This window comes from Bifidobacterium aesculapii (assembly GCF_001417815.1).
In the GTDB taxonomy this organism is placed as follows: Bacteria; Actinomycetota; Actinomycetes; order Actinomycetales; family Bifidobacteriaceae; genus Bifidobacterium; species Bifidobacterium aesculapii.
In genome coordinates this window covers 1-95745 of sequence record NZ_BCFK01000054.1, presented here as the reverse complement: position 1 = coordinate 95745, position 95745 = coordinate 1, and the positions used below count along the sequence as shown (strand labels likewise).

General features: G+C 66.3%; 74 protein-coding genes and 1 pseudogene. 55 read left to right on the top strand and 20 right to left on the bottom strand.

Going from position 1 to position 95745, the window contains the following annotated elements; genetic code table 11:
• Positions 1-150: 150 nt before the first annotated feature.
• Complete coding sequence (locus tag BFAL_RS07745; RefSeq protein ID WP_055427829.1) at positions 151-873, bottom strand: alpha/beta hydrolase; 723 nt, start codon at positions 871-873, stop codon at positions 151-153.
• Positions 874-1156: 283 nt separating this feature from the next.
• Here BFAL_RS07745 and BFAL_RS11760 point away from each other — a divergent pair, with 283 nt between their 5' ends.
• Entirely contained in the window at positions 1157-1771 is a 615-nt protein-coding gene (locus tag BFAL_RS11760; RefSeq protein ID WP_055427828.1) for a sugar O-acetyltransferase, read from the top strand.
• Here BFAL_RS11760 and BFAL_RS07735 read toward each other — a convergent pair.
• Positions 1707-2486: a MurR/RpiR family transcriptional regulator gene (locus BFAL_RS07735; protein WP_082440464.1), complete on the bottom strand. Its 780-nt coding sequence runs from the start codon at positions 2484-2486 to the stop codon at positions 1707-1709. The two genes, BFAL_RS11760 and BFAL_RS07735, sit on opposite strands and share 65 nt — an antisense overlap.
• Before the next feature lie 217 nt (positions 2487-2703).
• Between BFAL_RS07735 and pyrB the strand changes: the two genes are divergently transcribed.
• The 7 genes from pyrB (at position 2704) to pyrE (ending at position 9239) form a co-directional block, all read left to right on the top strand.
• On the top strand, positions 2704-3666 hold the full coding sequence (gene pyrB, locus BFAL_RS07730) for an aspartate carbamoyltransferase (protein ID WP_055427826.1): 963 nt from the start codon (positions 2704-2706) through the stop codon (positions 3664-3666).
• On the top strand, positions 3666-4100 hold the full coding sequence (locus BFAL_RS07725) for an aspartate carbamoyltransferase regulatory subunit (RefSeq protein WP_055427825.1): 435 nt from the start codon (positions 3666-3668) through the stop codon (positions 4098-4100). The genes pyrB and BFAL_RS07725 overlap by 1 nt, the downstream gene beginning before the upstream one ends.
• Before the next feature lie 10 nt (positions 4101-4110).
• Complete coding sequence (locus tag BFAL_RS07720; RefSeq protein ID WP_055427824.1) at positions 4111-5559, top strand: dihydroorotase; 1449 nt, start codon at positions 4111-4113, stop codon at positions 5557-5559.
• A 95-nt stretch (positions 5560-5654) separates the two neighbouring features.
• Entirely contained in the window at positions 5655-6602 is a 948-nt protein-coding gene (gene pyrF, locus BFAL_RS07715; protein ID WP_055427823.1) for an orotidine-5'-phosphate decarboxylase, read from the top strand.
• A gap of 81 nt (positions 6603-6683) precedes the next feature.
• Positions 6684-7508, top strand: coding sequence for a dihydroorotate dehydrogenase electron transfer subunit (locus BFAL_RS07710; RefSeq protein WP_055427822.1), 825 nt, complete (start codon positions 6684-6686; stop codon positions 7506-7508).
• The gene (locus BFAL_RS07705; RefSeq protein ID WP_055427821.1) at positions 7496-8458 is read left to right on the top strand and encodes a dihydroorotate dehydrogenase; all 963 of its coding nucleotides are present in this window, start codon (positions 7496-7498) and stop codon (positions 8456-8458) included. Before BFAL_RS07710 ends, BFAL_RS07705 begins: the two co-directional genes overlap by 13 nt.
• A 79-nt stretch (positions 8459-8537) precedes the next feature.
• Positions 8538-9239, top strand: coding sequence for an orotate phosphoribosyltransferase (gene pyrE, locus BFAL_RS07700; RefSeq protein WP_055427820.1), 702 nt, complete (start codon positions 8538-8540; stop codon positions 9237-9239).
• Positions 9240-9380: 141 nt separating this feature from the next.
• Here the strand turns inward: pyrE and ybaK are convergent, their stop codons facing one another.
• The 3 genes from ybaK to BFAL_RS07685 form a co-directional block, all read right to left on the bottom strand.
• Positions 9381-9890 (bottom strand): Cys-tRNA(Pro) deacylase, encoded by a 510-nt coding sequence (gene ybaK / locus BFAL_RS07695; protein WP_055427819.1) that lies wholly within the window; start codon positions 9888-9890, stop codon positions 9381-9383.
• A 129-nt stretch (positions 9891-10019) separates the two neighbouring features.
• Positions 10020-11078 carry a type I glyceraldehyde-3-phosphate dehydrogenase gene (gap, locus tag BFAL_RS07690; protein ID WP_055427818.1) on the bottom strand — a complete coding sequence of 353 codons (1059 nt, stop codon included), beginning with the start codon at positions 11076-11078 and terminating at the stop codon, positions 10020-10022.
• A 209-nt stretch (positions 11079-11287) separates the two neighbouring features.
• Positions 11288-12058 (bottom strand): thiamine diphosphokinase, encoded by a 771-nt coding sequence (locus BFAL_RS07685; RefSeq protein ID WP_236691712.1) that lies wholly within the window; start codon positions 12056-12058, stop codon positions 11288-11290.
• Positions 12059-12097: 39 nt separating this feature from the next.
• Here BFAL_RS07685 and BFAL_RS07680 point away from each other — a divergent pair, with 39 nt between their 5' ends.
• From BFAL_RS07680 to BFAL_RS07620, 13 genes are all read left to right on the top strand, one after another.
• Positions 12098-13858, top strand: a complete 1761-nt coding sequence (locus BFAL_RS07680; protein WP_055427817.1) for a spermidine synthase — start codon at positions 12098-12100, stop codon at positions 13856-13858.
• 287 nt (positions 13859-14145) lie between these two features.
• The gene (gene infC, locus BFAL_RS07675; protein ID WP_082440463.1) at positions 14146-14865 is read left to right on the top strand and encodes a translation initiation factor IF-3; all 720 of its coding nucleotides are present in this window, start codon (positions 14146-14148) and stop codon (positions 14863-14865) included.
• Positions 14846-15043, top strand: coding sequence for a 50S ribosomal protein L35 (gene rpmI, locus BFAL_RS07670; protein ID WP_055427815.1), 198 nt, complete (start codon positions 14846-14848; stop codon positions 15041-15043). The genes infC and rpmI overlap by 20 nt, the downstream gene beginning before the upstream one ends.
• Before the next feature lie 47 nt (positions 15044-15090).
• Positions 15091-15474: a 50S ribosomal protein L20 gene (gene rplT, locus BFAL_RS07665; protein ID WP_055427814.1), complete on the top strand. Its 384-nt coding sequence runs from the start codon at positions 15091-15093 to the stop codon at positions 15472-15474.
• A gap of 270 nt (positions 15475-15744) precedes the next feature.
• The gene (gene xerD / locus BFAL_RS07660) at positions 15745-16677 is read left to right on the top strand and encodes a site-specific tyrosine recombinase XerD (protein ID WP_055427813.1); all 933 of its coding nucleotides are present in this window, start codon (positions 15745-15747) and stop codon (positions 16675-16677) included.
• A 96-nt stretch (positions 16678-16773) separates the two neighbouring features.
• On the top strand, positions 16774-17613 hold the full coding sequence (locus BFAL_RS07655) for a ParA family protein (protein ID WP_055427812.1): 840 nt from the start codon (positions 16774-16776) through the stop codon (positions 17611-17613).
• 54 nt (positions 17614-17667) lie between these two features.
• Positions 17668-18543 (top strand): segregation and condensation protein A, encoded by an 876-nt coding sequence (locus tag BFAL_RS07650; RefSeq protein ID WP_055427838.1) that lies wholly within the window; start codon positions 17668-17670, stop codon positions 18541-18543.
• Positions 18544-18563: 20 nt separating this feature from the next.
• A complete protein-coding gene (gene scpB / locus BFAL_RS07645; protein WP_055427811.1) occupies positions 18564-19136 on the top strand; it encodes an SMC-Scp complex subunit ScpB in 573 nt (190 codons plus the stop codon).
• Between the two features lie 69 nt (positions 19137-19205).
• On the top strand, positions 19206-20015 hold the full coding sequence (locus BFAL_RS07640) for an NUDIX hydrolase (protein ID WP_055427810.1): 810 nt from the start codon (positions 19206-19208) through the stop codon (positions 20013-20015).
• A 150-nt stretch (positions 20016-20165) separates the two neighbouring features.
• Entirely contained in the window at positions 20166-21443 is a 1278-nt protein-coding gene (gene nadA / locus BFAL_RS07635; RefSeq protein WP_055427809.1) for a quinolinate synthase NadA, read from the top strand.
• 60 nt (positions 21444-21503) lie between these two features.
• The gene (nadB, locus tag BFAL_RS07630) at positions 21504-23147 is read left to right on the top strand and encodes an L-aspartate oxidase (RefSeq protein WP_055427808.1); all 1644 of its coding nucleotides are present in this window, start codon (positions 21504-21506) and stop codon (positions 23145-23147) included.
• 16 nt (positions 23148-23163) lie between these two features.
• A complete protein-coding gene (gene nadC / locus BFAL_RS07625) occupies positions 23164-24075 on the top strand; it encodes a carboxylating nicotinate-nucleotide diphosphorylase (protein WP_055427807.1) in 912 nt (303 codons plus the stop codon).
• A complete protein-coding gene (locus BFAL_RS07620) occupies positions 24072-25328 on the top strand; it encodes a cysteine desulfurase family protein (RefSeq protein WP_055427806.1) in 1257 nt (418 codons plus the stop codon). Before nadC ends, BFAL_RS07620 begins: the two co-directional genes overlap by 4 nt.
• Before the next feature lie 304 nt (positions 25329-25632).
• Here BFAL_RS07620 and BFAL_RS07615 read toward each other — a convergent pair whose 3' ends face one another.
• Positions 25633-26466, bottom strand: coding sequence for a putative endonuclease domain-containing protein (locus BFAL_RS07615; RefSeq protein ID WP_152973588.1), 834 nt, complete (start codon positions 26464-26466; stop codon positions 25633-25635).
• A gap of 525 nt (positions 26467-26991) precedes the next feature.
• Here BFAL_RS07615 and BFAL_RS07610 point away from each other — a divergent pair.
• On the top strand, positions 26992-28173 hold the full coding sequence (locus BFAL_RS07610; protein ID WP_055427804.1) for a DUF2974 domain-containing protein: 1182 nt from the start codon (positions 26992-26994) through the stop codon (positions 28171-28173).
• Positions 28174-28222: 49 nt separating this feature from the next.
• On the opposite strand, the gene BFAL_RS07605 is transcribed toward BFAL_RS07610, so the two are convergent.
• Together BFAL_RS07605 and BFAL_RS07600 are read right to left on the bottom strand one after the other, a co-directional pair.
• Positions 28223-29146, bottom strand: coding sequence for a LysR family transcriptional regulator (locus BFAL_RS07605; RefSeq protein ID WP_055427803.1), 924 nt, complete (start codon positions 29144-29146; stop codon positions 28223-28225).
• Between the two features lie 85 nt (positions 29147-29231).
• Positions 29232-29861, bottom strand: a complete 630-nt coding sequence (locus tag BFAL_RS07600; RefSeq protein ID WP_055427802.1) for an HAD family hydrolase — start codon at positions 29859-29861, stop codon at positions 29232-29234.
• A gap of 536 nt (positions 29862-30397) precedes the next feature.
• Here BFAL_RS07600 and kdpA point away from each other — a divergent pair.
• The 5 genes from kdpA to BFAL_RS07575 all read left to right on the top strand — a co-directional run bounded on the left by kdpA (position 30398) and on the right by BFAL_RS07575 (position 38587).
• Complete coding sequence (gene kdpA, locus BFAL_RS07595) at positions 30398-32074, top strand: potassium-transporting ATPase subunit KdpA (protein ID WP_055427801.1); 1677 nt, start codon at positions 30398-30400, stop codon at positions 32072-32074.
• A gap of 1 nt (position 32075) precedes the next feature.
• Positions 32076-34250: a potassium-transporting ATPase subunit KdpB gene (gene kdpB / locus BFAL_RS07590; RefSeq protein WP_055427800.1), complete on the top strand. Its 2175-nt coding sequence runs from the start codon at positions 32076-32078 to the stop codon at positions 34248-34250.
• 40 nt (positions 34251-34290) lie between these two features.
• Complete coding sequence (gene kdpC / locus BFAL_RS07585; RefSeq protein WP_236691710.1) at positions 34291-34911, top strand: K(+)-transporting ATPase subunit C; 621 nt, start codon at positions 34291-34293, stop codon at positions 34909-34911.
• Positions 34912-35042: 131 nt separating this feature from the next.
• Positions 35043-37877 (top strand): ATP-binding protein, encoded by a 2835-nt coding sequence (locus BFAL_RS07580; protein ID WP_082440462.1) that lies wholly within the window; start codon positions 35043-35045, stop codon positions 37875-37877.
• Positions 37874-38587: a response regulator gene (locus tag BFAL_RS07575; protein ID WP_165784923.1), complete on the top strand. Its 714-nt coding sequence runs from the start codon at positions 37874-37876 to the stop codon at positions 38585-38587. Before BFAL_RS07580 ends, BFAL_RS07575 begins: the two co-directional genes overlap by 4 nt.
• A 68-nt stretch (positions 38588-38655) precedes the next feature.
• Here the strand turns inward: BFAL_RS07575 and BFAL_RS07570 are convergent, their stop codons facing one another.
• Positions 38656-40455: a bifunctional ADP-dependent NAD(P)H-hydrate dehydratase/NAD(P)H-hydrate epimerase gene (locus BFAL_RS07570; protein WP_055427798.1), complete on the bottom strand. Its 1800-nt coding sequence runs from the start codon at positions 40453-40455 to the stop codon at positions 38656-38658.
• Positions 40456-40714: 259 nt separating this feature from the next.
• On the opposite strand from BFAL_RS07570, the gene BFAL_RS07565 reads away from it, so the two are divergent.
• The 5 genes from BFAL_RS07565 to BFAL_RS07545 all read left to right on the top strand — a co-directional run bounded on the left by BFAL_RS07565 (position 40715) and on the right by BFAL_RS07545 (position 46336).
• Positions 40715-41473 (top strand): carboxymuconolactone decarboxylase family protein, encoded by a 759-nt coding sequence (locus BFAL_RS07565; RefSeq protein ID WP_055427797.1) that lies wholly within the window; start codon positions 40715-40717, stop codon positions 41471-41473.
• A gap of 147 nt (positions 41474-41620) precedes the next feature.
• A complete protein-coding gene (locus BFAL_RS07560; RefSeq protein ID WP_055427796.1) occupies positions 41621-43222 on the top strand; it encodes an ABC-F family ATP-binding cassette domain-containing protein in 1602 nt (533 codons plus the stop codon).
• Positions 43223-43414: 192 nt separating this feature from the next.
• Positions 43415-44032, top strand: coding sequence for an MptD family putative ECF transporter S component (locus BFAL_RS07555; protein WP_055427836.1), 618 nt, complete (start codon positions 43415-43417; stop codon positions 44030-44032).
• Positions 44032-44748, top strand: coding sequence for an energy-coupling factor transporter transmembrane component T (locus BFAL_RS07550; protein ID WP_055427795.1), 717 nt, complete (start codon positions 44032-44034; stop codon positions 44746-44748). Before BFAL_RS07555 ends, BFAL_RS07550 begins: the two co-directional genes overlap by 1 nt.
• A gap of 1 nt (position 44749) precedes the next feature.
• Positions 44750-46336, top strand: a complete 1587-nt coding sequence (locus tag BFAL_RS07545) for an ABC transporter ATP-binding protein (RefSeq protein WP_082440460.1) — start codon at positions 44750-44752, stop codon at positions 46334-46336.
• A 38-nt stretch (positions 46337-46374) separates the two neighbouring features.
• Here the strand turns inward: BFAL_RS07545 and BFAL_RS07540 are convergent, their stop codons facing one another.
• A complete protein-coding gene (locus tag BFAL_RS07540) occupies positions 46375-47406 on the bottom strand; it encodes a hypothetical protein (RefSeq protein WP_055427794.1) in 1032 nt (343 codons plus the stop codon).
• Between the two features lie 256 nt (positions 47407-47662).
• On the opposite strand from BFAL_RS07540, the gene BFAL_RS07535 reads away from it, so the two are divergent.
• The 16 genes from BFAL_RS07535 (at position 47663) to BFAL_RS07460 (ending at position 73235) form a co-directional block, all read left to right on the top strand.
• Entirely contained in the window at positions 47663-49213 is a 1551-nt protein-coding gene (locus BFAL_RS07535; RefSeq protein WP_055427793.1) for a DUF3375 family protein, read from the top strand.
• Positions 49214-49224: 11 nt separating this feature from the next.
• A complete protein-coding gene (locus BFAL_RS07530) occupies positions 49225-49863 on the top strand; it encodes a DUF4194 domain-containing protein (protein ID WP_236691708.1) in 639 nt (212 codons plus the stop codon).
• Positions 49860-53324 carry an ATP-binding protein gene (locus BFAL_RS07525; protein ID WP_055427791.1) on the top strand — a complete coding sequence of 1155 codons (3465 nt, stop codon included), beginning with the start codon at positions 49860-49862 and terminating at the stop codon, positions 53322-53324. The genes BFAL_RS07530 and BFAL_RS07525 overlap by 4 nt, the downstream gene beginning before the upstream one ends.
• Positions 53325-53526: 202 nt before the next feature.
• Positions 53527-56460, top strand: a complete 2934-nt coding sequence (gene uvrA, locus BFAL_RS07520) for an excinuclease ABC subunit UvrA (RefSeq protein WP_055427835.1) — start codon at positions 53527-53529, stop codon at positions 56458-56460.
• Positions 56457-58871: an excinuclease ABC subunit UvrC gene (uvrC, locus tag BFAL_RS07515; RefSeq protein ID WP_055427790.1), complete on the top strand. Its 2415-nt coding sequence runs from the start codon at positions 56457-56459 to the stop codon at positions 58869-58871. The genes uvrA and uvrC overlap by 4 nt, the downstream gene beginning before the upstream one ends.
• Before the next feature lie 52 nt (positions 58872-58923).
• Positions 58924-59895: a shikimate dehydrogenase family protein gene (locus BFAL_RS07510; protein ID WP_174514766.1), complete on the top strand. Its 972-nt coding sequence runs from the start codon at positions 58924-58926 to the stop codon at positions 59893-59895.
• A gap of 8 nt (positions 59896-59903) precedes the next feature.
• A complete protein-coding gene (gene rapZ / locus BFAL_RS07505) occupies positions 59904-60839 on the top strand; it encodes an RNase adapter RapZ (protein WP_055427834.1) in 936 nt (311 codons plus the stop codon).
• 185 nt (positions 60840-61024) lie between these two features.
• Complete coding sequence (gene whiA / locus BFAL_RS07500) at positions 61025-61972, top strand: DNA-binding protein WhiA (protein WP_055427788.1); 948 nt, start codon at positions 61025-61027, stop codon at positions 61970-61972.
• 136 nt (positions 61973-62108) lie between these two features.
• A complete protein-coding gene (locus tag BFAL_RS07495; protein WP_055427787.1) occupies positions 62109-63314 on the top strand; it encodes a phosphoglycerate kinase in 1206 nt (401 codons plus the stop codon).
• Between the two features lie 98 nt (positions 63315-63412).
• A complete protein-coding gene (tpiA, locus tag BFAL_RS07490; protein ID WP_055427786.1) occupies positions 63413-64207 on the top strand; it encodes a triose-phosphate isomerase in 795 nt (264 codons plus the stop codon).
• 73 nt (positions 64208-64280) lie between these two features.
• A complete protein-coding gene (gene secG, locus BFAL_RS07485) occupies positions 64281-64529 on the top strand; it encodes a preprotein translocase subunit SecG (RefSeq protein WP_055427785.1) in 249 nt (82 codons plus the stop codon).
• A gap of 121 nt (positions 64530-64650) precedes the next feature.
• Entirely contained in the window at positions 64651-65601 is a 951-nt protein-coding gene (locus tag BFAL_RS07480; RefSeq protein ID WP_055427784.1) for an L-lactate dehydrogenase, read from the top strand.
• A gap of 51 nt (positions 65602-65652) precedes the next feature.
• Entirely contained in the window at positions 65653-66495 is an 843-nt protein-coding gene (locus BFAL_RS07475) for an HAD family hydrolase (RefSeq protein WP_055427783.1), read from the top strand.
• A gap of 155 nt (positions 66496-66650) precedes the next feature.
• Positions 66651-68198, top strand: a complete 1548-nt coding sequence (locus tag BFAL_RS07470; protein ID WP_169787196.1) for an aminotransferase class I/II-fold pyridoxal phosphate-dependent enzyme — start codon at positions 66651-66653, stop codon at positions 68196-68198.
• 302 nt (positions 68199-68500) lie between these two features.
• Positions 68501-69961 (top strand): glycoside-pentoside-hexuronide (GPH):cation symporter, encoded by a 1461-nt coding sequence (locus BFAL_RS07465; protein ID WP_236691707.1) that lies wholly within the window; start codon positions 68501-68503, stop codon positions 69959-69961.
• 187 nt (positions 69962-70148) lie between these two features.
• Complete coding sequence (locus BFAL_RS07460) at positions 70149-73235, top strand: alpha-mannosidase (RefSeq protein ID WP_055427782.1); 3087 nt, start codon at positions 70149-70151, stop codon at positions 73233-73235.
• Between the two features lie 120 nt (positions 73236-73355).
• On the opposite strand, the gene BFAL_RS07455 is transcribed toward BFAL_RS07460, so the two are convergent.
• From BFAL_RS07455 to BFAL_RS07445, 3 genes are all read right to left on the bottom strand, one after another.
• On the bottom strand, positions 73356-74588 hold the full coding sequence (locus BFAL_RS07455) for an MFS transporter (RefSeq protein ID WP_055427781.1): 1233 nt from the start codon (positions 74586-74588) through the stop codon (positions 73356-73358).
• A gap of 172 nt (positions 74589-74760) precedes the next feature.
• Entirely contained in the window at positions 74761-75657 is an 897-nt protein-coding gene (locus BFAL_RS07450) for a carbohydrate kinase family protein (RefSeq protein ID WP_055427780.1), read from the bottom strand.
• A gap of 53 nt (positions 75658-75710) precedes the next feature.
• Positions 75711-76859: an ROK family transcriptional regulator gene (locus BFAL_RS07445; RefSeq protein WP_055427831.1), complete on the bottom strand. Its 1149-nt coding sequence runs from the start codon at positions 76857-76859 to the stop codon at positions 75711-75713.
• A 379-nt stretch (positions 76860-77238) separates the two neighbouring features.
• Between BFAL_RS07445 and BFAL_RS07440 the strand changes: the two genes are divergently transcribed.
• From BFAL_RS07440 to BFAL_RS07420, 5 genes are all read left to right on the top strand, one after another.
• Positions 77239-78552, top strand: coding sequence for an ABC transporter substrate-binding protein (locus BFAL_RS07440; protein ID WP_055427779.1), 1314 nt, complete (start codon positions 77239-77241; stop codon positions 78550-78552).
• A gap of 93 nt (positions 78553-78645) precedes the next feature.
• Complete coding sequence (locus BFAL_RS07435) at positions 78646-79611, top strand: carbohydrate ABC transporter permease (RefSeq protein ID WP_055427778.1); 966 nt, start codon at positions 78646-78648, stop codon at positions 79609-79611.
• Entirely contained in the window at positions 79608-80555 is a 948-nt protein-coding gene (locus BFAL_RS07430; protein ID WP_055427777.1) for a carbohydrate ABC transporter permease, read from the top strand. The genes BFAL_RS07435 and BFAL_RS07430 overlap by 4 nt, the downstream gene beginning before the upstream one ends.
• A 165-nt stretch (positions 80556-80720) precedes the next feature.
• Positions 80721-82970 (top strand): 1,3-beta-galactosyl-N-acetylhexosamine phosphorylase, encoded by a 2250-nt coding sequence (gene gnpA, locus BFAL_RS07425; RefSeq protein WP_055427776.1) that lies wholly within the window; start codon positions 80721-80723, stop codon positions 82968-82970.
• Positions 82971-83047: 77 nt separating this feature from the next.
• Positions 83048-84001, top strand: a complete 954-nt coding sequence (locus BFAL_RS07420) for an ROK family protein (RefSeq protein ID WP_055427775.1) — start codon at positions 83048-83050, stop codon at positions 83999-84001.
• Here BFAL_RS07420 and BFAL_RS07415 read toward each other — a convergent pair.
• From BFAL_RS07415 to tkt, 6 genes are all read right to left on the bottom strand, one after another.
• Positions 83983-85137 carry an ROK family protein gene (locus BFAL_RS07415; RefSeq protein WP_055427774.1) on the bottom strand — a complete coding sequence of 385 codons (1155 nt, stop codon included), beginning with the start codon at positions 85135-85137 and terminating at the stop codon, positions 83983-83985. The genes BFAL_RS07420 and BFAL_RS07415 overlap by 19 nt on opposite strands.
• A gap of 158 nt (positions 85138-85295) precedes the next feature.
• Positions 85296-85817, bottom strand: a complete 522-nt coding sequence (locus BFAL_RS07410; protein ID WP_055427773.1) for an NUDIX hydrolase — start codon at positions 85815-85817, stop codon at positions 85296-85298.
• Positions 85814-87412, bottom strand: coding sequence for an aminopeptidase P family protein (locus tag BFAL_RS07405; protein WP_055427772.1), 1599 nt, complete (start codon positions 87410-87412; stop codon positions 85814-85816). Before BFAL_RS07405 ends, BFAL_RS07410 begins: the two co-directional genes overlap by 4 nt.
• A gap of 124 nt (positions 87413-87536) precedes the next feature.
• A complete protein-coding gene (gene brnQ / locus BFAL_RS07400; RefSeq protein ID WP_055427771.1) occupies positions 87537-88880 on the bottom strand; it encodes a branched-chain amino acid transport system II carrier protein in 1344 nt (447 codons plus the stop codon).
• 223 nt (positions 88881-89103) lie between these two features.
• Positions 89104-90207 (bottom strand): transaldolase, encoded by a 1104-nt coding sequence (gene tal / locus BFAL_RS07395; protein ID WP_055427770.1) that lies wholly within the window; start codon positions 90205-90207, stop codon positions 89104-89106.
• A 117-nt stretch (positions 90208-90324) separates the two neighbouring features.
• Complete coding sequence (gene tkt / locus BFAL_RS07390; protein WP_055427769.1) at positions 90325-92433, bottom strand: transketolase; 2109 nt, start codon at positions 92431-92433, stop codon at positions 90325-90327.
• Between the two features lie 398 nt (positions 92434-92831).
• Here tkt and hrcA point away from each other — a divergent pair, with 398 nt between their 5' ends.
• Both hrcA and dnaJ read left to right on the top strand, forming a co-directional pair.
• Positions 92832-94049 (top strand): heat-inducible transcriptional repressor HrcA, encoded by a 1218-nt coding sequence (gene hrcA / locus BFAL_RS07385; RefSeq protein WP_082440459.1) that lies wholly within the window; start codon positions 92832-92834, stop codon positions 94047-94049.
• A 74-nt stretch (positions 94050-94123) separates the two neighbouring features.
• Positions 94124-95284, top strand: coding sequence for a molecular chaperone DnaJ (dnaJ, locus tag BFAL_RS07380; RefSeq protein ID WP_055427768.1), 1161 nt, complete (start codon positions 94124-94126; stop codon positions 95282-95284).
• Positions 95285-95372: 88 nt separating this feature from the next.
• Here the strand turns inward: dnaJ and BFAL_RS07375 are convergent.
• Positions 95373-95745 (bottom strand): annotated as a pseudogene (locus tag BFAL_RS07375) (hypothetical protein); the annotation flags it as partial.

Below are 95745 nucleotides of genomic sequence, written 5' to 3'. Positions count from 1 at the left end.
TAACACGAAGCCCGGAGAGCACACCGCCCCCGGGCTTCACCCATATGTATGCAGGCTACGACCGCTAAGACACGTGGATTGCATCGCAATCAATCAGCAAGGTACAGCGGTGGTGCGTCGTGAGTCTGCACGATGCACCACCGCACGGATTCACAGTCCCAGGAACATGCGGATATCCTTGATCTCCTCGTGATTAATCGAGTGCCCCATACCTGGGTATTCCCGATATTCCAGTTTCCCTGTAGTATCCAGCACACGACGAGCGGTGCGCTGATCCTTCTGCGGAATCGTGTGATCGTCGGCACCGTACAACAGCAGGAAACGCGTAGACGAATCGAAGCCGGTGAGATCGGTAGTTTCCTCCCCTTGGAACGACGGGCTCATCAATACCGCTGCGTCGAATACATCAGGGTGTTCACGCACGATACGGTACGACATGTAGCCGCCCTGCGAGAATCCGACGAGGATCTTCTTGCGGCTGGCGAACAAAGGCGAGTCGAGCAGCTCCACGACGGCATCACCCACACGCGAACATTCGCGTCGGCGCTCCTCGACCCCGCACCCGTCCGGATACCAGTACGCGCCGCCCATATATGGCCGGTCGTAGGTGGCTCGAAAGGAGAGATAGCTTGGTGCTGCGGTGAGTGGATGCGGATCGGCGTTGCCGGTGGAGCCATGGGAATCGGATGGTTGATGGGCATCGGGCGCCTGGCCTTCGTCGTGCGGGCCAGTGGCATACACCGCCTCGATGACGCGTACCATCTCATGCTCGTCGTTGCCGTACCCGTGGAACATGACGAACAGTCGGTCGTCGTGCTTTCCCGCCGTATCCGGGGGAATCGTATCGATTCGCTGCAATGCGCTGAGCCGCATGATTGCTCCAATCCCTTGTCCTACGGGCGTTCGCCCTTGCCTCCAGTGTACGAGGAGGACGTACGAGGCGACATCGTGGATGCAGTCGGTCGACGATTGCCTTCGCGCCAGTATGCTTCGAATGAGTGTTCCGGATTCGGAACGGAATGTGCCGCATCGGACCTGCTGACATCCGTCACGATGGCATCGCTACCATAGGAGATGCATTCTGAAGAGGACGGGAAACGGGAATGTGACGTGCAGGAGCGTGGCGATGACACTAGATGCATGCGAAACGAGTGATATGGACAATGCGGCGCGCCGGGATGCGGGATTGCCGTACCACTATGACGATCCGGCGATCATGGACGGGCAGCTCGCTTGGCAGGACAAACTGTGGGAATACAACCAGACCAGACCCACCGAACAGGAGCGTCGCGCCGAACTGCTCAAGGACATGTGCGCCGAAGTCGGCGAAGGCGCGCACGTCGAAACGCCGTTGCACGCGAACAACGGATGCCGCCGCGTGCACCTTGGCAAGGGCATCTACATCAACGCGTTCATGAGCATGGTCGATGATGCGGGGATTTGGATCGGCGACTATGCGATGTTCGGACCATCCGTCACCATCGCCACAGCCGGCCACCCCATTCTGCCCATCCTGCGCGAGCATCATTACACGTACGCGCTGCCCGTGCATATCGGGCGCAACGTGTGGGTCGGCTCCAACGTGAGCATTCTGCCGGGCGTGACCATTGGCGACAACAGTGTGATCGGCGCCGGTTCCGTCGTCACGCGCGACATTCCCGCGAACGTCGTCGCCGTCGGCAACCCGTGCCGCGTGCTGCGCGCGATCAACGATACCGACAATCCCGTTGACGATAATTCGCCTCGTTCGGATTCCCGTCCCGCAGCCTGACGAGACGTCGAGCCAACGATTCGATGACGAACACGGCGGGCAGCTGGCTGGTCGCGTTATAGCCGCCATTGACGCGTTCCGACGACAAGCCGGCGGCGAACGACCAATCGCACAGTCCTGCAAGCGTGCTGCCGGGCGTGTTCGTCAGCGCGAGCAACGTCGCACCGCGCGCCGCGAACCCCTCCATCAGTTCCAGCAGTTTCGGTGTCTCGCCGCTCTCCGACACGGCGACGACCGCCATGGTTTCCTTCGCGAAGGTGGAGACCGGATAGAACGCGTCCGTCAGCCCGATGGCGAACATGCCCATATTGGCGAACAGTCGTGCGCCGTAATCGGCGATGGTGCCGGACGAGCCCTCGCCGACGAACACAATCGGATCGGCATCCGCCAACAGCGCCGTCGCCTCGCCGAGCAATGACTCGAACGCAGGGGAGTCGGTGCGGGAGAAGAACAGCGACAGTTTGCCCAGATCGGCCTGCGGGGCAGGCGACGTACCCTGACCGGCCGCGGCTTCACGCGCCGCCTCCCTGAACGCGTCGAAACCATCGAAGCTCATCCGCGCGCACCAGCGCATCACCGTGGACGGCGACACGTACGTGGCCGCGGCGAGCTCGCGCACCGACATGTACGCCGCCGATTCCAGATGCGTGGAAACGAACCGGCATATCGTGAGCTCCATCCGGTTGCAACGCGCAAGCTGCTCAAAGGTGAACATGGCCCTTACTGTAATACGGTGGAATCCGTCGTCATCACGGACGTCACCGGTATATACCTGTGCAAGGTGAACGGAAGGTGACGCGCGGGGGACGGGCGGTGCGGCATGCGTCCCGAAAATGGTCTATAGTCGGATAGGTCACGTTAGTGGCCACCTTATCCGCTTCACGCACGAAAGGTGAGCCGTGTCAACTGAACAGGAACCGGCGGAGACGCCGATGCTCGGCAAAAGCGTCATCTCGCTCGACGATCTTTCCCTTCCCCAAATCACCGATTTGCTGCACAAGGCGCAGTACATCGATACGCATCGCAAGGAAGTGGCGCATACCTGCGACGGCAGGGTGCTCGCCACCCTGTTCTATGAGCCGTCCACTCGCACGCGCCTGAGTTTCGAGACCGCGATGCTGCGTCTCGGAGGCAAGGTCATCGGCTTCGCCGGCGCGCAGCTCGCCTCCGTCACCAAGGGCGAATCCATCGCCGACACGTTGAAGACCGTGTCCAACTACGTCGACGTGGTCGCGATCCGCCACCCGAAGGAGGGCGCCGCGCTCGTCGCCTCCCGAGCCGCCTCCGTGCCCGTCATCAACGCCGGCGACGGCGGCCACATGCACCCCACGCAGACGCTCGCCGACCTCGCCACCCTGCAGTCGCGCTTCGGACGCGTCACCGACCTGACCGTCGGCCTGTGCGGCGACCTCATGTTCGGCCGCACCGTGCACTCGCTCATCGAGACGCTGTGCCGTTTCGGCAACGTGCGTTTCGTGCTCATCAGCCCCGACGAGCTCAAGACCCCGCAGTACGTGCTCGACCGCATCGACGCCACGGAATCCTGCTCCTACGTGGAGGTCAAGGATCTGGCCTCCGTGATCGGCGACCTCGACGTGCTGTACATGACCCGCGTGCAGAAGGAACGTTTCTTCAACGAGGACGACTACCTGCGGCTGCGCGACACCTACATCCTCGACGAGGACAAGCTCTCCCTCGCCAAACCGGACATGGCTGTGCTCCACCCGCTGCCGCGCGTCAACGAGATCGCGGTCGAAGTGGATGACGACCCGCGCGCCGCCTACTTCGAACAGGTGAAGAACGGCATGCTCATGCGCATGGCGCTCGAAAGCACCGTGGTGGGCGACGAACTGCCCGGTTACGAACCGTTCGAAAACAAGGAGGTCCAGGCCTGATGGAGGTCACCAGCGTCCAGAACGGCATCATCATCGACCATGTGCCGGCCGGCACCGCGCTGAAGGTGCTCGAATACCTGAAGATCGATCCCGCGAAGACCAAGCTCGCGCTGATCATGAACACCGACAGCCACCTGTACGGCACGAAGGACATCATCAAGATCGAGGAGGGCGACGGCGAAAGCGACCCGCGCATCGACCTCGACGTGCTCGGCCTCGTCGCACGCACCGCGACGGTCGGCATCGTGCGTGGCGGCACCATCGTCGAGAAGAAGACGCCCACGCTGCCCGAGCATGTGGTGAACATCCTCACCTGCCGCAACCCCAGGTGCGTGACCACCACCGAACGCGGCATCGACCAGATGTTCCATCTGACGCATTCCGAGCGTCAGGAATACCGCTGCGACTACTGCGACGAGGAAGCCAAACTGTAAGGAGCCCGCAATGCCGATGCTGCGCAACATCAAGGTCTGGAACACCGACGAGATCATCGACGTGAAGGTGCCGCTCGCCGCCGACGCACTCGTGGAGGGCGTGCGGAGCGGCACGGACGGGTTCGACGACGTCGAGATCGACGCCACAGGGCTCACGCTCGCCCCCGGGTTCGCCGATCCGCACGTGCACTTCCGCGACCCCGGCCAGACCTACAAGGAGTCCATGGTCTCCGGTTGCGCCGCATCGGCCTCCGGCGGCTATACCGACGTGCTCATCATGCCGAACACCGTGCCCGCGATGGATGGCGAGCCCGTCACCGATCCGGAAGCTCCCGGTGCGAGGGAGGTGCTCGGGGTGGGGCGTACGGACGTCATCGACTTCCTCCAGCACTACGCCACAGACCACGACGTGACCCTGCCCGTGCGCTACGACCTGTGCGTGTGCGCGTCCAAGGGGCGCGCGGGGCGTGAGGCGACCGAACTGGAACGGTGGCGCCGCCACATGCCCGGCGTGGACGACCAGGCCAAGGACGCCGACCAGCTCGCGCACCCGGTGACCGCGATCAGCGACGACGGGTCCGCGGTCACCCCCGAAACCATCGACGACGTGTTCGCGCTCGCCAAGGCATCCGGACTGACGCTCATCGAGCATTGCGAGCATCACGACACGGGCGCGGTGAACGACGGTCCCGTCTCGCGCGCACTCGGCGTGCCCGGCATCCCCGAGGACACCGAGCTGAAGATCGTCGAACGCGACATCGCCAAGGCCCGCGAGACCGGCGTGCACGTGCACTTCCAGCACGTGAGCACCGCCATCAGCTTCGACGCGATCCGCGCCGCCAAGGCCGAAGGTCTGCCCATCACCTGCGAGACCGCGCCGCACTATCTTTCGCTGAGCGACGAGGCGCTGCTCAAGTACGGCACCCTCGCCAAGATGAACCCGCCGCTGCGTTCGGAAGCGGACCGCAAGGCGACCTGCGAGGCCGTGGCCGACGGCACCGTCGACCTGCTCGCCACCGATCATGCGCCGCACACCATGGCGGAGAAGGAGCTCGGATTCCTCGACGCTCCCAACGGCATCATCGGTCTCGAATGCGCGTACGGCGTATGCCACGCCACGCTCGTGGACGGCGGCTACATCTCCGACGAGCGTCTCATCGAGCTTATGAGCGTCGCCCCGATGCGGCTCATGGGGCATGAGGCCACCGACGTGACCGCCCTGCTCGACCGCGAGACCGACGCCTCGCGCGAGCCGGACGCCAAGCGCGTGCTCGACCTGGGGGCGGTGAAGGACACGGACGGCATCGGTCTCGTCGTGCTCGATACGGCCGCCGCATGGACCGTGGACCCGGAGGCCTTCCATTCGAAGGCTCGCAACACCCCGTTCGGCGGCTGGGACGTCACCGGGCGCCCGCTCGCCACCATCATCGGCGGCGCCATGGTCTTCAGCCGTCTGTGAGGTCTGTGACATAACGACATCAGTGACGTCCGTGACCGCATGATTCCAGCGGCGACGTCGCCGGGACAGAGAGCAACCACAAGGAAAGGAAACGTATGGACCGCCTGATCGACGCCATCGAAGCGACGCAGAATCCGAGCGTCGTCGGAATCGACCCCACTGAGGCGCTCGTGCCGCCGCAGGTGGTCGCGAGCTTCGCCGATGAGGTGCGCGACTCGGTCGAGACGCCGGAGGAGCTGCCCGCCGCGCAGCTCGCCGTCGCCTTCTACGAGTTCAACCGCACCATCATCGACGCGGTGGCTGGCATCGTGCCCGCCGTCAAACCCCAGATCGCCATGTACGAGGCGCTCGGCCCCGCCGGCATCGACGTGTACACGATGACCTGCGACTATGCCGCCAGCCGCGGCCTGTACGTGCTCGCCGACGTCAAACGTGGAGACATCGGCTCCACCGCCGCCGCATACGCGCATATGCTCACCGGCGTGGACGGGTTCGACCCGTGGAAGGTGGACGCCGTTACCGTCAACCCGTATCTCGGCACCGACGGCATCACGCCGTTCGTCGACGCCGCCAAGGAAAGCGACAAGGACCTGTTCGTGCTCGTGCGCACGTCCAACCCCTCATCCAGCGAGCTGCAGATGCTCGACCTCGCCGACGGCTCGAAGGTGTACGAGCATGTCGCCGACCTCGTCGAAGGCTGGGGCGCCGATTCGATCGGTGCGCACTGCTACTCGCGCGTCGGCGCGGTCGTCGGCGCCACCCACCCCGAAGAGGGCAAGGCGTTGCGCGCGCGCATGCCGCACACCTTCTTCCTCGTGCCCGGCTACGGCGCACAGGGCGGCACCGCCGCCGACGTGCGCGGCATGTTCGACGCGGACGGCTCCGGCGCCATCGTCAACTCCTCCCGCGGCATCATCGGCGCATGGAGGAAGGACGGACGCTACAACCCGTCCATGTCCGCCGACGACGCGCTGGCGCTCGTCGACGAGACGGCGCGCGACGCCGCCATCCGCATGCGCGACGATCTGCGCGCCGTGCTGTGACGTCCCGCGCCGTTCCCATGCGACGGCGCCATCCAGACAGTTTCCCGATCATCCCGATAGTCCATCCGATAAGGAGCAACATTGACCGCCTTCACCCCGACCTATGACGTGGTGGACGAGGCCGTCGCGGCCGGATACTTCCCGCCGCGCCACCCCGTCGAGATCACCGACGCCGTCGAGCTCACGCCCGGCGTGGTGCGTCTGACGTTCAGGGACCCGTACATCGCGAAGCATGCGCGCCCCGCGCAGTTCGTGAACCTGTTCACCTACGATCCGCTCATGCCGATGCCGCGTCCGTTCGGCGTCAGCGAGACCGACGGCGACTTGGTAAGCGTCATCTTCGCCGTCGTCGGCAAAGGCACCGAAGAGTTCGCCGGACTCGATGCCGGAGACAGCATTCAGGTGTTGGGGCCGCTGGGCAGGCCGTTCGACACGAAGCAGGCCGCGCACTACGTGCTTGTCGCCGGCGGACTCGGCGTGCCGCCGCTCATCTACACGGCACAGCGTCTCGCCGCCGACCCGGCAGCGCGCACCACCGCCGTGTTCGGCTACCGCAACGAGCATTTCGCCGACCGCTTCATCGAACCGTATGCGGACGCTACGGTGAGCATCGACGAATCGGAGGGCAACGTCATCACCCTGCTCGACCGTCTCGAGGCCGATGGCGGTCTGACCGTCGACGGCCTCGACACGGTGATCCTCTCCTGCGGCCCGCTGCCGATGATGAAGGCCGTCGCCGCATGGGCCGCGAAACGCGATCTGGCTTGCCAGCTGAGCATGGAGCAGCGCATGGGCTGCGGCTACGGCACATGCGTGCTGTGCACCGTCGACACCGTCGACGGACGACTGAAGGTGTGCGCCGACGGACCGGTGTTCACCCGCGAACGGCTCGGATGGGGGGAGTGACGATGACCGACGGCAAGCACATCAATCTGTACGAGGAGCACGAGTGGAAGCACCCCACGCAGGTCGCGGGAGTCACCTGGAAGAACCCGGTCGCCACCGCTTCCGGAACCTTCCAGTACGCGGCCGTGCGCTGGTTCTATGATGTGAGCCAGCTCGGCGCCGTCTCCACCAAGGGCTGCTCGCCCGTGCCGTGGGAAGGCAATCCGTCGCCGCGCACCGCGGAGGGACCCGCGTCCAACATCAACGCCGTCGGGTTGCAGAACCCGGGCGTCGACCACTATCTCATCGACGACTTGCCGAAACTCAAGCAGGCGGGCGCCACGGTCGTGGCGAACGTGGCCGGCCACAGCGATGACGACTATGCGGCCGTCGTCGCCAAACTCGCCGACTCCGACGCGGACATGCTGGAGATCAACGTGAGCTGCCCGAACGTCACGCACGGCGGCATGAGCGTCGGCACCGACCCGGTCGCCCTCGCCAAGCTCATGGACCGTCTGCGCCCGATGACCGACAAGCCGATCATCGTCAAGCTGACGCCGAACGTCACCGACATCACCGTGCCGGCACGCGCCGCAGTCGAACATGGCGCGGACGCGCTGAGCATGATCAACACGCTGCTCGGCATGCGCATCAACATCCGCACCGGCGAGCCGATCATCGCGAACACCACCGGTGGCGTGTCCGGTCCGGCCGTGCTGCCCATCGGACTGGTCGCCGTGTACCGTACGCGCACCGTGCTGCCGGAGATCCCGATCATCGGCATCGGCGGCGTCGATTCCGGCGAGAAGGCCCTCGAATACCTGTACGCCGGCGCGAACGCCGTCGAGGTGGGGGCGGCGGCCCTGTTCGATCCGGTCGCCCCGTTGCGTGTGGCCCGTGAACTCGATGACCTGCTCGATGACCGCCCAGAACTCGCCGCGAAGCTCGCGGCCGGCGGGACCTGGCGCTGACCGGGCGCAGACGACGGACACAGACGGACGCCAACGAACGAATCGCTGGCGAAGGACAACTCGCAAGAAGGAGACCACCATGACCGACAATGCATCGCTCGACATCCGATTCACCCGGTTCCTGCTCGAATCCAAGGCGTTGAAATTCGGCGACTTCACATTGAAATCCGGGCGCAAGTCCCCGTACTTCATCAACGCGGGCGCATTCGACGACGGACGCAAGATCGCCACGCTCGGCGCGTTCTACGCCGAGAAGATTGACTCCGAAATCGAAGCGGGCAACCTGCCGAAGGACATCGACACCGTGTTCGGGCCCGCATACAAGGGCATCCCGCTGGGCGTGTCCACGGCGATTGCGCTCACGTCCGTGCATGGCATGGAGGTCGGATACACGTTCGACCGCAAGGAGAAGAAGGACCACGGCGACGGCGGCATGATGGTCGGCACGCAGCTCAAGGACGGCATGAAGGTGCTGCTCGTCGACGACGTGATGACCGCCGGCACCGCCGTGCGCGAGGTCATCCCGAAGCTCAAGGCCGAGGCTGACGTCGAGGTCGTGGGGCTCGTGCTGTCCGTCGACCGCATGGAGAAGACTAAGGATTCCGACACGTCCGCCGTGAAGGCGGTCGAAGCCGAATTCGGTTTCCCGGTGTTCGCCATCGCGAACGTGCGTGAGATCTTCGAAGCGGGGCGTGCGATCCGCACCGCCGACGGCGAACCGTATGTGACCGATGCCATCAAGGCCGCTGCGGACGCGTATCTCGCGAAGTACGGCGCGTGACGGTCGTATGGTTCCCGTGCCTGCGCAATGCGGACGGTGCGGGAACCATACCGGGCAATGAAGTGGCCTCTCGTATGGCATGTCATATTGCTCATGCCACGCGAGAGGCCACTTGCGCATGCTGCCGGTATGGTGCCTCGGTCACCACGTGCCGATGGGCGCGGCGACGGCATCGAGGACCGTGAGCAGATCCTGGGGGGCGATGCCGACCGAGAAGCCGCGTTTGCCGCCGGAGACGAGGATCGTGTCGAACCGCAGGGCGCTTTCGTCCAATACCGTCTTGTGATGCGTCTTCTGCCCGAGCGGGGAGATGCCGCCGACCACGTAGCCGGATTCGCGCATGGCTACCTTCGGATCGGCCATGGCCGCCTTCTTCGCGCCGACTGCCGCGGCCAACGCCTTGAGATCCATATGCCCGCTGACCGGCACCACTCCGACCACGCGTTCGGAGCCGGTATCCGCCATGAGGGTTTTGAAGACCTGATGCTCGTCGAAGCCGAGTTTCTTCGCCGCCTCGACGCCGTAGCCGTCGTCCATGTGGTCGCTGGAGTGCTCGTATTCGTATGGGGTGAACGTGATGCCCGCCTGCTCCAGTTGTACGGTCGCCGGCGTGGAGCCAGCGCCTTTCTCGTGTTTCTTTTTCTTCGCCATATCCGACTGTTCTACCCGCGTGGGGTGACGAGGGAACGGAGCCTGAAATACAGTAGGCCCCGCTCGAGGGGAGCGGGGCCTACCATGCCTAAAGCCTTATGAGGCGATCACGGACGAATCCGCGTTGGCTCACTCGGAGATCTCGGCGAAGTACAGCAGGGTACGGATCATGTTGGAGGTGAAGCCGTACTCGTTGTCGTAGAAGGAGACCGTGCGGGCCAGAGTCAGGCCGTCGATGGTGTTGACATCGGTCTGGGTCGGGTCGAAGACGCCACCGTGGGTGTCACCGAGGATGTCGGAGGAGACGATGCCCTCATCGTTGTAGCCGTAGTAGTCCGTGTCGGAGAAGGCGGCCTTGAAGGCGTCGTTGATCTCGTCGACGGTGGCGGCCTTCTCGAGGACAGTGGTCAGCTCGGTGACGGAGCCGTCCGGAACCTGCACGCGCTGGGCGTGGCCCTGCAGCTTGCCGTTGACGGACGGAACGACCTTGCCGATGGCCTTGGCGGCACCGGTGGAGTGGGCGATCGTGTTGATGCCCGCGGCGCGCAGGTTGCGGCCGGACTTGGTGCCACGCGGGCCGTCCAGCAGCATCTGGGTGCCGGTGTAGGCGTGGATGGTGGTCATGAAGCCGGCCTTGATGCCGAACTTCTCGTCCAGCAGCTTGACCATGGCGGCCATGGAGTTGGTGGTGCAGGAACCGGCGGAGACGATGTTGTCGGAGGCCTTGAGGATGTCGTGGTTCACGCCGAACACGACGGTCGGGGTGACGTCGTCCTTGGCCGGGGCGGAGATCAGGACCTTCTTGGCACCGGCGTTGAGGTGGGCCTGGGACTTCTCGGCGGAGGTGTAGAAGCCGGTGCACTCGAGGACGAACTCGACACCGTCGTTCTTGACCCACGGAATGTTGTTGGCGTCCTTCTCGGCGTAGACCTTGTATTCCTTGCCGTCGACGACGATGGAGTCCTCGGTGGACTTCACGTCGACCGGCGTGCCGTCGTCGTGACGGAAGGTGCCGTGGGTGGAATCGTACTTCAGCAGGTAGGCCAGCGTGGCCGGAGTGGTCAGATCGTTGATGGCGGCAACTTCGATGTCGCCGGCCTGGCCGCCACGAGCCTGCAGCTCGAAGATGCGGCGGAAGGCGAGACGACCGATGCGACCGAAGCCGTTGATACCAATCTTAACTGTCATGTAATTCTCCCTTGTAGGGTAACGCCGGCGCGCTGGACACACCGGAGCCATTGTTTACCAACATGGCCTACTGTAGTGCGTCGCCTGTACGAAACGCAACGTCTTCCACCGTGTTTCAGCGGAAAATCCGCAAAAATTCCGTGAGCGTTCACATGGCGTGGGCGCCATGACGTCGCATGGCGCCCACGCGCGGCGCACGTGCCTGCGGCTCATTGCGCCAGCAGCGCGGAGACGTGCGTGTCCAACGCGCCCAGGTCGCCGCCGGGCGTCCGCGTCCGCGTCACCCGCGGCATGGGCGCCTCCGCCGGGAACGTGACCACCAGCGTCCCGTCGCGCACCTCGACCGCCCCGGGCATGCCCGGGCGGAACTCGTTGCTCACCCCCAGCACCGAATCATCGGCCAGGTCACCGTCCATCAGCTCGTACTTCAATCCGGGCTCGCTCACGCCCCGGGCCGTGCCGGAATGCGAGAACACGGACACCATGCGCCCGGGCGTGGCGTCGTGCGCCGCGAAGTCGAGACGGGCGTCGCAGATGGCCGTCACGATAGTGCCGTCGCCGTGCAGGAACCCGATGCCGCCGTGACGCGCGACGCGCGCCATCAGCCGGATCGCGGAAAGCGTATGGTCGATGCGGCCGCCCAACGCGCCGTACACGTGGAACGTGCGGCAGCCGTGGGCCCACGCCACCTTCAGCGCGCTCAGCAGATCCGGGTCGTCCTTCATGGGGGGCAGCGCGATCGTGCGCGTTCCCGCGGCGGGGGGCGCGCCGGCGAGAGAATCGAAATCGCCCACCACCACGTCGGGCGCGACGCCGGCCTCGCGCGCATGGTCGAGCCCGCCGTCCGCCGCGACGACGAACGCGCCCTCCGAGACCGCTATCGGGCGGTAGTCGGGGGAACGGTAGTATTCGCCCGCGGCGAAGACCACGCATACATCGCCGCCGTCGCGTGCGTCGGCCGCATCCATATCCTCGTCCATAACCGCCCAGTGTACGCGAGATGTAATAGTCTTCGTCCCATGGCAGTGAAAACAGCGGCGAGCGACAGGCCCATCCTCAAGTCCAAGACGTTCCTCTATGTCACCGAGTTCTTTTCCGGCATGGCCGTGATGGCCGCCGAACTCGGGGCCTCGCGCCTGCTGGCACCGTACTTCTCCAGCTCGCAGATCGTATGGACCATCATCATCGGGACCATCATGATCGCCCTCGCGCTCGGCGCGGTGTTCGGCGGCCGATGGGCGGACCGCGACCCGAACCCCGACAAGCTCTACCTGCGCATCATGGCCGCCGCCGTATGGATCTCGCTCATACCGCTCGTCGGCAAATACGTCGTCCTGCTCGTCTCCGGGCTGCTCATCGTCACCGTGTCCACGAACTTCCTCGTCATCGCGGCCTTCGTCAGCTGCATGATCGTCTTCGTGCCGCCGCTGTTCCTGCTCGGCACCGTCACCGCCGGACTCAACAAATTCGCCACCGACTCGCTCGACGACAACGCCTCCGTCGTCGGCAGGCTGTCCGCATGCAACACCATCGGCTCCATCCTCGGCACGTTCCTGCCCACGTTCGTCACCATCCCCGCGGTCGGCACGTTCGTGACGTTCCTCGTCTTCTCCGGCATGCTGCTCGCCATCCCCATCGTCTACTTCCTGTCGATGAAGGCCAGGCGCGTTCTGTGCGCCGCCTCCGCAGCCGTCTTCGTGGTCACGTCATGCCTGTCGCCGATGAGCGGGTTCGCGTTCTGGGAGAACTCGGCCACCCTCGCCTACGAGGGCGAATCCATCTACAACTACCTGCAGGTGAAGAACCTGTCCGACCGCACCATCCTGTCCACGAACGTGCTCTTCGGCGTGCAGTCCGTCACGATGAAGGGCCAGGGACTCACCGGCATGTACTACGACACGGCGCTCGCCGCGCCCGCGCTCGCCGACCATGCGCGTTCCGCCCTGATTCTCGGCATGGGCACCGGCACCTACGCCCGCCAGCTGAAACGCTACTATCCGCGGATGAGCGTGCGGGGCGTGGAGATCGACGGCAAGATCACGCGTCTCGCCGGCGAATACTTCGACGCGCCGGCCGACGTGCCCGTGGACACCTACGACGGGCGCGCATGGCTCGCCGCCAGCCGCGACAAGTACGACGTGATCATGGTCGACGCCTACCAGGACATCACCATCCCGTTCCAGATGAGCTCCGACGAGTTCTTCTCCATGGTGCGTGAGCACCTCAACCCCGGTGGCGTGATGGTCGTCAACATGAACATGGTCTCCGACGGCGAAGGCTCGATCAACGAGGCGCTGCAGACCACCATCGCCGCCGTGTTCGACGGCTCGTGCCGCATCGGCACGACGTACACGGCGGACGTCCCCGGCACGACGAACCGCGAGCTGTTCGCCAAGGCGCCCACCGCCGGCGAGCTCGAACGCTACGACGGGTGCAGCGACTCGTGGCGACGCACAGGTGCCGTCGGCACCGTCTCCGAGCCGTTCACCTCGACGATGAAGGACGACGCGACGGCCGCGGCGCTGCGCGCGCAGACCTGGGAACGTACCGGGGACGGCGCGCTCGCAGCGTACATGAGCGAGGTGGGCGGCAGGATGAAGCCCGTAGGCGATCCTTCACCGGACGGCGCCGACGACACGCTCATCCTCACCGACGACCACGCGCCGGTCGAACTGCTCGGCATGAACGCCATCGACGGGATCATCGCCGAGGAGGCCGGCCCGTACCGTGAGATCCTGCGCAAGGAGGGCATCGGCGGGCTGCTGCGCGAAGTGGGGTGATGGTCCGGACGGCCGGCAGGCGACACGCGGATTGGATTCGTCCTGGCCTGTGGTAGACTAACCGCTTAGCTTGAGAAATCAAGAAAGCGGGGCAACCCCACCTGGAAGCCTTTCACGGCCTCGGGTCCACGGCATACAGCCAGTCGTCTTCTGTGGTTTTCGCAGGGATGAGAGCTGCGCGCACGGCGCGATACAGCGAATGAGGCGATACACGCCATAGTATACGGCATGCCATGGAATCGGGACGGATTTGAGGTTGACGGTGGCTCCGCTACGGAAAACAGAGGATTGGAGTCATCATCAGCGACGAACCACGCATTAACGACGAGATTCGCGTCTCGCAGGTGCGCCTGATCGGCCCGAACGGCGAACAGGTGGGAGTCATCGCGACCTCGGTCGCCCTCAACCTGGCGAAGGAAGCGAACCTCGATCTCGTCGAGGTGGCGCCCAACGCGAAGCCTCCGGTCGCCAAGCTCATCGATTACGGCAAGTTCAAGTACAACGAGAAGATCAAGGCTCGTGAGGCTCGCCGCAACCAGAACACGGCCGAGATCAAGGAGATCCGCTTCCGCCTCAAGATCGACGACCACGACTTCGACGTGAAGAAGGGCCACGTGGTCCGATTCCTCAACGGCGGAGACAAGGTCAAGGTCACCATCATGCTGCGTGGCCGCGAGCAGTCCCGCCCGATCGGGGGCGTGGAGCTGCTGCAGCGTCTCGCCGCCGAGGTGGAGGAGTACGGCACCATCGAGTCCCGCCCCAAGCAGGAGGGCCGCAACATCATCATGACGCTTGCGCCCAAGGGCAAGAAGGTGCACACCCAGTCCGAGCAGCGCCGGCGCGGCGCCGAATCCCGCGCCGAACGCCAGGCCCGCCAGGCCGCGCGCCTCGCCGCCAAGCAGGAGGCGCAGGCCCAGGCCGCAGCCGAAGCGAAGGCCTCGGTCTCCGCCGCGACTTCCATCAACAACACCAACAAGGAGGGCAGCAATGCCGAAGATGAAAACTAATTCCGCCGCTTCCAAGCGTGTCCGTCGTACCGGCACCGGCAAGCTGATGGCGGTCGGCAGCGCCATGCGCCACAACCTTGAGCACAAGTCCGCCCGCCAGCGCCGCGCGCTGAAGGCCGACGAGGTCCTCGCCGGTCCGCAGGCCAAGAAGCTCAACCGCCTGCTGGGCGCCCGCTGAGCCAGTTCGAGAAGTAGAGACATCTTAGAAAGCTGAGGAAATAGAATATGGCACGTGTCAAGCGCGCAGTGAACGCCCACAAGAAGCGTCGCGTCGTTCTCGAAAGGGCCTCCGGCTACCGCGGCCAGCGCTCCCGCCTGTACCGCAAGGCCAAGGAGCAGCTGCTCCACTCCTTCAACTACAACTTCCGCGACCGCAAGGCCCGCAAGGGTGATTTCCGCAAGCTGTGGATCCAGCGCATCAACGCCGCGGTCCGCGCCGAGGGCATCACCTACAACCGCTTCATCCAGGGTCTGAAGCTGGCCGGCATCGAGCTGGATCGCCGCGCCCTCGCCGAGATCGCCGTCTCCGACGCGGACACTTTCAAGGCCATCGTTGAGGCCGCCAAGGCCGCCCTGCCCGAGGACGTGAACGCCCCGAAGGCCGCCTGATTCGAACGTCATCGTTCGCGATGACTCATGCGAGGCTCCCTCACCGCCGGTGACGGGAGCCTCGTGTCGTGTGTAGGAGGCATGCAAGGCACCGCAAGATGCCGCCCGCACATGTCCGTGCCCATCCACGGACCCATGGTGCGGTAACACAATTTCTCCATAACCCCGGTAATCAGCGGTTTTCGCACACCGCACCATGGCACGTTCACCGCACCATGGGAGAAGACGTGCCGGGCGGAACGTGCCGGGCGGAACGTAGACTGGGCATCCATGATGCAAGAGGATGACGGATTCGACCGGCTGCTGGCGCAGTTCATCACGCATATCGACGTGGAACGCGGTCTGGCGAGGGCGACGGTCGCGGCATACCGTTCCGACCTCGAACGGTACGTGTCCTTCCTGAAGTCAAGAGGCGTCGCAAGTCCCGACGCCATTGCGAAACAGGATGTGGAGGACTACGTCGCCGCATTGGACGCCGCCGGCGAAAGCGCGCGCTCGAAGGCCCGAAGGCTCGCGGCCGTTCATGAGCTCCACCGTTTCGCCCTCGGCCGAAACACGGTCGCTGCCGACGTCTCCGCCGGGGTGAAGGCCCCCAAGGGCGCGGTCACGCTGCCCGACGTGCTGACGGTCGACGAGGTCGCGCGGCTGCTCGACGCGGTGCCCGTGGAGGGCGACGACCCGGTCATGCTGCGCGACAAGGCGCTGCTCGAATTCATGTACGCGACCGGGTGCCGCGTCTCCGAGGCGGTGGGGGCCGATCTCGACGACATCGATCTGGACGTCAGGGCCGCCCGGCTCATGGGCAAGGGATCGAAGCAGCGGCTCGTGCCGGTCGGCGGCTGCGCATGCACGGCGATGCGCCGGTATTTGGAACTGTCACGGCCCGTGCTGGAGGCGAAGGACCGTTCCGGGAGACCGGAACGGCGCGCGGTGTTCCTCAACAAGCGCGGGCGGCGGATGTCGCGCCAATCCGTGTGGGAGGTTGTGAAGGCGGCGGGGGAGCGCGCCCGCATCGGCAAGCCGCTCCATCCGCATACGCTGCGCCACTCGTTCGCCACGCATCTCATCCAGGGGGGCGCCGATGTGCGCACCGTGCAGGAGCTGCTCGGCCATGCGTCGGTCACCACCACGCAGATCTACACGCATGTCAGCCCCGAGAATCTCATCGAGATGTACCTGACGTCGCATCCGCGCGCCAGATGAACGACGGACGCGCGGATGCCGGCACCCGGCGCATGACGGCACCTCCGGCGGCGTCGCTGACGACAATCCGAAGCGGAGGATGATAAGGTGAAGCATATGCCTACCGATATGCTTGGACGCGAGTATGAGACCTTCCCCGCCCCCGGACCGTTGCGGCAGCACGGCCCGGCGAGGGTCATCGCCATGTGCAACCAGAAGGGCGGCGTAGGCAAGACCACGAGCTCCATCTCCATCGCGGGCGCGTTGAGCCAGTACGGCCGCCGCTGCCTGATCGTCGATTTCGACCCGCAGGGCGCCGCCACCGTGGGGCTCGGCATCAACGCGAACACCGTGGAGAAGACCATCTACAACGCGCTGTTCGACTTCCGCATGGACGTACACGAGGTGGTGCGCCACACCGCCTTCGAGAACCTCGACATCATCCCCGCGAACATCGACCTGTCCGCCGCCGAGGTGCAGCTTGTCACGGAGGTGGGGCGCGAGCAGATCCTCGCGCAGGTGCTCAAGCCGTTGCGCGATGAATACGATGTCATCATCATCGACTGCCAGCCGTCGCTCGGTCTGCTCACCGTCAACGCCCTGACGGCGGCGGACGGCGTCATCATCCCCGTGGCCGCGGAGTTCTTCGCGCTGCGCGGCGTCGCCCTGCTCATGCAGTCCATCGAGAAGGTGCAGAGCCGCATCAACCCGTCGTTGAAGGTGTATGGCGTGCTCGTCACGATGTTCACGCGCACGCTGCACTGCGAGGAGGTCATGCAGCGCATCTACGAGGCGTTCCAGGACAAGGTGTTCCACACCGTCATCTCGCGCTCCATCAAACTGCCCGATTCGACCGTGGCCGCCGCGCCGATCACCATCTTCGCACCGCAGCACAAGACCAGCAAGGAGTATCGCGAAGTGGCGCGCGAGCTCGTGGCCAACGGGGTCATCGCCTGAATGAGCATCGAACAGGATTCCTCCGCCGTGGTGTCCGCGGTGGACGGCACGGCCATGCCCTCCGCCGCGGATACCGGTGATGCGCCCTCCGGCGGATTCACCGTGGACCTCGACGTGTATTCCGGTCCGTTCGACGTGCTGCTCGGCATGGTCGCGAACCGCAGGCTCGAACTGACCGAGGTGTCGCTGTCGGCCATCACCGAGGAGTTCCTCGACTACGCCCGTGGTCTCGACTTCGCCGCGGACATGGACGAGGCCAGCTCCTTCCTCGACATCGCCGCGATTCTCGTCGAGGCGAAAAGCGCGGCGCTGCTGCCCGCCGATTCGTCCGGGGAGTACGACGCGCAGAGCATGGAGGCGTTGCGCGAGCGCGACCTGTTGTTCTCCCGGCTGCTGCAGTACCGTGCGTTCAAACGGGCGGCGGCGGAGTTCCGCGTGCGCATCGCCGCGAACGCCGGAAGATTCGCGCACCCGGGACGGACGGACGGTACGGCGGCGGCGGCGTTGCTGCCCGAACTGGTATGGACGCTCGGTGCGGATGAGTTCGCGGGTCTCGCCGCACGCGTGCTCGCCTCCTCGCCCGTCGCCGAGGTGAGCACACACCAGCTGCACGTCCCGTTGGTCGATCTGGAGGAGCAGGCACGCCTGGTCCGGGCCCGTCTCGACGCGCTCGGGGAGGGAGGCTCCCTCACGTTCGCGCAGTTGGCGGACGACGCGCGCGGCCGCGCGGAGGTCGTCGCGCGGTTCCTTGCCGTGCTCGCGCTCTTCAAACAGGGATTGGTGCAGTTCAGGCAGAACGGTCCGTATGAGACGCTTCATCTGCGCTGGATGCCCCGTGCGAAGGATTCCGCCGATGCGTCCGCGACGCGGGATGATGACGGACAGGATGAAGGCGTGAGCGAGGACGGTCGCGACGGCGGCAGGGCATAGACGAAGGAAAGGAATCACGGATGAACGTGGAGGATTACCCCGGCGGGCTCAAGGCATGTCTGGAGGCGATGCTCATGGTCGCGGACGAGCCGATCGTCCCCGCGGATGCGGCCCGTGTGCTCGGTCTTGACGAGGCGGTGGTGACCGAGGCGCTGGAGCGTCTGCAGGACGCCTATGAGGTTTCGAAGCGCGGGTTCGAGTTGCGCAGGACGGCACGAGGATGGTCGTTCGCGAGCCGCGCGGTCTACGAGCCGGTCGTCGCCGCGTTCGTCACCGACGGGCAGACGGCCCGTCTGGGGCAGGCGGCGCTCGAGGCGCTGGCCGTGGTCGCCTACCGCCAGCCGGTGACGCGCGCGCAGGTGTCCGCGATTCGTGGCGTCAATTCGGACGGCGTAGTCCGTTCGCTCATCGTCAGGGGATTGGTGCGGACCGCCGGCGTCGACGCCGAGTCACGCGCCACCCTGCTCGTCACCACCGGGTTGTTCCTGGAGAAACTGGGCCTCGACTCGTTGGACGACCTGCCCAAGCTGGCGCCGTTCCTGCCTGATTCGATAGGCGAAGTGGCCGCTGATGCCAGCGGCATCAACTTATAGTCAATTTGACTATAAGTGGTGCTAGGCTGATGCACCGTCAAGGAAACCACGGATGAACGGAAGTGGACGATGGGCATCGGCAACGTCTCGGAACGGCGTCTCGCGCCACCTGAGGTCGGCGTATCCGTCGTGGTGCTCGCATTGGGGCCGGACGCGACCTCATCGCGAAGCCGCCTGTGGATGCCGCTCGTCAGGCGCGTGCGCCAGCCGTTCCTCGGGCGATGGGCGCTTCCGGGCGGCGGCCTGAACGCGGGACGATCGCTGGAGCAGTCCGCATACGGCGCACTCGAATCGACCACATCACTGCATCCGCGCTATCTGGAGCAGCTCTACACCTTCGGCGATCCGGACCGCTCATGCGGTGGACTGCCGATGGTGTCCATCGTCTACTGGGCGCTGGTCGGCAACGCGGAGGCACGCGACTTCCGCGAAGGCGACAACGTCAAATGGTTCCCCGAAGACGAACTGCCCGAACTCGCATTCGACCACCGCGCGATCATCGATTACGCGCTGTGGCGTCTGCGCACCAAAATCGCCTACCCCGATCTGGCCGCGAAACTCGTCGGCGAGACCTTCACCCTGAGCCAGCTGCACGACGTGGTCGAAGCCGTCACCGGCGAACAGGTGGACCTCGCCAACTTCCGCCGGCGTATCCTCGCCTCCGGCGAGCTCGAGGACACCGGTGCCAAGGAGCGCGTCGGCCATCACAGACCCGCGACCGTATACCGGTACATCTCGCGCGCGGCGCCCGGACCATGGAACCCGTACGACTGGACCGGTTCGGCTCCCGACACGCCGCGTGACGCACGCAGTCCCGACGGCGACGGGCGTCCTGCCGACGACGACCCGCTGTCCGCACTCATGCCGACGAGCCGATAGCCGGCCATTCCCGATAGCCCCGAACGCCTCACGCTTGCCATACCGAACCCACGGCGGCGTGAGGCGGGGCGAAGCACACCCGAAACCAGCCGATATGCATCCGGACACCCAACCGGCATCGGCACCATCAACCGTGACGAAAGGAACATCATGACCGCCACATTCACCGCGCCATCCGTCGACGAGATCATCGCCCGCCTCGGCGCCCAAAGCACCTGCGACGCGGGGCTCACCCTCGACCCGTGGCATTTCGACACCACCAAACCCAGCTACGGCCCCGGCGCCTCCATGCTCGACCGCCTGCCGGGCAACGCGCCCCGCCAGCAGGTGCTGCCCGACGAATACCGCAACGCCTCCGACGACGAACTCCAGCAGCGCATCGCCGACGCCAAGCGACGTCTCGGCTCCAAACTGCTCATCCTCGGCCACTTCTACCAGCGCGACGAGATCATCCGCCACGCCGACTTCGTCGGCGACTCGTTCCAACTCGCCAAGAACGCCACCGAACGCCCCGACGCCGACCACATCGTGTTCTGCGGCGTGCATTTCATGGCCGAAACCGCCGACATCCTCTCCACACCACGCCAGACCGTCACGTTGCCGAACCTGTCCGCCGGCTGCTCGATGGCCGACATGGCCGACATCGACCAAGTCGAGGAGGCATGGGACCAGCTCGGCGAGATCTGCGGCCGGAGCAAGGACGTTGACGGTCTGCAGCCGATCATCCCCGTCACCTACATGAACTCCTCCGCCGCGCTGAAGGCGTTCTGCGGCCGCAACGGCGGCATCGTATGCACGTCCTCGAACGCGCACGCCGTGCTTGAATGGGCGTTCGCGCGAGGCAGGCGCGTCCTGTTCTTCCCCGACCAGCATCTCGGACGCAACACCGCACGCGCCATGGGCGTGCCGCTGAACGAAATGCCCCTGTGGGATCCGTTCAAAGCCATGGGCGGCGCCGCCGACCCGTCCGCCTACGCGGCCGCGAAAATGATCCTGTGGAAGGGCTTCTGCTCCGTGCACCAGCGCTTCACCGTCGAACAGATCGAACGCGCGCGCGGGGCGTACCCGGGCGTCAAGGTCATCGTCCACCCCGAATGCTCGATGCAGGTCGTCGACGCGGCCGACGGCACCGGTTCCACCGCGTACATCGTCAAGGAGATCGAGAACGCGCCCGCCGGCTCCGCCATCGCCGTCGGCACCGAAATCAACCTCGTCAACCGCCTCGCCGCCCAACACCCCGACAAGACCGTGTTCTGCCTCGACCCGGTCGTCTGCCCCTGCTCGACCATGTACCGCATCCACCCCGCCTACCTCGCATGGGCGCTGGAGAACCTCGAGCAAGGCAACGTCGTCAACCGCATCACCGTCGACGAAGACACCGCCCGCGAAGCCAAGATCGCGCTCGAACGCATGCTGCGCGTGCACTGAAAGCTGACCTGCGGCGAACCGGAACGCAATCCGATCGAAAAGAAGGAAGAGAAGCAGATCATGAGCGGGGAGAACCGCATCATCGTCATCGGAGCCGGCGCCGCCGGACTGTCCGCGGCGCTCGCCGTGGCCGGCGAAGGCCGCGACGTGACGCTCGTCACCAAAACCGACCTCGTCGAATCGAACACCTACCACGCGCAGGGCGGCATCGCCGCGGCCATCTTCGCCGACGACGATCCGAAACTGCACGCCGCCGACACCATCGCCGCCGGTCACGGACTGTGCGACCCGAAGGCCGTCGACATCCTCACGCGCGAAGGCGCCGACCGCGTGCGCGAATTCGCCGCAGCCGGCGTGCGTTTCGACCGCGACGCGCAGGGCCGCATGCTGCGCGGGCTCGAGGCAGCGCACTCGCGCGCCCGCGTCGTCCACGCCGGAGGAGACGCCACCGGCAAAGTGCTTGAACTCGATGTGTCCGCCATGGTGCGCGCGAACCCGCGCATCCACATCGTCGAACACATGTTCCTCAGGGACCTCATCGTGCGCGACGGGCGTGTGGCCGGAGTCGCGCTGATCGACGGTTCCGACCCGCAGACGCCGCGGAACACGACGTTCGACGCCGACCGCGTCATCCTCGCCACCGGCGGTGCGGGACGCATGTACCCGTACACCACGAACCCGGCCGTCGCCACCGCCGACGGACTCGCCGCCGCATGGCGCGCCGGAGCGCAGGTCGCCGACCTCGAGTTCTACCAGTTCCACCCCACCGCGATGGCCGTCGGCGAACACTTCCTCGTCTCCGAAGCCGTGCGCGGCGAGGGCGCGGTCCTGCTCGACGAGCACGGACGCCGCTTCATGACCGACGTGGACCCGCGGGCCGAACTCGCGCCGCGCGACGTCGTAGCCCGCGAGAACTTCCGCGTCATGCAACGCCAGAACGGCCGCCCGGTCATGCTCGACACATCCCCGATGCGGCGCGAGCACGCCGATCTGGCCGGGTTCCTCGCGCACCGCTTCCCGACCATCGACGCCTACGTGCGTTCCCTCGGCTACGACTGGAGTCGCGAGCCGATCCCCGTCGCGCCAGCCGCCCACTACTACATGGGTGGCATCCGCACCGACCTCGACGGCCGCGCCTCCATCCCCGGACTGTACGCGGCCGGCGAATGCGCGCGCACCGGCGTCATGGGATCGAACCGTCTCGCCTCCAACTCGCTGCTCGAAGGACTCGTCTACGGTCGTCGCGCCGGACTCGCCGCCGTGCATGACGCGGACGACGTCGTGTGGGACCCGCAGCCGCTGCTGAATTCCGCCACCGGACTCGCCTATGACGAGCCGCCGGTCGCGCTCGCCGCGCCGTCAAGCACGACGGCGGGCGACGGTACGGATGCGAACGAACCGTGGGACCGCGACCGCATCGAACAGGCCATGTGGGCCGGCGTGGGCGTCCTACGCGACGCGGATGGGCTCGCGCGCGCCGCCGACGCGCTCGGACGCGGACTCGCCGCCGCCGACGCGCACGCCGCCGCTGCCGGTGACGGCATCGATGTGACCGCGCTCGAAAACCGCAACATGCTCACCGTCGGCCGCGTGGCCGCCGTCGCAGCGCTCGCCCGGACCGAATCACGCGGCGCGCACGCCCGCACCGACTTCACCGAGCCATGCGACGAATGGGCGCACTCCGTCGCCTACATGAGACGCTGACCCGGAAAGGACACCCATGCTCACCCCACACCTCATCCACACCGCCGTCGAAACGGCGCTCGCCGAGGACGCGCCCTACGGCGACGTGACCTGCGAGACCACCATCCCGGCCGACGAGACCGGCGTCGCGAACCTGACCGCACGCGAGAACGGCGTGATGAGCGGCATCGACGTGTTCACGGCCGCGTTCCACACGCTCGACCCCACCATCGCCGTCGACATGCGCATCGCAGACGGCGAACCGTTCGCCGCCGGACAGACGCTCGCCACGATCCGCGGAAACGTGCGTGCCATGCTCACCGCCGAACGCGTCGCGTTGAACTTCACGCAGCATATGAGCGGCATCGCCACGATGACTGCCGCGTTCGTCGCCGCCGTCGACGCGATATACGAGGACGGAGCGGCCGATGCGGATGGCACCGGTCCGGTCACGATGCCGCGTCGCTACGCGCGCACACGCATCGCCGACACGCGCAAGACCACGCCCGGCCTGCGCCCGTTCGAGAAATATGCGGTCGTCTGCGGAGGCGGACACAACCACCGCTACGGCCTGTCCGACGCGGTCATGCTGAAGGACAACCACCTCGCCGCGCTCGCCGCGCGAGGCATCGACCTCGCCGGCGCGATCCGCCACGTGCGCGAACAGGTCGGCCACACCACGCACATCGAAGTGGAGGTCGACCGCCTCGACCAGATCCCTGCCGCGATCGAAGGCGGCGCCGATACGATCATGCTCGACAACTTCACGCTCGACGACACACGCCGCGGCGTCGCGCTGATCGACGGCCGCGCCATCGTCGAGGCGAGCGGCAACATGACCCTCGAGCGTGTACCGGCGGTGGCCTCCACCGGCGTGGACGTGATCTCCGTAGGCGCGCTCACCCATTCCGTATGCGCCGTCGACCTCGGATTGGACTGGGCGAAATGACCGATTCGACCATGAAGACCCCCGCCGCGAGCGCCGGCGCCACCGACGATGCCGAACTCTACCTCGACGCGGCCGCCACCGAGCCCGTGAGCCGCGACGTCATCGATGCGATGCTCCCGTTCCTCACCGACGCGTACGCGAACCCCGCCAGCGTGCACCAGCCCGGCAAAACCGCCGCACACGCGCTCGACGCGGCGCGCGCCGCCTTCGCCGCCGGGCTCGGCGCGAAACCCGACGACGTGATTTTCACCTCCGGCGGCACCGAATCCGACAACCTCGCCGTCAAAGGCATCGCCATGGCACGCATGCGCCGGCTCGGGCTGCGTCCCGTATACGATGCCGCGGGAGAGCCGGACGCCCGACGCCCGCGCATCGTCATCTCCGCGATCGAACACCCCGCCGTCGCGCAATCCGCCGACTGGCTCTCGCACTGGTTCGGTTTCGAGGTCGTGCGCATCCCCGTCGACCACGAAGCGCACCTCGACCTCGACGCGCTCGCGCGCGCCCTCGACGGCGAGGCGGGGGAACGGACCACGCTCGTCTCCGCCATGCTCGCCAACAACGAGGTCGGCACCATCGAACCCGTGGAACGCATCGTCGCGCTCGCCCACGCGCATGGCGTGCCCGTACACGTCGACGCCGTGCAGGCCGCAGGGCTCATCCCCGTCCGCATGCGCGACTGGGACGTGGACGCCCTGAGCGTCTCCGGGCACAAGTTCGGCACCCCCAAGGGACTCGGCGCACTGCTCGTGCGCGGACGCACCCCCATCGAGCCGATCCTCTCCGGGGGAGGGCAGGAACGCGGACTGCGCTCCGGCACGCAGAACGTGGCCGGCGCCGTCGCGCTCGCCATCGCCCTGGACGGGTCGAACCGGCGCATGGCTGCGCGATACCGGCAGCTCGTCGCCTCGCGCGACATGCTCATCGACGCGGTGAGACGGGTCGTGCCGCGCGCCGAACTGACCGGCGACCCCGAGCGGCGACTGCCCGGACACGCCTCGTTCATCTTCCCCGGCGTGACCGGCGAGGCGCTGCTCGTCGATCTGGACGCGCGCGGCATCGCCGCATCCTCCGGCTCCGCGTGCGCGATCGGCCGGCACGAGATTCCCGCCACGCTGCTTGCCATGGGAATCGAGCCGCAGGTCGCGAAATCCGCGCTGCGCATGACGTTCCGCGAGCCACTCACCCGTGAGCAAATCGAGCGGATCTCGCTCGCGATAGAGGAATCGTATACGGACCTGACACGGCGGTAGATGAAATAACGGACTGCACCGCTGCCCGGAGCGTTCGGGAGCAATCGGACCGCGGCAATGAGGTGGATGGCGCACGGCTGGTGCCCAGAACGGGGAATAACCGGTGTCGACAACATTCCGCGCATCTTAGGTACATAGGACGTTTCTTAGGTTGTTGATTCCGTGGGGAATGCGACGGAAACGCTTGATTCGGTGGAGCGATTCGTCTGGGTAGGTGCCTAGGGAGCACACGATGTACCTAGGAAATGTGCCGGTGGGATTCGATGGGCCGATCCGGAATCGGCGGGATGCGGTGCAGCCCCGTTCAGCGGCTCCTTCTTCGCCCGATCTCCTTCGCGACCATCGCGAGGAAGGCATTCAGATTATGTTCGTTTGCCAGTGTGACTTTAGTGGCGACGAAACAGGCCATTCCCAAGGCCGTCAGCCGGTTCCTTTTGTCCAGATCGGTCTCCCATCGATCCATCGTGTAATGGTATCGGCCGTCGTACTCGATGATGATGTCGTGATCCGGCAACGCCATGTCAACCATGTACCGGGTACCCCGCTGCGGGTCGTCCACGACGTGGTTCACGGTCATGCGTGGAAGGCCGTATTGTTCAGCGGCCAATCGGAGCACCGACTCCTGCGGGGAGTCGGTGCCCTCTACGCTGTAGGAGAGCGCTTTGCGGCACAGCCGTACACCGGGGAATCGGCCGAGAGAGCCGATGTGTTCGGCGAGCTCGGCGTGGCTCATTACCCGCATCGACTGGTTGCGGCAGGTCAGCCAATCCATAGCCACCACAAGGCTTGGCAGATCTGTGTACTTGGCCATCTGGCATATCGCATCGGCGGCGGAGACACACCCTATCCGCTCGTCCGGGAACGAGGATGCCACTGGCCGGTCCCAAAGGTGGACCTGTACGTCGCGCAGTCGTCGGAGCTTGTCCGCCGAATCGACGCAGGCGTGCAGGCGTCGGTCGTCGAACCCCGGGCTGAGGTTCAACGTCGCGGACATGCCATGCAGGCGTAAGGCAGTGGTGTGGCTGAAGCACAACGATGACGTGGTGCGCATGGCCGCGCCCCGGCATGCGTCGTGTGTCCGTCGCGCCAGCGTCGCGGCTTCGTCCAGAGTGAAGAACGTGTGATACGAAGGGTCCATGACATGACAGTAGAGGTCGGTCGCACCGGAAGACAAGCCCGTCCGGGCATTGTGGATAATACCTTCGCAGGAGGCGTGTTCCAACGGTTTTCAGCAGTTGGTAATGGTTCGTGGCGCCATAGGGAGTTGACTCCATATGGCTGGGCGACGTGATTCCCATGGCATGGCGCAGACCCATGATGGGCTGGTGCCTCCGGTTCCGTCTGGGAATACGGAGGTGATATCCCCGTTGGCGTTGGTGCCGTCGATGGTGCCGATGGCTTGCCTTGGATGATGTCGGGCAGACGGCGTGTGGACGGTGCATGCGGGGATGCCGGCCGATGTCGGCAAGGTGTAAGCGAATGGAGGCGCTTTTTAGGCACATGCGTCGTTCCTTAGGTCGGTGTGGTGGTGAGATTTGAGGCGAAGCGCCTTGTCTTCGGGGCATCTTGCACCGGCGGACGTACCTAAGATATGGGTAATGTGTCTAAGAAGCGGTGGCGATCGGATTCATCGCGCATCGCCTTCTGCAGAGAGGAAGCCATCATGGGCAATGTGACGGATGATCTGCGGACGCGATTCGTCACCTTCGGCGAGGACGTGTTCAATGAGGTGGACAGCCTGACGCTGTCGCAGCTGGCTTATGCGCGCATGCCTGGCATTGTGCCGCGATGGGACGGGAAGAGCGGGGGTGGCGGCGTCTCCTCCCATGACGTCCTCGACCCCCGTGCCGGGGAAGGAGCGGAACAAGGAGCCCGCATCCCGATGATCCCCATCCGTGACCTGCTGTGCGCGGAACGCTACGGCTCCATGTTCGGACGGGTGTGGTCTCCGCTGCTGAACGTCGATCTGTTGCGCGCCGTGTGTGAGAACCCTCGTTGGCGCACTCTGCGCGTGGGCGCTTACGTGGAGGAGTTCGACGCGGCTTCAACCAAACAGTTCTCGGCGTGTGTGTTCGACGTCGGGGACGGCGCGCTCTACGTCGCCTTCCGTGGCACCGACAGTTCGATTGTCGGGTGGAAGGAGGATTTCACAATGGCGTTCCGACGGCCGGTCGCCTCGCAGTCGGCCGCCGTACGTTATCTCGTCGATGTGGCTGCACGATGGGACGGTCCGTTGATGGTGGGCGGTCATTCCAAGGGCGGCAATCTCGCGGTATATGCGGCGTCCGCAATGCCGGACGATGTCGCGTCGCGCATCATCGCCGTGTACTCACATGACGGTCCGGGCTTCGACGAGGCGTTCTTGGAATCGCTGGAATACCTGCGCATATCCGCCAAGGTGCGCAAGTCCGTGCCGGAGGCGTCGGTCATCGGCATGCTGTTCGAACGGCGCGAGCAGGCGGATGCCGGCTATGAGGTGGTGGCGAGCGACGGCCTCGGCATCATGCAGCACTTCGCATTGAACTGGCAGGTGGAGGACGGCCGATTCGTGCACGCGGACGGTCTGACGGTCGGAGCGCGCTACGCGGCGCGCACGTTGAACGATTGGATGGCCCGATACGACGACGGGCGGCGCCGGCTATTCATCGAGAATCTGTTCACAGTGCTCGAGGCCGGCGGATACCCCACGTTCGGAGAACTCACCGCGCATTGGACGCAGTCGCTGCCGTCCATGCTCGCCGCGATACGCGGCATCGATTCTCGGGATCGCGAGGTAATCGTCGAGGTTCTCCAGGGATTCGCGACTACAGCGGTCACGCGGGCCATGCCGGGCGATGAACGATGAACGATGCCCGGCAAGACCGCTGACGGGGCGGATGGGATATCCGGGATGACTAGTCGATGAGCTTGTAGCCGTGCGAATCCACGACGCTCTTGAGCTTGTCCAGATAGGTCTCGGCGGCCTTGGAGAGCTTGGCGCGCTCGTTGGTGATCCAGCCGACGAGCATCGTCTCGTCCGAATCGAGCGGCACCGTGCAGATCTTCTCGTTGTTGAGGTCGCCGTTGTCGATGCCGGTGCACACCGTGTAGCCGTTGAGGCCGATGATGAAGTTGAGGATCGTGGCGCGGTCGGTCACGTTGATCTGCTTGGGGGAGTAGTCCGGCCAGACCGCCTCCTCGGCGAAGTAGAAGGAGCCGTCCTCGCCCTGCTCGTACTGGATGAACGGGAAGGGCTTCAGGTCCTTCATCGTGACCATCTTCTTCGTGGCGAGCGGGTTCGTGCGCGCGATGAACACGTGCAGCGGCGCGCGGAAGAGCGCGTGGAACTCGAGGTGCTTCTCGCGCAGCAGCTTGCCGATGACGTCCTTGTTGAAGTCGGACAGGTAGATGATGCCGACGTCGGAGCGCATGTTCGCCACCGAGTCGATGATGTCGCGCGTGCGGGTCTCGCGGATCGTGAACTCGTATTCGTCGGACCTGATCGAATTGATCATCTCGACGAACGCCTCCACGGCGAACATGTAGTGCTGCGTGGAGACCGTGCACAGCTGCTTGCGGGGTTTCGCGTTCTTGTAGCGTTCCTCGAGCAGGGACGCCTGGTCGAGCACCTGGCGGGCGTAGGTGAGGAATTCGGCGCCGTCCACGGTCAGGGCGATGCCCTGCGAGGAGCGGGTGAAGATCTCGATGCCCAGCTCCTTCTCCAGCTCCTTGACGGAGGAGCTCAGGGCCGGCTGCGAGACGTAGAGCTCGTGGGAGGCCTCGTTCATCGAACCGCATTCGACGATCTTGACGATGTATTTGAGTTGCAGAAGCGTCATAAATATCGGTTATAGCAGTGGGTGTAGTCGAAGGGTGAGGTTATAGCGTATTCGGTTCCACATATCGCAGTGCGCCGTGAGACGACTACAGGCGCACGCCGAGCGCGGCGAGGGAGTCGCGGGCGGCGAGTGCGCCGGAGAACAGCAGGCCGTGGATGCCGACCTCGTTCGCGCCGGCTACGTTCTTCGCGGTGTCGTCGAAGAACACGCACCGCTCGGCCGCAAGACCGAAACGGGAAAGCGCCAGCTCGTAGATGTCGGCGTTCGGCTTGTGCATCTTCTCCACGCCGGAGACGACGGTGCCGTCCAGCAGGTCGTCCAGCACCGGGTATTTGTCGAAGGCGATGTGGATCGTCTCGTGCGACCAGTTCGTCAGCCCCCACACGCCGTAGCCGTGGGCCTTCAGGTCGCGCAGCAGCTGCTCCATGCCGGGCAGCATGCGCGGCAGCGCATCGCCGTAGTGTTCGATGTAGTACTTGAAGATACGGGCGATGTCCTCGCCCTGCTCGCGCACCACATCCGGGTAGATGCGGGCGAAATCCTCGCCGGCGTCCATGCGGTCCTCGTAGCGGAAGAAGCCGTGCGGGTCGTCGTCGGCGCAGATCGCGTCCACCACGTCGTCGGGATAATGGCCTTCGAGGCAGGCGCGCGTGCTCCAGTCGAACAGCACGCCGCAGAAGTCGAAGATCACGTCGGTGATGGGGGAGTCGTGCATGGCGTCTCCTTATATATATGGCACCGATACGAGAGGCGTATCGATATGGGCTCAATCGGGTACGGCACCAGTGTACGGGCGGGGTGGAATCTCCCGAATCCGCCGGTCAGTGCGGTGCCGTCGCCTCTGGTACGCGAGTGTTAGCGAACCGTTAGCGAATCGCCGTCGGGCGCATACGTAGGCGTATGGGACCCGTAAAAACCGTTTCCGTTCCTTCACATCATCCATAGCATTGAAGACGCAATGACCCGATGGTGCAGTCGCGCCCGCCGACATGGCGGGCGTAGTGCCACCGGGTTTGTTTGATGAAAAGGAGAAAGACATGCCCTGGTGGGTAGATGTTGCCTATGTAGTGGGCACGATTGTCATCTTCGTCCTGTTCGACCTCTTCGGAAAGTGGGTGGACAAACTATGATGACGTTCTTCACCGTGCTGGGTGTAGTGCTGGGACTGGCGGGAATCGCCTACATGATTTATTCCCTGTGCCGTCCTGAGAAATTCTGATCGAAGCTGTCTAGGGAACAAAGGTTCATCACATGGTATATCTTTTTGCGATCATGGCATTCGCGCTGATTGCCATCATCCTGGCGGCGATCTACAAGCCGCTGGGCGACTACATGTACAACGTGGTCACGTCCGACAAGGATCTCTTCTTCGAGAAGTGGATCTACAGGATCGTGGGCGTGGACTCCAAGAAGGGCCAGACCTGGAAGGCGTACCTGCGCGCCCTGCTCGGCTTCTCGCTGCTGAGCGTCTTGGTCCTCTACCTGCTCCAGCGCGTGCAGCAGTGGCTGCCGTTCTCGCTGGGCTTCCCGAACGTCGAAGGCCCGCTGGCGTTCAACACCGCGGCCTCGTTCGTCACCAACACGAACTGGCAGTCGTACTCGCCTGACGTCACGCTCGGCTACACCGTCCAGTTCGCCGGCCTGACCGTGCAGAACTTCGTGTCCGCGGCCGTCGGCATCGCGGTCGCGATTGCGCTGGTGCGCGGCATCGCATGGCGCAAGTCCGAGACCATCGGCAACTTCTGGGTCGATCTGACCCGCATCACGCTGCGCATCCTCATGCCGATCGCCATCGTCATGGGCGTCATCCTCATCGCGCTCGGCGTCGCGCAGAACTTCGCGGGCTTCGTCGACGTCAACACCGTCGCCGGCGGCACCCAGAAGATCATGCAGGGCCCGGTCGCCTCCCAGGAGGTCATCAAGGAGCTCGGCACCAACGGCGGCGGCTTCTTCAACGCCAACTCGTCGCATCCGTACGAGAACCCGAACATGTGGACCAACCTCATCGAGATCCTGCTCATGCTGTGCATCCCGGTGGCGCTCACCCGCACCTTCGGCCGCATGGTCGGCGACATCCGTCAGGGCTACGCGCTGCTCGGCGCCATGGTCATCCTCTTCGGCGCGAGCTTCTTCTTCGTCGTCACGGCCGAGTCCTTCTCCGTCGACCCGATCACCACGCTGACCGGCGGTTCGATGGAAGGCAAGGAGACCCGCTTCGGCATCGTGTGGTCCGGCCTGTTCGGCACGACTTCCACCAGCACCTCCACGGGCGCCGTCAACTCGATGCACGACTCGTACACCGCGCTCGGCGGCATGATGTACATGCTCAACATGATGCTCGGCGAGGTCTCGCCGGGCGGTGTGGGCGCCGGCCTGTACGGCATCCTCGTGATGGCGATCGTGGCCGTGTTCATCGCCGGCCTCATGGTCGGCCGCACGCCTGAGTACATCGGCAAGAAGATCGGCCCGCGCGAGATGAAGATGGCGTCGCTGTACTTCCTCGTCATGCCGATCACCGTCGTCGCCGGCGTCGCCCTGAGCTTCGCCGTGCCGTTCGCCCGCCAGTCGATTTTCGACACCTCGCTCAACAACAGCGGCAGCCACGGCTTCTCCGAGGTCGTCTATGCGTTCACCTCCGCGGCCAACAACAACGGTTCCGCCTTCGCCGGCATCACCGCCGACACCCCGTGGCTCGACACCATGCTCGGCCTGGCCGTGCTGCTCGGACGCTTCCTGCCGATCGCCCTCGTGATCGCGCTGGCCGGCTCCCTCGCCAAGCAGGACAAGGTGCCGGAGACCTCCGGCACGATGAAGACCGACAACGGCCTGTTCGTCGTCCTGCTGGTGTTCGTCATTGTACTGATTTCCGCGCTGACGTTCTTCCCGACGCTTGCTCTGGGACCGTTGGCAGAAGGTTTGGTGGCGTGATATGACTTCCGCAACTGTCAACGACGTCGCGAACAACGCGAACTCCATCGTGAGCGACGTCAACCAATCGAACAACAAGTCCCTCGGAGCCATGCTGGGCAAGAGCCTGCCGGACGCGTGCCGCAAGTTCGACCCGCGCAACATGGTGCACAACCCCGTCATGTTCATCGTGTGGGTGGGCGCCGCGTTCCTGACCCTGCTTGGCATCTTCCAGATCTTCGACGGCTCCCTCGCCAACGGCGAGCCGGTCTACTTCACGTGGATCGTCGCCGTCGTGCTGTGGCTCACCGTGCTGTTCGCGAACCTCGCCGAAGCCGTCGCCGAAGGGCGCGGCAAGGCGCAGGCCGACGCGCTGCGCAAGACCCGCACCACCACCCCCGCGCATATCGTCAAGGGATACGACGAGAAGAACGACCCCGACGCGCGCGGTCCGGAGAAGGGTGAGGGCTCCGCATACATCGAGGAGATCCCCAGCTCCGACCTCAAGCTCGGCGACGTGGTCGTCGTGGCCGCCGGCGAGCTCATCCCCGGCGACGGCGACATCATCTCCGGCATCGCCTCGGTCGACGAATCCGCCATCACCGGCGAGTCCGCCCCCGTCATCCGCGAGTCCGGCGGCGACCGCTCGTCCGTGACCGGCGGCACCCGTGTGCTCTCCGACCGCATCGTCGTGCGCATCACCCAGAAGCCCGGCGAGAGCTTCGTCGACAAGATGATCGCACTGGTCGAAGGCGCCAACCGCCAGAAGACCCCGAATGAGATCGCGCTCGACGTGCTGCTGAGCTCTCTGACCATCATCTTCCTGGTCGTCGTGCTGTGCATCAACCCGCAGGCCTCCTCGGTCGACGCCTCCGTGAGCCTGACCGTGCTCATCGCCCTGCTCGTCTGCCTCATCCCGACCACCATCGGCGCCCTGCTGAGCGCCATCGGCATCGCCGGCATGGACCGTCTGGTCCAGCGCAACGTGCTCGCCACCTCCGGACGCGCCATCGAGGCCGCCGGCGACGTGACCACCCTGCTGCTCGACAAGACGGGCACCATCACCTACGGTAACCGTCAGGCCTCCGAGTTCCATGCCCTTCCCGGCGTGGACCATGCCGAGATGGTCAAGGCCGCGGCCCTGAGCTCGCTGGCCGACTCCACCCCGGAAGGCCAGTCCATCGTCGCCCTCGCCAAGACCGAAGGCTTCGATCTGGACGAGGTCCCGGGCGCCGTGGACGTGGCCTTCACGGCCGAGACCCGCATGTCCGGCCTCGACCTGCCGAACGGCGACCGCATCCGCAAGGGTGCCACCTCCGCCGTCGAGGCGTGGATCGACAAGGAAGGCGGCACGATGACCGTCGAGGTCCGCGATGCCCTGCACGAGAAGGTCAACTTCATCTCCGGCCAGGGCGGCACCCCGCTCGTCGTCGCCGAGCAGTACGCCAACGGCGAGGTCAAGGTGCTTGGCGTCGTCCAGCTCAAGGACGTCGTCAAGAAGGGCCTGAAGGAGCGTTTCGCCGACCTGCGCAAGATGGGCATCCGCACCGTCATGGTCACCGGCGACAACCCGCTGACCGCCAAGGCCATCGCCAAGGAGGCGGGCGTCGACGACTTCATCGCCGAGGCCAAGCCCGAGGACAAGCTCGCCTACATCAAGAAGGAGCAGGCCAACGGCCAGCTCGTCGCGATGACCGGCGACGGCACCAACGACGCCCCGGCGCTCGCGCAGTCCGATGTCGGCGTCGCCATGAACTCCGGCACCTCCGCCGCGAAGGAGGCCGGCAACATGGTCGACCTCGACTCCGACCCGACCAAGCTCATCGACATCGTCCAGATCGGCAAGCAGCTGCTCATCACGCGCGGCGCGCTGACCACCTTCTCCATCGCCAACGACGTGGCGAAGTACTTCGCCATCATCCCGGCCATGTTCATGGAGAAGTTCCCGGGTCTCGGCGTGCTCAACATCATGGGCCTGCACAGCTCGCTGTCCGCCGTGCTCTCCGCGATCATCTTCAACGCGATCATCATCGTGCTGCTGATTCCGCTTGCGCTCAAGGGCGTCAAGTACCGTGCGGAGGCCTCCGAGAAGATCCTCGGCCGCAACCTGTCGATCTACGGTCTCGGCGGTATCGCCGCCCCGTTCGTCGGCATCTGGATCATCGACCTGTTCGTCCGCCTCATCCCGGGCTTCTGACCGGATGCAAGGCATATAAGGAGCAACAATGAAATCCTCAATGTCATTGAATCTGCGCAGCTACTGGGCCGGGTTCAAGGCCGTTCTGGTCTTCACCGTCATCGTGATCGTGTACACGTTCGTGATGACCGGCATCGGCCAGCTCGGCATGCCCGACAAGGCCAACGGCTCGATGGTCACCAACTCGCAGGGCGAGGTCGTCGGATCCTCGCTGATCGGCCAGTCCTTCACCGACGAGAACGGCGACGCGCTGCCGCAGTACTTCCAGTCGCGTCCGTCCGCCGCGTCCGATCCGAACAAGGACGAGGACAACCAGGGCTACTACGCCGCCGCGTCGTCCGGCACCAACAAGGGCCACGCCGACGAGGACCTCATCAAGAGCACGACCGAGCTTCGCAAGGCCATCGCCAAGCGCGAGGGCGTGAGCGTCAAGGACGTGCCCGCCGATGCGGTCTCCGCATCCTCTTCCGGCCTCGATCCGGCCATCAGCCCCGCGTACGCTGCCATCCAGGTCAAGCGCGTCGCCAAGGAGCGTGGCCTGAGCCAGGAGAAAGTCGAGGAGCTGGTGCGTGAGAACACCACCGGTCGTGGTCTCGGCTTCGTCGGCGAGGACACGGTCAACGTGGTCACACTGAATCTGGCGCTGGACGAGCTCGACTGACGTCCGGCCGCATGACCGATAAGGGGTGACGGTGCGAAGTGCTGCGCCGTCACCCCTTCGGTGCGTTCATCGTATACAGTCGGTATCGGGAAGTACGCGATACAGGCACGGGATCGGGGGAATGGAAGCATATGGCTGAGGCTCGTGGATCGTTCAGGGTGTTGCTCGGCGCCGCTCCTGGCGTAGGCAAGACATGCGCGATGCTCAAGGAGGGGCATCGTCTCGCCGAGGAGGGGCAGGACGTCGTCATCGCCCTGTTGGAGACACACGGCCGCAAGGCCACGCAGCACGCGGCCGAAGGGCTCGAGAGCGTGCCGCGCAGGCGCATCCGCTACCGTGGCATGTGGCTCGAGGAGATGGACCTGTTCAAGGTCATCGAACGGCATCCGCAGGTCGCGCTCGTCGACGAGCTGGCCCACACGAACGTGCCCGGATCGGTGCACGAGAAACGCTGGCAGGACGTCATGGACCTGCTCGATGCGGGCATCGACGTCATCACCACCATCAACGTGCAGCACATCGAATCGCTCAACGATGTGGTCCGCGACATCACGGGCAGCACGCAGAAGGAGACCGTGCCGGACAAGGTCCTCCGGTCCGCCACGCGCGTCGAGCTCGTCGACCTTCCGCCGGAAGGACTGCGCGAAAGACTCTCCGCAGGCCTCGTGTATAAGCCCGACCGCGTCGACGCTGCGCTGAGCAACTATTTTCGCGTCGGCAACCTTACGGCGCTGCGCGAGCTCGCACTGCTGTGGCTCGCCGGCCGCGTCGACGAGACGCTCAAGCAATACCGCGACGAGCATCACATCAAAGCCAAGTGGGAGACGCGCGAACGCGTCATCGTCGCATTGTCGGGCGGCCCCGAAGGCGAGCAGCTGCTGCGGCGCGGCGCACGCGTCGCCAGGGCGTCCGGAGGCGGCGACCTGATCGCCGTGCACGTCACACCCGAGGACGGCCTCGCCGGATCCAACCCCGCGCTGCTCATCAAACAGCGCGATCTGGTGGAGAAGCTCGGAGGAACGTTCCATCAGATCGTCGGCGAGGACATCGCCGACGCCCTGCTCGATTTCGCGCGCGCCAACAACGCCACCCAGGTGATTGTCGGCGTCTCCAGACGAGGCCTGCTGTCGCGTTGGCTCGGCAGACCGTCGACGCCCAACGGCATCATCGAGAAATCCGGCGACATCGACGTGCATATCGTCACGCACACCTTCGCCAACAAGGGCCTGGCCGGCATCCGCATGCCGTCGAGACGTCACGCGCCCATGGCGCTGGGACGTACGGTCGGTGGACTGCTGTTCGCCGCGGTCTCCGTCCCGGTCGCCGCGTGGGTGCTGTCGATGTACAGCTCCATGGCGTTCGTCCAGCGCGACGCGCTCATTCTCCAATTGCTGGTCGTCATCGCGGCGGTCATCGGCGGATTCGTCCCCGCCACCTTGTCCGCCCTGCTCAGCGGCCTTGTGCTCGATTTCCTGTATACGCAGCCGGTGGGCACGTTCCATGTGATGCACGCGTCGGATGTGGCCACCATCATCCTGTACATCGTCGTGGGGCTCATCGTCTCCGCCGTCGTCGACAGGGCCGACTCCCACACGCGGCAGGCGCAGCGCGCCAGCGCGGAATCGGAGATCCTCGCCTCCGTGGCCGGTTCGGTGCTGCGCAGCGACGATCCGTTGGAGGCGATCGTGCACCGCACGCGCGAGGCGTTCGGATTCGACTGCGTGCGTGTCGTGCAGGACGGCCGCATCGTCATCTCCGACGGGGAGCCCTCGCCCGCGAAGGACCCCGACGGCAACCAGACGGCCGGCGCGTCCGTCGAAGAGCCCGAGACCATCGCCCATGACGAGCACGGTCCCGCGCTCAAGCTCTACGGCAGATCCATCGAAGCCTCCGACCAGCGTATGCTCATGGCGATCCTCTCCCAGATCGAGACCGTGCTCGAACACAACGATCTGGAACGCAAGGCCAGCGAAATCGGTCCGCTCGCACAGGCCGAGCGCGTCCGCACCGGCCTGCTCAACGCAGTGAGCCACGATCTGCGTCGTCCGCTCGCCTCCGCGACCGCGGCGGTCTCGGGACTCGAGCGCATGGGTTCCACGATGAGCGAACGCGACCGTGAGGATCTGCTGTCGGTCGCGTCCAACGGACTCAAGCAGCTCACGAAGCTCGTCACCGACCTGCTGGACGTGTCGCGCATCCGCGAGGGGGCCCTGCCGTTGTCGCTCGTCGCCACCGACGTGGGCGAGGCCATCATCCCCCTGTTCGACGAACTCGGCATCGGTCCGTGGAGCGTCGACCTCGACATCGCCCCGGATCTCCCGCTGGTCGTCGCCGATCCGCCGCTATTGCGCCGCGCGTTGTCGAACGTGGTGGTCAACGCCCTTCGCTTCACGCCGAAGAACCGGCGCGTGCGCATCGCCGCCTCGGCGTTCAACGGTGTGGTGGAGATCCGCGTCGCCGATCAGGGACCCGGCGTGCCGGACGATCGCAAGGACGACATCTTCCTGCCGTTCCACCGGCTCGGAGACACCGACAACACCACGGGGCTCGGTCTGGGCATGGCGTTGTCGAAGGGGTTCGTCGAATCGATGGGCGGCTCGATATCGCCCGAGGACACGCCGGGCGGCGGACTCACCATCGTCATCACCCTGCGCGCCGCCAGTGCTTCGCTGGAGGCTGGGCAGCCGATACCGAAGGACGAGCTGCCGAACCCGGCGGATATCCTCGAACAGGACACGTTGAAGGTATCGGACGCCGTTTCGGACGTCATCCTGCCGCTGCCGGGCCGCGGACGTTCCGACGAGCGCGGACTCGACAGGTTCATCACCTACGGTGTGATGCGCGGCGGTTCGGACGGCGCCGCGGACCATGACGGCGTGACGGCGGACACGAAGGCGGACGGCGGCCCCCGGCCGGCCGATGCGGCGGCCGAGAACCATACGGATACGAAGGAGGCGAATGCATGATGAAGATTCTGGTGGCGGACGACGATCCGCAGTTCCTCAAGGCGTTGAAGATCACCCTGCATTCACAGGGCTATGACATCGTGACGGCCCGTGACGGCGTCGAATGCATCACCGTGGCGGTCCGCGAGCACCCCGACCTGTTCGTGCTCGACCTCGGCATGCCACGTATGGACGGCATGGGCGTGATCCATGGCGTGCGCGGATGGACCGAAGCCCCCATCCTCGTCGTCTCCGGCCGTACCGACGCACGCGAGAAGGTGGCCGCGCTGGACGCCGGCGCCGACGACTATGTGACCAAGCCGGTCTCGATCGACGAACTGCTCGCCCGCATCCGCGCCCTGCTGCGGCGCGTGACGTTGGAGAACGCCGCGGAAAGCGAATCGCCGACGGTCGCGTTCGGCGACGTGACCGTGGACCTCAACGCGCGCGCGGTGTTCCGCGGGCGTCAGGGTCGGCAGGTGCGCGTCAAGCTCACGCCCACCGAATGGAAGGTGCTGGAAGTGCTCGTGCGCAACGCGGGCAAGCTCGTCACCCGGCAGGACATGCTCACCACGATCTGGGGCGCCAGTCATGTCAAGGACACCGGCTACCTGCGTCTGTACGTCTCCCAGCTGCGCCGCAAGATCGAGCCCGACCCGGCGCATCCGCGCTATCTGAAGACCGAGACTGGCATGGGGTACCGTCTCGACGTCACCGGCGCCGCCGACTGACCGCAGCCTTCCCCATACACCATATGGACGGGCCCCGCCGGGAATGCTCCCATGGCGGGGCCACGTCGTCAGACGATGGCGTCCGCCAGCGCGTCGGGTATCGCGTCGATCACGTCGGAGGCGACGATCGGGTGACCCAACGTGTCGAAGCGCTGACGGCGCGCGTTCATGCCGAACAGCTCCGGCGGTTCCCATCCGCACTGCTCCGATTCCGAGGCGATCGCCGCCGCGGAACCGTGCAGATACGCGGCGGCCGCAGCCGTGCGCGCGACGGCCAACGGGTCGTACGGTGCCGGCGAGGACTCGTCGCCCCTCCGACCGTTGTCGTCCCCGTCGTCATCCACGTCGTCCGTATCCATCTGGGCGAGCAGCGCACCGGTCATGCCGGCGAGCACGTCTCCGGCCCCGGCCGTGCCCAGCCACGCCGGCGCGGCACCCGCGACCAGCACGCGCGCGCCTTCGCCCACCACGATCGTCGCCGCCCCCTTGAGCAGCACGGTCGCGCCGGTGCGATCATGCGCCTCGCGCGCGCACCGCAGCGGTTCGGCCTCGACCTGCGCCGCATCGACGCCCAACATGCGCGCCAATTCGCCCGCATGGGGCGTGACCACCACCTGCGGCACGACGCGTTCCGGCAGCAGGTCGAGCGCACCCGCGTCCACGACGACGGGCGGCATCGACGGCGCGTCCTGCGCGTCCGCGGCGTAATGGTCGAGCAATGCGGCGATCGTGGCGCGCTGCACGTCGTTGCCGGCGTCGTCGCCGTCGCCCGCCGGCACACCGGAACCGACCACCCACGACTGTACGTGCCCCTTGCCGAGCACCGCCTCGGGCAATGCCGCGAGCACCATGCCCTGCGGGCGTTCCGGGCCGAGGTAGCGCACCATGCCCACGTTCGTGCGTGCCGCCGCCCTCGCGGTCAGTACCGCGGCGCCGGGGTAGCGCGACGAGCCGGTGACCAGCCCCACCACACCGCGCGAGTATTTCGCGTCGCCGACACGGGGAAGCCGTACCGCCTCGGAGGCCGAATCCCGATCAGTCGCCTCGACGAGCGGCGTCGCGCCGTCCAGATCGAAGCCGAAGTCCACCAGCGTGATGCGGCCGCAGGCGAACGTCGCCGGAGGCAGCATCGCACACGGCTTCATCGCGCCGAACATGACGGTCTCATCCGCCGGAATGTAGGCGCCCGCCAGCGAACCATCGTCCACGCCCACGCCGGACGGCGTATCCACGGCGAGCACCAGCGGCAGCTCCCCGTCCGATTCGCGACCCGGCAACGCCGGACGGTCGGGGAGCGGACCGGCGCCTCCGCGCGCATCCGCCTCGGGCAGACCGAGCGCCGAGGCGATCGCGGCGGGCACCCCGCGCAACGGCCCGTTCAACCCGATGCCGGTCATCGCGTCGATGACCAGGTGCGAACGATCCGCCACACGCACCGCCGCCTGCAGACGCTCACCGGCCTCGCCCGGCGAGAATCCGGACGTGCAACCGGGAATCTCGGCGTCGGGGTCGAGCACCAGCACCTTGCCGCCTGCGCGCACGAACGCGGCGAACCCCTCGTCATGCAGGGAACGGCCCACCGCCACGGCGTTCACCTGGGCGCCCTCCTCGGCGAGCATCGCCGCGGCGAACAGTCCATCGCCGCCGTTGTCGCCGGCGCCGGCGAGCAGCGTCACGACCGCGTCCTCGATATCGACGCCCTCGTCGTCGAGCATCCTCGCGGCCGTATGCGCCGTCGCGTTGGCCGCCATGCGCATCAGCGGCACCCCGTCGTCGAGCAGCGGACGCTCCATCGCGCGCACATCCGAAGCCGTGAAGGCGCTGTGCAGCAGGACCTCGCGGCGTTCCTCATCGTTCGGTGTATTCATGGCGACCTCCTAGGTTCCGTCCGTCCTGCCCGTACGTGCCGACGGAACAAGGCGCGCCGACGGCGGGTCGCGGGCTACCCACCAGTGTAGTCGCGCCGCCATGCCCGCCCCGTATGCCCCATCATGCGGTTGCGGGCATTTGACCGCGAAGACCGCCGGCCCCTATCCTGTATGGCGATACGGCGCCGGCGACATGCAGACGGAACCCGCGCGCATGAGACGGGCCCGGCCGTCGCGGCCGGGCGGGAAGGAACGAACCATGTTCGGCAGAAGGAACGGCGGATTGTTCGCCGACGGCAAACCCACGCTCGCCCAGTGCGACCCCGAATTCATCGACCTGTTCTCGGCCTTCGCCTACGACGAGGTCGTGCACGAGCCGGGCGCGAACCATCCGGACCTCGACGACGCCACGCGTTCCATGGCGATCCTCGCCACGCTCATCGGCAGCCAGGCCACGGACGCCTACGGGATGCTGCTGCCCGTCGCATTGAAAAGCGGCGTGACCCCCGCCCAGGCCAAGGAGATCGTCTATCAGGCGGTCGCCTACTGCGGCTTCGGGCGCGTGCTGCCCTTCCTCAACATCACCAACGACGTGCTCTCCGACCAAGGCGTCGACCTGCCGCTCGAAGGCCGGGCGACCGTCACCGCCGACACGCGCGCCGCCGCCGGTGAGGCCAAGCAGATCGAGATCTTCGGCGAGGGGATGCGCGGGTTCGCTCATTCCGGCCCCGAAGACACGCGGCATATCAACAAATGGCTCGCCGACAACTGCTTCGGCGACTACTACACGCGCACCGGGCTCGATACCCGCCACCGCGAAATGATCACCCTGTGCTATCTGGCCGCGCAGGGAGGATGCGAGCCGCAGCTGACCGCCCACGCGAAAGCCAACATCGCCGTCGGCAACGACAAGGCGTTCCTCATCGCCGTCGTCTCGCAGTGCATGCCCTACATCGGATACCCGCGCACGCTCAACGCGCTCAGGTGCGTGAAGGAGGCCGCAGCCGCCGCCGAGTGACGCGACCGGTCGGACTGCCGGCACGGGCGCGGATGCCGCCTCCGTCGGCGCCCGTCGTCCGGCTGCGGCAGCGGGCATCCCGTCCGTTATAGTGTTCGTTGGCAAAATCCACGGCAACATGACACGGAAAGCGACGGGTGAGGCGACATGGCGATCGATGCACAGGGTCTGGAGATTCAGATCGGCGCAAGGACCTTGCTGCACCCGTGCGACTTCCACGTGGCCAAAGGCGACAAAATCGGCCTCGTCGGCCGCAACGGCGCCGGCAAGACCACACTCACGCGCGTCATCACCGGCGACATGCTGCCCACCTCCGGCAAGGTGCGCGTCTCCGGCAAACTCGGCTACCTGCCGCAGGACACGCACGCCGCCGACCCCGAGCAGACCGCGCTCGACCGCATGATGAGCGCGCGCGACATCGCCTCGATCATCAGCCGCATCCGCAAGGCCGAAAAGGAGATGACCGACCCCGATCCGGATGTGATGACCCGCGCCATGAACCGCTACGACAAGGCCATGCAGGACTTCGACAAGGCCGGCGGCTATGCGGCCCAATCCGAAGCCATCGCCATGGCCTCCTCGCTGGGGCTGCCGCAGGAGGTCATGGAGCGGCCGCTCGGCACGCTCTCCGGCGGCCAGCGTCGACGCATCGAACTGGCGCGCATCCTTTATTCCGACGCCGACACGCTCATCCTCGACGAGCCCACCAACCATCTCGACGCCGACTCCATCGAATGGTTGCGCGGCTACCTCAAGAAATACGAAGGCGGGTTCCTCGTCATCTCCCACTCCACCGAACTGCTCGACGAGGTCGTCAACAAGGTGTGGCACCTCGACGCCCAGCTCGGCGCCATCGACATGTATTCGCTCGGCTGGAAGGCCTATCTCCACCAGCGCGTCGTCGACGAGGAGCGTCGCCGCCGCGAGCGCGAGGTCGCCGAGAAGAAAGCCGAACGCCTCATGAAGCAGGGCATCCGCCTGCACGCCAAGGCCACCAAGGCCGTCGCCGCGCAGAACATGATGCGCCGCGCCGAAAAGCTGCTCGAGAACACCTCCGAAGCGCAGAAGAAGGAGAAGGTCGCGGACATCCGGTTCCCCGAACCCGCGCCCTGCGGCAAGACCCCGATCATGGCCAAGGACATTTCCAAGGCCTACGGCTCCAACATCGTCTTCGCCGGCGTCAACCTCGCCATAGACAAGGGCTCCCGCGTCGTCATCCTCGGCTACAACGGCGCCGGCAAAACCACCACCCTGCGCCTGCTCGCGCACATCGAACAGCCCGACACCGGGTCCGTCGACTACGGCCACGGCTGCAAGATCGGCTACTTCGCCCAGGAGCATGACACGCTCGACCTCGACGCCACCGTCCTCGAGAACCTCACGCACGTCGCCCCCGAACTGAACGACACGCAGGCCCGATCCATCCTCGGCTCGTTCCTGTTCTCAGGCGACGACGCCATGAAACCCGCCCGCGTACTCTCCGGCGGCGAGAAGACCCGACTCGCGCTCGCCACCCTCGTCACGTCCCGCGCCAACGTGCTGCTGCTCGACGAGCCCACCAACAACCTCGACCCCGCCTCCCGTGACGAGATCCTCAAGGCCATCGCCAAATACGAGGGCGCCATCGTCCTCGTCACCCACGATGAGGGCGCCGTCGAAGCGCTCAACCCCGAGCGCGTCCTGCTCATGCCGGACGGCGACGAGGATCTGTGGAACGACTCCTATCTCGAGCTCGTCGCCGAGGAGTGACGCGGCGTCGCCGGCGTCTCTCCGGCCGACGTGCGTTCGTGCATCGCTATTGCCACCCGGCGCGCCCACCGATATATTGGGATGGCCGGCGGCCCGCGTATGGCACCGGCAGCCGCATAGGACCGTATGGAAATGGAGCCGACCGTGACCCCGCAGACCCCCGACCCCACAACAGCATCGTCGACAGACGCGCTGCACGCCGGCACGGGCCGCCGCAACGGCACGGGCCTCGCCACCGCCGACCTCATCACAATCGGCGTATTCAGCGCGCTGTATTTCGTGATGGTGTGCGTCGCCACATTGGTCAGCACGCTGTTCACCGGCGGCTTCGGCTCGATCTTCCTGCCCGCCATCGCGGCGCTCATCTCCGGCCCCGTGTTCATGCTGCTGGACGCGCGTCTGCGCCGCTTCGGCGGCATCACCGTGATGGGACTGGTGATCGGCCTGTTCCTGTTCGTCTCCGGCCATTTCGCGCTCTCCTTCATCGCGAGCCTCGTCTTCCCCCTCGCCGCCGACCTGATCGCGCGTGCGGGCTCGTACCGAAACAGGACGCTGCTCCTCGTCTCCTACGTCGTGTTCTCATACGGCCTGACCGGGCCGATCCTGCCGCTGTGGTTCATGAAGGACGCCTATGTGGCGAGTCTTGAGGCGCGTGGCAAGGACGCGGCGTACATCGAAGGTGTGTTCGCGAACATCAACACCGGCACATTCATTCTCGCGATGACCGCGATCCTCGTCTGCGCGCTGCTCGGCGGATGGTTCGGCCAGCGTCTCATGAGGAAGCACTTCGCCAAGGCCGGCATCGCCTGATGGGATCGTCCGCCTCCCGGACCGGTCCGCACACGCTCGACCCGCGTACGAAGCTGGTCCTGCTGCTGTTCGCGAACCTCATGCTGTTCTTCCATGTGGTGCTCGTCACGCAGCTCGTCATGGCCGCCCTGTTCCTCACGCCGATGGCGGTGGAGGGGCGCACACGCATGGCGTCGCGTTTCGCCGTGGCGGTCGCGGCGCTCACCGCGCTCTCCATGATCGATCCGGATGCGATGGGCGTCCCGCAGCTGCATGTCGTCTCGGCTCTGGCCGTGGGCGTGTCGATGATGCTGCCGTGCTTCATGACCGGCGCCTATGCGGTCGCGACCACTTCGGCGAGCGCGTTCGTGTACGCGTTGCGGCGCATGCGGGCGCCTGAGGCGGTGGTGGTGCCGTGCGTGGTGATCATCAGGTTCTTCCCCACGGTCGCGCGGGACTACCGGAGCATCCGCGAGGCGATGGCGTTGCGCGGCATCGCCTCGGGCGCGGCGGCGTGGCTGCGTCATCCGGCGCGCTCGCTGGAGTATGTGCTGGTGCCGTTGCTGATGAACGCGACGACGGTGGCGCAGGACCTCTCGGTGGCCGCGTTGACGAAGGGTCTCGGCCGTGAGGGCGCGCACACGTCGCGTACGGCGATCCGCATGCGCGCATGCGATTGGGGGATGATGGCGGCGGCGACGCTGCCGCTCGTTGCGGATATCGCGGGGGTGGTCTGAGATGGACGGTTCGCGGTCCGTGGAGGCGCTCGACGTGCGTGACGTGTCGTTCCGCTACGATCTGGCCGACGCCGACGGTGGTGTGCGTGGCGGCGCGGACGGGACGCCGGCGGCGTTGGACGGCGTCTCGCTGCGTGTCGCGCCGGGGGAGTGCGTGGTGCTGTGCGGGGCGAGCGGGTGCGGCAAGACGACGCTCACCCGTGTGGCGAACGGTCTGGTCCCCTCGTTCTTCCATGGCGGGTTCGCCGGTACGTGCCTGACGTGCGGACTGGATGCGGCCCGGGTGCCGATCGACCGTCTGACGCCGTTGGTGGGCAGCGTGTTCCAGAATCCGAAGACGCAGTATTTCAATGCGGATTCGACCGATGAGCTGGCGTTTCCGTGCGAGAACATGGGGATGGGGACGGAGGCGGTCAACCGGCGTGTGGCGCAGGTGGCCGCGCGTTTCGGCGTGGAGGGGCTGCTTGACCGTGATCTGATGCGACTGTCCGGCGGGCAGCGTCAGCGGATCGCGATGGCGGCGGCGAACATGCTCGACCCGCGTCTGGTGGTGCTCGACGAGCCGACGGGCAATCTCGATGCGGCGGCGATCGAGGACATGCGGGTGTTGGTGCGCCGGATGAAGGATTCCGGCGTGGCGGTGCTGGTCGCCGAGCATCGTCTCGCCTGGCTCAATGGCATCGCCGACCGTTACGTGGTGTTCGACGGAGGACGAATCGTGCGATCGTATGCGGTTGGCGACTTCCTCGCGCTTGCGCCCGACGAGATCGCCGGCATGGGGTTGCGCGCGCTCGATCTGGAACCATGCCGGCGGCGTGTCCGCGCGTTGGCCGCGGCCGGTGACGAGGACGGTTCCGGTGCGCCGTTGCTGCGTACGCGCGGTCTGATCGTCGGCCATGATCGTCGACGTAGACGGCCGCGGTTCGGGTTCGGCGGCGCCGGCCGTGGAGCGGGCCGATCGTTCCGTCGCGTCGTCGGCGATCTGACGTTGCGGCGCGGTCTGATCGTCGGGCTCATGGGGCGCAACGGCTGCGGCAAGACGACGCTGGCGCGTACGTTGACGGGATTGGCGAAACCACTGGAGGGGAGCATCGAGCTGGAGGGGCGCGAGGTCGGGCCCCACGCGTTGACCCGGGCGGGGTTCATGGTCATGCAGGATGTCAACTACCAGCTGTTCTCCGCTTCGGTGCGCGAGGAGCTCATGATCGGCTTCGGTGCTGATGATTCCGACGCGCGGTCGCGATGTGACGCGATTCTCGACGCGCTCGACCTGACGGCGTTCGCCGACCGGCATCCGATGAGCCTGTCCGGCGGGCAGAAGCAGCGTGTGGCGATCGGCGCGGCGCTGATGTGCGGCAAGGACCTCATCGTTCTCGACGAACCGACCAGCGGTCTGGACCGGCTGCATATGGAACGGGTGGGTGGACTGCTGCGTCGTCTGGCGGATGGCGGGCGTGCGGTGCTGGTCGTCACGCATGATGAGGAGCTGGCGGCGGGATGGTGCGACCGCATCGTCATGCTGGACGGACCGGACCCGTCTGCACGCGATGCGCCAGCCGGCGTGGCCGCCCGCCGACGGACCCCATGACGGCGCACGCCACGCCGGGCCGCGTGTGAGCCGCCGCCTCAGTCGAAGAATCCGTCGTCGTCGATCGTCGGGGATATGTGGGGCTGCGGCCGGTTCCCGTATGCCGGGAACCCGTCGTCCGAATACGTGCCTGACGAATACATGCCGTCCGGGTACGGGGCGCCCGGGTATGGGTCTCCCGCACACCCGCCGTCCCGGCCGCCCGCGGTCGCCTGCCTGTTGCGGCGCATGTACTCGTACACGTCCACATCGGTGGGCGCCGGCTGGGTGCACCAGGCGACGCCGCCGCCGGTCAGCGGGTCGCGCTTGTCGATATGCTCCCGCATCATCTCGATGTCGTCGGCGACGACGAGCAGCCTGTCCGGATCCGTGCGGCGCAGACGCTGCTCGACCTCATCGAGATAGCAGCGCTGTCGCCGCAGCTCCTCATGCGCGCGCACCTCGTCGCACAATGCCGTGTACAGCCGGTCGACGAGACACGCGCGCTGCGCCTGTTCGACGGTGACCTCGCGACGTCGCTCCGCCTCCGCGTACTCGCGCGCCAGCCGCGTGTCATCCGCCATCGTCTCGAACAGGACGCCAAGCCGCTCCTCGATGCGCGAATGCACCGTATCGCGCATGGAACGCTGCCCTGTGCGCGGCATGTCGCCGTCGACCCGCAGCGACAACGCCCCCGTCGGCTCGAACTGCCGCGACCTGCCGGCGATCCACATCGGAATCCCGTTCTGCGGTTCGCCCGACAGTCTCCGGGGCTTCGGCGCGGTGCCCGGCTTCGACAGCTCCGCCACATGGAAGGAGCGCAGGAATCCCTCGCCGTCCTTGACGACGATGTGCGGCCACGGCCACTTCGCCTCCTGCGCCCGTTCGAACAACCGGTCGGAAGGCGGCTCGAGGGACATGCCGCGCGCCACCGCCATACGCGCGATCTCGTCGATGAGCCGCGCCGCCCTGTCCACCTGGTCGTCGGAGACGTAGCGTCGGTCGACGTCCCTTCTGAACCGTTCCGTCCACGATTCGCCCGAAGGCCCCTGCGCTCCATCCGTGGACCGCGTGATGACTGCCTGCGTCATGATGACACTTCCTTCATGATGTGGGCCGGCCTCCTTTGGCCGGCACGGTGCAACCACCATGGCGCGACGGCGACGCAAAGGCAAATCACGTCGGAGCGATGTGCATGACGGTGCATAACCCGGTGGAAAACCCTGCCCTCCGTCGCGGTCCCGGACGATGGTTGCCACCTTCACCTATGGTAATGGCGTATCGGAGTCGGCATGACGTCGGCGCATCGCGCCCATGCCGCATCGGATCTGCGGCGGGGAGGCGAGCATGGGCGACGCGAGGCGTGAGATGGAACGGCTGCGTCCGGTCTACGAGACCGGCGTGCTGCGCCTGCTGCTGCGGCGCAACGCACGCCTGTACGTGGCGCTGCTCAGGGCCGCGTTCGACCCGCTGACGGGTGAACTGCCCCGCGAAACGGTCGAGGAACGGTTCGCCCAGGGGCTCGCGGCGCTCGCGGACGGTGGACAGTACGCGCCGCAGCCCGACGAGACATTCGCCGACGCCGCCCACGGCATACTCGTCGAACTCACCCGCGAAGGGGAGGGGGACTACGCGTGGCTCGCCAACTCGCACGACGAATCCTCGCACCGGTTCCTGTACCGTCTCACCGCCCGCGCCCACCGGGCCATCGAGGCGTTGGGGCGTCTCGAGGACGACGCGCGCACCCTGTCCGGGGCGCAGGCCAACAGCATCATCATGGAGATCGAGCATGCGCGCATGCGGCTGACCGCCGACCCCGGCGAACGCGTGCGCCTGCTCAACCGTGAAATCAAGGAGCGCAAGCGCGAGATCGCGCGCATCCGGCACGGCCGCGAATACGACCATCTCAGCGACGCGCAGGTGCAGGACATCATCGCGGTGATCCACAACACGCTGCGCGGCGTTCCCGTCGACCTGCGCGAACTGGCGCTCGCCGAACGCGACAACGGCGACGCCCTGCGCCGGCGCATGCAGGCCGGCGGCATGAGCGTCGACGAGAACCTCGCCGGCTACCATGAGGCGTACCGTCGCTCGTTCCGGGAATCGGACGCCGGCCGGCGCTTCGAAGACGCCTTCCAGGTGATCATCACCGACGAGGGCAGGCAGCAGATCGACGAGGCGCTGCGCGCCATCGCGAAGACCCCGTACCTGACCGGCGGCTCCGGCGCATTGCTCGGCCAGGTGCGCGACGAACTCGCCCGCATCTACGACGGCATCGAGGACGTGCGCCGCCAGATGCGCGTCTCCGACGAGGCCGTCAGCCGCCTCATGCGCCAGCAGACGGACGTGCGCTACCGCACGATGCTCACACGCCTCAACCGCCTGTACGCCCGGATCAACGCCGACGCGAAGGCGCATCCCGGCGACTCCGCCCGTCCATACGCGACCGACACCGCCGAAGCGCTCTACGCGCCGCTGCCCACCCGCCCGGCGAAGACGATGCGCCGCACGGCGCCGCCCCTCCTCGCCGACATGTCCGACGGCGCCCCCGCGCGCATGCCGGCGGCCGACCTGCTGGCGCTGGTCGCCAACGGAGGCCCACGGCTGAAGCACATGGTGGGGCTCATCCTGCGCGCCCCGGTGATCCGCGACGGTCTCGTCGACATCGCCGCGAGCTTCAACCGGCTGCCCGAACACGAACGGCGCGAAAGCGAGATCATCGGCTTCCTGGAAGGACTGGACGCGGCGCCGCGGGACGAGAGACGCGATGCCGACGCGCCCGGCGCCCGGACCTCGCTCTGGCACTGCATGTCGATCGACGGCGAGCCCAGGGACTGGACCACCGCGCCCATGCTGGTCGACCCGCACGAACTGGACACCGTCATGGAGGAGATGTAGGGATGGACATCATGAACGAGGAACGCGAAGCGACCACGAACCCGCACGCACTGTTCGAAGGAGACCTCGGCGACATGCCCGCCGAAGCGCGCATGGCCGCCATCGCCCTCAAACGCGAACGCTACGTGGGTTCGGACCTCTACGACACCGTGCTCGAACACCGCGACGCGGTCGTACGCTCCCTGAACAACGACCTGCTCGACCTCGTGGTCGACGAACACTACCGCATCATGTACGCCACGCCGGTGCTCGGCGAGGACGTCGCGCTGCGCTCGCTCAAGACGCGCGTCAGCCTGCGGCGCGAAGAGGCGGCGCTGCTCGCCTTCCTGCGCATACGCGTGCTCGAATACGAGAACGTGCACGCCGCGCCCGACGAGTGGATCGTCGGCTTCGAGGAGATTCGCGCCGCGCTCGCCACCGGCGCCGGCTACCTCGCCTCGCGCAATGACGAGGAGGGCGTGCTCAGACAGGTGGGCGCGACGGTCTCCGCCATGGTCACCTACGGCTATCTGGCGCGCATGGACGAGGAATCCATGTACCTGATCACGCCGCTGGTGCCGGTGGTGCTCGACCAGGACCTCGCCGGCATGTGGCTCGCCGCCGCAGGCGACGACGATACGGACGGGCACGACGGAAAGGACGGACGATGACGGTTGCCGCGGACGTGCAGATGATAGCGGACCGGTGGATGCTGGAATCCCGCCGGCTCGTCAACTGGGGCACCTACGAGGGGTACCACGAATTCCGCCCCTCCACCGACGGGACGCTGCCGGTGACCCTGCTCGCCGGCGCCAGCGAATCCGGCAAATCCACACTGGTCGACGCACAGACCTCGCTGCTATACCCGACGGGCACGCCGTTCAACAAGGCCTCGAACTCGGGCCGTTCGGAACGCAGCGACTACACCTATCTGAGGGGCATGACGGGCGTCGGCAACACCGATGACGGCGACGAGCCGCTCTACCTGCGCGGCCGCGACGGGGACGGCTCTCCGCAGCCGGTATGGGGCGCCATCGTCGACACGTACCACAACCGGACCACCGGGCAGGTGCTCTCCTGCGGCAAGTTCCTGTACCTCATGGCCGGCGACGGCCGCGGCGAGGTCCGCAGATGCTACGTGACCTGGGACGAGCCCATGGACCCGCGTCTGATGGACCGCTACCGTCAGGCGCCGTTCACGGCGGTCCAGCTCAAGGCCGCGTACCCGGGGTGCGAGACGTTCCCAAGCGCCGACGCGTTCCATACGCGCATCTGGTCGGTCTTGGGACTGAGCGAGGCCGCGTGCCGTCTGCTGCACAGGATCCAATCCGCCGACGCCCCCTCCCGCCTGGACGACATCTTCAAACAGGGCGTGCTCGGCGTGCCCGAGGCGCTCGGTCTGGCGCGCGCCACCGTCGAGGACTACGAACGCTACGACGGCAACTTCCGCGCCATGGAGAGCAAGATCCGACGGATGAAGGCCCTTCGCGCCATCAGCGACGGCTACGCCGCATACGAGGCGGCGTGCGGGCGCATGCGCGCGTTCGCCGCAGCCGACCCTGCGAGCGACGAGGGGAGCGCCGCCATCCGCGACAGGGCGCTGGCCCGCATGAAGGCCGAGGTCGCCGCGCAGCTGCCGGTCGACGAGCAGGAGGCGCGCGCCCGCGCAGACGACGCCGCCGACTCGCAGCGGCGCGCCGAGGCGCTGCGCTCGCGCCTCGACGCGATCAGCCGTCGCATGCAGGGCGCGGACGGCGGCGACCTCGCCCGCGCCGAGGCCGGCCTCGACCAGGCGCGCCGTCGCCTCGAGGACGTCACCGCCGCCCATGACCGCATCGCGCGTCGCTTCGAGGCGCTCGGCGAGACGACGCCGGACGGGGAGCAGGCGTGGAACGGGCGCCGACTCGCCGCGGTGAACTTCAAACGCGGCTACGACCGTCGTCTGGAGGAGCTCGACGACTCCCGCGACCAGGCCGTCGCCGCACGCGCCGAGGCGGCGGACAGGTTGCGCCGTCTCAAGACCGACTACGAACGGCAGCGGTCGCAGCGCACCCGCATCACCCGACGCATGGACGAGGCTCGTGCCATGCTCTGCCACGCCACCGGCCTCGAGCCGTCCGAACTGCCCTACGTGGCGGAACTCATGGACGTGCGCGAGGAGGACGAGCATTGGCGTCTGGCGATGAACGCCGTCTACGGATCCATCGCCCGCACCATCCTCGTCGACAAACGCCACGAACAGGGGTTCGCGGCCAAGGTCAGTGCCATCGACCCGCGCACGATGCCCCGACGCACCTGGCGGTTCGTGGACACGACGCGTGCGGATCGGGGTTCGGCGAGCGTGTTGCGCGAAGGACTGCATGACGGGACGTGGCTGTCCGACAGACTGCGTTTCCGCGAGGACTCGCCCTTCGCCGATTGGCTGCGCGAACGCACCTCCGACCGGGACCTCGACGCGTTGTGCGTGGACGCCATCGACGACGCCGATCGGGAGCGCCGCCAGGTGCAGGCCGACGGGCAGATCAAATCCGGCGGACGCGGACAGCACGGCGTCAAGGACGGCGACGAGATCATCGGATTCGTCAACGAGACGTATCTCGGTGACCTCGAGCGCCGGATCGGCGAGGCAGGCCGCGACCTCGAACATGCGACGGACGCCGTCGACGCGGCCCGACGCCAGTCCGATATGCTGCGCGGGGAGCATGAGCTCGCCGACCTGCTCGCCTACACCACCTGGGAGGACGTCGACGTGGAAGGTGCGCGACGCGCCGTCGCCGATCTCGAGGCCGCGGTCGGCGCGACCGGAGACGATCCGGAGATGAAACGCCTCGCCGAACGGCGCGACGCGCTCGCCGGCGAGCTCGAGACGCTCGAGGAGCGTCGGCTTGAGGCCAAGCAGGCGGCGTCCTCCGCGGCCCGGGCCGCGGCCGCGGCCGCCCGGTGGCTGGAACGCCATGGCGATGCGATGCCGCACGGCGAAAAGGACCCGGGCGCGCTCGCCGGCGACATCGCCTCCGCGCTCGACGAATCGTATGACAACCGGTTCGCCGGCATCGGGGACGCCGCGCTGCGCGCCCACATGATCATCGGAGCCGGATTCGCGTCGACCGGGATGTCGGGCGAATCGTTCCCCGACCGCATCATCGCCGGCATGGCCAAGGACATGGCCGCGCGCATCTCCGGGCTGAGGGGAGACGTCGGCGCGGCCCGTGCCGCGGTCGAGGCGAAGATGACGACGTACATCGACGTGTACGGGTCGCAGGGCGGCTCGCTGGCCGCCAGCGTGGACGATCACCGGTATTATCTCGACGAACTCGAGGGCCTGTCGAAGCTCGTGGCCGTCGAGACGACGGACGATGAATACAGGCGTTGCCTCGAACAGCTGGCCATGAGCATGATGACCATCAAGCGCGCCATCGACACGGACACCGCGGACATCCACGACCAGCTCGACCGCATCAACGCGATGCTGGAAGGCCAGGAGTTCGGTCCGCGCCGCGGCAGCCTGTCGATCCACGCCGACATCCGCCGGGCCGATCCGGAATTCCGTACGAAGCTCGCCCACGTGATCGACGTGCTGAAGACGTGGCGCGCCTGCGCGGCAAACGGCGGCGGCGACGGCGAGCTGGCGCGGCGCACGTTCGACGACTGCGCGCCGATGATCGCCATGCTGCGTGACGACCTGGGGAAGGTCAAGGACGCGAACGGGGTGCGCAGCATCGGCGCGCACAACCTCGACCCGCGCTGCCGCTCCACCTTCTATGCGGTCGTGCGGCACGACGAGGGGCCCGACGAGCGCATCACCTCCACCGGAGGCCGCTCGGGCGGGGCGCTGCAGGAGCTCACCTCGTTCGTCTACGGCGCCGCGCTCATCTATCTGCTCGGCGGAGGCATGACCAGCGAGCCGTGCTACACCACGCTGTTCCTCGATGAGGCGCTCATCAAGGCCGACGGCCGGTACACGCAGCGCGCGCTCATGGTGCTGCCGCGACTCGGGTTCCAGGTGATCGTATCCGCGCCGGAAAGCAAAACGGGCGAGATGCTTGCGGTGTGCACCAAGGCGTACGTCACCTACAGGGATCCGGACACGGGCCTGAGCTCGTTGCGCGAGGCGGTGCTCGAAGGTCGGTGACGACCGGCCGGCGCCCCGCGTCTCCCATCGGCATTGACACGCCATCGAACGTGTGTTCGATATCTGTCGGGTCGTCGGGTATCCTTGGTGCGGAATCGACGGACGCGGGCGCGCCGCGCATGCGGCGGGGAAGGCGGGAACGGTGGCCACGGGGCGAAGGGGATCGAACGGCAGGAACGGCGAGGTCATCGTCGAGAAGGTGATGTCCAGCGACTCGTTCCTCACACGCGAGATCCGCAAGGCGCCGCTCGTCGAGCATGACGGCGCGCTCGTCGCGGACATCTCGCACATCCCGAACGACCTCAAGATCACCATCCAGGGGGCGCGAGAGCACAATCTCAAGAACGTGGACCTCGCCATCCCGCGCAACCGCATGGTCGTGTTCACCGGTCTGTCCGGGTCAGGCAAGTCCTCGCTCGCGTTCGACACCCTGTTCGCCGAAGGCCAACGGCGTTACGTCGAGTCGCTGTCCGCCTACGCGCGACAGTTCCTCGGCCAGATGGACAAGCCCGACGTCGACTTCATCGAAGGCCTGAGCCCCGCCGTGTCCATCGACCAGAAGACCACGAACCGCAACCCGCGTTCCACCGTCGGCACCATCACCGAGATCTACGACTACCTGCGCCTGCTGTTCGCCCGCACCGGCACGCCGCACTGCCCCGAGTGCGGAGAGCCGGTCGCCTCGCAGACCCCGCAGCAGATCGTCGACACATTGCTCGGCTACCCCGAGCGCACCCGTTTCCAGATTCTCGCGCCCGTCGTCAAGGGGCGCAAGGGCGAGTTCGTGGACATGCTCGAGCTGCTGCGCTCCGACGGCTACGCCCGGGCTCTCGTAGACGGCGAGATGACGCAGCTGTCCGACGACATCAAGCTCGCCAAACAGAAGAAGCACACCATCGAGGTGGTCGTCGACCGTCTCGTCGTCAAGGACGGCATACGCCAGCGTCTCACCGATTCGGTCGAGACCGCGTTGAGGCTCGCCAACGGTTCCATCGTCATCGACTTCGTCGACGAGGAGGAGGGGAGCCCCGCCCGCCGCAGGCCGTTCTCCGAGCACCGCAGCTGCCCGAACGGCCACGTGCTGGAACTCGACGAGATCGAGCCGCGCACCTTCTCATTCAACGCCCCCTACGGCGCGTGCCCCGCATGCACGGGTCTGGGCTTCAAGCTGGAGATCGACCCGGAGCTCGTCATAGCCGACCCGGACAAGTCGCTCGCCGAAGGCGTCATCGAACCGTGGAGCAACACGAAGATGACCTCCCAGTACTATGGGCACATCCTCGAAGGCCTCGCCAATGAGATGGGCTTCTCGATGAGGACGCCGTGGAAGGATCTTCCCTCAGACGTGCGCCACGACATCCTCTACGGCCACGAGTTCAAGGTCAACGTGTCCTACCGCAACCGGTGGGGGCGCCTGCGCGAATACTCCACCGGCTTCGAGGGCGTGGTGCGTACGCTCATGCGCCGCCACGAGGAGACCGACTCGCAGTCGATGAAGGAATACTACGAGTCGTACATGCGCGAGGTGCCCTGCCAGGTGTGCAAGGGCAGGAGGCTCAAGCCCGAGGTGCTCGCCGTCACCGTCGGCGGACTGTCCATCTTCGACGTGTGCGACATGCCCGTCGTGCGCGAGCTCGCGTGGGTCAACGAATTGAAGCTCGAAGGCGCGGACGCGCGTATCGCCGGCGAGGTGCTCAAGGAGATCCGCGCGCGCCTCGGCTTCCTCAATGATGTGGGTCTCGACTATCTCACCCTATCGCGCGCCGCCGCCACATTGTCCGGCGGCGAGGCGCAGCGCATCCGTCTGGCCACGCAGATCGGCTCCGGCCTCGTCGGCGTCATGTACGTGCTCGACGAGCCGTCCATCGGCCTGCACCAGCGCGACAACGCCCGCCTCATCGAAACGCTTCACCACCTGCGCGACCTCGGCAACACGCTCATCGTCGTCGAGCACGACGAGGACACGATCCGCAGTGCCGACTGGCTCGTGGACATCGGGCCCGGCGCCGGCGAACACGGCGGCGAGGTCATCTACTCCGGGCCCGCGAAGCACCTCGTGGAGGCGAAACGGTCGATCACCGGCGACTACATCGCCCACCGCCGCGAGATCGCCGTGCCCGAGCACCGGCGCAAGGTCCGCCGGACCGCCCAACTCAAAGTCGTGGGCGCACGTGAGAACAATCTGAAGAACATCGACGTCGCCTTCCCGCTCGGCGTGCTCACCGTCGTCACCGGCGTCTCCGGCTCCGGCAAGTCCTCGCTCGTCAATTCGATCCTCTACCCGGTGCTCGCGGACAAGCTCAACGGCGCGCGCATCGTGCCCGGCAAGCACCGCCGCGTCGAAGGTCTCGACCAGGTGCGCAAGGTCATCCACGTCGACCAGAACCCGATCGGACGCACCCCGCGCTCCAACCCCGCCACCTACACGGGCGTGTGGGACAAGATCCGAGCCCTGTTCGCCAAGACCCCAGAGGCGCAGGTGCGCGGCTACGGCCCCGGGCGGTTCTCGTTCAACGTCAAGGGCGGCCGCTGCGAGGCCTGCCACGGCGACGGCACTCTCAAGATCGAGATGAACTTCCTGCCGGACGTGTACGTGGAGTGCGAGACCTGCCACGGCAAACGCTACAACCGCGAGACGCTCGAGGTGAAGTACAACGGCAAGACCGTCTCCGACATCCTCGACATGCCCATCGAGGAGGCGGCCGACTTCTTCAAGGCGTACACCGGCATCTCCCGGTACCTGAAGACCCTCGTGGACGTCGGCCTCGGCTACATCCGCCTCGGCCAGCCTGCGCCCACGCTTTCCGGCGGCGAATCGCAGCGCGTCAAACTCGCCACGGAGCTCCAGCGCCGTTCCGACGGCAAAACCGTGTACATCCTCGACGAGCCGACCACGGGCCTGCACTTCGAGGACGTGAACAAGCTGCTCAAGGTGCTCCAGTCGCTGGTGGACAAGGGCAACACGGTCATCGTCATCGAGCACAACCTCGACGTCGTCAAATGCGCCGACTGGATCATCGACTTGGGCCCCGAGGGCGGCGACGGCGGCGGCACCCTCGTCACGCAGGGCACGCCCGAACAGGTGGCGAGGTGCGAGGCCTCGTGGACCGGCCGGTTCCTCAAGGACATGCTGTGACGAACGACATCGAACGGCATTCGCCCCAGGTGTGGCGGCGCACGGCGCAGGAGCTGCGGCACCGGGGCATGCCGGACGGCGGGACGGATGCCCCGGACCTTCCGGGCGGCCCCGCGCGGAAGGTGAACGCGAACGGGGCGCCGCTGCTCGGCGACTCGCGCGACCTGTTCCGCCCGAAGACCTCCGACATCCCCGCGTCGCCCGGCGTCTACAAGTGGCGCGACGGCGAGGGGCGCGTCATCTACGTCGGCAAGGCGAAGAACCTGCGCAACCGTCTCACCAACTACTTCCAGCCGCTGTACCAGCTCCACCCGCGCACGCAGACGATGGTGCTCACCGCCCGGAGCCTCGAATGGACCGTCGTCGGCACCGAACTCGAATCGCTCACACTCGAATACACGTGGATCAAGGAGTTCGACCCCCGGTTCAACGTGCAGTTCCGCGACGACAAGACGTACCCGTATCTGGCGGTGTCCGTCGGCGAGCGTGTGCCGCGCGTGTGGGTCACGCGCAGCCGCAAACGGCGCGACGCCCGGTACTTCGGACCTTACGCGAAGGTATGGGATCTGCGCCATGGCCTCGACCGGCTATTGCGCACCTTCCCGGTACGCACCTGCACGCCCGGCGTCTACCACAAGGCCGAGCTGACGGGCCGTCCCTGTCTGCTCGCCTCCATCGGCAAATGTTCCGCGCCCTGCGTCGGCCGCATCGCGCCGGACGAGCACCGTCGCATGTGCGAGCGTCTCGTCGGCGTGATGACCGGTCGTCTCGGCAGGTCGTACATCGCCCAGCTGACGAGGGACATGAAGGCGGCCAGCGCCGACCTCGAATTCGAGAAGGCGGCGCGGCTGCGCGACGAGATCGCGATGCTCTCCACCGTCGTCGAGCAGAACGCCGTCGTCTTCGACGACCAGGTTGACGCCGACGTGTTCGGCTTCGCGACCGACGAGCTCGAAGCCTCCGTCCACGCGTTCCACGTGCGCGCCGGCGCGATCCGCGGCGAACGCAACTGGAGCGTCGAACGCGTCGAGGACATCGACGACGCCGACCTCATGGCCGATCTCATCGTGCGCGTCTACTCCGACGCCGAGGACGATGCGGCGCATGACGCGGCGGCCGTCGTCGGTCACGACGGGTCGGCGGACGCGACCGGGACATCGACCCGCGTCGAGGAGACGCGCGACGCCATCGGCGCGACGCAGCGCATGAGCGCGACCGACGCGCAGGCGCGCGCCCGCGCCACGCGTGAACGCAACGCGCGCAGGGAGGTCACCGGACGTGCCGACCTGCTCGCCCCAGTCGCGCCCGTGCCCCGTGAGGTCATCACCCCCGTCGAGCCGTCGCGCCGTGACGAGCTGGAGTCGTGGCTGACCGGACTGCGCGGGGGAGCGGTGACGATACGCGTCGCCGGGCGCGGCGACAAGAAACAGCTCATGGAACGCGCGAACGACAACGCCGCGCAGGCGCTGGCGCGGTCCAAGATGAGCCGCATCTCGGACATGGGCGCGCGCACCCGGGCCATGAACGAGGTCGCCGAAGCCCTCGGGCTGGCCGAGGCGCCGTTGCGCATCGAATGCTACGACATCTCCAATACCGTCGGCGGCGCGTTCCAGGTCGCCTCCATGGTCGTCTTCGAGGACGCCGTCGCGAAGAAATCGGAGTACCGCCGCTTCGCGATCCGCGGCCGCGACGGCGCGGGCGCCGTGGACGATCTGAGCGCATTGTACGAGACGTTGACGCGCCGCTTCCGCCATGGCAACATCGCCGGCGACTCCGGCGAAAGCATCGAGGCGGAGAGACGCGCGCAGGGGGCGCTTCCGCACGCCTCCGCCGCGACGACGGACGACGCCGTGGCCGCGACGGGCGCGGTGGACGGTGCCGGCGCGGGCGCGGCGGACGCGTCCCCCGTCCAGCAGAACACCGACCGCCACCGGTTCGCATACAAGCCGAACCTCGTCGTCGTCGACGGCGGCAGGCCGCAGGTCATGGCCGCCGCCAAGGCGCTTGCGGACTGCGGCGTCGATAATGTGGCCGTCTGCGGCCTCGCCAAACGACTCGAGGAGGTCTGGGTGCCCGACGACGACTACCCGGTCATCCTCAAACGGCAGTCGGAGGGCATGTACCTGCTGCAGCGGGTACGCGACGAATCGCACCGCTTCGCCATCACCTACCATCGTCAGACGCGGCGCAAGGGCGCGCTGCGCAGCGTGCTCGACGACATCCCCGGCATCGGCGAGACCTATCAGAAGCGTCTGCTGGCGCGATTCGGCTCCGTGCGCGCGATGCGCGAGGCGAGCGTCGAGCAGCTGGAGACGGTCAAAGGCGTCGGGCATGCCAAGGCCCAGGCGATCCACGCCGCCCTGCACGCCGACGGCGGCCAAGGCGACGGGGAGTCGTCGGCCGCGGCGTGAAACGAGTAGGATGGAGCGGGAACGCAGGGAGACGAAGGAGGCAGGCATGACGATCGCCAACAGGTGCGCGGTGCTCGGCAAGCCCATCGCGCATTCGCTGTCGCCGGTGCTGCACAACGCGGCGTACCGCGCGCTCGGACTCGACGATTGGTGGTACGACCGGCACGAGGTGGGCGAGGAGGACCTCGACGCGTTCCTCAAGGGACTGGACCCCACATGGCGTGGGCTGAGCCTGACCATGCCGCTCAAGAAGACAATCCAGCCGTACGGCACCCCGCGCAATGTGTGGGCGAGGGAGCTGAAGGTCGCCAACACGGTCGTGTTCGACTGGTCCCACGTCGATCACGACGACCCGCTGTGGCCGAACGGGCGCCCGGTCATCAGACTGTATAACACCGACGTCGTCGGCATCCAGCTCGCCTTCGACCATGCCGACCGCGAGTCCGGCGTGCATCGCGACGCTGGCCGTGCCGGCCGCGCGCTCATCATCGGCAACGGCAACACGGCCACCTCCGCGGCCGCCGCATGCCTGATGATGCCGGGGGCGTCACGCATCACCGTCGCGTCACGGCACCCCGGGCGTGATCTCGGCATCGGGCCGGCCGCGGCGATGTTCCGGGGCGACGGCGTGCATCCCTATGACGAGATCGACCTGGCGGACGGGGACGCGGTGGCCGCCGTCGCACGTGAGGCGGGGTACGTCATCAACACGATTCCCGGGCATGCCGCGGACGGCGTCGCCGACGTGCTCTCGGCCGTCGAGACGACGTTCCCCGGCACCCTGCTGGATGTGGTCTACGATCCTCGCCCCACGCGCCTCATGCAGGTGTGGCGCGAGCACGGCGGGCAGGCGATCGGCGGCGAGGAGATGCTGCTGTACCAGGGCCTCATCCAGGTGCTGCTCATGACCGGGATCTGGGACGACGACCCGCCCTCCGACGCCGATCGCCGTCTGCAGGACGTCACCGTCGACGACGACCACCTGGAGATCGCCATGAGACGTGCATTGGAGGAGGCGCTGTGATGGATTCGATGGACCGCGGCTCCATCGCCGCGAAGAAAGGGGAAGGCGGATCTGCGGACAGCCCGGCGCCGGCCGACGGCTTCGAGGTGCTGCTCATCACCGGCATGTCCGGGGCGGGCAGGTCGCATGCCGCCGACTGCGTGGAGGACATGGGCTGGTATGTGGTGGACAACCTGCCGCCCAAGCTGCTCGTGCCGCTCGTCGACATGATGACCAACGCCGGCGACGGCAGGGGCGTGCACCGGCTCGCCGCGGTCATCGACGTGAGGTCGCGCGAGTACTTCGACGACCTCAACGAGGTGCTCAGCCATCTCGACGACCTCGGCGTCAGGACGCGCATCCTGTTCCTCGACGCCAGCGACGACGTGCTCGTCACCCGCTACGAGAAGGTCCGTCGGCCGCATCCGCTCCAGCACGGCAACCGTCTCATCGACGGCATCGAGGAGGAGCGGGCGCTGCTCGCCAACCTCAAGGAGCGCGCGGACAAGGTGATCGACACGTCCTCGCTGAGCATCCACCAGCTGTCCACCAAGCTGTACGAGGCTATGGTCGGGTCCGGCCCCAAGACGGTGTCCGTGCACATCTTCAGCTTCGGGTTCAAATACGGGACACCGACCGACGCCGACTTCGTGGCGGACGTGCGGTTCCTGCCCAATCCGTTCTGGGTGCCCAGTCTGCGCGAGCTCACCGGCTGGGACAAGCCCGTGGCCGACTACGTGCTGTCCAGCGACGGCGCGAAGGCGTTCCTCGACGCCTACGAGAAGGCGCTGCTCATCGCCATCGAGGGGTACGCCCGTGAGGACAAGCATTTCGTGACCATCGCGGTCGGCTGCACGGGCGGTCAGCATCGTTCGGTGGCCATGAGCGAGGCGCTGGCCTCCCGTTTGCGCTCACATGGGCTCGATGTCACCGTTTCCGCCCGCGAGCAGCGTCGTCGCCGTTGATTTTCCGGCCGGCTCGCCCTGACCACATGTCGAGACGGCGGCCATGGAAAAGCGAAAACGGGGCGACTGTTGTCCAAGATGGCCGGTATCACAGAAATTCGGCGGGAGGCGCGGGAACATAGCACCCCGTTCCATGCCCCGAACCCCGGAACCATTGAGAGGGACGAGACTTAGGAGGTTGGCTCTTGGCTCTTCTGGATGATGTGAAAAGCGAGCTCGCGGCGCTTGAGGACGAGAAGGCGGACGCCAGGAAGGCGCAGGTCACCGCCATGATCCGCTTCGCCGGCGGCTTCATGAACAACGCCCAGAAGCAGATCGTCATGCTCGCCACTTTCGATTCGTTGGTCGCCGCGGAATGGCTGCGCGACAACATCAGGGACCTGTACAACCTCGAAGCGAAGCTCATCACGTCGACGCGCACGACGCCCAAGGGCTCCCACCAGTACCATATCGTCAAGGTGGAGCGCGGGGCCGTGAACCTCGCCGTGGCCACCGGCCTCATCGACCGCAACAAGGCCGTGCGCGGCCTGCCGGTGAAGATCGTGCAGGGTAAGATCGCGCAGGTGAGGGCCGCGTGGAGAGGCGCCTTCATGGCGAAGGGCATCCTCTCCGACCTCGGCAAGAACCCGTATATGGAGATCATCTGCCCGAGCAACGAGGCCGCGATGGCGTTGGCGGGACTTGCGCGCAGGCTCGGCATCACCGCCAAGCCCAGGCAGTTGAGCAAATCCTTCCGCGTGACGCTCACCGACCCCGATTCCATCGAACGCATGCTCAACTCGATGGGCGCCATGCGCTCGGCGCGTGACTGGACGGGCAAGCGTTCCGACGGCGAGACCCGGTCCAAGGCGAACCGCCTCGCCAACTTCGACGACGCCAACATGCGCCGTTCCGCCAAGGCGGCGGCCGAAGCGTGCGACAAGGTGCGCAAGGCGTTCGAACTGTTCGACCAGGCCGGCGTCGACGTGCCCGAGAACCTGCGTGCCGCGGGCCAGCTGCGTCTGGAGCATGGCGATGCGAGCCTGGAGGAGCTCGGCCGTCTGGCGGAGCCGCCCATCTCCAAGGACGCCATCGCGGGACGCATCCGCCGTCTGCTTCAGCTCGCGGAGAAGACCGAGAAGGTCCGTTCCTGAGCCGCCCGCATGGCGTCGCACGCCACGAGTTCCAAAAAATCCTGTGTCAGGCCCGCCCGGACGGCGGGCCTGTTGTATTATGCGAAGTGGCAAGACACCGCCACTTTCCCGCGCATGCGGTTATGAAAGGATATTCATGAAGACACTCAAGGATCTCGGAGATCTCAAGGGCAAGCGCGTTCTGGTGCGCGCCGATTTCAACGTCCCGCTGGACGGCACCACGATCACCGACGACGGCCGCATCAAGGCCGCCCTGCCGACGATCAAGAACCTGCGCGAGCAGGGCGCGAAGGTCATCCTGATGGCCCACCTCGGCCGCCCGAAGGGCAAGGTCGTCCCGGAGCTGTCCCTCGCCCCCGTGGCCGCCCGCCTCGGCGAGCTGCTCGGCATCGACGTGCCGCTGGCGAAGGACACCTACGGCGAGGACGCCCAGGCCAAGGTCGCCGCCATGTCCGACGGCGACGTCGTCCTGCTTGAGAACGTGCGCTTCAACCCGGAGGAGACTTCCAAGGATGCCGCCGAGCGTGCTGCGTACGCCAAGAAGATCGCAGCCCTCGGCGAGGCCTTCGTCTCCGATGGCTTCGGCGTCGTCCACCGCGCCCAGGGCTCCAACTACGACGTCGCCGCCGATCTGCCGGCCGCCGCCGGCCTGCTGGTCGAGAAGGAGGTCAAGGCGCTGTCCAAGGCGACCGAGAACCCGGAGCGTCCGTTCACCGTCGTGCTCGGCGGTTCCAAGGTCTCCGACAAGCTCGGCGTCATCGAGAACCTGCTCGACAAGGCCAACCGTCTGGTCATCGGCGGCGGCATGGTGTTCACCTTCCTCAAGGCCAAGGGCTACGAGGTCGGCACCTCCCTGCTCGAAGAGGACCAGCTCGACAAGGTCAAGGGCTACATCGCCACCGCCGAGAAGAACGGCGTCGAGCTCGTGCTGCCCACCGACATCGTCGTGAACCCCGGCTTCCCGGCCGGCGACACCCCGGTCGCCCCGGAGGTCGTGGCCGCCGACGCCATCCCGGCCGACAAGATGGGCCTCGACATCGGCCCCGACTCCCAGAAGCTGTTCCACGACAAGATCGTGGACTCCAAGACCGTCGTGTGGAACGGCCCGATGGGCGTGTTCGAGATCCCCGAGTTCGCGGCCGGCACCAAGGCCGTGGCCCAGGGCCTCGTCGACGCCACCGCAGCCGGTGCGTTCACCATCGTCGGCGGCGGCGATTCCGCCTCCGCGGTGCGTAACCTCGGCTTCCCGGAGGACGGCTTCTCGCACATCTCCACCGGTGGCGGCGCCTCCCTCGAGTTCCTCGAGGGCAAGGAGCTGCCGGGCCTGAAGGTGCTCGACTGATCCGACGAACGCATGGCTCCCCGGGACCCCGCAAGGGGGGCCGGGGAGCCATTGCCGTCCGTACCGCACATACGTTTCTACTGAGGGGGAGACCGCGCATGGCGTCCGAACGCATACCGCTGGTGGCGGGCAATTGGAAGATGAACTTCGATCATCTCGAGGCGACGTATTTCGTGCAGAAGTTCGCGTGGATGCTGCGTGACGCCCATTTCGACTTCCGCAGGGTGGAGGTGGCGCTGTTCCCGTCGTTCACCTCGCTGCGCAGCGTGGAGGTGCTCGTCGAGGCCGACAAACTCAAGATACGGTACGGCGCGCAGTCCGTGTCCGTCACCGATCAGGGGGCGTTCACCGGAGACATCTCCGCGGACATGATCGCGCGGCTCGGCTGCTCCTATGTGATCATCGGCCACTCCGAGCGGCGCAAATACCATCCCGAGGACGATGCGAACATCGTCGACCAGGTGCGGGCCGTCCTCGCCGCGGGCATGCAGCCCATCCTGTGCGTCGGCGAAAGCTTCGAGGAGCGGCGTCAGGGCATCGAACTGGACTTCGCCGTGGGGCAGGTGCATGACGTGACCCGCGACCTCGACGAGCGTGAGGCCTCGAAACTCATCATCGCGTACGAACCCGTGTGGGCCATCGGCACGGGCATGGTCGCCACTCCCGAATCCGCGCAGTACGCGGCGCAGGCCATCAGGGACGACCTTCGCGCCACGTTCGACGACACGGTGGCCGACACCGTGCGCATCCTGTACGGCGGCTCCGTCTCGTCCAGGAACGCCGTCGAACTCATCGGCGAGCCGGACGTGGACGGCTTCCTGATCGGCGGCGCGGCGCTCGACGTGGACGAGCTGGTCAGGATATGCCGTCTGACCGCCAAGGCGACCCGTTGAGGGGCACGATGCATTGTTCGGCGCATTGCGCTATGATTGGTGAAGATTTGTACCAAGTTGGAGGTATCCACCCGTGACCGCTCTGAAAATCGCGCTCGAAATCGTCGTCGTCGTGCTCAGCTGCCTGCTGACGCTGCTCATTCTCATGCATAAGGGCAAGGGCGGCGGCCTGTCCGACATGTTCGGCGGCGGTCTGACCCAGAACGCGGGCACCTCCGGCGTGGCCGAGAAGAACCTGAACCGTTGGACCGTCGTCATCGCCCTGATCTGGGTGGCGATCATCATCGCCCTCGGCCTGATGACCAAGTTCAACCTCATCTGAGATGCGTCGCGCGCATCACGCCCTCGTATGACCCATGGCCCCGGAACCGGTGCCATGGGTCAGTTTCGTTGCGCCGGCCGTGTGCCGGGCGCAATGTGCGTCTAGTGAAAGGAACCGTGCCATGGTCACCATGAACCGCAACAAGGTCGTCATCGTGGGAACCGGACAGGTGGGTGCCACCGCGGCCTTCGCCATCGTCACCCACGGGCTGTGCAACGAGCTCGTGCTCATCGACCACAATCGGGACAAGGCGTCGGGGGAGAGCCACGACCTCGATGACGGCAGCGAGTTCTGGGACCGTCACATCCGGGTCCATGCCGGCGACTACTCCGACTGCCGTGACGCCGACATCGTCGTCGTCACGGTCGGGCGCAAACCGCCCGTCGATTCCAATCGTCTGGCCGAACTCGGCTTCACCGTCGGACTCGTCGGCGATGTCGTCGACCATGTCATGGCCTCCGGCTTCGACGGCGTGATCGTCATGGTCTCCAACCCGGTCGACGTCATGGCCTGGTACGCGTGGAAGCGTTCCGGGCTGCCGCGTTCGCAGGTGCTCGGCACCGGCACCGCGCTCGACACGTCGCGCCTCAAGACCATCATCGGCGAGGAGACCGGGCTCGATCCGCGCAACGTCGGCGGGTTCGTCATGGGGGAGCACGGCGACTCGCAGTTCACGGCGTGGTCCACCGTCTCGCTGGGCGGCAAGCCGTTCGCCCGATTCCTCGACGACAACCGCAGCCGCTTCTCCTCCGTCTCCACACAGGAGATCGAACGCAGGACGCGTATGCGCGGTGACGAGATCGTCGCCGTCAAGCACGGCACCAACTTCGGCATCGCCTCCACCGTCGCCGGCATCGTGCAGACGATCCTGTGGGACGAACGCCGCATCGTGCCCGTATCCACGCTGCTGGACGGCGAATACGGCGAACATGACGTCTTCCTCGGCGTGCCGACCGAACTGCGCGCCAACGGCGCCAACGAAATCGTCGAACTCGACCTGACCGACGGGGAACGCGCCAAGCTCCACCGTTCCGCCGGAATCGTGCGCTCCTACTGCGCCGGTCTCGTCTGACCCGGCGCGCCCGTCCGTGACCGTCCGTGAGCCCGAAACGAAAGCATTCCCATGACCGTGAACGTCCATTCTCGCCTCATCGTCGCCGACCTCGACGGCACGCTGCTTCATGGCGCCCCCACCTTCGAGGGGCGCCACATCACCGATCGTTCCGTCCGCACGGTCGAACGGCTGCACGATGCCGGGTACCGGTTCGCGATCGCCACGGCGCGCCCGGTGAGCACCGGCTACGAATACGCCGAGAAGCTGCCGGTGGATGCGGTCATCTATCTCAACGGCGCGCTCATCGACTTCGAGCCCGCGCGCTCCGACTACGGGATGCTCACTTCGGGCGTCATGCCGGCCGACGGGCATCTGCTCAAGATCGGCTTTCCCGCCGCCCGGGCGTGCGAGGTGTGCCGGTTCCTGCTTGGCGAGATGCCCGGGCTGAAACTCGGCATCGTCATGGATGACGTGCGCTACACCAACTTCGACGTGAGCGTCTACTGGAAGACCCAGACCTGGCGGTTCACTGACTTCACCGACGTGCCCGACGGCATCGCCGACAAGCTCATCGTCTTCCCCGAGCCCGAACAGTGGACGAGACTCGGCGAACTCGTTCCCCCGGATTTCGACGTGGCCATCTCCGAAGGGTCGATGTGGATGCTGATGAACCCGCTCGCCAACAAGCGCCATGCGCTTCAGACCCTGTGCGCGCGCATGGACGTGCCCCTCGCCGATACCGTGAGCTTCGGCGACGACCTCATCGACATCGACATGATGACGGCCTCCGGCATCGGCGTGGCCGTCGCCAACGCGAATCCCAAGGTGCTGGCGGTCGCCGACGACGTGTGCCCGCCCAACGACGACGACGGCGTGGCCCGATGGATCGAATCCCACCTGCTGCGGCCGTAGGCGTGTGACTCCCGCAATGAAGTTCAATTTCAGATGTCCGGTATGTGACATCGGCGGGCGTAGGTAATTGAACTTGTCTTGAACTTCTCCTAGGTTATGAACCAATGTTCAATATGAATATTGAACTTCATGGTCTGCATGGTTTGGAGGAAGACATGTCCACAGCGGTGTTCGCGGAGCGACTGCACGAGGCGATGAACGACAGGGGCGTCAAGCAGGTGGATCTGGTGCGTGCGGCCGAATCCCTGGGCGTGCGCATGGGCAAGAGCCATATCAGCCAGTACGTGGCCGGCAAGACCATGCCCCGCGAGGACATCCTCGACTTCCTCGCCGCGCAGCTCAAGGTGGATCCGGAATGGCTGCGCGGATCCATGCCGCAGGACGACGCGTCGCCCCTCCCGTCGGCGACGGCGGACGTGACGGACGGTCCCGTCCCCGCCGGTCCGGAAGGTCCCGACGCCGAGCCGGCGCCCGCCGCGCCGCGCCGCAGGGCGTTCGGCAAGTCCCACAAGCTCGACAACGTGCTCTACGACGTGCGCGGCCCGGTCGTCGACGAGGCGGCGCGCATGGAGGCCGACGGCACGCACATCCTCAAATTGAACATCGGAAACCCGGCGCCGTTCGGATTCCGCACGCCGGACGAGGTCGTCTACGACATGGCCCACCAGCTCACCGAGACCGAGGGGTATTCGCCGTCCAAGGGCCTGTTCTCCGCGCGCAAGGCCATCATGCAGTACGCGCAATTGAAGAACCTGCCCAACGTCACCATCGACGACATCTACACCGGCAACGGCGTCAGCGAGCTCATCAACCTGTGCATGTCCGCATTGCTGGACGACGGCGACGAAGTGCTCATCCCGAGCCCCGATTACCCGCTGTGGACGGCGTGCGTGAACCTCGCCGGCGGCACCGCCGTGCATTACGTGTGCGACGAGGACTCCGAATGGTATCCGGACATCGACGACATGCGCGCGAAGATCACCGACCGCACGGTGGCGATCGTCATCATCAACCCGAACAACCCCACCGGCGCGCTGTACCCGAAGGAGGTGCTCGAGCAGATCGTCGAACTGGCCCGCGAGCACCATCTGATGATCTTCTCCGACGAGATCTACGACCGGCTCGTGATGGACGGGCTCACGCACACGTCCATCGCCTCCCTCGCCCCGGACCTGTTCTGCGTGACGTTCTCCGGTCTGTCGAAGTCGCATATGATTGCCGGCTACCGCGTCGGCTGGATGGTGCTGTCGGGCGACAAGCGCGTCGCCAGGGACTACATCGAAGGCATCAACATGCTCGCGAACATGCGCATCTGCTCGAACGTGCCCGCGCAGTCCATCGTGCAGACGGCGCTCGGCGGGCACCAGAGCGTCAACGACTACATCGTGCCCGGAGGCCGCATCCACGAGCAACGCGACTACATCTACGACGCGATCAACGCGATCCCCGGACTGACCGCGGTCAAGCCGAAGGCCGCGTTCTACATCTTCCCGAAGATCGACGTCAAGCGGTTCAACATCCATGACGACGAGCAGTTCGCCCTCGACCTGCTGCATGACGAACGCATCCTCATCACGCGGGGCGGCGGGTTCAACTGGGACAAGCCCGACCACTTCCGCATCGTCTATCTGCCGCGCATCGAGGTGCTCCGTGACGCGACCGCGAAGATCGCGGACTTCTTCGGCCGCTACTGGCAGAACTAGTCGGAAGGCCCACCGTCGGCCACCACGCCGTACATGTCACTATGTGATTATTTTTATCTCACATAATGGTATGTACGGCGTTTTGTTATGCCCTTGCATCGTTATGGTTGCGTTATCAATCTGTTGCGAAAGCGTTATAATCCGCCAAATCTGCGTATATATTCCATAACAAACATGATGGAACTGTGAAGATAGGGATTTTTCTGCGGGAATCATGCGATCGGCGCGAGAACATGCTTCACGCCGATGAGGTGAAACACCACACGTCCCACGGACGTGAAATCTGCAAGAGAGGATGGATCATGGCAATCAGCGCCACCATGACTGAGCCCTGCGCCGCGGAGGGCGCCGCGGGCATCGAAGGCACGGAGACCGGATTCAGCGGCGTGCTGCCCCTGAAGGAGAAGGTCTCGTACATGAGCACCGATATGGCAGGCAACCTGCTGTACTCGTCGCTCGGCACCTACATCATGTTCTTCTACACCGACGTGTTCGGCATCACCGCCGCCGCCGCGGGTTGGATCCTGCTCATCGCCCGCATCGGCGACTGCATCTCCGCACCGGTCTGGGGCTCCATCGTCGACCACACCAAGACCAAGTGGGGCCAGTCCCGCCCGTTCTTCCTGTGGATGTGCGTGCCCTTCGCCATCACCGTCTTCCTCGCGTTCACCGCCCCCGACCTGCCCCCGATGGGCAAGGTCGTCTACGCCACCGTCACCTACATCCTCGCCGCCGGACTCGTCTACACCGGCATCCAGACGCCGATCACCGCGATCCTGTCCAACCTCACCCCGGACCCGGCCGAGCGCGTCAAGGCCAACACCTTCCGTCTGTCGGGCGGCCTGCTCGGCACGTTCATCACCGCCGTGTGCACCATCCCGCTGGTCAACTGGGCCGGCAAGGCCATCACCGGCGAGACGAACCAGAGGGTCGGCTTCATGTTCACCTTCGCCGTCTACGGCGTTATCGCCGTCGCGCTGCTCCTGTTCGCCTTCCGCAACATCCGCGAGCACAACTACGATCCGAAGACCCAGAATCCGCTGCCGTTCAAGGAGAGCCTGCACGCCATCAAGGGCAACTGGCCGTGGATCATCCTCATCGTCGCCTTCGTGATCTTCTGGATCGCCCAGGAGGACCGCATGTCCGTGGCCGTGTACTACGCCAAGTACAACCTGAACGACGAGAACCTCGCCACCGTCCTCAACGGCATGCAGATCCTCGGCCTCATCACCACGTTCCTCATCCCGAACGTCTCCAAGCGTCTCGGCAAGGCCGGCAAGACCGACACGATGATCCTCGGCATGGTCATGGCCATCATCGGCCAGCTCCTGCTGCTCACCGCGTCCCACAGCTTCGCCCTGTTCGTCGTGTTCTGGGCCATCTCCATCCTCGGGGCCGCCATGGCTCTCGCCATGCCGTTCGCCATGCTCGCCGACACCGTCGACTACGGCGAATACAAGAACGGCATCCGCGCCGCCGGTCTGCTGTCCGCCGTGGGCGCCTCCTTCTGCATCCAGTTCGGCTCCGGACTCGGCAACCTGATCCCCTCCAAGATCATGGCCGCCGCCGGCTACGTCGCCAACGCCAAGCAGAGCGCCGAAGCGCTGAACGCCATCCAGTTCTGCTTCATCTGGCTGCCGGTCATCGTCTACGCGATCGTCATCGCCATCATGCTGCTCTACCGCCGCTTCGAGAAGAACGAGCCGGCCATCCGCGCCGCGCTCGCCGAGCGTCGCGCCAAGGCGGACGCCGCCGTGGCCTGATCGCACCCGGCACGGCACACGCCACGCCATCACGGGGCCCGGTTCCCTCACCGCGAGGGGCCGGGCCGTCGCGTCATCGGCGTCGCCGCCGTATCGCCTCTCATGCTCCTGATGCGTCGGGTGCGTCGGGGCCGGAGCCCGAAGCGGGCCGGGCCGCGACGCACCCGCGCTGGTATCGTGGAGGACGATGTCGTCCGATATCGAACACGAACTCATGCGATGCGACCGCGTCATCGCCCAACGCATCGCGCCGTACATCCACACCACGCTGAGCGCCTGCGACGTGCGCGCCGCCGCCAACCCCGGAGAGCCCGAGCGGGTTTCCGCGTTCCTTGCGCGCGCCCGCTCCGGCACCGCCGGCCTCCGCCCGTTCGCCGTACCCGGAACATGGGGCACGACCTGGGGCACCACGTGGTTCGAGGTGAGCGGCCGCGTCGACCTCGAGGCGGCGCGCGGGCATGCCGTCGAACTCATCACCGACCTCGGCTGGGACCGGTCGGACTGGCCCGGATTCCAGGCGGAGGGACTCGTCTACCGCCCGGACGGCACCGCCGTCAAAGCCGTCAATCCACGCAACCGTTGGGTGCCGCTCGTCCGTGCCGACGGCACGGACGCCGTCGGCCTCGACGGCGAAGGACGGTTCACGCTCTATCTGGAGGCGGCCTGCAATCCCGACCTGAGCGAATCCACCGGTTTCATGCCCACGAGACTGGGCGGCGACCCCACCGGAAGGGACGATCCCGGGTACACGCTGCGGCGTATGGACGTCGCGGCCTTCGACCGTCCCCTGCTCTCCCTGCGCCTCGACCTCGAAACCGTCGCCGGCCTGATCCGCGAGCTCCATGCCGACGATCCGCGCCGGTTCAGACTCGCCAAAGCGCTTCGTCACGCATTGGACGCCTACGATGAACGCGACCGCGCCGCGACCGTGCCGCAGGCCCGCGCCGCGCTCGCCGGCGTGCTCGCCGCTCCCGCCGCGGCGAGCGCCGTGCGCCATACCGCCGTCGGTCACGCGCACATCGACACCGCCTGGCTGTGGCCGATCCGCGAGACCCGCCGCAAGGTGGCCCGCACCGTCGCCAACGTGCTCGCCCTGATGGACGAGGACCCGGACATGACGTTCGCCATGAGCTCCGCGCAGCACTACGCATGGCTCGAAGAGGACCACCCCGACCTGTTCGCGCGGCTCCGCCGCCGCGTGGACGAAGGTCGGTTCATCCCCGTGGGCGGCATGTGGGTCGAATCCGACGCCGTCATGCCGTGCGGCGAATCGCTGGTACGGCAGTTCACGATCGGTCTCGCCTGGTTCCGCGACCATCTCGACGCGCGACCGCGCGGCGTGTGGCTGCCCGACTCCTTCGGATTCCCCGCCACGCTGCCGCAGATCGCCCGCCGTGCCGGCTTCGAATGGTTCCTCACGAACAAACTCTCCTGGAACGACACCACCCGCCCGGCGCACCACGCCTTCCTCTGGGAGGGCATCGACGGCACGCGCATCCTCGCCCACATGCCGCCGTCCGCCACCTACGGCTCCACGATGGGCATGGACGAGCTCACGCGCTCGCAGCGCGACCTCAACGACAAGGATCTCGTCGGCCACGCGATCATCCTCTACGGCCACGGCGACGGGGGAGGCGGACCCACACGGGAGATGACCGCGCGCATCCGCCGCGTACGCGATCTCGAGGGGGCGCCGCGGGCCGACTTCGGCACACCCGACGGTTTCTTCGCGTCGTTGCGGCGCGACATCGTCGACGACGCGGACGGCGCGACGCCGGTGCATCGCGGCGAACTCTACCTTGAGCTGCATCGCGCCACGACGACCTCCCAGCAGGAGATGAAGCGACTGTGCCGTCGGGAGGAGGCGTTGCTGCGTCTCGTCGAGCACCTGTGCGCGGCGGCCGCCGTGCGTGCGCCCGACTACGCGCCGCCCCTCGGCGAACTCGACGGCATATGGAAGCGTTTGCTCGTCAACCAGTTCCACGACATCCTGCCCGGTACCGGCATCGCGCGCGTCCACCGCGAGGCCCGCGCGACGTATATGCGCGACATCGCGCGACTGAGCGACATCGCACGAGAGACGGCACTCGCGGTTCCGGCCCGTGCGGCATCCGCCGGAGCCGCACGGGCCGCATGCGGAGGAACGGCCGCTCCGGTGGTCGTCACACATGGCGACGATGGCGGCGTGACGTTGGACAACGGGCTGTTGCGCGCGCACGTCACGCCGGACGGCGTCGTGGACTCCCTGATCGATATGGGCGCCGACCGTGAACTCGTCCCCGCCGGCACGACGATGGGACGGTTCGAGCTGCTGCGCGACGAGCCGTCGCAGTGGGACGCCTGGGAGTTGGAACGCGACGCGTTGGCCACGGCCGCGCCGTTGCCCGCCACGTCGTCCGTCCGCGTGGAACGGGCGGACGACGGCGCCGTCGAAGCAGTATCCGAATGCGGGTCGCGCGGCGTGCATGTGCGGCTGCGCATCTCGCTGCGACCCGGCGCCCATGCGCTCGATTTCCACGCCGACGTGGACTGGCATGTCCGGGAACGCTTCCTCAAGGTCGACATGCCGGTCGCCGTGCAGGCGGCACGGGCCTGGTTCGAATGCCCGTATGGCGTCGTGGAGCGGCCGGTCGAGATCGGGGCGCCCGGTACTGAGCCCTCTTATGAAAGCTGCATGCAACGGTTCGTGCGCGTCGCCGAACCCGGGTACGCGGTCGCGGTGGTGAACGGATCCGTCTATGGCGCCGACGTATCCGAAGTGCGGGGGAGTGCGTGGCGGGGCGGGGCTGGCACGATGATCCGCCTGTCGCTGCTGTCCGCACCGCGCTATCCCGACCCCGACACCGACGTGGGGCGGCATTCGTTCGACTGGTCGGTGCTCTCCGACGCGGACACGGATGCCGCGCTCGTCGAGGCGTCACGTCTCAATACACCCGTCATCGAAGGGCTTGCGGATGTGCCGCCGCTCGCTTCCGTCGAACGGGTGGGCGGTGGCGGCACGGTGACGCTCGACTGGGTGAAGCCCGCCGATGACGGTTCCGGCGACGTCGTCCTGCGGCTGTTCGAGGCGGCCGGAGGACGATGCCGATGCCTGCTGCGCCTCGATCCCGTGCTCGATGGCTGCACGGTCCGGGAGACGGATCTGATGGAAGAGGATCTGCTCGCGCCGGATCTGCCTCGTGCGCTCGGGCATGCCGCCACCGTCACCCGTGACGGCGTCGCGCTCTCGTTCGGCCCGTTCCAACTGGCGACGCTGCGCGTACGGCGGCGATGACGGCTGTGTGACGCGGCCCATACGGGAAGGGGGCGTGGCCATGTCGGACGATGCGACATGGCCACGCCCCCTTGGGGTGCGGATGGTGCCCGGCACGCACCGGGCGCCATGGCGGAAGGATCAGGCCTCGGTCTTCTTCGCGCCCTCGATGAGCTTGTAGGCGAAGCCGATGACGAGCACGTAGACGCATCCCACGGCCATCACGAGGATGCCGCCGAACTGGCCGGCCGCGTCGGCCGCGACGCCCATGATCGGCGGGAAGATGGCGCCGCCGATCAGGCCCATGAGCATGAGGCCGGAGATCTCGTTCTGACGGTCTGGGCGGTACATGAGCGCGTGGGAGAGGAACAGGGAGAACACGTTCGAGTTGCCGAAGCCGACGAGCGCGACGGCGGTCCAGAACAGCCACTGCGGCGGGTCGTTCGGAGTGAGGGTGAACACGGCGAAGCAGACCGCGGACAGGGTCATGATGACGCCGCAGATGCGCATGCCGAGCTTGTTGCTGATCTTCTGAAGCACGATGCCGCCGGTGAAGCAGCCGATCATACGGGCGATGAAGTAGACCATCGTCGCGTTGGTGGCGACCGTCAGGGCGATGTCGGTGTGCTCCATGAGGATGCGCGGCGCCTGGGCGTTGATGCCGACGTCCACGCCCACGTGGGCGACGATGCCCAGGAAGCACAGGAAGACGATGCCGTCGGAGAACAGGAGCTTGAAGCAGCGGCCGATCGTGGTGGTGCCGGCGTCCGGGGCGGGCTCGTCGATTTTGTCGAAGGCGAGCCAGATGTAGCCGATGATGCCGACGACCAGGTAGATCACGAACAGGACCCACCACATGTTCAGCTGGTTGAAGCCCCATGCGGCGATGTACGGGGCGAACAGGGACGCGAACGCCTTGACGAACTGTCCGGTGGTGAGCGTGGAGGCGAGTTTGTCGCCCTTGACGAACACGGTGAGCAGCGGGTTGAGGGACACCTGCATGAGGGTGTTGCCGATGCCGAGGAAGGCGAAGGAGATGACGATCAGCACGAGGCGCGCGGTGCCGGAGAAGGCGACGTAGCCGATGATCGGCAGGGCCATGGCGACGAGCGTGACGAGGATGGACCACAGCACGGTCTTGCGGCGGCCGATCTTGTTCATGAGGATGCCGGTGGGCACGGAGAAGATGAGGAACCAGAAGAACACCATCGTGGTGAACAGGTTCGCGGTTCCGTCGGCGAGCGAGAACTCGGCCTTGACGTAGTTGGTGGCGGTGCCGACGAGGTCGACGAAGCCCATGACGAAGAACGCCAGCATCACCGGGGCGATCTTGGCGAAACCGGCGTTGCCGGTCTTGGTGGTTTCGTTGCTCATTGTATTTTCCCTTTTTCCTGTAATGAGACTGACGAAATGAAAACGATGTTCGGTTATGGTCACCTTGGCCGGTTCCGGAATCCGCGTCGGACGGTGCCGAAAGCCAGTGATGCCGGGCGGGTGCCCGACGCGGATTCCAGCCAAGGAAAGGTGGTGGGGCGGAGGATGCGGACTACTTGCCGGCTTCGGCGAGGTAGTCGGTCATCTGGGCCGGGTACTGCGGCCAGGCGCCGTTCTGGGTGCACACGAACGCCGCGGTGTTCACGGCCTTGCGGTGCGCCTCGGTCAGGGTGTCGCCCAGCAGGATGCGGGCGGTGAAGGTGCCGGAGAAGGAGTCGCCCGCACCGACCGTGTCGACGACCTCGACGCGCGGGGTGTCGACGGTGGAGATCTCGCCGTTCTTGGAGATGATCGTCGAGTACGCGGAGCCGGCGGTCAGGATGACGTAGTCGAGGTCGTACTGCTCGAGGAACCAGCGGGAGGCGTCCTCGCCGGAGGTGCCGCGGATGTCGAACATGTCGCGCAGGAGCAGCAGCTCCTCGTCGTTGATCTTGAAGACGGTGGCGTAGCCGAGCAGCTCCTCGATGAGTTCCTTCGAGTAGTGGTCGCCGCGCAGGTTGATGTCGAAGAAGCGCATCGCGCCCGGCTTGGTGTGCTTGAGCAGCTCGGTGATGGTGGCGTGCGATTCGGGGGAGCGCAGGGCCAGGGTGCCGTAGCACACTGCGTCGGCCTGGGAGACGACGTCGATGAGCTGACGCGTGTACAGGATGTGGTCCCAGGCGACGCCCTTGACGATGGTGTACTCCGGGATGCCGTTCTTCAGCTCGACCTCGACGGTGGAGGTCGGCCATGCGTTGCGCTGGATGACGGCGTGGATGCCGGCCTTGGCGGTCTCCGCGAGCAGTTCGTCGCCGAGCTCGTCCTCGCCGACGGCGGAGATGGAGTAGCCGTCGGCGCCGTTCATCATCGAATGGTAGGCGAAGTTGACGGGGGCGCCGCCGGCGCGCTTGCCGGAGGGCAGCATATCCCACAGGAGCTCGCCGAGGGACAGGACGATGGGCTTGGACATGGTGGTTCCTTTCCTTGTGTTGGTTTTCCGTATGGAAATCTTGTGGCCTGTGCTCATCCCAGTTCAAAGAACATGGAGGGATGATCCAGGAATTGGGTGGCCGCCACCGCGGCGGTGCCGCAGACGGTGGCATCGGTGGGCATGGCGGACAGTCTGATTTCGGTGGAGTCGTAGATCTCCCGGATCGAACGGCTGCGCACCGTGGCCTTGACCTCGTCGAGCAGCAGGGTCCCCGCCTCGGAGACGATGTCGCCGATGATGATGAGCCTGGGATTGAACGTGTTGAAGATGTTGACGCATCCGAACCCGATGTACCGGCCGATGAGACGCACCATCTCCACGGCCTGGGCGACGCCCTGGCGCGCGAGCGCGAACAGCGCGCGCGCCGCCTCGGCGTGGCTGAGGTGTTCGGCACCCGGCACCGGACCGCCTTCGTCGATGAGCATCTCGTGTATCGCCGGTGTGGAGCAGTACCGTTCGAGGCATCCGCGGTTGCCGCAGTCGCAGGGTCTGCCGTTGACGTCGATGGACACGTGGCCGATCTCGGTGGCGGCGCCGAGCGCGCCGTTGACGATGCGCTCGCGTTCGATGACGCCCAATCCCACACCTTCGCCGACCAGGAAGTAGGAGAGCTCGTCCTCCCCGTGCGATTCCGGGTCGAACAGATAGTGGGCGAGGGCTCCGGCGCGTGCGTCCTGTTCGATGAACACCGGCACGCGGAAGGCGTGACCGAACTCCTCGATGAAGTTGACGTCGCGCCATCCGAGCATGGAGGAGACGACCGCCGTTCGGCCTTCGTCCCTCATATAGGGGCCAGGGACGGCCATGGCGACGGCGATGATGGAGGAATCCTCGTCGAGCATCGATTCGATGCGGCGGTGCATGAGACGTACCGCGTCGCCGATGGTCTCGTTGGTGACGGGAGGCAGGTCCTCCAGTGCCAACGTGTTGCCGCACAGGTCGAACACGCCGACCTGCACGAGGGAACGGGCGAACTTGACGCCGATGATGTGGAATCGTGCGGTGTCAAGCCGCAGCCCGATGGAACGACGGTTCTTCGCCCCCTCCATGTCGCCGGATTCCTCGATCGCGCCGGCCTCGATGAGCTGCGCCGTGATCTTGGATATGGCGGCGGGGGTGAGTCCCAGTGCCTTGGCGATCTGCGCCCTGGAGCTGATGCCGTTGTGGTACAGGTGCTGCATGATCCGTGAGCGATTGGACTCCGCAACCGTCGCCTGGGTCGCCGTGGTGTTGGCTTGGCTGCTGTTCACTCGGCACCTCCTTGCGCGGTCTGAATCATCGTCCGCTCGTCGTTGAATCTGAACTTCGTGAATATATTAACCTCGTTAATACATTCACGCAATTAATAATATTTCGGCGTGTCGTCCGTTGTACGCGGCGGAGGCGTCGTGCGGGGTTCGGGAAGGTGATGCTGTGCGATGGGGCTCGGGAGTGGTCATGCCCCGCCGGAAGGGGGACACGCCTTTAATGTTAAGATAGTTGACAAATAAAACCGGTTCCCTTAAGGTTCTTGGTAATCGCCACAAGGTGGTGGCGGGCATCTCAAAGAGGAGTTACATCATGATGTCATTCAACAAGCGTCTGCTCGCGGCCATGGCCGCCGTATCCGCGCTTTCCATGGGACTTGCGGGCTGCGGCTCGTCGCCCAACGACGCCTCCGAAGGCTCGTCCGACGGCGTCGTGACCATCACCTACATGCATCGTCTGCCCGACAGCGAAGGCATGACGCTGGTCGACGACATCGTCGCCAAATGGAACAAGGAGCATCCGGACATCCAGATCAAGGCCACCAAGTTCGACGGCAAGGCCGCCGAGATGATCAAGAAGCTCGAGACCGACGTCAAATCCGGCGAAGCCCCGGACCTGGCCCAGGTGGGCTACGCCGAACTGCCCGAGGTGTTCACCAAGGGCATGCTGCAGGATGTGAGCGAGTACGCCGAGCAGTACAAGGACCATTACGCCTCCGGGCCGTACGGCCTCGTGCAGGTGGACGGCAAGGCGTACGGCCTGCCGCAGGACACCGGTCCGCTCGTCTACTTCTACAACAAGGCCGAATTCGCCAAGCTCGGCATCACCGAGGTGCCGAAGACCGCCTCCGAGTTCATCGACGCGGCAGGCAAGGCCGCCGCGGCCGGCAAGTACATCATGTCCTACCAGAGCGATGAGGCCGGCAACATGCTGTCCGGTCTGGCCGGCGCCTCCGGCGGGTGGTACCGGGTGAAGGGCGATTCGTGGGTCGTCGACACCGAGACCGACGGTTCCGCGGCCGTGGCCGACTTCTACCAGCAGCTGCTCGACGCCAAGGCCGTGACCACCAACCCGCGTTGGGATCCGTCCTTCGACGCCTCCATCAAGGACGGCAAGCTCATCGGCACTGTGGCCGCGGCCTGGGAGGCGCCCCTGTTCATGACCTCCTCCGGCGGCACGGGTTCGGGCGAATGGCAGGTGGCGCAGCTCGGCGACTGGTTCGGCAACGCCGGCAAGACCGGTCCCGACGGCGGCTCCGCGGTGGCGGTGCTCAAGAACTCGAAGCACCCCAAGGAGGCCATGGAGTTCCTCGACTGGTTCAACACCCAGGTGCCCGACCTCGTCTCCCAGGGACTCGTGCCGGCCGCCGTCACCGAGGACGCCGAGACCCCGACCGAATGGGCCGAGTTCTTCGGAGACCAGGACATCATGAAGGAGTTCAAGGACGCCAACAACAACATGGGGGGCTTCACCTACATGCCCGGCTTCTCCGCGGTCGTCGCGACGATGAACGAGACCGCCGCCAAGGCCTCCGATGGGTCCGGCAAGGTCGCCGACGTCTTCTCCGAAGCGCAGAAAACCTCCGTCGACACGCTCAGGAACCTCGGCCTGTCCGTGGCCGACTGACGGTTCCGCTCCCGCCTGGCGGCGGGCGGCTTCGGGCACGGTCCGTCCGTGCCCGAAGCCGTTCCACGGACTTGTGAAAGACAGGTGCTTCCCATGTCAGCAATGCATACGGCGAATAGGGGGACCGGCCGTGGGGCCGGGTCCCGGCGCTCGCAGGCGGCCAAGCGCGCGAACCGCACCGGATGGGCGTTCATGGCTCCCTTCGGACTGCTGTTCGCACTCGTGTTCATCCTCCCGATTCTCTGGGCCGTCTACTCCAGCTTCTTCCGTCAGGTCACCGTCGGCGGCGGCGCCTATGGCGGCGGCGAACTGGTCGACAAGTTCGTGGGCCTGCAGAACTTCCGGTACGTCGTCACCTCGCAGGCGTTCTGGGCGGGAACCGGCAGGGTGCTGCTCTATACGCTCATCCAGGTGCCGGTCATGATCGTCGCCGCGCTCGTCCTGGCCATGCTGCTCGACTCGTTCATCGTCAAGCGCGTCACCGGATTCCGTCTCGGCTACTTCCTGCCCTACGCGATTCCCGGCGTCGTCGCCTCGATCATCTGGGTGTTCCTCTACAACGGCCAGATCTCGCCGATCGTCAAGGGGCTGTCCGCACTGGGAGTCAACGTCGACTTCTTCGCCGACAACATCGTCATCGCCTCGATGGCGAACATCACCACCTGGACGTTCACCGGCTACAACATGCTCATCTTCCTCGCCGCGCTGCAGGCGATACCGCATGACCTGTATGAGGCCGCACGCATCGACGGCGCATCCGGCCTGCAGATCGCGTGGCACATCAAGCTGCCGAACGTACGCGCCGCCGCGCTGCTCGCCATGCTGCTGTCCATCGTCGGTACGATCCAGCTGTTCAACGAGCCGCAGGTCATGGCCATCTCCGACCCGTCCATTTCCAAGTCGTACACGCCGATGATGATGGCCCTCAACACCTCGCAGGGCACCCTGACACCAGGAGGCGACGGCCCGGCCTCGGCCATCGCCATCGTCATGGCGTTGATCGCCGGCGTGCTCGCCGCGGTCTATGCCCTCGTCGAAAGGAAGGTGAACGACCGATGAGCCGCACAGACGAGTCCCGCGCCGCCGCGCGTGCGCGCCGGAAGGCCGACAGGATCCGCGAGAGTCATGCCGACGACCTGCCGCGTTCCCTGCAGCCGTCCATGGCCGTGCGCGTCGTCACCGTGGCCGCGCTGACGATCGTGCTCATCTACTTCCTGTTTCCGATCTACTGGGCCATCATCGCCTCGACGAAGACCCCCAGCCAGATGACCAGCGGGAACGGCATGTGGTTCTCCGTCGGATTGGCGGACCTGCCGGGCGCCGTCGCCGCCAACTATGCGAAACTGCTTGGATGGACGCGCGGCCAGTTCTGGCGCTGGGTGCTCAACTCGCTGCTCTATTCCGGAATCTCGGCCCTGATCGGCACGCTCGTGGCGGTGATGGCCGGCTACGCCACCGCGAAGTTCGACTTCCGCGGCAGGAACGCGGCCATCGCCGTGATCATGGGCTGCATGCTCATGCCCGCCGCCCTGCTGACCATCCCGCAGTACTCCATCTTCCATGCCATGCATCTGACCAACACGATGCTCTCGATCATCATTCCATGCTGCGTCTCGCCATTCGGGTTCTTCCTGGGCCGCGTGTACGCACAGACCTCGGTGCCAGACGAGCTCATCGAGGCGGCGCACATCGACGGGGCCGGCGAGGCGAGGATCTTCTTCACCATCGTGCTGCGCATTCTCGCGCCCGCCATGGTGACGATCTTCCTGTTCCTGTTCGTCGCCACCTGGAACAACTTCCTGCTGCCTCTGATGATGATCTCATCCGATTCGCTCAAACCCGTCACCCTCGGCCTGTACGGCATGGTCTCGCTCGCCACGTTCACCGACCGTGGCGCCTTGATGATGGGCGCCCTGCTCGGCGTCCTCCCCGTCATCATCCTCTTCCTGGGCCTGCAACGCTACTGGCAGGCCGGCCTCGCCGCCGGCGCGGTCAAGGGCTGAGCCGTTAAGCGGACAGCCCGGTGGGCTGTCCGTAGGCTCGGCCCGAGTGAGGCGGTAGCCGAGCGAGGGCAGGTCTGGGTCCGGCCGGCAGGCCGGTCCGAAGTTGCAGGGCCGGAGGCGACGCGTTAAGCGGACAGCCCGTCCCATATCATGAAAGGAACATCCATGTCCACAGGACGATTCACCATCCCCGGCGAGGAGAATTTCGCCGATAAGACCCGCGAGCTCGCCGAACTATGGGGCGCCGACGCCATCCGCAACTCCGACGGCACGCGTCTCGACGAGGAGGTGCTCGCGCTCGGCAGGAAGGTATACGGCGCCTACTTCCCGACCCGCGCGCACAACGAATGGATCAGCCTGCATATGGACGAGACCCCGCAGGTGTATCTGCTCACCGACCGTGTGCTCGCCGAGACCGGCACCGTGTCCGTCAATCTGATGGAGACGTTCTTCGCCGAACAACTCGCGCCCAACTACGATGCCGACCCGTCGCGCTACTGGGAGGTCGTCGACCGCACCACCGGCGCCGTCGTGCCGCCCTCCGACTGGAGCGTCGACGCCTCGGCCGGCATCGTGACCGTCATCAATGCGACGCCGATGCACGAGTACACGGTCTCGTTCCTCGCCTATATCATCTGGGACCCGGTGGAGATGTACAACCATCTGACCAACGATTGGGGCGACAAGGAGCATGAGATCCCGTTCGACATCTACCATCCGGCCACGCGCAGGTTCGTGTTCGACACGTTCGCGCGCTGGCTCAAGGACAATCCGTCCGTCGACGTGGTGCGGTTCACCACGTTCTTCTACCAGTTCACGCTCCTGTTCGACGCGCGGCGCCGCGAGAAGGTCGTCGACTGGTTCGGATGCTCCTGCACCGTGTCGCCGGCCGCGCTCGACGATTTCGAACGCACGTACGGCTACCGTCTGCGCCCCGAGGATTTCGTGGACGAAGGCTGCTACGATTCCGCATGGCGCGTGCCCGGCAGGGCGCAGCGCGACTGGATCGATTTCCTGTCCACGTTCACGCGCGCCAACGTCAGGCGGCTCGTCGACATGACCCATGCCGCCGGCAAGGAGGCCATGATGTTCCTCGGCGACCAGTGGATCGGCACCGAACCGTACAAGGACGGCTTCGCCGACCTGGGTCTCGACGCGGTCGTCGGCTCGATCGGCGACGGCACCACCACGCGCATGATCGCCGACATCCCCGGCGTGAGGTACACCGAAGGACGTTTCCTGCCGTACTTCTTCCCCGACACGTTCCATGAGGGCAACGATCCGAGCATCGAGGCGTGGGACAACTGGCGCAAGGCGCGGCGTGCCGTTCTGAGAAGCCCGATCGCACGCATGGGCTATGGCGGCTACCTTTCCCTCGCGGCGAAGTTCCCGAAGTTCGTGGACGCCGTCACGCACATCGCCGACGAATTCCGCGACATCCACGAACAGACCGGTGGCCGTCCCGCCGAGGGCATGCTCAATGTGGCGATCCTCAACTCGTGGGGCCGCATGCGATCGTGGATGGCGTACACGGTCGCGCACGCGCTGCCCAACAAGCAGACGGCCCCGTACTACGGCATCCTCGAAGCGCTGTCCGGCATGCGCGTCGACGTGCGTTTCATCAGCTTCGACGACGTGATCGACCACGGCATCGACGGCGACATCGACGTCGTGATCACCGGAGGCCCCCTCGACACCTCCTATTCCGGCGGCGACATCTGGACGCAGTCGCCCGTCCTCGCCGAAACGCTGCGCGCCTGGGTGCGTTCCGGCGGCGCGCTGGTCGGCGTCGGCGAACCGAGCGCGCAATGGTTCCAGGGCCGTTTCTTCCAGTTGGCCGACGTATTCGGCGTCGACGAGGAACGCTTCCAGACCCTCTCGGTCGACAAGTACTTCCCGCCCGTCGCCATCGACCACTTCATCACCGCCGACGTTCCCGTCGACTCCGGCACGCGTCGTGCGTGGGAGGAGGCCGGTCGCCGCGCGCCGCTGTCCGGATGCGGGGGAGGCCAAGGGCGCGCGCCGCTCGGCGGCATCGACTTCGGCGATCAGATCGCCAACACCTTCCCGATCAACGAACGGGTCACGCTCCTGCGCGCCGACCATGGCCAGGTGCAGCTCGCCGCCAACGAATACGGTCGCGGGCGCGGCGTGTACGTCTCCGGGCTGCCGTATTCGGCCGTCAACGCGCGACTCCTCGAACGTATGCTGTTCTGGGCGTCCCATAACGAGGAGAGGTATGCGGCGTTCAGCTCTTCCAACCCGGAATGCGAGGTCGCGCATTTCCCGGACAGACGCCGCTACTGCGTCATCAACAACACCGACCGTCCGCAGACCACCGTCGTGACGCTGCCGGACGGGGCGACCATCCGTTTCACGCTCGACGCGAACGGCATCGTCTGGCGCGCGGATTAGACATCGCGCGCCGGATCGTCGCCAATGCGGCTCATGCGACGACGCATGCGCCGCATCACCCAAGGAAAGGAACGTCAATGACGACGCAATCCGAACGCAACAACACACGGCCGCTCATAGGAATCGACGTGGGCGGCACCAAGATCGAAGCCGTACTCGTCACCGGCGACGGCACCATCGAACACGCCGTGCGGATTCCCACGCGGCGCGGCGCGGCGCACGTCGTCGAAGACGTGTGCGCCATCGCGCGCGACGTGGCCGGCGGGCGGCCGCGTGACGTCGCCGCCGTCGGCATCGGCATCCCCGGCCAGGTCGACCCCGGCACCGGCCGCATCGCCAACCTCGTCAACCTCGACATCGAAACGCTGGAACTCGGCCGTCTCGTCGCCGACGAACTCGGCATTCCGGTCCATGTCGAGAACGATGTGAACGCCGCGGCCGTAGGCGCCGCACACCTTCTGACCGGCACGGACGGCACGGCGGACGCATCGGACGGCACCGTGGCGCTGCTGAACTTCGGCACCGGACTCGCCTCCGGCATCATCATCGACGGCGTGATCCGGCACGGCGCCAGCGGCGCGGCGGGGGAGATCGGGCACATCCCCATCGACCCGAACCGCTTCGACTGCCCATGCGGCCAGCGTGGATGCCTGGAGACCGTATGCTCGGGGCCGGGAGTGGCGCGGCTGTGGCCTGCAGGCGGCCATGACGCGATGACCGATCTCATCATCCATGCCGCGCAGGGGGAACCGGACGCCTGCCGGGCGCTCGGCATCGTCAGACACGCGATAGGCGACGTGATCCAGATCATCGCCCAAACGCTCGATCCGAGACTCATCATCCTCACCGGAGGCATGACCCGGACCGGCGAACCGCTGCTGCGCGTGATCAGGGAGGAACTCGAGACACGAGAATCGGTCTGCCCGTTCCTCGCCGGCCTGCGTTTCGCGGACCGGCTGCGGCTGGCTCCCGCGAATGAGCCGATCGGGGCGTTGGGTGCGGCGCTCGCCGTCTACGCCCGTTCCAGATGACGCAGGACCGTGGCCACTGCCGTCCCCCGCAGCGTGATGTCGGCGCCGCACCGGCACCGGCGGATGACGGTACGGCTATGGAACGACGACAGCGTGGCCGCGTCGAGCGTCGCTTGCGCCGCTTCCACGAACACGTCGTCGATGACGTCCGGAGGGCCGTACACGCAGATGTCCGACACGTCCAGAAGTCCGACGGGCATGGACATCGCCGTCGCGAACGTGGCTCCGGCGGATGCCTTGACGCTCCGGCGTCCGTCCTCGTCAAGACCTTCCATGCGCGCGCGCATCGCCGGCGCGGAGATCAGCGTCTCCAGGCATCCGCGTTTGCCGCAGGGGCATTCCGGACCGTGCATGGGGTCGATGGAGACGTGCCCGATCTCGCCGCCGGCGTCATGCTCGCCCAGCGCGGGGACGTCGTCGATGAGCGTCGCCGCCGCGATGCCGCGGTCGATCTTCACGAACATGAGGTTCGGGCCCGCCTGCCCGAAGAAACGTTCGGTGAACGTCTCGCCCAACGTGTCGTTCATCACCGTCACCGGCATGCCGAAGCGTGATGCGACGGCGCTCCCCAGATCGACGTCGCGCCATCCGAGCATCGTGGATTCCCGTATCAGACCGTCGCTCACCACGCCGGGCACCGCGATGCCTATTCCGATGACTTCGACTTCGGGCGGCAGCCCCTCCCGCAGACTGCCGATGAGATGGACGACGGTTTGCGTGTCCACATGTTCGCCCTCGTCGAGCGCGACCCTCAGATGGGTCTGCGGGGTGCCGGTGAGATCGCAGACGCAACCTTCCACGAGATGTTCCTGGGACAGGTCGATGGCGATGACGTGCAGATGCATCGGGTCGATGGCGAGCAGCGTGGCGCGTTTGCCTTTGCCGTTCGCGTTCGTCTCATGGCCGTTCTCGCGTATGAGACGCTCGTCGATCATGCCGTTGACCACGTCGGATACGGCCACGCGCGACAGGCCCGTGATCCTGCTCAATTCCGCCCTTGACCTCGAGGTCGAGGGGAACAGGAGATTGAAGATGAGGGAGCGGTTCATACGGCGCACGTCGGAGGGACTGGCTTTGGTGGCCTGCACGCCCGCGGCGCGGAGTGGCAGTGAGCGGAAATGGGTCTGCGGGGCCATGATGGCTTCTCCTTATGTCGTCGTCCCCGTCTGTCAATGGCGTGTGGACGATCGTCCCCTCAACTGCCGGACGTGATTATCGATACGGTACTCATCATACCCGTCGCCGATGCGCGGAACTCGCCGCCCGGGCCGTCGGCGACGGGTATGATGAACCGTCAGCGCCGTTCGCCGTCGAAGACGTACAGCGCGTGGGCGTCGCCCCGCGCCTTGTTCGCCATGTACCGGCGGAACAGCGCCAGACGTTCGACGGTGCTCTTCGCCAACGGCTCGGGCAGATCGTCCGGATCGAACCAGCCCACGTTGAGGCTTTCGTCGTCGCCGACGAACGGCTCCGCGTTGCCGCCCGGTTTCAACGCGCACAGGAACGAATGGTCCATGTACTGCGCGATGTCGCCGTTCGCATAGGTCATCGGGTTCGGGTCGGAGGTGACGGCCACCAGATCGGTGACGACCGCGTCCACGCCCGTCTCCTCCTTGATCTCGCGCACCACCGTGTCGGCGGGTTGCTCGCCGGGCTCGTTGATGCCATACACCATCGCCCATTCGCCCGTGTCGGAGCGTCGTCCGAGCAGCACGCGCCCTTCGTCGTCGAGTACGCATCCGGTCACGCCCATCATCCACAGCAGGTCGTGGCCGATCTTCTTCCTCAGGTCGAGTACGAACTGCGGGGTCGTCATGCGTTCTCCTTTCCGGCGCGTTCGTGCATCCACTCCTCGACGTCGTCGATCCGCTTCGGGATGCCGGCGGAGATCCATTCGGGGCCGTTCTCGGTCATGAGCACGTCATCCTCGATGCGGATGCCGATGCCGCGGTATTCCGGTGGGATGAGCAGGTCGTCCTCGCGGAAGTAGAGACCCGGTTCGATGGTGAAGATCATGCCGGGGCGGATCGGCGCGCCCTGATAGGCCTCGAAGCGGGCCTGCGCGCAGTCGTGCACGTCGAGGCCGAGGTGATGCGCCACGCCGCAGGCGAGCCAACGGCGGTGCTGCTGGCCTTCGGGGGAGAGGGAGGTCTCCACGTCCACGGGCAGCAGGCCCCATTCGTGCAGACGCTCGGCGATCACCCGCATGCACGCGTGGTGGATGTCGGAATACGTGGCGCCCGGCTTCGCGGCCTCGAAGCCTGCCTGCTGGGAGTCGAGCACCGCCTGGTAGAGGCGCTTCTGCAACTCGGTGAACTTGCCGTTGGTCGGGAAGGTGCGGGTGATGTCCGCCGTGTAGAGCGAGTCGACTTCGACGCCGGCATCGACGAGCAGCATGTCGCCGCTTCTCACCACGCCGGTGTTGCGCATCCAGTGCAGGATCGGCGCGTGCGGGCCGGAGGCGACGATCGAATCGTAGCCGACCGTGTTGCCCAGTTCGCGCGAGACCGCGTTGAACGCGCCTTCGAGGATGCGTTCCGAACGCGGCTTGTCGAGAGCGTCCGGCAGCGCGGAGAGCAGGCGGTCGAAGCCCTGCTTCGTCGCCGCGACGGCCTTGCGCATCTCGCCGATCTCATAGGCGTCCTTGACCATGCGCGCTTCGGCGGCGAACTCGTGCAGCTTGTCATCGTCGGCGGCGTTGCGGTCGGGATCGACGGCGCCGTTCGCCTCGCGGATGGACTCGACGAGCGCGGTGACCTGCGGGTCGGTCTCGCGCACCACGCGCACGCGCACGGCGCCGGCCTCGGCGCCCACGTCCTTGGACAGCGCGTCGGGCAGCTGCGCGATGTCATGCGTCTCGATGCCCGTCATCGCGGTCATCTCCTTGAGGCCGGCGCGCGGGCCCACCCAGTATTCGCCGTAATGGGCGTTCATGAAGAAGTCGGTGGTTGAGTTGTCGGCGCGCGGCGCGACGAACAGTTCCGGCGTATGCGTCTCGCCGGCCTTCGCCTCGGGGGAGTCCGGCGAGACGGGGTTGAGGACGAGCACGGCGCCCGCCTCGTAGTCGACGCCGAGACCGGTGTAGTAGGCGAAGGTCGTGTCCGGGCGGAACATGTAGTCGCAGTCGTTGTTACGCACCTTGGGCTGCCCGGCCGGGATAACCAGACGTTCACCCGGGAACGCGGCGCCCAGGGCCTTGAGTCGCGCCGGCGTGAACTCCGAGGATGCGAGTGGTTCGATGTCCGGTTCATCGTCGGCCCAACCGGAGCGCATGAACTCCTTGAACGCTTCGGAACGGGGACGCAGCGAACGGTTGTTCACCCGGTCGCTCATCGCCTGATCCGGGCCCGGCGCCGCCGCGCGCTCCTCCGCCTCGTATTCGCGGTCCTTGTCGGTGACGACTTCATCCATGCCTTGCTCCTGTTCGTTTCCGATGGTCGTTGGTTGCATACGAGACTCATAGTAGTCGTCGCGTGCGGGGTCCGGTCGTATCGGCGGCCGTTGTTCCGTATGGGACGAGGGGTCGTGGGAGTTGTCAGCGGCGCTTTTCCGCCATGGAATGCGTCACGCCGATCAGCACGCCGAGGACGGCGGGAGCCACCCAGCCCAGTTGCATGCCGTACAGTGGCAGCAGATGCAGCAGATCGTCGAGCCAGGGGATGGAGCCGCCGAACACCGCGGCCAACGACGTGACGCAGGTGGCGAACGAGGGAATTGCGACCAACGCCATGGACCACGGGTAGACGCGTGGGAAGCGAGAGCCGAGCGTCCGATGCGTCAGCGCGAGCAGCACCAGCATGATGGCCATCGGATACAGGGCGGACAACACCGGTACCGAGACCTTGATGATGAGGCTGAGGCCCGCGTTAGACACCACGAAGCTGAACACGGTGAACGTGACCTGCCATGCACGGTATCCCACCTCCCGGCCGGCGACGGTGGGGAATTTCGTGTGGAAATACGTGGCGCAGGTGCAGATGAGGCCGGTACACACGTTGAGACAGGCGATGACGAACACCAGTCCGAGGAACACCGTGCCCGCCGTGCCGAACACCGACGAGGTGAGGTTGGTGAGCACGGTGGCACCCGTGTCGTTCGCCGGGTCGATCGAGGCGATGGCTCCCGAGACCACGCCCACATAGCTCAACGCGCCGTAGATGACGATGAGCAGCACGCCGGTACCGAGACCCGCGAACGCCGTCTCACGGCGTACCTGCTGCTCGTCGTCGACGCCTTGCGTGCGGATGTTCGCGGAGATGACGATGCCGAAGTACAACGCGGCCAGGAGGTCCATCGTCTGGTAGCCGTCGAGGAAGCCGCGTGCCATCTGTCCGGACGCGTAGTCGCCCATAGGCTCGGCGGGCGTGCCGACGCCATGGATGAGGCAGGCGACGAAGATCGCCGCGATGAGCGCGAGCAGCAGTGGGCCCATGAACCGTCCGAGCACCTTGGAAAGCCGTTCGGGGTGCTGGGCGAACAGGAACGCCAGCGCGAAGAAGACGAACGAGTAGGCGAGACGGGCCATGGGCACGGTGCCGGACGGCGCGAACGGCGCCACCATCATCTCGAACGACGTGGTGGCCGTGCGCGGGATGGCGAAGCATGGGCCGATGGTGAGGATGATGGCGATGCCCAGCGCCAGCGAGAACATGGGGGAGACCCTGCCGGCGAGGGCGTCGAAGCCCCCGGCGAACGTGACCGCCATGACGCCCATGATCGGCAGTCCCACCGCGGAGACGATGAATCCGATCGTCGCCGGCACGTCGGCCGACCCGGCCTGGGCTCCGACGAAGGGTGGGAAAATCAGGTTGCCCGCGCCGAAGAACATCGAGAAGAACGTGAACGTCATCAGCAGACGTTGGCGGGTGGACAGTCGCATGGATCTCTTCTCCTTGTGGATATGCGCGGTCGGCGTCGTCTTGGTATGCGTCTCGGCGCCGGTGTCGGCCTGCTGGTGCCGGCCGATTGGCCGCCGTATTCGTCGGACGTCCCCACCGTATAGCAAAGGCTCCCGGCCATGGCGGTCGGGAGCCTTTGCGTTTCAGTTATCGAGCCGATATGTGGACGTTCGCACGTCCGCATATCGATTCATCGCTTTCGTCTCAGGCGTTCACGCGATCGATGCCGGACTGCACGTCGGCGAGCACGGAATCCCAGGACTTGATGAAGGCGGCGACACCGTCGGCCTCGAGCTTGTCGGTGACGTCCTTGAGGTTGATGCCCAGCTCGGCCAGCTTGTTGATGATGGCGTGGGACTCCTCGTAGGTGCCTTCGATGGACGGGGCGCCGTTGCCGTGGTCGGCCAGGGCGTTCAGGGTCTTCTCCGGCATGGTGTTGACGATGTGCGGGGCGACCAGCTCGTCCACGTACTTGCAGTCGGAGTAGGCGGCGTTCTTGGTGCCGGTGGAGGCCCAGAGCGGACGCTGGACCTTGGCGCCCTTGGCGGCCAGCTCGGCCCAGCGCGGATCGTTCGCGAACTTCTTCTCGAACAGCTCGTAGGCGAGGCGAGCGTTGGCGACGGCGGCCTTGCCCTCGAGGGCCTTGGCCTCATCGGAGCCATTGGCTTCCAGCAGCTTGTCGACCGCGGTGTCCACGCGGGAGACGAAGAAGGAGGCGACGGAGCCGATGTGCTTGAGGTCGTGGCCGTTGGCCGCGGCCTGGGCGATGCCCTCGATGTAGGCGTCGATGACCTGCTCGTAGCGCTCGAGCGAGAAGATCAGGGTGACGTTGACGGAGATGCCCTTGGCCAGGGTGGCGGTGATGGCCGGCAGGCCCTCGAGGGTCGCCGGGATCTTGATCATCGCGTTCGGGCGGTTGACCTTCTCCCACAGCTCCACGGCCTGCTTCTCGGTGGCTTCGGTCTCGTGGGCCAGACGCGGGTCGACCTCGATGGAGACACGGCCGTCGACGAAGTCGGTCTTCTCGGCGATCTCGCGGAAGATGTCGGTGGCGTTGCGGACATCGGTGGTGGTGAGCTCGCGCACGGCGGTCTCGACGTCGACCTTGCCCAGCTCCTTGAGCTGCGCGTCGTACGGGCCGACCTGGCTCAGGGCCTTCTGGAAGATGGACGGGTTGGTGGTCACGCCGACGACGTTCTTGTCGGCGATGAGCTCCTGCAGGGAGCCGGACTCGATGCGGGAGCGGGACAGGTCGTCCAGCCAGATGGAGACGCCGTTGTCGGACGTGCGCTGAGTTGCTTCAGTCATTGTTTTCCTTCCTAATCATTCCGCACGGTTCCGTATCCCGTGCGGAACAAAACCTTGATTGTGTTGATGGTCGGGGAGGGGCCGCGCAGGCGGCGTGCGGCCCCTCCCCGACGTGGGTCACTTGGCGGCTTCGACCTCGGCGATGGACGCCTTGGCGGCCTCGACGACGTGCTCGGCGGTGATGCCGAGGTCGATGAGGTTCTGCGCGCCGCTGCCCTGCAGGCCGAACTGCTCGATGGAGACGGGCTTGCCGTAGGAGCCGAGGTACTTGTACCACGGCATGGCAACGCCGGCCTCGACGGAGACACGGGCCTTGACGGCGGCCGGAAGCACGGCCTCCTTGTACTCGGCGTCCTGCTCCTCGAACCACTCGAGCGACGGGACGGAGACCACGCGGGCCTTGACGCCCTCGCCGGCCAGGGTCTTGGCGGCGGAGACGGCCAGCTGGACCTCGGAGCCGGTGGCGAGGAGGATGACGTCCGGGGTGCCCTCGGTGTCGACGAGCACGTAGGCGCCCTTCTTCACGCCGTCCTTGGCCTTGTCGGCGGTCTCGGCAAGAACCGGCAGGCCCTGACGGGAGAGGACCATGGCGGTCGGCAGCGTGTTCTTCTTCTCGAAGAAGTAGCGGTAAGCCTCGGCGGTCTCGAAGGCGTCGGCCGGGCGGACGACCTCGAGCTGCGGCATGGCGCGGAAGGCGGCCAGGTGCTCGATCGGCTGGTGGGTCGGACCATCCTCGCCGACGGCGACGGAGTCGTGCGTCCACACGTACAGGTTCGGGATCTCCATGAGGGCGGCCAGACGGACGGCGGAGCGCTCGTAGTCGGAGAACATGAAGAAGGTGCCGCCGAACGGGCGGGTGTGGGAGCCGAGCAGGATGCCGTTGGTGATGCAGCCCATGGCGAACTCGCGCACGCCGAAGTGCAGCTGGCGGCCGAACTCGTTGCAGACCGGCCACTGCTTGGTGGCGCACTCCTCGGGCGCGAAGGTGGCGGCGCCCTTGAGGTCGGTCTTGTTGGAACCGCCGAGGTCGGCGGAGCCGCCCCACAGTTCCGGCATGACGGCGGCGATGGCGTTGAGGACGGAGCCCGAGGCGCCGCGGGTGGCGACGGACTTGCCGACCTCGAAGGTGGCCTCGAGATCGTCGATGGCCTTGTCGAAGCCTTCCGGCAGCTCGCCGGCCTTCAGACGGTCGTACAGGGCGGCCTTGTCCGGGTTGGCCTTGCGCCAGGCGTCGAACTTCTCGTCCCATTCCTTATGGGCCTCGAGGCCGCGCTCGGCGACCTTGCGGGCGTGGGCGAGGGCCTCCTCGTCGACGTGGAAGTTCTCCTCCGGGTCGTAGCCGAGCAGCTTCTTGAGGCCGGCGACGGCTTCGGCGCCCAGCTTGGAGCCGTGGGAGGACGGATCGTTGGTCTTGCCCGGGGTCGGCCAGGCGATCAGGGAGTGGACCTTGATGAGCTTCGGCTGGTCCGGGGCGGCGGCCTCGGCCTTGGCGATGACCTCGGCCAGTCCCTCGACGTCCTCCTTGTAGGAGCCGTCGGGCTGGATGAAGCTGAACTCGTCGGTGTACCAGCCGTAGGACTGGAAGCGCTTGAGCACGTCCTCGGCGAGCACCAGGTTGGTGTCGCCCTCGATCTGGATGCGGTTGGCGTCGAAGATCACGGTCAGGTTGCCGAGCTTCTGGTTGGCGGCCAGCGCGGCGGCCTCGCCGGAGATGCCCTCCTCGATGTCGCCCTCACCGCAGATCGCCCAGATCTTGTGGTAGAAGGGGGACTCTTCCTTCGGGGTGTTCGGGTCGAGCAGGCCGCGCTGGAAACGCTCGCCGTAGGCGAAGCCGATGGCGGAGGCGAAGCCCTGGCCCAGCGGTCCGGTGGTCATCTCGATGCCCGGGGTCAGGCCGTATTCCGGGTGGCCCGGGGTGCGGGTGTCAGCGCCGCCGCGGAAGTGCTTGAGGTCGTCCAGGGTCACGCCGTAGCCGGAGAAGTACAGCTGGACGTACTGGGTGAGGGAGGCGTGCCCGCCCGAAAGGATGAAGCGATCGCGACCCTCCCAGTTGGGATCGTTCGGATCATGCTTGATGAAGTGCTGGTACAGGGTGTAGGCGACGGGCGCCAGGGAAACGGGGGAACCGGGGTGGCCGGAACCGGCGTTCTCAACCGCGTCGGCCGACAGGACCTTGGCCATCTTGATGGCGCGCTCGTCCAGCTCGGTCTCCTTGAATTCGGTCATGGATGTATTTCCTTCCGCTTGGTCGGGCCGCGTGTCCGGCTTGTGCCGGGCGCTGACGCCCTCACATTGCGTCTCCTATGCTAGCGTCATTTCGCGACGTAGCGGTGTGATTTTGGCGTGTTTTGGTAAGTTCTGTTCCGTTAACGTTCACAAATTGATTCGATACGCTGGCGACGAACGTATTAGCACTCGATATATAGGAGTGCTAATACAATATCCGTGATGAAAAAGCCGTACGGAGAACGGTTCTCGGCATCCGGAAGGGCTTCACGGACGCGGATTCCGCCCTTGCGGGCGCATGCCGCGCCCCGGGCGTTGACGTGACGTGACGCCCCCGGGAATCCGACATGAACCGTAAGTGAAATGTGCCGCACGGGTACGTAACGAAGGAGGTGCGCATGCCGCAGACGAGACGGATGGTGGTGCTGCGCGCCGTCGTGGAGGACTATATCCGTTCGCAGGAACCGGTCGGTTCGGCCGCGCTCACCAAACAACATGATCTCGGGGTCAGTTCGGCCACCGTGCGCAACGACATGGCCGCGCTCGAGGATGAAGGGTATCTCATCCAGCCCCATACGTCGGCCGGGCGCGTGCCGACCGAAAAAGGGTATCGGTATTTCGTGGACAGGCTCGCCACCGTGGTGCCCCTGTCCGGGGCCCAACGCCGCGGCATCGACAGCTTCCTGTCCGGATCGGCCAGTCTGCAGGACACACTCCAGCGCGCGGCGCGGCTCCTCGCCCGCATCACCGGCCAGGTGGCCGTCGTCGCCTCGCCGTCCCTCGCGAAATCGACGTTGCGCCACGTGGAGCTGGTGCCCGTCGCGATGACTACGTTGCTCGCCGTCGTCATCACCGACACCGGGCGTGTCGCGCAGCATACGATCGGTGTCGCCGAGATGCCCTCGTCCGAGCTGCTCGGACGTTTCACCGACACCGTCAACGCCGAATGCACAGGACTGTCGCTTGCGCAGGCATCCCAGAGAATCCGCGCCCTCGGCGCCGATCCCCGGTTCCGTGACGCGGACGAGCTCGCCAGCGGCCTCGCCCAGACGTTCGCTTCGATGCACGACGACGAACACGGCAGCGAACTGTACATGTCCGGCGCATCAAGCCTCGCCCACCAGCGCGCCGTGGAGGATCTGGTCCCACTGTTCGACGCGCTGGAGGAACAGGTCGTGCTGATGAGGCTCATGAGCGCGTTGAGCGAGGAGACGGCGCGTGGCGACGGCGTCGGCGTCGCCATCGGATCGGAGACGCACACGCCGGGCCTGCTCCACGCGGCGGTCGTGACCAGCGGCTACGGCCGGACCGAGACGGCCGATGCGCGGGAGACCGGTACACGCCCCACTGACGGCTCACCCTCTCAGGGAGGCGATGATTCCGTTCGCGACGCCGTCGACGCTCCCAAGCGGCCCTCGGCCGCCGTGCCCGGGCCCGGCGGCGAACCCATCGCGTTCATCGGCTCCATAGGCCCCACGCATATGGATTATGCGAACACCATCGCCGCGGTACGGGCCGTCGCCCGATACCTCACCGCGTTCCTCTCCGACGGGGACGAATCCCGCAGGGATCCTCCCGGAAGAGACGGCGACGGCGTCCCGCCGCAGGCCGGATGACGGTCTGCGCTGACCCCGCCTTATGGCACAATAACCCGCTAGCAGCCTCACGAACATAAAGGATTGAACGAACCGTGGCAGATTACTACGATGTGTTGGGCATCGACCGCAGCGCAAGCGATGACGAGATCAAGAAGGCGTACCGGCGGATGAGCCGCAAATACCATCCCGACATCGCAGGCCCCGAATACGAGGACAAGTTCAAAGAGGTCAACAACGCCTACGAAGTACTGAGCGACCCGGACAAACGACGCATGTACGATTCCGGCGTCGACCCGAACGATCCCAACGCCTCCGCAGGATTCGGCGCCGGCGGTTTCGGGGGCATGGGGGACATGGGCGACGTGTTCAGCACGTTCTTCGGCGGCGCGTTCGGCGGCGGCGCGCAAGGCCCCACGCCGCGCATCCAGCCCGGCCGCGACGCGCTCGCCGGCATGACCATCGATCTGAAAACGGCGGTGTTCGGCGGAACGGAACAGGTGCGCATCACCACGTTCGGCCTGTGCCCCGACTGCTCCGGAACGGGTTCCGCCGACGGCGCGAAACCGACGCCGTGCCCGGACTGCCATGGCAGCGGCCACCGCCAGAAGGTCGTGCGTACGATGCTCGGCCAGATGATGACGTCGGCTCCCTGCGAACGCTGCGAAGGCCACGGCGACATCATCGACAAGCCCTGCCGTTCCTGCATGGGTCACGGACGAGTGCGGGTGACGCGCAACGTGGGCGTCAAAGTGCCTGCGGGCATCGGCGACGACTCGCGCATCAGACTCGCTAACCAAGGCGAGGTGGGCGAAGGCGGCGGTCCCGCCGGCGACCTGTACGTGGACATCCATATCCGCTCGAACAAGCAGTTCACCCGTGACGGCGACGACCTGCACTGCTGGGTGCGTGTCCCCATGAGCTGGGCGGTGCTCGGGCACGACCTGAAGATCGACACGTTCGATGGCGAACGGTCCGTGACCGTACCGGCCGGATGCCAGCCGGAGGACACGGTCACCCTCAAGGGGCTCGGCGTGACCCGTATGCGCGAGCAAGGCGAGCGTGGCGATCTGATCGCGCACATCGCCGTCGAGATCCCCAGCAAGCTCGACGATGAGGAGAGGGCGCTCATCGAGCGGTTCGCAGCCTCCCATGACGGCGAGGCGACGCATGTCACGCAAAGCTCCCGCCCCGCTTCGGGAGGGCAGTCCGGCAAGAAGGGCTTCTTCTCCAAGTTGAAGGACGCATTGAGCTGAGCGCGCCTTAGGATAAGCCGCTTTCCCTTACGGCAGTAGGGGAGAGCGGCTTTTTGTTTTCAGTGTTTTTCACTCGGAATCGCTCGCGTTATTCGGTCTTGGCGGCATGGGCCTCCGCCCATGCCTTCGTCCGGTTGACGTCGGCCAGCTGTTCCCGCGCCTCCTTGAGGTCACGCTGCAGCTTCTCCTGCTCGGAGAGCTTCGCATCCTCGATCTCGCGCAGCTTGGCGTTGCTGGACTCGTTGGACGTCTTGAGCTTGGCGTTGTCGGCGCGCAGGTTCTCGATGAGCTTCCACGCCTTCTCCGGGCTGAACTCCTCGCCGTCGCGCTCCCACGGCGGTTTCTGCCCGCCGTCCGTGTCGGGAGGCGTATTCTCGCCGGCGTCGCCGGCGCCCGGGTTCCGGTCTTCAAGATTCTCGTCGGCCATGATGATGTTCCTTTCCGGCATAAGGAAAACCAGG

Bases quoted from the DNA above. Each gene is read 5' to 3' on its own strand.
- xerD (WP_055427813.1), top strand. From the start codon at position 15,745: ATGATGCAAGAGGATGACGGATTCGACCGGCTGCTGGCGCAGTTCATC.
- BFAL_RS07455 (WP_055427781.1), bottom strand. From the start codon at position 74,588: ATGAGCAACGAAACCACCAAGACCGGCAACGCCGGTTTCGCCAAGATC.
- BFAL_RS07445 (WP_055427831.1), bottom strand. From the start codon at position 76,859: ATGCAGCACCTGTACCACAACGGCATCAGCTCCAGGGCGCAGATCGCC.
- BFAL_RS07540 (WP_055427794.1), bottom strand. From the start codon at position 47,406: ATGACGCAGGCAGTCATCACGCGGTCCACGGATGGAGCGCAGGGGCCT.
- nadB (WP_055427808.1), top strand. From the start codon at position 21,504: ATGAGCGGGGAGAACCGCATCATCGTCATCGGAGCCGGCGCCGCCGGA.
- BFAL_RS07465 (WP_236691707.1), top strand. From the start codon at position 68,501: ATGGCAATCAGCGCCACCATGACTGAGCCCTGCGCCGCGGAGGGCGCC.
- BFAL_RS07480 (WP_055427784.1), top strand. From the start codon at position 64,651: ATGGTCACCATGAACCGCAACAAGGTCGTCATCGTGGGAACCGGACAG.
- BFAL_RS07575 (WP_165784923.1), top strand. From the start codon at position 37,874: ATGATGAAGATTCTGGTGGCGGACGACGATCCGCAGTTCCTCAAGGCG.
- kdpB (WP_055427800.1), top strand. From the start codon at position 32,076: ATGACTTCCGCAACTGTCAACGACGTCGCGAACAACGCGAACTCCATC.
- uvrA (WP_055427835.1), top strand. From the start codon at position 53,527: ATGTCCAGCGACTCGTTCCTCACACGCGAGATCCGCAAGGCGCCGCTC.
- kdpC (WP_236691710.1), top strand. From the start codon at position 34,291: ATGTCATTGAATCTGCGCAGCTACTGGGCCGGGTTCAAGGCCGTTCTG.
- BFAL_RS07725 (WP_055427825.1), top strand. From the start codon at position 3,666: ATGGAGGTCACCAGCGTCCAGAACGGCATCATCATCGACCATGTGCCG.
- BFAL_RS07580 (WP_082440462.1), top strand. From the start codon at position 35,043: ATGGCTGAGGCTCGTGGATCGTTCAGGGTGTTGCTCGGCGCCGCTCCT.
- BFAL_RS07680 (WP_055427817.1), top strand. From the start codon at position 12,098: ATGGCAGTGAAAACAGCGGCGAGCGACAGGCCCATCCTCAAGTCCAAG.
- BFAL_RS07735 (WP_082440464.1), bottom strand. From the start codon at position 2,486: ATGTTCACCTTTGAGCAGCTTGCGCGTTGCAACCGGATGGAGCTCACG.
- BFAL_RS07410 (WP_055427773.1), bottom strand. From the start codon at position 85,817: ATGACGACCCCGCAGTTCGTACTCGACCTGAGGAAGAAGATCGGCCAC.
- pyrE (WP_055427820.1), top strand. From the start codon at position 8,538: ATGACCGACAATGCATCGCTCGACATCCGATTCACCCGGTTCCTGCTC.
- ybaK (WP_055427819.1), bottom strand. From the start codon at position 9,890: ATGGCGAAGAAAAAGAAACACGAGAAAGGCGCTGGCTCCACGCCGGCG.
- BFAL_RS07685 (WP_236691712.1), bottom strand. From the start codon at position 12,058: ATGGACGAGGATATGGATGCGGCCGACGCACGCGACGGCGGCGATGTA.
- tkt (WP_055427769.1), bottom strand. From the start codon at position 92,433: ATGACCGAATTCAAGGAGACCGAGCTGGACGAGCGCGCCATCAAGATG.
- BFAL_RS07430 (WP_055427777.1), top strand. From the start codon at position 79,608: ATGAGCCGCACAGACGAGTCCCGCGCCGCCGCGCGTGCGCGCCGGAAG.
- BFAL_RS07550 (WP_055427795.1), top strand. From the start codon at position 44,032: ATGGGATCGTCCGCCTCCCGGACCGGTCCGCACACGCTCGACCCGCGT.
- BFAL_RS07570 (WP_055427798.1), bottom strand. From the start codon at position 40,455: ATGAATACACCGAACGATGAGGAACGCCGCGAGGTCCTGCTGCACAGC.
- BFAL_RS07650 (WP_055427838.1), top strand. From the start codon at position 17,668: ATGCCCTCCGCCGCGGATACCGGTGATGCGCCCTCCGGCGGATTCACC.
- rpmI (WP_055427815.1), top strand. From the start codon at position 14,846: ATGCCGAAGATGAAAACTAATTCCGCCGCTTCCAAGCGTGTCCGTCGT.
- gap (WP_055427818.1), bottom strand. From the start codon at position 11,078: ATGACAGTTAAGATTGGTATCAACGGCTTCGGTCGCATCGGTCGTCTC.
- scpB (WP_055427811.1), top strand. From the start codon at position 18,564: ATGAACGTGGAGGATTACCCCGGCGGGCTCAAGGCATGTCTGGAGGCG.
- BFAL_RS07720 (WP_055427824.1), top strand. From the start codon at position 4,111: ATGCCGATGCTGCGCAACATCAAGGTCTGGAACACCGACGAGATCATC.
- BFAL_RS07610 (WP_055427804.1), top strand. From the start codon at position 26,992: ATGGGCAATGTGACGGATGATCTGCGGACGCGATTCGTCACCTTCGGC.
- BFAL_RS07405 (WP_055427772.1), bottom strand. From the start codon at position 87,412: ATGGATGAAGTCGTCACCGACAAGGACCGCGAATACGAGGCGGAGGAG.
- BFAL_RS07560 (WP_055427796.1), top strand. From the start codon at position 41,621: ATGGCGATCGATGCACAGGGTCTGGAGATTCAGATCGGCGCAAGGACC.
- BFAL_RS07415 (WP_055427774.1), bottom strand. From the start codon at position 85,137: ATGGCCCCGCAGACCCATTTCCGCTCACTGCCACTCCGCGCCGCGGGC.
- rplT (WP_055427814.1), top strand. From the start codon at position 15,091: ATGGCACGTGTCAAGCGCGCAGTGAACGCCCACAAGAAGCGTCGCGTC.
- tpiA (WP_055427786.1), top strand. From the start codon at position 63,413: ATGGCGTCCGAACGCATACCGCTGGTGGCGGGCAATTGGAAGATGAAC.
- kdpA (WP_055427801.1), top strand. From the start codon at position 30,398: ATGGTATATCTTTTTGCGATCATGGCATTCGCGCTGATTGCCATCATC.
- BFAL_RS07450 (WP_055427780.1), bottom strand. From the start codon at position 75,657: ATGTCCAAGCCCATCGTCCTGTCCCTCGGCGAGCTCCTGTGGGATATG.
- hrcA (WP_082440459.1), top strand. From the start codon at position 92,832: ATGCCGCAGACGAGACGGATGGTGGTGCTGCGCGCCGTCGTGGAGGAC.
- BFAL_RS07620 (WP_055427806.1), top strand. From the start codon at position 24,072: ATGACCGATTCGACCATGAAGACCCCCGCCGCGAGCGCCGGCGCCACC.
- BFAL_RS07475 (WP_055427783.1), top strand. From the start codon at position 65,653: ATGACCGTGAACGTCCATTCTCGCCTCATCGTCGCCGACCTCGACGGC.
- BFAL_RS07435 (WP_055427778.1), top strand. From the start codon at position 78,646: ATGTCAGCAATGCATACGGCGAATAGGGGGACCGGCCGTGGGGCCGGG.
- BFAL_RS07420 (WP_055427775.1), top strand. From the start codon at position 83,048: ATGACGACGCAATCCGAACGCAACAACACACGGCCGCTCATAGGAATC.
- BFAL_RS07615 (WP_152973588.1), bottom strand. From the start codon at position 26,466: ATGGACCCTTCGTATCACACGTTCTTCACTCTGGACGAAGCCGCGACG.
- rapZ (WP_055427834.1), top strand. From the start codon at position 59,904: ATGGACCGCGGCTCCATCGCCGCGAAGAAAGGGGAAGGCGGATCTGCG.
- pyrF (WP_055427823.1), top strand. From the start codon at position 5,655: ATGGACCGCCTGATCGACGCCATCGAAGCGACGCAGAATCCGAGCGTC.
- BFAL_RS07655 (WP_055427812.1), top strand. From the start codon at position 16,774: ATGCCTACCGATATGCTTGGACGCGAGTATGAGACCTTCCCCGCCCCC.
- BFAL_RS07545 (WP_082440460.1), top strand. From the start codon at position 44,750: ATGGACGGTTCGCGGTCCGTGGAGGCGCTCGACGTGCGTGACGTGTCG.
- nadA (WP_055427809.1), top strand. From the start codon at position 20,166: ATGACCGCCACATTCACCGCGCCATCCGTCGACGAGATCATCGCCCGC.
- BFAL_RS07745 (WP_055427829.1), bottom strand. From the start codon at position 873: ATGCGGCTCAGCGCATTGCAGCGAATCGATACGATTCCCCCGGATACG.
- BFAL_RS07470 (WP_169787196.1), top strand. From the start codon at position 66,651: ATGTCCACAGCGGTGTTCGCGGAGCGACTGCACGAGGCGATGAACGAC.
- BFAL_RS07565 (WP_055427797.1), top strand. From the start codon at position 40,715: ATGTTCGGCAGAAGGAACGGCGGATTGTTCGCCGACGGCAAACCCACG.
- BFAL_RS07705 (WP_055427821.1), top strand. From the start codon at position 7,496: ATGGGGGGAGTGACGATGACCGACGGCAAGCACATCAATCTGTACGAG.
- BFAL_RS07440 (WP_055427779.1), top strand. From the start codon at position 77,239: ATGATGTCATTCAACAAGCGTCTGCTCGCGGCCATGGCCGCCGTATCC.
- BFAL_RS07525 (WP_055427791.1), top strand. From the start codon at position 49,860: ATGACGGTTGCCGCGGACGTGCAGATGATAGCGGACCGGTGGATGCTG.
- BFAL_RS07605 (WP_055427803.1), bottom strand. From the start codon at position 29,146: ATGACGCTTCTGCAACTCAAATACATCGTCAAGATCGTCGAATGCGGT.
- gnpA (WP_055427776.1), top strand. From the start codon at position 80,721: ATGTCCACAGGACGATTCACCATCCCCGGCGAGGAGAATTTCGCCGAT.
- brnQ (WP_055427771.1), bottom strand. From the start codon at position 88,880: ATGCGACTGTCCACCCGCCAACGTCTGCTGATGACGTTCACGTTCTTC.
- BFAL_RS07600 (WP_055427802.1), bottom strand. From the start codon at position 29,861: ATGCACGACTCCCCCATCACCGACGTGATCTTCGACTTCTGCGGCGTG.
- BFAL_RS07640 (WP_055427810.1), top strand. From the start codon at position 19,206: ATGGGCATCGGCAACGTCTCGGAACGGCGTCTCGCGCCACCTGAGGTC.
- pyrB (WP_055427826.1), top strand. From the start codon at position 2,704: ATGCTCGGCAAAAGCGTCATCTCGCTCGACGATCTTTCCCTTCCCCAA.
- BFAL_RS07460 (WP_055427782.1), top strand. From the start codon at position 70,149: ATGTCGTCCGATATCGAACACGAACTCATGCGATGCGACCGCGTCATC.
- BFAL_RS07495 (WP_055427787.1), top strand. From the start codon at position 62,109: ATGAAGACACTCAAGGATCTCGGAGATCTCAAGGGCAAGCGCGTTCTG.
- BFAL_RS11760 (WP_055427828.1), top strand. From the start codon at position 1,157: ATGGACAATGCGGCGCGCCGGGATGCGGGATTGCCGTACCACTATGAC.
- nadC (WP_055427807.1), top strand. From the start codon at position 23,164: ATGCTCACCCCACACCTCATCCACACCGCCGTCGAAACGGCGCTCGCC.
- BFAL_RS07535 (WP_055427793.1), top strand. From the start codon at position 47,663: ATGGGCGACGCGAGGCGTGAGATGGAACGGCTGCGTCCGGTCTACGAG.
- tal (WP_055427770.1), bottom strand. From the start codon at position 90,207: ATGACTGAAGCAACTCAGCGCACGTCCGACAACGGCGTCTCCATCTGG.
- BFAL_RS07530 (WP_236691708.1), top strand. From the start codon at position 49,225: ATGAACGAGGAACGCGAAGCGACCACGAACCCGCACGCACTGTTCGAA.